The sequence below is a fragment of the Rudanella lutea DSM 19387 genome, from assembly GCF_000383955.1.
GTDB classification, from domain to species: domain Bacteria; phylum Bacteroidota; class Bacteroidia; order Cytophagales; family Spirosomataceae; genus Rudanella; species Rudanella lutea.
Genome location: NZ_KB913013.1, coordinates 43,694 through 159,036, shown reverse-complemented (window position 1 = coordinate 159,036; position 115,343 = coordinate 43,694). Strand labels below are relative to the sequence as shown.

Below are 115,343 nucleotides of genomic sequence, written 5' to 3'. Positions count from 1 at the left end.
AGCGTATCGCTGTCTTCCCATTCTTTGTCGCGAATGCCACTATGCACAATGTAATAGTTGACCAACAAGGTATCCTTACCGTTGATCTTCACCGTTTTCATGAGTGTTTTCTCCACAACCGGCCGCGACTTGGCGTAGATCATGAAGTTATCACCCACAAAGATATTTGCGTCAGGTGCGCTGCTGCCGAGACCAAACGCGCCCGCTAGGGCACCCAACTCACCCAGGCCACCGCCGGTAGCCCCTCCCCCACCCAGGTTGAAGGTAATGCCCCCGTTGTAGACAGGCTTACGCTCCTCGGATATGTCGATAATTTTGCCGATGACGCCACCCAGCACCATCAATACTAGAATCAGTTTCCAATAGCGCTTGAAAACATGTTTCAGCTTAAACACCTGAAGCACAACCGCCTTCGGCGAAAGCTGGTCGGGAGGTACGGGCCGAACCAACGGAGCCGGAACTTCATTGGTTTTGGTAACAGGGGTATTCGGATTCATAATATCTTTAGGCAATTACGGCGCGACACGCGTCAGGGCGATAATCAGGCCGATTACTGATAACAACGATGAAATAGTGCCAGCGGTAGAAGCCAAAATCTGTTGTGGCGTCAAAGGAACCCCAGTCTTTTTAGGAACAATGATTTCTGAGCCCGGCTCTACCCGTGGGTACACGTTGAAGAACATAAACTTCCGGGTCCGATCCACTGAGCCGTTCGCGTAAACCACGAAGGATTTCCGACGCTGCGATCGATCCGTGAAACCACCAGCCTGAGCTACATAGTCCTGGAACGTCTGACCGGGCCGGTACTTCACCGTGGTAGGCAACATCAGTTCACCCTGCAAACGAACCGTTTCCAATCGCTTCGGAATGCGGAGCAGGTCACCTTCCAGCAGCAGGATATCTTCGCTGGAGCCGGGGTTTTGCAGAATCTTTTGCAGGTTAATTCCAATCGATTCGGTCTTAGTCGTGCTGACGTCTTCAATCTGAACAACCCCCTTGCGGCTATCGTCTGAAAGTTCTTCTACCGACCGCTGCCGCAATGCCAGCTCATCGTCGCTCAGCTTAACCGTCCGGATCAGGGTCGCACCTTCCACATAGGCAAACGGCGACAGACCGCCAGCGGCCGATACCAGATCCGATACTTTCTGGTCTTTCCGAACGATCGGGTACTGACCGGGTAACAGAACTTCTCCTTCAACACGAGCATACGTTTGCACTTGATAATTGGGCGAACGACGCACAATTACCTGATCAAATGGCTGCAATAAAAACTTGCTGTCGGTGGCTTTAATGCTCAAATCGCGGTCCACATTAAAGCGGTATGCATCAGCCACCGAAGCATTGGTTGAGGTCACGTCAACGTCTTTCTTCCGCCGAATCACTTCGATTTGTGCCGAAGCTGCCGACTCCCGCAGGCCCCCAGCCCGCAGGATCAGGTCTTCGAGTGTCATATTGGCCACGTACTGAAACCCTTCTGATGGCTGGTTCACCTCACCCTGAATAGATACACTGGCTCCTTCGGCCAGTTCAAACTTCGATGTTACGATAATCTGGTCTTCCCGTTGCAGCGGAATATCAGCTGCCGAGCCGTTCAGAATATCGGCCAGGTTAACCGACAGGTTTTCTACCGCCAAGTCTTCACGCGTGCGCACAATCTGAACCCGACCCGTGAAGGCGTCGCCTTTTAGGCCTTCAGCATTGTTAATCAACTGACGCAGAGTCTTGTTCTGGTCGAGCGAGTAGCGGCCAGGCCGGAAAACGGCCCCCTGCACTGTCACCTGATTCTCGAAGCGATCCAGCAACTGCTCCACGTTGACGATGTCGCCGTCCTGCATCACAAACGTCTTGTACTGATCCTGCGTCACATCAATCACTTTCCGTTCGCGGTCGGTCAGGCGGGTTACTTTCACCCGGTTTTTGTACGCATTGGCGGCAAAGTCTCCAGCGTAAAACAACAGGCGATCCATGGTTTCGCCGGGCAGCATTTCAAAGATATTGTTCCGGTTCACGGTACCGGTAATCTCGACGCGGCTCACGTACTTACCGAACCGAATGATATCGCCATCCTGCAAACGTACATCGTTGCGCTGGACACCTGTCAGCAAATAATCATAGAGATCGAGTGTTGTCAGTACCCGGTTGTTACGAATCAGGCTTACCCGACGGTACGAACCCAGTACATCTGGGCCACCAGCCTGGTAAATTGCATTCATGGCCGTCGAAAGCGACGACAAGACGTACGTGCCGGGCTTGAAAGCTTCGCCCAACACCGACACCCGAATACTACGGACAGCACCCAGCGTTACTTCAAGATACGTATTCTGGGCGCCGTACTGACTATTTTTGAGACCGACAAATTTGGTCGACAGCCGATTGGCAATCCGTGCCTTGGCGGCTTCTACGGTAAGCCCCAATACGGATACCGGCCCGATACCACTATTTTGCTTGAAATACACGTACCCCTCATTCGACACCGTCTGACTGAAATCGGCTTCGGTGTACCCATACAACAGAATGTTTAGGGCATCGCCGGGGCCAACTACATAGTTACGGGGCGTAGCAATAGTCGTTGACGGCTGAAACGGATTCTGGTTATTCGAGTTGTTGAAGATTTCGTACCCGAACAGCTTCTGGCGGAGTTGTTCGCGCTCGCGCCGACGAGCCGCCTGGTAGCCATCTTCAATAGCTTCTTCCTGCGTTTTGGGCTCATCGGCCGCCTGCTGTTCAGGTGCAATACCGTCGGCCTGCCCATTTCCATCGGCAGTACCGGGGGTTTGTCCGTTAGCACCTTGCGGTGTTAGAGTCCCGTTGGCGCCCCGGCCGGTTTGGTTTTGCCCATTGGCCGGTACATTGGCTGGGGTGGTTCCCCGGTTGGAGCCCGGCACCGTAACGCCCGGCTGCCCAGCCCGACCGGGTTGTGCGTTGCCAGGCACCACAACTCCTCCTGGTAATGTAGCCCCCGGACGGGCACCACCCGGCAGTGCCGATGGTTGTGCACTCGGCGCCGATGGTGTTACCTGCGCATTTGCTTGCGGAATTTGAGCCAACAGCCCAACCAAAACGAAAGAAAGGGCCGGCTTAAGCATTGATGAAGTGAGACGGTGGCGTAATGGCCGGTCTTGAGCCGGTGAATGGCACGAATCTTTTTGCATATTTTTTAGATGCATCATCTACATCGTTGGGCTAAACCCTAATTTGAAGGCTAAACGTCGGGCCCGCTGAAATCGTACTTTTCTTTATTTAGGTAGCAAAGTAAACGAACTTTCACCGCATTCTAAACAGTTTTCTATTTGGCGGAATTTTTCGTATCTTGCTACTCAAGAATTTAAGTCATTTTCCATTTTTGCATTTTACCCCGAAAGTTCCTCTACGCTATTTGTAGAGTTTGTTAACTGCTTTATGACCAATAACACCACTAAGACAGTTCAGTACGATGAAGATAGTATTCGGTCTCTGGATTGGCGCGAACATATCCGTCTTCGACCGGGGATGTACATCGGTAAACTGGGCGACGGTTCGGCAGCTGACGATGGTATCTATGTGTTGCTGAAAGAGGTCGTGGACAACTGTATCGATGAACACGTTATGGGCCACGGCAAAAACATTGATATCAAAGTGACCGATCACCGGGTCGAAATCCGGGATTACGGGCGGGGTATTCCGCTCGGTAAGGTGGTCGAGGTTGTTTCTAAAATCAATACCGGCGGCAAATACGACTCAGGGGCTTTCCAGAAATCGGTAGGCCTCAATGGCGTAGGTACAAAGGCCGTCAACGCGCTGTCGTCGTATTTTAAGGTACAGTCGTATAGAGAGGGCCGGTCGGTATGGGCCGAGTTTGCGCAGGGCGTTTTGAAAAACACCGGCGAAGAAACCACCACCGAGCGTAATGGTACGTTGGTCTGTTTTGAACCCGACGATTCGGTGTTCAAAAACTTCCATTACATACCGCAGTTTCTGGAAAACATGATCTGGAATTACTGCTACCTCAATGCGGGCCTAACCATTACCTTCAACCGGCAGAAGTACGTTTCGCAGAATGGTTTGCTCGACCTGCTTCGGAACAAAACCGATGAGGATGCGCTCCGGTACCCGATCATCCACCTGAAAGGGCAGGATCTGGAGATTGCCCTGACCCACGGTAATCAGTACGGTGAAGAATACTACTCGTTTGTGAACGGTCAGTACACCACGCAGGGTGGTACGCACCTGGCCGCCCTGCGCGAAGCCGTTGTTAAAACCGTGCGCGAGCACTTTGGCAAAGACTACGATGCATCGGACGTGCGCGCCAGCATTATCGCGGCCGTCAGTATCCGGGTACAGGAGCCCGTTTTTGAATCGCAAACAAAAACCAAGCTGGGCTCCATCAACATGGCTCCCGACGCCGACGCCCCATCGGTGCGTTCGTTTGTACTTGATTTTGTCAAAGAGCGACTCGACGACTTTCTGCACATGAACCCAACGGTTCGAGACGCCCTGAAGAAGCGTATCGAACAGTCGGAACGCGAGCGGAAAGAACTGGCGGGTATTAAGAAATTAGCCAACGAACGCGCTAAAAAAGCCAATCTGCACAACCGCAAGCTCCGCGACTGCCGCCTGCACATGACCGATCAGAAAGGCGAAGATCAGCTCGAAACCACCTTGTTTATCACCGAGGGCGACTCGGCGAGCGGGTCGATCACTAAATCGCGAAACGTGCAGACGCAGGCCGTGTTTAGTCTGCGGGGAAAACCCCTCAACTGCTTTGGTCTAACCAAAAAGGTGGTGTACGAAAATGAGGAGTTTAACCTGCTGCAACACGCGCTCGATATTGAGGATGGCCTGGACTCGCTCCGGTACAATCGGATTGTGATTGCCACCGACGCCGACGTCGACGGGATGCACATCCGCCTGTTGATGCTGACGTTTTTCCTTCAGTTTTTCCCGGATCTGGTGCGCAACGGTCACCTGTATATTCTGGAGACGCCCCTCTTCCGAGTTCGGAATCCGAAAAACCACAAGGAAACCATCTACTGCTACTCAGAAGACGAAAAGCAGAAGGCGATCAATAAGCTAACCAAGAGCGGCAAAAAAGTCGAGATCACCCGGTTTAAAGGACTTGGCGAGATTTCGCCCGATGAGTTTGGGTTATTCATCGGCGAAGATATGCGACTGGAGCCCGTGATCATGGAAAAAGAAACATCGATTCCGAAGCTTCTGAGCTATTTCATGGGTAAAAACACCCCCGATCGCCAGCGGTTTATCATCGACAATCTTCGGATTGAAAAAGATGTGGAAGATGTAGCGCTGGTGTAAACAGTGCCGGGTGAACAACCAACAGTAGGCAATGAACAACGAACAGTGTTTATCGCTGATAGTAGGGTATTTGTTTGTCTAACTGTACTTTTGCTGTACAATTCATTCATTACGACTTACTGTTGGTTGTTCATTGTTCGTTGTCAACTGTTCACTATTCGTTGATAACTGTTCATTGATCACTGTTACCTGTTCCAATGACCCTTCAGGATTTACGCGACCAAATCGACGCCCTCGACGATCAACTTCTCCAGCTTCTCAACCAACGCATGAGTTTTGTTCGTCAGGTGGGCGAACTCAAGCGTTCAACCAATTCGATTATTTACCGTCCCGAACGTGAGCGTCAGATTCTGGACCGGATGAACGCTCAGAATGGAGGGCCACTGAGCGAATCAGCACTGGAAGCCATTTTTCTGGAGATTTTCGCGGCTGCGCGCAACATGGAACTGCCCGAGAGGGTCGCGTTTCTGGGACCTGAGGGTAGCTTTACCCATCAGGCGGCCGAGAGCCGGTTTGGTGCCGTAAGTGCCTACATGGCCCAACCCACTATCCGGTCGGTGTTTGAGAGCGTCGAAACAGGCCGGGCCCGGTTTGGTGTGGTGCCTATCGAAAACAATCAGGAGGGAGTCGTCAACGAAACCATTGACCTGCTCAATGAGAAAAACCTCATGATTGCGGCCGAAGCCGAAATTGCGGTGCATTTCACCTTTGCCACGCAGACCGATAATCTGGCCGACATCACGCACATCTACTCTAAAGACATTGCGTTCCGGCAGTGCAGCAAATTCCTGAACGATTCCTTCGACGGTTTGCAGGCCGAAATGGTACCGGTAGAGTCGACCTCGAAGGCCGCCAAAATGGCCGCGCAGCAACCCCGTACGGCTGCTATCTGCTCGCACATTGCCGCCAAGCTGTTTGGCGTACCCGTTCTGTTCGATAACATCGAGGACTCGAACCTCAACCGGACCCGGTTCCTCCTGTTAGCCAAGGATTTCCGAAACGAACCAAGCGGACGGGATAAGACCACCCTCATTGCCCGGCTTCAAAACTCAAACTCACCGGGGGTTCTGGCCGAATTTCTACAGGAGTTCAACGCCCGTGGCATCAACCTGACCAAGATTGAAAGCCGCCCCCTCCGCGAAGGAGCCACCTTCCGCTACTGGTTTCTGCTCGAATGCGAAGGCCATGCCGATGACCCAGCCCTTCAGGAGATTCTTAACCACCATGCCGCCGATGTGAAGTGGCTGGGAAGCTATGTTCGGGTATCATAAATAAAGGGGGAAAAGGAGAAGGGAAGAAGGAGGAAAGGAAAAGAGACTGTCAAAAGCAACCCCTCCTCCTTTTTCCTTTTTCCCTCCTCCTTTTCCCCTTTTTCTTTCTCCCCTATTCAAAAAACGCCGGGTTAAAATTCATCAGGTACACCTCGTCGGTAGCACGGGTCACGGCCGTATAGAGCCACCGGACAAACTCGTGGGTGACGGTAGGTTCGGGCAAATAGCCCTGATCAATAAACACCGCGCTCCATTGCCCGCCCTGCGACTTGTGCGCCGTAAGCGCATAAGCAAACTTCACCTGTAGGGCCGTCAGGTATGAGTCGCGCCGGACGGCCTCCGCCCGCTCTTTTTTGGACTTTATGTAGAAATAATCCTTCTGCACACTCTCGTACAGATTACGACTCTCTTCGGGCCCCAGCGCGGGCGTCGGCGAGTACAGCGTGTCCAGAATAATTTTGGCTTCAAACTCGGGCTGCTCTTCGTAATCGACAAGCCGGAGGGTTACCGTGGCAAATCGCAGGCCGTGCATCTCTTCCTTACGCCGGATTTTGAGCACCTCGGCAAACTCACCATTAGCCAGAAAACCCGCGGGCGAGTCTTCTTCGAGTGTGGTGTAATTGTTACGGGCAATCATAATCATATCGCCCGCGTCGAGTTCATCTTCGCACCCATTAATTACCCGCCGGACAAACTGATTGTATTGCACGGCCGTTTTATTGGAACGGCACAGAATCACGGTATTCTCCCGCCCGAACTTATTGTAGGCATACTGAATGCCGTCTTCGAGCCGGGCTTGCGGCATTTTATAAATATCCCGAAACGGCCGGGTTTGCAGCCGAATCATGGGCTCAGCAATCGCGAGTTCATTGCGGAGGTCGGTGGCATTGGCCAAAATTCCCGACGTCTCCTCCTGCCGCATAACTTCGGTTAGCTCCTGCTCGTGCACCACCATATCGAAGTTATGAGCCAGAAAATCGCGGTTGAGGGCCGGGCTCAGGTCACTCCCCACGGGGGGTAGCTGAGCCGTATCGCCAATCAGCATCAGCTTGTTACCGCCGTTTTCAAACACAAACTCGATTAAATCGGTGAGCAGTCCTTTGCCGCCAAAATCGGCTTCGTCGGAAATCATCGACGCTTCATCGACAATGAACAGGGTGTCTTCGTGGTAGTTTTTCTGGCGCTGAAAGTGGAGCGAGCCCGAGCCGGGGTCGGCAACCTGCCGGTATATTTTGCGGTGAATGGTTTGGGCCGATTTCTTGGCGTAGTTCGACATCACCTTAGCCGCCCGGCCGGTGGGTGCCAACAAGACCGATTTATACCCGAACCGGGGCAATACTTTGATGAGTGTACTGATGAGTGTGGTTTTTCCCGTACCGGCATATCCCCGTAACAGAAAACAGTCGCGGTAATGCTCAAATTCTTCGCGGGTGATAAACGACCCTATTTTCTCGAAAAATTCTTCCTGTCCCGGAGTCGGTTTAAAAGGGAAACGTTTGGCCAGCAACTGCGCAGCCGTTTGGGTTTCATTCATACCTTAAATTTACCCAAAAGGGGGCAGAAGAGAAAGAAAATACCCACGAAAACAAGCTGCTTTCATTTGATTTTAAACTTTTCCGGGCGGCCGCTTCTCTCTTTCTTATTTGTTCGTTATCTTCAACTTCCTAACAACCCTTTATACACAATGAAAATCAAGCAAATACTATCCGGCAAAACCATCAATACGATTTACGCCGTCCAATCGTCTGACACGGTCTTTGACGCCCTCCGGCTCATGGCCGAGAAAAACATCGGGGCCGTTCTGGTCATTGATGAAGGGCAGTTGGCCGGCATCTTTTCGGAGCGCGATTATGCCCGCAAAGTAATTTTGCAGGGTCGGGCTTCCAAAGACACCCTCATTGCCGATGTAATGACCAGCAAGCTCATCACGGTGGCCTCCGACGATAAACTGGAAATGGCCATGCGGATTATGTCTGAGAAGCACATCCGGCACCTACCCGTTATCGACAATGACGAACTTACAGGTATAATTTCGATCAACGACGTGGTTTCGGCAATTATTCACGACCAGCGTAACCGGATCAACTCGCTCGAGAGTTATATATCGGGCAGCCCGTTCTGAGTAGGTCAGTAGCCGGTTCAGTGTATTGGGTTTGTATAGCAAATCGTTACATCGTTGTATCGAACTCCACGCAAGGTGGCCTAACCGACCGAATCGAGTAGCTGTTTTGGGACAAGCGTCCGTCAAATTCCGTATCTTCGTCCTCTTTTTGTGCGTTGATGAGTAGAATCATGACAGTAACCGAGGACAAAGCTCGTTCCGAAGTGCTCCGCCTATATGGCAACCGGCTCCGTATCCGTGTCTGCGGCCTGTATCGGGAGGGCGACCGTCTCTTGATGGTTCGGCACCGGGGTATCAACCCATCCGATACGTTCTGGTGCCCGCCGGGCGGTGGGTTACAATTTGGCGAACAAACCCGCGAGGGGCTCGTTCGGGAGTTCGACGAAGAAACTGGCCTGAAAATTGAAGTAGGCGAGATGCTGTTCGTCAACGAGTTTATGGAGCCACCGCTGCATGCCCTCGAACTGTTTTTTGCCGTTCACGCCATCGGTGGTTCGCTCCGGCAGGGTTCAGACCCTGAGATGAGCCTCGACGGACAGATTATCGAAGATGTACGGCTGATGACGTTCGACGAAATCAAATCGTACCCGCCCGAAGAGGTGCATACCTTGTTTGGGCGGTGCCATTCAATAGAAGAAGTGTTTGCCTTGCGCGGCTATTTTGGTCTATAATTTGTTAATCGTGTAATTCGTTTTATCAAGTTTTCTGCTAACCCCTGTGCTAACGTCCACCACCGTGTCACCCATTGTTACCGTTCGTCAGGATACGTTTGATACTGCTCAGACGGAGCAATCGGTGCTATGCATGGAAGTAAGCAAAGACCATTTCCGGTTTTCGTATCTCGACAGCCAGAAACGGATCGCGTGGCTCGAAGACTTCGCGTTTCCATCACTGCTGACAGAACGCTCGCTCGCCGATAACCTGCCTGCTATTTTTCAGGACCATTCGGTACTGCCAGCTGGTCCCTGGCAACAGGTTCTGGTATCGGTTAACTCGCCGGCTTTTACACTCATTCCCAAGCCGCTGTTCCGAAAAGAATACGCCAGTAGCTACATGACCCTCATGCGGGGAAGCGCTTTGCCCCCTCACGAGTATGCTCACTTTTTTGAGCAACCCAACGAAAACTTTGTGTCGGTTTTCAATGTAGAGCACCGACTGGCCAACTACCTGGCGGGTGTGTATCCGTTGCAAAACCTCACGTTTGTGCATCAGACCACGGCGCTCATCACGGCTTCGGCTGCGGTAGACCGTCACCTCATCAGCACGCAGAATCTGCTGTTGTATTTTGAAGACGAGTTTGCCACGGTGATTCTGCGGTCGAACCGGGAACTAAGGTTTTGCAACCGGTTTGGGTTTAAAAACCCGCTCGACCTGACCTATTATCTCTTGTACGTCATTGAGGAGCTACGGCTTGAGCCCTATTCAGTGAATGTACTCCTGTACGGGGAAATTACTCCGTTTGCGGATACATACCTTCAGTTGGCCGAGTTTCTCCCCCACATGGTGTTTGGGCAAACTCCGGCCGGTATTCGGTTCGATGGCGACAACTTCGACGATCTCCCCGAACACCGGTATTTGAGTCTGTACGGTCTCAGCCTGCTTACGGCCTGATCTATTCACGAACCTGCGTATCGAACGCCCCCGTCAGCACCTGTCCATTGCGTTTTACCTGTACCCATATACGGTAATGGCCTGCCCTTGGAAACGCGTACGGAAACTCCACCATATTATTAGTGCTCATTGCGTGGCTCATGGTACCCATTTGGGCTTTGAGCAGAGCATTCCGGCGACTTTCGGGCATTTCTTTAAGCCGCGCCAGATACGTATCGATACTGTCGCGGAAGCGGGCGCTGTTGGGCTTATGTACCGCCCGGCTGGTATCGGCAATCCGGTTACTGAGCGTTTCTTCGGCCGCCATCGAGTACGTCCCAACCGGGTGCAGGTGAATATACACCGTACCATCGGAGCGCAGAATAGCCGCATGACCGCTCATGCCTAGATAGGGTTCCAGCGCAGCGGCTTTACCGGTTGGGTCGGCAACGGCAAACTTCAACATATACAATTTACCCGCATTGAGCGTTTTTCCGGGCTTATCCGTCCAGACCATGGTGCTGCCATCGGTCAGTTTGGTGCTGGCCCCCGGCTTTCCACAGGCGACCATATCCTCATCCAGATGCAGTTTTCCGACGGCGTCCTGTTTCACGCCCATTGGTTCAGTGATCAGAAAACTATCGTCGGGGTCGGTAGCGCGTGCAAGAGCAGCTTGTGCCGCCGATTGCTTCATCATGGGCAACTCGAGCGTATCGGTCAGGGTTTCGGTATAACCCGACCGGTACACCACATCGGCAAACAGCAGGTACCGCCCGCCGGGCAGTTGCGGTAGCCGGGCGGTAAACTGGAGCGAGTCGGTACGTTCGGGGTGCAAATGGGCAAAGGCATCCATCCCCGAATCGGCCCGGACCAGAAACGCGTGCATCAGCTTGCCATGATCGGGAATGAGCAGGTTAAAATCGCGCCGACGTTGCCGGTTGTGGGCAAACCCGGTGGTATCAGGCCGGATGGTCAGCACAACCCCATCCGATTCGGGCCGGGCCGACGAAATCAGGGGAACGGGTTTGTAAAGCTGGTACGCCCGGTACTCATCGGCCCAGCTATCCCACCAGAAACGCCCACCGGTCAGCAGCAATACCAGCACCACACTCCCGATGCCCATGCCTACCAACCGTTTGCGCCGAAGCGCTTTGGGGTCCGAAACGCCCACCCCGTCGGCATTACTGGCCCCAATTATGGTAACCATCATACCGACCAGAAGAAGGCCCATCAGGGCCAGTCCGGCACCTGTTCCGGCGGGCATATCGCGGGTTGCGGTTGATACAGCCACCACCGGCACCACCACCTCAGCCGGGCCGTCGGGGCCGTTGATAGCCAACTGAATACTAGTCGAGCCAGATTCCATAAGCCAAACGGCCCCTTCGAACCGGTTGGCCTCGGTCCGGGTCAGCTCGTCGTGCGTAGGAGCCCCCTCGTCACCCGCGTTGAAATACACGGGTCTTCCCTCGATCCGGTTCACGCGACCCTGCTCCACAAATACAGTTACTTTGGCCGTACCGGGCACCACATCGGGCGGCAGCACCTGCACCAACAGGCTGTATTTACCCACCTGTTTCTGTACAATAACCCCCGCACTACCGACGTGAGCCCACGCCTGCGACGCCAGCAGTAGCAACGCCCAGAGCTGAGTTAGTACGCCGATTTTTTTCATCCAGCCAGCTTGTGTTGTCTTGTTCATAGGGTGGGTTTGGTTAGCGTACAATGCGTTTCATCCAATTACCCCACCACAAACCAACGCGGGCCGAAACCATCGCAATCACAACAGCTTTCCCAAATCCAACCGCCCAGTTGGCGGTTGTCTGGTCAAAATACGGATTGAACTTGTACCGGTACTTCCAATCCGGGTCGTTATCGTAGGGCCACGCTTCGCCCAGAAAAAACCAGTTGCGCGCATAGGGCGACTCCAGCAGAAAGCCCCCAAAATGCCACTGCACAATCCCAAACAGCCCGACAAACACAAGCCCAGCCAGAGCGGCCAGCCCCCAGTCGGAGATACGGCCCGCGTACCGCCTGTTCAGCCAGTCGAGCGCCAGGCCGGGCACCACCAGCAGCAGCGGAAATGAATACGGCTGATAATGAGTGATGGGGTTCATAACCGGCCCCAGCTTGGGCGTTGCCGGAAACAGCGGGAGCACCCAATTAGGCAGCAGAATGGTGAGCATATACAGAGCCGTAATGGTGGTGATCGGGTACGAGAGCGTAGACCCTCGGCCAACGGCCATCAGAAAAACAGGAAAAATAAAAGCCGCTGTCACGTAATAGGAGGTGTTGTGGGAGACCCAGCGGCCCATGTTTTCGGACAGCAGAATGTACAGCACGGACAACAAAAAGGCCGCCGACAGGGCATACAACACCCGGATGCGGCCAGCCGACCGGGCATCGGCCGTAGTGCTTGTATTTTGCAATGCCAATACGCCCACCATCGCCCCAAACTGCACCATCATCATACCCAGCACCAGCACCGTGTGCGGGGGGGTCAGAATCTGGACATCGAGCCCGTAGGTGTTGTGCCACCAATCATCGAACGGGGCCGAGGTCAGCATGGCTAAAGCACCCCAAACGCAATACATGGCCCCCAACGATCCGTAAAAAACACCCCAGAAACGTACCGACCGCGACCGGGCCGGGTGCTGCCGACGAAGGGTAATCGACAAAATCTGGTAGCCCGAAAACAGGCCCGACACCAGTGCACCGACGTAAATGACAACGTGCGGGGGTGAGAACAGCCCATCGCGACCGATACTAATGTGCCACATGATGTCCCAGAGCAGGCCCATCACAATGCAGAATGACGCAAAAACTACGGCATACACATACGCGGGAACGGTAGCCGGAACAGACACCGCCCGCCTGTCGGCTAAAGAAGCCGAGTGCCCGGGTACAGATTGAAGAGGAAGAGTAGGTTGCATACGCGAAGAAGGGTTAACGTGGCTAAAAGGTAAATATTTTTCGGCTGAAAATGAGCCTGTATGTAGATGAACGGTACATTTAGCCGGGCAAAGTCTGTTTTTGCCTCTTTCCATTTTTCATTCATTACCATGAATACGAATAATCCATTTCAGAACGAGCAGTTCCGGCGGCTCGTACCGGTTGTGTACGGCCTTGTGACCCTGGTTATTGGCCTTTTTGCCTTAACGTCTGTGGTAGCCTTCATGCAGCTTACATCAGGCAGTAGCTCCGCCACTCCGACTCAGACAACCGGAGTGCCAGTTCCCCCTACGCCGGTGGTAGCCAAACTCACCGAAGCCCAGGAGCACGGCAAATCGCTCTTTACAAACAATTGCGCACAATGCCACGCTATAACTGACGAGGTACTGGTTGGCCCCGGCCTCAAAGGCGTTCGGGAACGCGCACCGGGCGATGAGTGGCTGAAAAAATGGATTCGGAATTCGTCGGCGCTGGTAGCTGCCGGAGACCCCTACGCGGTACAGGTGTTCAATAAATTCCAGAAGATTCCGATGTCATCGTTCACATCATTGAGCGACGCTGACCTAAACGATCTCCTCGATTATATCGGTACAGCCAAATAACGTTTATTGGTTTTGAGTCTATAGTTTCTGGTTAATAGCACAAAGACGGAGAATTCTCTGCAGAAACAAGACTGTCGGTTTAAGACAAGTTCTTTCTGATAAGCTTGACGGACGCTTTTTTCGACCGCCGGGCGGCCCGGAGGATTACAGGATGTACAGGATTATTTTTAGGCAATAAAATCCTGTACATCCTATAATCCTGTCGAAAAATTAAACTTGTCCTACACCCCATGATCGTATAAACGACAACGAAGTATCAGAAATCCGGTATTTTTGCAGACCCCTGCGGGCAGAATGCTCGTCAGGGGTCTTTTTACATGGAAATTCTGAAAAGCCAGCGGCTGAACAACTTACGGTACGACATTCGGGGGCCTGTGTACGAGAAATCGTTGGAGCTCGAAAGCCAGGGCTACAAAATCATCAATCTGAACATTGGCAACCCCGCCCCTTTCGGATTCGACGCGCCCGACGAAATTGTCCACGACATTATCCTGAACATTCGTAACGCGCAGGGCTACGCCGACTCGCGGGGCCTTTTCGCAGCCCGTAAGGCAGTCATGCACTACACCCAGACGCTGAATCTGCCCGGCATCACGATCAACGATATTTTCATCGGCAACGGCGTCAGCGAACTCATTCTGCTGTCGATGCAGGCGTTGATCAACGAGGGCGACGAAGTGCTGGTGCCCGCGCCCGACTACCCGCTCTGGACCACGTCGGTTGCCCTGAGTGGGGGCAAACCCGTGCATTACGTGTGCGACGAAGCCGCTGGCTGGAACCCCGACCTGGCTGACCTGGAACGTAAAATCACAAAGAAAACGCGGGCGCTGGTCGTTATTAACCCCAACAACCCTACCGGTGCGGTGTACGACAAAGCCGTGCTCGAAGGCATTGCCCAAATTGCCGAACGGCACAGCCTGATTGTTTTCACCGACGAGATTTACGACAAAATTCTGTACGACGGCGCCCAGCATCACCCGATGGCGCGGTTTGTTCACGACACCCTCTGCATCACGATGGGCGGCCTTTCGAAGAACTACCGGGCGGCTGGATTCCGGGGCGGATGGCTTATCCTGAGCGGGGCTCGCGCCAAAGCGAAATCGTACATTGAAGGGCTTACCCTGATGGCCTCACTCCGTTTGTGTGCCAACGTTCCTACACAGTACGCCATTCAAACAGCGCTTGGTGGCTACCAGAGTATTCAGGATCTGGTTCACCCGTCGGGGCGCCTTTACAAACAGATTATGCTCGCCCACGAGCGGCTCACGGCCATGCCGGGTATCACCTGCACGAAGCCCAAAGGAGCCTTGTATGTATTCCCAAAAATTGACCTGAGCCAGTTCCGGTTCAAAGACGACAACGAGTTTGTGTACGACCTGCTGGCCGAGCAAAAAGTGCTCGTCGTGGCCGGGCAAGGCTTCAACTACCCCCAACCCGACCACTTTCGGGTGGTTTGCCTGCCCACCGTCGACGAGCTGAACGTGGCCCTTGACCGGATTGAGGCCTTCCTCGTCAGTCGGCATATTGGTAGTTAGACGTCTCTCCATTCATCCAATTCCTAAACCCCATCCCTGTGACTCCAACAGCACCTGCATCATCCAAATCGTACCTTGGGCCTCTGCTCATTATCGGTGCCCTGTTCTTTGTATTCGGATTCGTAACCTGGGTCAACAGCGTTCTGATTGCTTTTTTCAAACAGGCCTTCAACCTCAGTACGGTAGCCTCTAACCTGGTGGCTTTTGCCTTTTTTATCTCGTACACGGTGATGGCGATACCCTCATCGGCGGTACTCCGGCGTACCGGTTTTAAAAATGGTATGTCGGTAGGGCTGGGCATTATGGCGCTGGGTACGCTTATTTTTGTGCCGGCAGCCAGCTCGGTTTCATATCCAATGTTTCTGGCGGGGCTGTTCCTGATTGGTATCGGACTCACCGTGTTACAAACGGCCTCCAACCCCTACGTGACCATTCTGGGCCCGCGTGAGTCGGCGGCTCAACGGATCAGCTTCATGGGCATTGCCAACAAGCTGGCGGGCATTGCCAGTCAGCTCATTTTTGGCAATATACTGCTCTCTGAAAGCGGCAACACCGGCACCAACGCGCTCGATAAGGTAGTAACTCCCTACCTGATTCTGACCGGCGTACTGGTAGTTCTGGCCCTGCTCGTTCGGTTTTCAACCCTCCCCGAAGTGTCGGAAGAACAGGACGATGTACCCGCCGAAGAGTCGGCTAACGCACACAACCACACGAGTATTTTTGAGTTTCCAAACCTGGTTCTGGGCGTCATCGCGCTGTTTTGTTATGTGGGCGCCGAGGTGATTGCCGGCGACACCATCATCAACTACGGTATGGCTATGGGCTTCAGCAACGACGAAGCCAAGTACTTCACCACCTATACGTTGTATGGTTTGCTGGCAGGTTACCTGCTCGGTATCGTAGCTATTCCCCGCTACATTTCGCAGCAAAAAGCCTTGCTGTACGGCTGTATTCTGGCCCTTGCGTTTACGGTAGGCGCTTTGCTTACCGACGGCTATGCGTCGATTCTGTGCATATCGCTGCTTGGATTTGCCATTGCCCCGGTATGGCCCGCCGTTTGGCCGCTGGCGCTGAACCGGCTCGGACCGTTCACCAAACTCGGATCGGCACTCCTGATTATGGCTATCTCAGGCGGGGCGTTGCTGCCTCTGCTGCACGGCTACCTGACCGACCACATCAGCCCCCGTACCGCATACGCCCTGCTGCTCCCCCTCTTCGGCTTTATCCTCTACTATGCCGCCATCGGGCATAAAAAAACGAAGTGGTAAGAAGGTTGTGGGTTCAGAGATGACATCTCTCCAAACGAGATGTCATCTCTGAACCCACAACCTTCCATGTGACTTCCGTTCACCATCCGCCGAATTGGCGAACACGCGTGGCCCAGATTGTGTTACCTTTGTACCGGACTAACCCTCCGTTCCAATTCGACCACGCGTATGCTTGATCTGCTGCCTACTTCGGCCTCGGCCACCAATCCCAAAGCCCGTTTATATACTCCCTCGCTGACCGAATACGTTCGGCGTAAAACCGTAACCGTTCGAATTGGCGATGTGCCGATGGGTTCCGACTTCCCGATTCGGGTGCAATCGATGACCACCATCGACACAATGGATACAGCCGGTTCGGTTGAGCAGTCGATTCGGATGATCGAGGCCGGGTGCGAATACATCCGTATCACCGCCCCGAGCGTAAAAGAGGCACAGAATCTCGAAAATATCCGCAAGGAACTCCGCGCCCGTGGGTACACAACCCCACTCGTCGCCGATATTCACTTCACGCCCAATGCCGCCGAACTGGCCGCCCGAATCGTGGAGAAAGTTCGTATCAACCCCGGCAACTATGCCGACCGCAAGCGATTCGAGCACATTGACTATACCGATGCCTCGTACGCGGCCGAGCTGGAACGCATCCGGGAGAAGTTTCTGCCGCTCGTCCGGATTTGTAAGGAGTACGGCACCGCCATGCGGATCGGTACGAATCACGGTTCCCTTTCCGACCGGATTCTGAGTCGTTACGGCGATACGCCCGTCGGTATGGTAGAGTCGGCACTTGAGTTTCTGCGCATCTGCGAAGACGAGCAATACTACAACATCGTGTTGTCGATGAAATCGAGCAACCCGCAGGTGATGGTGGAAGCCTACCGACTGCTGGTACAACGACTCGATGAAGAAGGGCTGCAACCCTACCCGCTGCACCTCGGCGTAACCGAAGCCGGAGAAGCCGAAGATGGTCGAATTAAATCGGCCGTGGGCATTGGCACTCTGCTCGAAGACGGACTGGGTGATACCGTTCGGGTTTCGCTCACCGAAGAACCTGAGCGCGAAGCGCCCGTTGCCAAAGCGCTGATTGACCGGTACACGCGCCGAGCTACCGAGGCTTCGGCCATGCCGGCCGTGAGCCACTACCCTATCGACCCGTTTCAGTACAAACGCCGGTCCACGAACGAGGTGTTTAATTTCGGCGGAGCCAACGTGCCCCGCGTTATTGCCGATTACAGCCAAACTCCGGTCACGGAGTACGATCAACTGAAAGCGATCGGGCATTTTTACCTGCCCGTGCCCGACAAATGGGCTATGAACGACCTGGGGGCCGATTTTATCTATACCGGCGCTACCCCGGCCGCGTTTATGCTCCCCAACGGTCTGAAAGAAATTATCGACTACACCGCCTGGCTGGCTACGGGCGATACCGTCAACAAGTTTCCGCTCCTGACGGCCGATGAGTACCTGGCGGCCCGACAAACACCCCTGAGCAACCGGCTCAATGTGGTGCGGGTTTCGTTGCCCGAATTGAGCGAATCGCTGATCGAAACCCTACGCACCGACCCAACAGCCGTGTTGCTGGCTACTACTGCCAACGCCCACGCCATGCCCGAACTGCGCCGGTTGTTTGTCGAGCTGATTAATGGGGGACTTTCGCTACCTGTGGTTATTCAGCGGGCTTTCCCGACGGTTTCGGCCGATGACCTGCCGCTGTATGCCGCCACGGATATGGGCGGTTTGCTGGTAGATGGACTGGGCGATGGGGTAATGTTGACCGGCGGTACCGAGCCTGCCGAACAGAAACGCCATAACGAACTGGCTTTTGGTATTTTGCAGGCTGCCCGTACCCGCATTACCAAAACCGAATATATCTCGTGCCCTTCCTGCGGACGCACCCTGTTTGACCTTCAGGAAACAACAGCCATGATTCGTCAGCGCACCGACCACCTCAAAGGGGTGAAAATTGGCATCATGGGCTGTATCGTGAATGGTCCCGGCGAGATGGCCGATGCTGACTACGGGTATGTTGGCATTGGGCGCGACAAGATTGCTCTGTATCGGGGTCAGCAGGTTGTAAAAAAGTCGGTACCGGCCGCCAACGCCGTCGACGAGCTGATTGGACTTATCCGGGAAGATGGTCGTTGGCTCGAACCAACACATAGTGAACAGTGAACAACGAACAGTTAGCACTGAACAACGAACAGTAGGCAAATAATAATCTACAAGAGTTTGTCGAAACTGTGGGTTCCAGTGAACAATTTTCGTGAACAAACCATTGTCTTTTTAGTAGTGTCACCTTTTTTAGAAGAAGCTATTTACTGCTCATTGTTCGCTGATAGCTGTTCGTTGTACTAATGAATCGTCTTCTGGATTACCTCAAAATCGGGCCTGTTTTTGCGTATTTCCTGCGGGTATTTCGCAAGCCCAACCCAAACGATCCATCGAGTTTTAACCTGCGTATGATGCACGGCATCAACCGGATCTCGATTGTGATGTTTCTGTTCTGTCTGACCGTAATGGCCGTTCGGGCCTGTACCCGATGAACGTTGAAGCCCTCCGCGAGTATGGTTTGAGCAAGCCCGGTGCCACGGAATCGTTTCCCTTTGGCCCCGAAACGCTCGTACTCAAAGTAGGCGGTAAAGTCTTCGCCCTGATTAGCCTAGATGCACAACCCACTACCCTTAACCTCAAATGCGACCCCGAACGGGCCATTCAACTGCGGGAAGAGTACGACGCGGTGCAACCGGGCTATCATCAGAACAAGCAACACTGGAATACGGTGATTCTGGGGCCGTCGCTACGCCCGAGTCTGGTTCAGGAATGGATCGATCACTCATACGATCTGGTTTATCAGGGATTGTCTAAATCCGTGAAAGCGGAATTGAACGGTTTAACACTTTAGGTAGTATATTCGTAGCTGTCAAGCCAGACTGTGTCATGGAAGTTGCGCTGTTGAGTCTGCTGTTTATCCCTTATTTGGTAATCAAGTACTTCTTTACCGACCACGATACCCCGTCGGATAAAGACCGGAAGCGCTTTGGTAAAGGGCTCGAACTACTCAAAAACCGGGATACACAGGAGGCCTTCGCTTTTTTCGACGAAGCCGTTCGCCAACACCCCAAATCAGCTATCGCTTACGCCAGCCGGGGGCGCTGCCAACTCTGGCAGGAAAACTACTACTCGGCTATTTACGACCTGACGCAGGCCATCAACCGCGACAATACCCTCGGTGAGTGCTACCTCGACCGGGGCATTGCCTACTACCGCACCCACCAGTTTCCCGAAGCCTTCCGCGAATTCGACAAGGCCGTGTGGCACCTGCGCGACGAGCAACCCGATGCCTACCGATGGCGCGCATTGGCCCGCATCCAGCTTCGGCAACTGCAGCAGGCCGAAAACGATCTGCGCCGGGCCGTCATGCTGGGCGACGAAAACTCGTTTCAGATTCTTCGTCAGCCGCCTTTCACAAAAGGGGTTTTCCAAACCCGACCCTGAGGTTTACCAGTTCATCAAATTCATAAGCGGCTGGTACAGCCGTGTCCAGGCCAGATTGGCCGCGATACCCAGAAACACAATGCCGGTAATCCGGTTGAAGTTGAGCACTACTCGAGGTGTGAAAAGTCGTTTGAGTTTGTGTGCCGATAAGGCCAGTGCCGACTCAGTCAGAAAAATGCCAACCAGACTCATAGCCATAAACGCCATTTGCCGATCGAGGGTGTAGTGTAGCGAGTTGCGCAGATAAGCCGCCAGCGTAACCCAGGTAATAAAGTTGATGGGATTGAGCCCGTTGAGCAGAAAACCCGTCCAGAAGTAATACAGAAAATTACCAAACCGGGTTTTGGGGTAGGCCAGCCGGGGAGTCCCCTTGAGCAAATTGGCCAGTCCGATAGCTACCAGAAAAATTACCCCTACAAGCGTCAGCAGTACGTCGAACCCTTCAATTTTGGGCAGAAACGACGTACCGAACAAGGCCGAAGCCACAAACAGCATATCGCAGACGACCACGCCGAACGCAATTTTGATCCCCGCCCGATAGCCATTATCGACGCTATTCTGTAACAGCGAAAAAAACACAGTACCAAACGTAAGGCAGAGCAGAAAGCCCGTCAGCAGGCCGTAGAATAAAGCTTCAATCATACACCGAGGGTTCTACTAACCATCAAAATGGCGGTCATGCTGATTGCGTCGGTAATTTCGCTCGCCATCACCATCCGAACGGCCTCAGTCAGGGGCACTTTGCGGACCTGTAGGTCTTCGGTATCTTCGGGTTCCTGCTCACCCTGCACGAGGTCCTGAGCCAGAAAAATAAAGCCCTCTTCGTCGGTAGCTGAGTTGGAGGTGTGAATCCGGGCTATCGGTGTCCACCGGCGGGCTTCGAGACCGGTTTCTTCTTTCAGTTCGCGCTTGGCGGAATCAAGCGGATCGGTACCAATAGGGCAACCACCTTCCGGGATCTCCCAGGAGTATTCGTTCAACGTATATCGGTATTGTCCAACCAGATAGATATTTCCCTCGGCATCGATGGGCACCACCCCAACGGCTTTGTTCTTGAAGCTCACAACACCGTAAATACCCGGTGTACCGGCCGGCGTTGTGACTTCTTCATGCCTGATTGTAAGCCAGTTATTATCGTAAACAACGGTTGATGTGTGTGTTTTCCAGGGGTTTTCAGATGCATTCATACGGGCTAAAATACGGCTTTTTCGTCTCGAAATAGCTACCTTTATCCTACGATTACCGACTTCATTGACTCAATGCAATCCAACCAATTGACCAAATACCGATGGATGAGCGTGTCGCTCGTGCTGAGTGTGGTCCTGTTTGTCCTGAAAGTAGTTGCTTACTACCTGACCAACTCAACGGCAATCCTGACCGACGCCCTTGAATCCATCGTCAATGTAGTCGGTAGCGCCTTTGCCTTCTACAGCATTTACCTATCGGGGCAACCCCGCGACCAGAATCACCCGTATGGGCATGGCAAAATTGAGTTTTTGTCGTCAGGCTTTGAGGGGGCACTGATTCTGTCGGCCGGCATTTTTATCCTGATCGAAGCGGCTTTCAGTTTTTTTGAGCCCCGCGACTTGCAGAATCTGGATTGGGGTATCGTGATTGTAGCCGCTACCACCGCCGTGAATGCCTTTGTGGGCTGGCGACTCGTAATTACAGGCCGCAACACCGATTCGATGGCACTCACGGCCGACGGTCGGCACCTGCTTACCGATAGCATCAGCAGTACCGTTGTGGTAGTTGGCATTGGGCTCGTGTGGCTTACAGGCCTGGGCTGGATCGACGGGGTGTTGTCGCTCGGTCTGGCCATGATCATCATTTACAACGGCTTCCACATTACCCGGCAGTCGGTAGCCCGGCTCATGGACGAAACCGATGGGCCGACGCTCAACCGGGTGGTCAAGGTGCTGAACATCCGAAAAAGCCCCAACTGGATTGATGTGCACAACCTACGGGTACAAAAGTACGGGGCCGATCTGCACATCGACTGCCACCTTACCCTACCTTACTATTGGGATCTGGTACAGGTGCATAACGAGGTACACACGTTTGAAGATGCCTTGAAAGAAGCATCCAACAGCGAGGTCGAGATTTTTGTCCATACCGACCCGTGCCTGAAAGAGTGCTGTCACTATTGCCGGGTGGCCGACTGCCCCGTACGAGCCTTTCCGTTTGTACGTGATGTCGAATGGACGGCCGCCAACCTGCCCCTCAACCAAAAACATTTTGTCCCCGTCGATCCACAAACCATTTGATTTACAATTGTTTGCTCGGATGTACGAAAAAAGCAGGGGTCAATTTTAAATAAGTTTCGATCAATAATTTGGAAATCTGAATTTCAATAATCAGTTTTATACAAATTTTTCTCTGGTTATTGCTATAATTCAGGTTGTATTCATATCGGAAAGGCTGGCCGCTATACGGTCAGCTTTTTTATTGACCTGACCAAACGCTATTTTTAGCGGATATACCGACAAACCCTATGTTTACGAACCGACGTTCTTTTTTGAAGCAGGCGGCCGCCTTTACTGCGGGTGCTACCCTCCTGCCGGATGCCTTTGCGGAATCGGCAGCGAAGAAGCCTTTTTTCGACATTTCGCTGGCCGAATGGTCGCTCCATAAAGCCCTGTTTGCCAAGAAAATCACAAATCTTGACTTTCCGGCGCTGGCCAAAAACGAGTTTGGCATCAGCATCGTTGAGTACGTCAATCAATTTTTCAAAGACAAAGCGCAGGATAAGGCTTACCTCGACGAACTCCTGATGCGCTGCAAAGACAATGGTGTGAAAAACCACCTGATCATGATCGACGGGGAAGGTGGCCTGGGCGAGCTTGACGATACCAAACGGAATCAGGCCGTAGAAAACCATAAAAAGTGGGTCGACTGTGCCAAGTATCTCGGTTGCAAAACCATCCGGGTCAATGCGTACGGCAACGGCACCGCCGAAGAGGTGGCCAAAGCAGCCATCGACGGATTGGGCCGGTTAGGTGAATTTGCCCAGAAAACCGGCATCAACGTGATTGTGGAGAACCACGGCGGTTACTCATCGAACGGAAGGTGGCTTACCGACGTCATGAAGCAGGTTGGCAAAAAGAACGTGGGTACCCTGCCCGACTTCGGTAACTTCTGTATCCGGCGGAACAAAGACAATGGCCGGATTTGCGACGAATCGTACGACCGCTACCAGGGCACACAGGAACTAATGGTCTATGCCAAGGGCGTATCAGCCAAAGCATACGACTTCGACGAACAAGGCAACTGCATTGAGACCGACTACGCCCGCATGATGAAAATTCTGAAAGAGGCTCGGTTCCGGGGCATTGTGGGCATTGAGTACGAAGGCAGCAAGGTTGATGAATACGAAGGCATCAAGAAAACTAAAGCACTGCTGGAGCGCGTTGGGGTTTAATGGGCACCGCTTCACACGCACGAGGGGCCTGTCCGTTCCGGACAGGCCCCTCTATTTTATACAACAACCTAAGGTGTAATCTGAACAAAGTTTACCGCACTACTACCGACTGCTCGGCATACCCGGCCGATGACGTCATGCCTTTGCCCCCAATTCCGGTGACAATCTGAATGTGGTCATCGATCCAATGCTCGTAAATTTCGTCGGCAGTTTGGGCGTACAGGCCCGCCCATGTCCGGGCAATTCGGTTGACGGGGAAGTTGACAATCCGCGCAGCTTCGTTCAGAATGAGCGTGTTTACGGCATCTTTTGTATCAAACCCCAAGTCGTCGATCTGATTAGCGGGTGCGTACTCGTGTGAGTCGCCAATGATGATAGACCCATCGAGGGCTTGTTTGAATAACACGTGAATGCCCCATTTCTTCAACTCGCGCAGGTGTTCGGGTGTACTCAAGCTACCGTACGAAGGGCACTCGGCAAATGACTCGTACCGCCGGATGGTTAGTCCCGTCAGAATATTACCGGACATGGCAAGCTCGGGCATGGGTACCGTTTGCATCATTTGCAGCTTGCTGACTACAAGGCCGCTCTGCGCAAACAGTTGCGGGTACAGCAACCGGAATTCGTAGCCATTGGCGATAAGCACCCGCTCGGCCTCAAACGACCGGCCATCTGCCAGTTGGATCTTGGCCCGCCCCTGCCCCGATTCACACGCAACAACAGCCGCATTGGGCAGGTACGTAACCCCGTAGCGGGCAACCACAAAGTCGATGACGCGGTAAATCATGCGGTCGGGCTCTACGCTTACCTCGTCGGGAAATAGTAAGGCCCCCTGCACATATTCAGGACGCAGATACGGATACCGGGCGATTGTTTGCGCGGCTGATAACAACGCACAAGGGTAACCATCGGCCCGTCGGCGGTCGTACAGTTCGTTGGCTAACGCCCACTCATCGGCATCGGAGGCTATATAAACCGATCCATTTTGCCGCACCGAAATATCGGTCTGCGCCTGAATCTCCCGGTAAATCTCAAGGCTGCGTCGACCAAACGTGTACCACTGTCCCGACAGGCCGGAGGGCACCACCTGCCCAAAATTGCGGACGGTAGAGCTTACCGGCCGGTTATCTTTTTCAAGCAACAGTACCCGTTTGCCCGCTTTAGCGGCATGGTACGCATGAAACGTTCCGAGAGCCCCCGCCCCCACAATAATCAGATCGTAAACAGGCATCAGATGGAGCGAATAAATTCGGGCAGTTCGGTGAGGGAATTGAGCAAATGGTAATGCGGGTAAGGCTCCAGTTGCTGCCGGGTATGGGTGCCATTGGTCAGGCCGAGGTTATACCAGATACCAGCCGCCTGACCCGACAGGAGGTCCGAAGGCGTATCGCCAATATTGATCACAGCCTGCGTATCGGTCACGCCGAAATGCTGCATGGCTTTCTGAATCATAAACGGCCGGGGGCGGCCTTCTTCTACCTCATCACTCGTCACACTCAATTGAATAACCGACTCCTCGGTGCCTTCAAACCGCTCATTCAGGTCATCGAGCCAACCCAGCTGGCCCAGAATAATGTTGGTCACCGACCGGTAGAAGCCCGTTGTGAGGGCAATGGGAATTTTGAGCAGGTGCAGAAAAGCAAAGGTTTCCAGGCATCCGTCGGTAGGGTGTACCGGATTGTTGCGGTAATGGTCTTCGAGCACCTCCGTAAACCGTTGGTACGAACGCTCCACGTACCGGGTTGTGTCGGCCGTAGGGTGCGCCAGTTGCTCGCGCCAGAGCAGATCAAACACATGCCGCTTGCCCATACCCTGCATGGCCAGAATACGCTCGGCCGACACCGTGAGGCCGGTTTCGGCAGCCGCCTGCGCAAAACAGGCTTCTACTTCGTGCTCATCGGCAACAGTCGTACCCGCCATGTCGAAAATCACTAACTGAACAGGTGGCTTTGTAGATGGTAGCTTCATTCGCTTATCGTTACTGGTAAAAATGGAAGGGCTGGTTAAGCAACCAGACTCGTTTGGGTTGTATTCGGCAAAAAAACGCTCAATCACTTACACATCCACTGCCTGCGGCACCGAACGTTGGGCAAACTTACGGGCAAAAGCGATGTATGCAACACCCACCAGCAGGGCGTACCCTACCGATAGCCCGTAAGCTGCGTACACGAAAAAGTCGAGAAAGCTGATGGATGGCTGCCCGAAGTTCTTGTACAACAGAACCCCTACACTGCCCAGATACCCCCACCAATCGGCCAGGGTCACCACAAACCCGACGGTGCTGACGTAGCGAAAAGCGGCCACCAGCCGCTCAAAATACAGACCGTTGCAGGGCACGTAAGCCGCGTACAGCCCCACGCCCACCAGCGTAAACCAGGTACCCGCCGACATACTTCCCTGCTGAAACAGCCATGTACTCACCCCCACCAGCACCGACGCCCCAATCATGATGGCATTGATGAGCTGAAAGGCCCGAAAATGGTTTTTTACCAGTTGCAACAAGGCCATTACCCCCAGCGTTACTACGGCTACCGTCGTTTCGGCCTGAGTGAATATGCCGGGATTGGTAATGCCGACCGATTTCAGAATCTCCGGTCCAAAATTATCACGGAAGTCGCGAAAAGCCGTCAGCAGAACATACGAAGCGATAAAGGCGAGCAAGCCACCGCCAAAATTACGGACAAACTGATGGCGTTGATCGGCGTTCATGGGTTGGCGGTCGGTGCGTTCGAGCCGGTCGGCGGAGGTGGGCGGGGGTAACAGGGTCAGGGCATAGACCGACACCAGCAGGGGCACCACAAACAGACCTCCGGTGAGGGCAGGCACCCAAAACTCCGATACACCCCAGTTGGCAATCAGCATGAGGGCCACGGTTTTCACAAACCCTGACGCGAAAATAAAGGAAGCCGTCAGCCCCGCTACCATCGCATCGGTTTGCCGCCGACCTTCCAGAAAGCCCAGAACAATGCCGTACACCATACCCAGGGGCAGGCCATTGAGCAACAAAAACGGGATATTCCAGGGAGCAGGTACCACGGCAAAAGCCAGCAACGCCAATTCGGCCAAGCCGATTAGCTGCAAAATTCGCAACGCCCGCTGCCCGGCCGGCATCTCCGAAATGACTTTGACCCCGATGCGTTTGGACAAGGCATAACCGAGCACCTGCGCCGTGATGAGCCAGATTTTGTAATTGATACCGGCAAAGGCCATTCCTTCAAACGTAGTCGCCGTGATACTTTTCCGAAACGCGTACGCACAGGCATAGGTACAGAAGGCGGCTGTTGCGCCAAATAAGGCAAACGCAACGGGCTGACGAAGTAGTTTTTTAAGCATCGGACTGGCAATAAACGGCATTTTACCCAACCGGCAAAGGAGTTTTGTCGTCCTGTCTGATTACCAGTTCACCAATACCGACAGCCAGGCACTACGCCCTACGCCGTCTACACCTGAGCCGTGGGTGCGGTAGGCTTCATCCATCAGGTTTTGCAGTTCGGCACTGAGGGTGAGCCAGCGCCAGCGGTAGCCACCGTTCAGATTCAGCACCTGCCAGCCGGGGGTGCCGCCCTTAGCAATCCGGTTATCGTCCTGATCGCCTTTGGCGAGCCGGGTTTGCGCACCGGCCCACACCCACTCGCCCCGTAGCCACCAGCCCGAAGCGGTATACGAAAGACCTACACGCCCGTTGAGGGGCGGAATCCGGCGGAAGGGCTCGTTGGCCGTTACGTTTTGGCCGTAGGTGTACGATGCCCCCGCGTAAGCCAGCAAGCGGCTACTGATACCGTATTCGATATCGCCCTCTAAGCCCCGGATAAACGATTTGGCACTGTTCTGTTTCAGATACACCGGGTACCCCTGCAGGGAATCTTTACCCTGCCGAACGCGGCTGATAAAATCGGTGAGTCGATTATGGTACCCGAGCAAGGTGAGGGCCAGTTGCTTATGGCGGAGCTTAATACCGGCTTCGGTATTGAGCGAGCGCTCAGGACGCAGGTTCGTATTGGGTACTTCGTAGCGAAAATCGACAATACCGAGCGTGCCCAGATCGTCGATATTGGGCGACCGAAACGCCGACTGAACCGAGCCAAATACCCGCAAAGACGGCCAAACAGCATACGACGCGCCCACATTACCCACCAGCGCCGAGGGCCGGATGGTAGCCCCGCCCGGTTGCACCTCAGGCACCGTAACGGCATTGGCCTGATACCGGGCCCCACCCGTCAGCGTGAGCCGGTCGAACGTGAGCGTATGCAACGAAAACACCGCCAGGCTGTTCATCGACGCCCGGTCGGGGTACAGGCCACGCTTGGCCACAGCAGCCCCGGTTTGCGTATTCAAGTCTTCACGTCGGCTCCGCACCCGGTCGGCATACCAGTCAATTCCTGTCTGCATACGCCAGAACGAAGCCGGTTGCGCCAAGGCAAGCAGGGTCAGGCCGGTGGTGCGGGTCTGATCATTTTCGAGAACGGCCGTCGGGTTGTTATTGCGCCTGCTCTGCCGCCCCTCAGACTGCTGCTGCCACGAAGCCGTCAGTTGCACCGACTCTAAAAACCGATACGAAAACGAGCGTTCGAGCCGGGCGTAGGCTAATTGTCGGCGTTGCGGGTCAAACTGAGCGTACTGGTAATTTTCGAGCCGAACCCGGTGATACAAGGGCACGCTATCCTGGCTCAGATCCTGATAAGCCACCGTAGCCAGAGTTCGCTCTGAGAGCCGGAAGCGGGCTTTTACATCGCCCGATAATTGGGAGTAACCCGTTGGGGCCAGTCGGCCGAGACCCCGCCCGGCCACCAGATCCCCGAATTTACGGTAGGCCAACCCTCCCCCAACCGCTACCGACCGGCTTGAATATCCCAGCTCCATGCGGCCGCTGTACTCCATGCCCTGCGTAGCCAGTTTGGCGAATGCACTGCCCGAAACCGTCGGCGCGTCGGCGAATTGCGGGGTTTTGGTGAGCACATTCACCACGCCACCGATGGCATCGGAGCCGTAAGCCACCGAGCCAGTACTCCGCACCACCTCAATCTGACTCACACTCTGGGGGTCAATCGTGTTCAGGTATTGGTTAGGCCCTGATCGAAACGTGCCGTTATTGAGCCGGATACCATCTACCAATAAGAGTGTTTGTTGTCCGGTCAGCCCCCGCACAAAGGGCGAGCCGCCCCCGTGGTTGGTTTTCTGGATAAATACCCCCGTGGTACCAAACAGAGCTTCCGGCACGGTGCGGGGTGCCCGCTGCCGCAGAGCACGCGCAGAAAGCACCGACGTTACCTCGGGCCGGTCGAAATCGGCCGTCTCGGTGCGTTGGGCCGTCGTGACGGTCTGCCCATTGAGTTGCACCACGCTCGGTTTCAGCCGGACCACTACCCGCTGTCCATTGGGATCAACCGGTATGTCGAGTGGTTCATAGCCGACCGAGGTAACCCGCAGGACGGGTGTTGTTTTCGGAACGCTCTCCAGCCCGAAACCGCCCGTTACATCGGTGCGGGTGCCCCGGCCGGTACCCCGTAGCTGAACCGTCACGTCGGTGATCGGGGCATCGGAAGTGGCATCGCGTACCACACCCGTAATCGTCTGAGCCTGGGCTGCTGCAACGGAAAAGGCCGTAACCAGCAGCATACATACCTGTTTTTTCATGGTCCTTAGTTGCCGCTTTCGTTCTGTTGCTGGTAATGCTCCATCCGTTGCTCGGCTGGGTCGTCCATTTCGTTTTCCTGCCGAACGGCCCGCCAGTTGAAGGTCTTATGATAAGGTTTCATGGCCTGTTGCGGGTCAAACACCCGCTTGTCGGGCAACACGGCCGTGTAGGGTGTGAAATCGGGTTTGTCGGTAAAAAAGTCGCTCAGAAGCGAGGCCGTCAGGTCGTACTGATTCACGTAGGGCACGTTGAGCAGGTTGTAAATCACTTTCAGAATTGAGCCAAAGTTGCCGTGCGTAGACGACACATGCCCCCGCTTCACGTAGGGGCCAGCCATCATCAGTATTGACCGGTGCGCGTCGATGTGGTCAACGCCCCCCTGCGGGTCATCTTCAGTCACGATGACGAGCATGTTTTTCCAGTAGGGCGTGCGCGACAGAAAATGGAGCATCCGGCCGAGGGCCAGGTCGTTGTCGGCCATGTACGAGTGCAAATACGGGTAACCGGCATCAGGGCGGGGTCGTGACCCGTGGTCGTTGGGGAGCTGTACGGTCAGCAACTGCGGCATTTTGCCCTTCCCATTGAGCCACATTTTGGCAAACTCCTCCTCAAACTGATCCATCCGAAACTGATCGGGAATACTGGTGTTGTACCCGGCAAAGTTGCGGCTTGTATGCCGGAAAGCGGCATCGGGCATTGGAAACGCTACTGGCTGTGCTGTGCCAAACTGCGTATTGTGCGACTCCTCAAACGCGCCCGTGTATTCGTTGGCCTGCCCAAAATTAAAAAACGACACCTTGCTGCGCTCCAGAGCTTCCCAAAGGCCACCAATCTCGTTGTAATCTTCGGGGTCAATGGCCCCAATGGTTTTCGGAAACCGCCGACCGGGGGCCTTCGAAAATGGATCGAACCGCCCATCCGAAGCCGATTGAGCCTCCACCCACTCGTTCGGAATGGTACCCATCATCCAGTGGTGCCCGTGAATACTCGCATCCGAATCGCAGTAGAAATTGTCGGAAAAGGCAAACTGTTTGGCAAGTCGGGCATGGTTGGGCGTAATATCGGCCTTCTCAATCCGCACGGAGTCGCCTGCCTGCGTATCGGTGCGGCCACTCGTTGCCCGGTTGGTAGCCAGCCGGGCTTTGATAGTCACGCCATTCCCAAACCGCGCCAATGTCGAGTCACCTTTACCCGTGGGGAGTTGGCCCAGAATTTCGTCGTAGGTGCGGTTTTCCTTCGTGATGTACACAATGTGCTTTATGGGGCTCTGCCGCACACCCGGCAGCGGGGGCAATGGGTTGCGGCCATTGTCGGCTACGGGTACTCGCTGGTAGGTATTGGCCAGCGATTGTTTGGTGTAGGCGGCCAGCTGAGCGGCTGTAGGCACCGGTACCAGCTGAAACGTACCCAGCTGAATATCGCCAATGTAAGTACCCTGCGGAGGTTTCACAAAACCTTTCCCACCGTTGGGGCCAGCTCCGTAACCACGCGCCGAGGTTACGTACAGCGTGTTACCATCGGGCGAGAGAAGCACGCGGGTTGGCCCCCACCCGGTCGGGATGAGCCCTTTCACGCGCCGGGTAGGCACGTCGACCACAGCTACGGCATTGAAGGCCAGCAAAGCCACGTACAAGGTTTTCTCGTCGCGGCTGAGCGTCAGACCAAACGGCATCAGGCCCCGGTGCTTGTCGAGCAGCGGATCGACCCGGAGCTGAATAGTACCCACTTGCCGGTGCGCCGAGTTGCCGCCCGGTTTGTAATCGATAATCGAAATATTGTCGTTCGTGGCATTGGACACGTAAGCATACCGGCTTCCGACCGCCACCGAGTTGGGACTACTGCCGCCCACCACCTCGGCTTCTTCGATCATCTCACCTATCTGTACACCGGTTTTGTGTTTGGCCACCACCTGATTGGTTCTCAGATCGACCGTCCAGACACTCATAGCCTGCTCGTCGAGCGGATCGCCCAGCCCCGGAATTTTCCGTCCGTTGATGGTCACCCCTTCCCGCGATTCTTTCGAGTGGGCACCGTAAGCCGGGAACTGCAACATCATCGTGTCTTTGTTGGTGGGGGTTACGCCCGGCACCAACGAGTATTCGTACAGGCCCACGTTGGCCACGAACGCCAGTTTACCATCGGGCGAAACGGCCAGCCCAAACGGTTGCCGACCCACCTTTACCGATGCCTTCACCTGCTTCGTTTTCAGGTCGATGCGCACCATACGGAAGTTGGCCCGGTCGAGGGCAAGCAACTCATTGGTAGCCGGTAGCAATACCAGATCGGACGTAAAACTATCGGAAAATCCGTTGCCGTTGAGATCTATACTATCCCGAACCTGCCGGGTTGCCATATCAAACACAACCACCCGGCCCCGGTCGCCATTGCTGAGATACGCCGTCTGATTATCGGGCGCAATGGCCGTACCGATAAACGATCCCTTCTCGACCGGTGAGCGCAGGGTACGGGCGTAGTCGGGTACCCTGATGGCCTGCCCATTAGTCAGATTCAGCACCGTTACGGCATTCTCGTGCAGGCTGATTGCCCGGCTTCCATCGGGAGATACCGCCAGCCCAAACGGGTCACTCGTAATCCGAATGACCTGCCCGGCGGGCGTTACGTAACGGCCACTGGGCAGCACGGCCCGACCAAGCGTGGCCCGACCGAACGCGGCCCGACCGGTATCAATTTGGCAAAGCTGGGTGCGGCCGGGCACCTGAAGCGTGGTGTATGTTTTTTGGGCCAATAGCGGTCCGGCGCTCAGTAAGAGCAGGGTAGTCAGGCGAATCGACATGGTGAACAGGGTGGGTATTGGTAGAAAGTCAGCGGCTCAGGTGGTCGCGGCAATAAGCGAGGTAATAGTCGGGCGAAGGTGTTTCGAAGTCTACCTCCTTGGCTTCTTCATCCCAACGACGCAGGGCGAGTATCTCGTTGAAGTACGGATTGACCTCGAATGCCATCATCTCCTCGGCCGACATGGGGCCACCCTGAAACGCGAGCGTTTTGCGGCTCGCATCCGACAGGCGGGCGTCGTATTCCGGAAATTTAGCCACCAGATACCGCTTGGCATTGACGTGGTTTTCGATCAGAACGGCCGTTTTCTCCGAAAAACCCAGGGACCGCAGATGGTCGGCCCCGAGCCGTTCATGATCTACCGTTCCGTAGCCATCCATATAGGCTTCGACCGATTCGACGGGTAAAAGATGGCCAATATCGTGCAAAAAGGCAGCTACCACCGTATCGTTGTCCGAGTCGGCTCGTTCGGCGAGGGCGGCACATTGCAGCGCGTGTTCGAGTTGGGTAACGGGTTCGCCAAAGTAGGGGTCTTGCCCCTGCTGATCGAACAGGGCCCGGAGTTGCAAAATAGTTTGGTCAGGCGTCATAGTGGATGTAGGTGCGTTCAACGGTTCCGTCGTCGAACCAATCAAAAAAGGCGTATCCGGCTTTGGTTTCGTGATAGGTGTCGGTATTCTATCAATTACCACAAACGGCTCTGTTACAGAAATACGACATCCCGTTGTAATCTACCCGGTCGAGCAGGTGCATGCGCTTACTCAACGATTTTAGTAAATGCTGACGGTTCATTGTGGGTTGGAATAATTGAGGGTGCAGTTTAGCCTAAATCCCGTAGATGTTGAAACGGGTGCTGTTACGTTTTCTTGAAATTTAAGTTAAGCTCCTTTTCCTTTTACCAGTACGCCAAAACAGACTCCTCGGGCTATAGGCCACAAAAAAAAGCGAGCACAATCCACAACGTGGCATTGCACTCGCTTCTACTGTAAAGATTTGACTATTAATACATTTACTTCAAACTTCCCATGCCGCCGTCGATGCCAATAATCTGTCCTGTAATCCAAGAGCCGCCATCCGAAAGAAGGTAAGCTGCCATACCGGCAATATCGTCGGCCGTCCCTACCCGGTTTAGCGGATGCCGTTTATTGGCTGCTTCGCGTTTATCGCCATTGAGCAGGAAACCCGCCAGCGGGGTGTCGGTTAGCGACGGAGCAATGGCATTGACCCGGATGTTGAACGGTGAAAACTCGGCCGCCAGGGCTTTAGTCAGTCCCTCTACGGCCGATTTGGCCACCGAAACCGACGAGTGCAAACCCATACCCAGCTTAGCCGCTACCGTACTAAACAGAACGACACTGGCCGATTTAGACTTTTTCAGGGCCGGATAAGCCGCCTGAATAGCCGCTACGGCGCCCAGCACGTTCACTTCCAGATCATTCCGATAATCCTGAATGTCGAGCCGCTGAAAGGGCTTCAGATTAATGGTTCCCGGTGCGTACACCAAACCGTGCAGGGTATCGGGCAATTGGTTCAGGGCCTCGGCCGCTGAGGTGCTCGCTACGTCCCAGGTCATGTGGGTCGACTGCACGCCTTCGGGTTGCCGACGCCCAGCCGTAAACAACGTAGCGCCCTGATTTTGAAGCGAAAGAGCCAGCGCGTGACCAATACCCGAGCTGGCTCCAATAATGAGAATATTTCTGCCTTGCATAGTAGCAGTTTACAGTTTACAGTTTGTGGTTTACAGTTCAAATGAGCGTCAAGCCCACTCCAACTGAAAACTGTAAACTGTAAACTCGTTAATTAGTTGTGCCGATGTACCGCAGGAGTTCCTGCCGAGTGGCTTCATCTTCGAATTTGCCGTGGTAAGCAGCCGTCACGGTCGACGATTCTACGTCGTTGACACCGCGTGTCGAAACACAGAGGTGCTTGGCATCGATGATAACGGCTACATCGTCCGTCTCCAGTATCTGTTTCAGCTCGTTGGCAATCTGCACTGTCAGGCGCTCCTGCACCTGCGGCCGTTTGGCAAAATACTGTACAATCCGGTTCAGTTTCGAGAGCCCAATCACCTTACCGCTGGATATATACGCAACGTGTGCTTTACCCAGAATCGGCACAAAATGGTGCTCGCAGTACGAGTGTACCGTAATGTCTTTCTCCACAAGCATCTGGTTGTAGCCAAACTTGTTTTCGAAAAGCGTGGGGGCCGGCTTGTTGGCTGGATTAAGACCGCTGAACGTTTCCTTCACGTACATTTTGGCTACCCGCCGGGGAGAACCCTTCAGGCTGTCGTCGGTCAGATCGAGGCCGAGGATGTTCATGATTTCGCGGAAATGCTTCTCAATCAGCTCAATCTTGAGATCGTCGTCCAGCTCGAAGGCATCCTCGCGCAGCGGGGTCTCCAACGAGGTAGCTGCGTGCGACTCGCCCATTTCGTCGGTGAGCAAATCGTTCAAATCGCCGTCAGGATGCAGATTCTTTCCGTTTTTGTTAAGCGGCAGGGAATTCAACGAAGTTCCGTTCAGTTTCATAAAGTCGTATTTTCAGATCCAGCACCGGATCAAGTTGTTCACGTAAAAGGTGGTAAATAACAATAGCAATGTTTTCGGCCGAAGGATTCAGGTCGCGAAACTCTTCGGTATCGAGGTTTAAGTTTTTGTGATCGAACCGATCCGTAACTTGCTCTTTGATGATGTCGCTCAGGACTTTCATGTCCATCACGTAACCCGTTTCGGGGTCAACCGGACCGGTCACCTGAACAATCAGATCGTAGTTATGGCCGTGGTAGTTGTAGTTGTTACACTTCCCGTACACCCGCGCGTTCTTTTCATCCGACCAGTTCGGATTATTCAGGCGGTGGGCTGCGTTGAAGTGTTCCTTCCGAAACACCGTAACCCGTTGGTTTTCCATATGTATGCGAACTAAGCGTATGCGGCAGGCATGTCGTTACAAAGTATGTGTACAACACATGCAGACCGTCGAGCGGGTAGCTAAGCCGCCCTTCAGTGAGTGCGTGTCGATTGGTGAAACAGACTGTCTACACTTTTTGTTCAAGTTTAGATAGACAAAAGTTAAACAAAGCCTATTCATTTCGACATCTTTATAACCCCATTGACCCGGCGGTTGTTCCCCAAATAAATATTCGGTACTGCCGGTTTAGCGGCCGGGCTTTTTTGTTTCTTTTGGTCTCCGATTCAAACACTCTCTCCTATGCGCATCGACCGTCGTACGTTTATCCGAACCACTGCCCTGTCGGGAGTCGGTTTGACCGTTTTGCAACCCAACGTTTGGGCGCAAACAGCCGCTCCTTCGGTTGGGGTCGGGTTTGTTGCTGATACGGTCGGAGCGCAACTCCCCTACCCTTTTAGCCCGCGGGCAACCGCCCTGTTCGACCCAACCAACGGGGTCGCGTTTGAACGACTGCTGAACCGCCCCGATATCGACCTGATTGTAGCCGATCTGGCGCCAGGTCAGCGCTCACCGGTCGCCCATGCGGCCATGCGGGCGGGCAAACATGTAGTATGTACGGGCCCGGTTGGCCAGAGGATTGATGACCTGCTCAGTTTATTCCAAACGCATCGGCAAACGGGCCGGCACTGCCTCATTCTGGACGATGACCAGGCCGACCGCGATATGCTTGCCATTACGTCGATGGCCAAACAAGGGCTATTTGGTCCCCTTTCGTACGTACACTGCGGCAGTACTTCGGCCACCAACGGGCTTGGTATGGCCATGGAGTGGCTGGGGATTCACAACGGCAACGCGTTCAGGAGCCTCAACGCATCGCTTTCGAAAAGTTGGGGCCTCCACGAGCCATCTCCTTCGGCGGAGCACCAGAAAAATGAACCGTCTGTGCGAAATTACCAGCTGGGCGAGGTCCTCACAATTACTTTGCAGTGCACCAATGGGGAATTGGTGGTTGTGAATCGGGATTTGGCGGGTGAGCGGCCGTACGGTCGTAACATGGCGTTACAGGGCCGTGACGCCAAATGGGATAGCGAGACGAACAGGCTTGTTCGGGGAGCAACAAGCCGGGCGTTTCCGGCCATCCGGGACCGGTACGAGCATCCATACTGGCAGGAAACCGCCCCGCGCAAACAACCCGATGCGCTGGGTGTGCTGATCGACCAGATCTGGACCAATCAGCTTGCGCCTGAGGCTACCCAAAACGCCCTGATGGTGAGCCTGATTCACGTTGTGGCGAAGCATTCGCTGGCGGCCTGGGGCGAAGAAGTACTCATACCTGACCTGAAAAGCTGTTTGAGTTAATCACTTTGGTCCGTAAGGTCGTGCGGCCAGGGACACAAATTTCACAACTTACAGCCTCAAATCGCTAACTCAAACAGCTTCTGACCATCCGCGTTTAAGCTACTATTGCGTTTACTTTTTACCACTCTGTATGACCCACTCGTTTACCGACAAACCGCAGAAGCGGGCCAGTACGAACCTCTACATTTTCCTGAGCGCCATTTTTCTGACGAATGCGCTCGTGGCCGAAATCATCGGCGTCAAAATCTTTTCCGGCGAAACGCTGCTGGGTGTTCCGCCCGCGCAGATCCACCTGCTCGACGATTTTGTGCTCGATTTCAACCTCACCGCCGGGGCCGTTATCTGGCCTTTCGTGTTTATCACGTCCGACATCATTAATGAGTACTTCGGTAAGGCGGGTGTCCGCCGGATCTCGTTTCTGACGGCCGGTTTCATTGCGTACTCGTTTCTGATTATTTACGCCGTAACTACCCTGCCGCCCGCGCAGTTCTGGCTGGAGGTGAACGCCAAAGACCCGGCTGGCAACCCGATTAATATCGACAACGCCTTTGGGATGATATTTCGGCAGGGGCTCGGTATCATCATTGGCTCGCTCACGGCTTTCCTGATCGGGCAGTTGCTCGATGCCTCGGTGTTTCAGTACCTCCGCAAGATCACGGGTAGCCGGAAGGTATGGCTGCGGGCTACGGGTTCCACGCTCGTTTCGCAACTGATCGACAGCTTTGTGGTCTTGTTTATTGCCTTTTGGGTATTCGGCAACTGGTCGATGAAACAGGTGCTGGCTGTGGGCCTTATCAACTACATCTACAAGTTTACAACGGCTATTTTGCTCACGCCGGTTCTGTATCTGGCTCATTCGGCTATTGACCGGTATTTGGGCAAAGAACACGCCGACGAATTGGCCAACGAGGCTTCCATGAGCTCGTTTATGTAGTCTCTACGCAGCTCCCCGGCGCCAGTTATCCAGAATCACCGCCGTGGCGATGCCGACATTCAGCGATTCGGCATCGCCATAGCGCGGAATCGTCACCGACCGGCTCACCATCGGCACCAGTTCGGGCCTGATTCCGTTGGCTTCGTTGCCCATCATCAGATACCCCCCATCCGTACCAAACGGCAGGCTGTGCACGTTCTGACCGTCCAGAAAAGCCCCATACACCGGCGTACCGGCGGGTAGTGCCTTCGCATACGCTACCAGATCGGTGTAATACCAGTGTACCCGCGTAAACGAGCCTTTGCTGGCCGAAATCACCTTGGGATTGTACACCTCAGCCGTGGTGTCGGAGCAAACCACTTTCCGAACCCCGTACCAATCGGCAATCCGCAGAATGGTACCGAGGTTACCGGGGTCACGCACATCATCGAGCAACAGCACAATTTCACCCGGCTCGGCCAATAGCGGGCGGTTTTCGCGCGTTCTGACCAGAGCAAGGGCCATATTGTTGCTTTCGAGCGTACCCACCCGCGTCAGTTCTTCCGGTGAAACGATTTCGACCGACGGCGGTTGGCGGTCTGCGGGTAAGGCGTTTTCTTTGTAAAAGGCTTCGGTTGCCAGCAGCGTGTCGACCCGAAAATCAGAGGCTAATACTTCGCGCACGCTCTTGGCCCCTTCCACTAAAAACAAGCCATGTTCCTGCCGAAACTTCTTCTGGTGCAGCGAGCGAATAAACTGAGCGCGGTTTTTAGAAAGCATTTCTTAAAATAATGAATGCGTAATGGGTAATGATGAATGTAAAATGAATTGGGGGGTAAGCAGTTCCCGCCCACCCAAAGTAGGCTGGCGTCGAGTAAACTATTTGCGTTTATTTCGCGTCGGGCAGTATGCTTCCCTCATCACGCTTTACGCCATACTCATTACCCTTTCGGGCTGCTACACTTCCCGCACCAACGATTACCTGCTGTACACCAACACGATTCGGGGCAACCGCACCGTTATCAGCGACGAGCTGGAGGCTCTGATCCCGCAGAAACCCAATCGGCGTATTCTGCGTACCCCGCTTACTCCGGCGCTGTGGATATACCAGGCATCATCGCGCCGTTACAATCGCGATTCGGCTATTGCCGAACTGGCAGCCAAAACTACCCAATTTGAGCGACAAAGCGAGTTGGTCGCTTCTGACCCACGTGCCCTCCGGCGGCTCAACCGACGCTTCAGTCGGGAGGCTCGTAAACTCCGTCGATATGCCGAAGAAGGCAACTGGTGGATGCGGAATCTGGGCGAAAAACCGACGTATTTCTACCCCCGTGATGCCGAAGCCAATGCCCTGAAGATGCAGACCTACCTGCGCCGGACCAAAGGTTTTTTGCGGGCCACCGCCGAGTACACGGTAGATACGTTGCTCGATGGCCGGGTGCGGGTCAACTATCTGATTGATGAAAAAGAGCCCTACCGGCTTCGGTCTATCAGCTACGATATTCCTGACTCGAATGTACGGGCACTCGTTCAAGCCGAGAGGGGCAAATCGTACCTGAAAATTGGCGACCGCTTCGATGGCGATAAGCTCGATAACGAGCGCACCCGGATTGAAGAGCTGTTGCGCAATAACGGCTATTACGAATTTGGCCGTAATTACATCCGGGTGAGTGCCAGCCGCGACACGGCAGCCGCCGTAGTGGCCACCAATGACCAGAGTACGCTTGTTGACCTGACAATCCAGATTCCGAACCCGCCCCTGCGCAACGCCCACCCACTGTACCAGATCGGTGATGTTAACGTGCGAATCGGCTCGACGCAGGAGTCAACTGCAACCAGCCCCACCACCCCCACCGACACAATTAGCCAAAACGGAATTTTGTATTTCTACAGTGGTCGCAAATTTGCCACCCGCCTGCTCGACAGCAAAATTCGGTTGCGGCCGGGAAAACTATACAGCCAAAACGATTACACGTCGACCCAGCGTCAGCTGTTTCTGCTCAATCAGTTCAAGTTTGTCAATATCAATTTCACCGACACCACCGGTCGACGGCTCCGCACCGAAATCAGGGCGACCCCGCTCGACAAGTACGAAATCACGACCGAAGGTGGCCTGTTTGTGCTCTATCAGGGGCAGGGCTATCCCGGTCCATTTGCCAACCTGACCTTTCGTATCCGAAATTTCTTTGGGGGGCTCGAAACGTTTGAAACCAACCTGCGTGCCGGTATCGAAGCCCAAACTGGCTTTGCCGATTCGACCTCAACGAGTCAGCTCCGGGATACGTATCTGGCCCAGGAACTGGGGCTAACTACCTCGCTTATCTTTCCGCAAATTCTGTTTCCGGGCCGGCTCCGCTTCGCCTTCAACGACCTGAACCCCCGTACCCAGATCAGTTTAGGCTACAACTATACCAACCGGCCCGATTTTCTGCGCCAAACATTCCGAACTACCCTTTCGTACAACTGGCAAAAAGCGCCCCGCCATCAGTATTCGTTTTTTCTGACTGACCTCAACCTGATTCGGTCGAGCTTCAGAGGAGGACCCAATGAGGAGCTTCGAAAACAGTTTGAACAACGACTGATACAACTTCGTGATGCAGGCAACCGGGTGTTATTCAACAGCTTTTTGCCCTCTATCGCGTCGAACATGAGTTTTGCCTACACGTACAATACCAACGTGTTTGGCGAAAACCGCCGGGCTAATTTCTTTCGGGTAGCGCTGGAATCGGGTGGCACCACACTAAACCTGTTGAGCAGCGCGGCCATCCGGCGATTTACCGAACAAACCGGCCTGCAACTGTTTAAATACCTGCGGTTCAACGCCGATTTCCGGCATTACATCCCGCTGCGCCCACGCACAACGCTGGCGTTTCGGGTCAACTCGGGGCTTTTGTACAGCTACGGTCCCGACCGCTCGGCCCCTTACGAAAAGTATTTCTTTGCGGGCGGTAGCAACAGCCTCCGGGCATGGCGCCCCCGCCGGCTTGGCCCCGGTTCGGCCTACCCCCGCTCTACCGAAAGCAAGGTTATTCCGGGTGTGCAGGTGCCTACCTTCATCACCGACCCCCGAAACCCGGAGGTCAAACTGCCTCAGTTCGACTATACGTTTGAGCAACCGGGCGACTTTTTGCTCGAAGGCTCGGCCGAATTACGCTGGCGGTACTTCCATTTCGGGGCCGACATCAACGGGGCTCTGTTTCTGGATGCGGGCAACGTATGGACGCTCCGCAACGACCCGGCCCGCCCGAATGCCGAGTTACGGGTAGGTAAGCTCGTTCCCGATATTGCCGTGGGTACCGGTACGGGGGTTCGCATCGACTTTTCGTACTTCATTATCCGGTTCGACGCGGGCATCAAAGTTTGGGACCCCGCCCGCCGGTACATACGCGAGTCTGACGGGCAACTGATCGACGAACGGTTTTTGTTACCTCAGTTCACGCTCAAGCGGCTCTCGCGGGGTGCTAACCCCCTTATCGTGAATTTCGGTATCGGGTATCCGTTCTAAATGAGTGAATGAGCAAAAAGAGTGAAAACGGGATAGGCACTCTTCCGCACTTTCACTCTTTCACTCATTGAACCCTGCCACTTTGTCAGGAACTTTCGACTATCTTCTGTACCTTTGTAGACTGATTAAAGTGTGAAGATGAAAGGCGAATGCTACCCGCTTATTTAGTACGGGTCTGCGAGCCGCTCTTTCACCCTTTCACTCTTTCGCTCTTTATTATTGACATGGAACGCTTCACTGAACTGACAATACTTCAACCAGAAGACAAAGAGGGTATTGAGGAACCGCGCACTCTCGGCGACGAACTCGTGGAAGGCAAAAAACGCCTGTATATCGAGAGCTACGGGTGCCAGATGAATTTTTCAGACTCCGAAATTGTGGCCGCCGTGATGCGTAATGCCGGGTTCGCGACAACCTCATCGGCCGACGAAGCTGACCTGATTTTTTTGAATACCTGCGCCATCCGCGACAATGCCGAGCAGAAAGTACGCAACCGGCTGAAGCAGCTCAATACGCTGAAGAAAAAGAAGCCCGAGCTGATGGTCGGTATGCTGGGCTGTATGGCTGAGCGCCTGAAAACCAAACTACTCGAAGAAGAGCAGATTGTGGATATTGTGGCTGGTCCCGATGCTTATCGCGATATCCCCAAGCTCGTTGAAGAAGCCGAAACTGGTCAGAAAGCCGTCAACGTGTTTCTGTCGCGCGAGGAAACCTACGCCGATATCGCGCCGATTCGCCTGAACTCCAACGGCGTTACGGCCTTTATCTCGATCATGCGCGGCTGCGACAATATGTGCAGCTTCTGCGTGGTGCCGTTTACCCGGGGGCGTGAGCGCAGCCGCGACCCACACAGCATTGTCCGCGAAGCCGAACAGCTCTTCAACGATGGCTACCGCGAGGTAACCCTGCTGGGACAGAACGTCGATTCGTACAAATGGGAGAGTGAAAACGGCGAAGAGCGGGTCAACTTTGCTCACCTGCTGGAACGCGTTGCCCTTGTACACCCCGACCTGCGGGTTCGTTTCTCGACCTCGCACCCCAAAGACATCACCGACGAGGTACTGCACACGATGGCGAAGTACGATAACATCTGCAACTATATCCACCTGCCCGCCCAAAGTGGCAACAGTCGGATTCTGAAGCTGATGAACCGTACCTACGACCGCGAGTGGTACCTCGGCAAAATCGATCGGATTCGGGCTATTCTGGGCGACGATTGCGGCATTTCACACGATATGATTTCGGGTTTCTGCTCCGAAACCGAAGATGAACACCAGGATTCGCTGACGCTAATGGAGTACGCTCGCTTCGATTACGGCTACATGTTTGCCTACTCAGAGCGCCCCGGTACACTGGCCGCCAAAAAATACGCCGACGATGTACCGGAAGACGTGAAGAAGCGCCGACTCAACGAGATCATTGCCCTGCAACAGCGAATGTCGCTCGAACGCAACCAACGCCATATCGGCAAGGTACAGCGCGTACTGGTCGAGGGCACCTCAAAACGGTCGGAAGACGACCTGTTCGGGCGTAACGACCAAAATAAAGTAGTGGTGTTTCCGCGCGGAAACCACCAGAAAGGCGAGTACGTGAATGTGTTGGTAACAGATTGTACGGCCGCAACGCTTCTTGGAACAGTTATCAACGAACAGTGAACAACGAACAGTGAACTAATAGCAACGAACAGTGAACAGTTATCAAGTAATAGCGAATTCTTACTGTTGCTTGATACTTGTTTGTTGTTAGCCGGTTGTCAGTCGTTCACTGTTTGCTGTTCGTTGTTCACTGCTCACTGAAAATGAACACTCAGGAAATACAGTCGGTTAAGCAACGTTTTGGCATTATTGGCAATGCGCCTGCCCTCAACTACGCCATCAACGTAGCCATGCAGGTAGCCGCTACCGACCTGACCGTGCTGATAACGGGCGAAAGCGGAAGCGGGAAAGAATCATTTTCCAAGATCATCCACAGCCTCAGCGCCCGCAAACACGGGCAGTTTATTGCCATCAACTGCGGGGCTATTCCCGAAGGCACTATCGACTCGGAACTGTTTGGTCACGAGAAAGGCTCGTTTACAGGGGCCGTCGACCAACGCAAAGGCTACTTCGAGACCACCAACGGCGGTACCATTTTCCTCGACGAAATCGGCGAAATGCCTCTGGGTACGCAGGCCCGATTGCTGCGGGTACTGGAAAACGGCGAATTTATCCGCGTGGGCTCCTCAAAGGTGCAAAAGACCGACGTTCGCGTTGTGGCAGCTACCAACGTGAACCTGCTCGATGCAGTTGAAAAAGGCCGATTCCGCGAAGATTTGTACTACCGGCTCAACACGGTGCCCATTTTTGTGCCGCCCCTCCGCGAGCGTGGCGTCGATATTGAGCTCCTGTTTCGCAAATTCACGACCGACTTTGCCGAGCGATACCGGATCAAGCCCATTCAGCTCACCGAGCCCGCCAAGCAACTGCTACTGCGGTTTCCGTTTCCGGGCAACATTCGCCAACTAAAAAACCTGGCCGAACAAATCTCCATACTCGAATCGGATCATAACCGGGCGGTGGAGCCGGAGGTCTTGTCGAAATACCTGCCTCAGCCCCAACAACCCACGAGCCGAATGCCTATCGTGTTTCCGCAGGGCACAGGTGGCAGTACCGATAATTTTTCGGAGCGCGAACTGCTCTACAAAGTTCTGTTCGATATGCGCCGGGACATGACCGAGTTGAAAAAGCTGGTGGTCGAGATGCTGGGCAATGAGCAGTACGGGCGGCAAATCTTAAATAATCATAAAGACTTGTTTGAGACCCTGCCGACCGATAACTATGCCTCGCCCGACCCGCACCCGGAGCCCGACCTGCCCCTACCCCGGCTGTTGCCCCCGCCCGAAACCGTGCATACGTACGAGCCACTAAACGTACTCGAAGACGAAGATGCGGTTACGGTAGAGGACATCACCCACGAAACGGAGGAAGACTCACTCTCGCTGGAGAAAAAGGAGAAAGAGATGATTATCAAGGCTCTCCGGCGCAACAACAACAAACGAAAGTACGCGGCTCAGGCACTAGGTATTTCTGAACGCACGTTGTACCGAAAAATAAAGCAGTATGAAATTGATGAAGAATAAACTTCAGTTTACAACGGACAACGAACAACGAACAGCCAACAATCCGCGACAAACAGTGGGCGAACAGAGAAATAGTTCACGGGTCATTAGACGTTGGTCATCGATCGCTGTTCGTTGTTCGTTGTTCATTGTTTTCTGTTCATTGTTCTCTGGCTGCGGTGTCTACTCGTTTACGGGTACGACGCTCTCGCCGGACCTGAAAACGATTACGATCAACAACTTCAGCCTGCAAACGGCCGGGGGACCTACCAATCTGTCGCTTAATTTTAACGAACGACTGAAAGAGTATTACCAGCGATACACCAACCTCAAAGTGGTGCCTAACAACGGCGATCTGGTACTCGATGGCTCCATCACGAATTACGACCTGTTGGCCGTGGCTCCTACGGCATCCGATCAGGCCGGCCTGAACCGCCTACAGATTACGGTGCAGGCCCGATTTGTGAATAACAAAGACGAAAGCAAGAACTTCGAACAGTCGTTTTCGTTTTATCAGGATTTTCCGCAAAACCAGACGCTGACACAAAATGAAGCCCGGTTGGTTCCCCGAATTCTGGATCAGCTGGTTCTTGACATTTTCAACAAAACAGCGGCTGATTGGTAGTTGGCACTAGGCAGAAAAAGTAGCAGTAGGCAGTGGCAGTAGGCAGTAGGTAGTAGGTAGAAGAAGTAGCAGTAAGGGAGGGATCAGGGAAAGTTTACACGTACCTCTTTCTGCCCACTGCTACTGCATACTGCCCACCGCCGACTGCCACTACCAACTTTTTCCGCCCACTGCCACTGCCTACTGCTACTTTTTGGCTACATTCGTAGCCCTGTGGTCCCCTGACACCGATAGACTCAATGCAATCTGTTGATAAAGAAACCTTTTCATACTGGGTCACCCATCCCGACGACCTGACAACGGCTGACTTACAGCTTTTGCAGGAAAGTTTAGCCCAATATCCGTACTGCCAGGCGCTCTATACACTGACCGCCAAAGCAGCCTCTTTACACCGAAAAAGTCAGACAGTGTCGTACACCCGACTCGCAGCGGCCCACGCCCTGAGCCGGAGTGCACTACGTAAATTAATGGATAACGAGTTTCAATGGTCCGACAACCTGCTTTCAAAACTGAATGAACTGTCGGCCCGGCAGGTACCCATTCCTGAAGATTACCAGCAGGAAAGTTACGCCCTCTTTAAATCAAAATCGGGCCTCAATGGTGGGCTCGTCGACTTACCCCTGATTCGAATACCGGAGCCGACCATGCCCGAGATTGTGGTGCCCGAACCCGACGACTCGACCTTGTCGGAGACCACCCTTCAGCAGGACCTGATTGGGCACCCCGAAGCCGACGCCGTGGCTCCGTCGCCGATGGAGACTGCCCGGCAGAAGCAAATCGAAATTATTGAGTCGTTTATCAAGAAGGAGCCCGGCCTGGCCCCTCTCCGCTCCAAACTGGGCGACCCCGAGCCGACCAATCAGGAAGATTTGGCCGAGCGCAATGCCCCAATCCGGGTAGGGCGCGGTGGTTTGGCCACCGAAAGTTTCGCCAAGATCTTGCTCAAACAAGGCAAAACAGGCAAGGCTATTGAAATCTACGAGCAACTCAGCTTGAAAAATCCCCAGAAAAAAGCGTACTTTGCGGCTAAAATAAGTGAAATAAAAGCGGGGCAGTCCTGAGTCAATCGGTCTGATCGAGCATATTGTCAATGAACGTTGTTGCTCTCCTCCACACGCACTTAAGACAAAAACAGTAACAGAAACTCCTTTTTTTACATGGTTACGGCAACAATTATTGTCATTTGCATCTTAACAGTCTTGCTCATCCTGATCGTACTCGTTCAGAACTCAAAAGGTGGCGGTTTCGCCGGTGAGTTTGGCGGACTGGGCTCAAACCAGCTGATGGGCGTCAAGAAAACGACTGACCTGCTTGAGCAAATCACCTGGGGCCTGGGCATCGGGGTGATGGTACTGACACTGGCTTCGTACGTGATGGTCGATAAAACCAACACCGGCGGAGGAATTAATAGCGTAAACGTTGACCGTGCTGCTACCCGGGCTCTGCCTGGCGCTTCGGCTCCGGCACCTGCAGCGGCTCCTGCTGCTGGTACGCAGCAAGCGGCTCCCGCTACACAGGGCGCGGCAACTCCGGCTCCGGCACCCGCTACTTCAGGTTCGGCTCAGAAGTAAGCTGACTTATACAGACAAAAGGCCCGCAACCTCCAAGGTTGCGGGCCTTTTGCGTTGGTATCTTGCAGAATCGATGCCCATTGAGCTCGGACGACGCAGATCGGGCCGATGTACGCCGATTTCCTTTACCAACCCGTGTCCTCAGCGTACCAATCTTTTGAATTCACAATGGCATGCGGATAACGCGGATTTTGGGCATTCGCACTGATGAGTAAATCCGTGAAAATCGGCCCAATCCGTGCCATCCGCGTGCCAATTCTCCAGTCTGAATCGCTCAATCTTACAAGGCCCAGGCTACAGCAAAACCCGCCGGTAGTCCTTCTTTAACCTGCGACGTGATAATCAGTTGGCCGATCGGTGCGCCCAAACGGGTCAGTTCATCGCGGAATCCGTTTTCCATTTGCCGAAGCGCGCTTTCTTTCTGACCTGTCAGTTCGATACTCAGCTTGCGCGAAGGCTGCATACGCAGATGTTGCACCAGCGCCGAGGCTACCGTCGATACGGCCCGTGGCCCCTGAACAAAGGCCTGCCGGAGTTGAGCCAGCAAAGCGGCATCGGTTTCGCTCAGACCCGCTACCGGAAGGGTCCGGTCTTTCAGGAGGCAGCCGTCCAGCTCTTTCAACCCCACCTCCGACTGGCACAGATCCCGCTGATCGGGCGTACCATCGTTATCGGTATCGGGGCAGCCGGCCATATCGGCACGGCCTACCATGGTTGGGCACTCATCACGGTCGTCGCCAACACCATCGTTATCCGTATCGGGGCAGCCATTGTAGCGAGCCAGTCCCGGCACTTTGGGGCAACGGTCATCTTTATCCAACACCCCATCGAGGTCCGTGTCGGGGCAGCCGTTGGTTGCTACCGGTCCGGCCACGGTGGGACACGCATCGTTAGCGTCAGCTACTCCATCGAGGTCAGTATCCGGGCAACCGCCAAAAGCCAGTACTCCCGGCACATCGGGGCAACGATCCAGTTTGTCGGACACCCGATCTTTGTCGCGGTCTTTGGGTCGGCGGGCATTGAACGGCAACGTAAGACCCGCGTACACGTGCGGAGGCAGGCCATTATCACCGAAAATGCCCAGCAGGTTGTCGGAGCCGAAGATGAAAATACCCGCCTTGCCATGCAGGCCGAGGGCAACTTTCTGAATATTGGGGTAATAGTAGACCGTTCCGGCCAACTCGCCCCCCGGCCCTTCGGAGCGCGGCCCCACGGCCAGCACTGCCCCCCGGTACAGACCCGCGTTAGTTTGTATCGGCATGGCTGTCTGATACACCACATTACCAAACCACGACCGCCCCAGATACACATCCAGTTGCACCGACGTCGTTTGCGGCAGTCGCCGGACGGCTTCACCCGTAACAAGGCCCGTAGTTGGCCCAAACTGACGCAACAACTGCGACTCAATCTGATTGGGGGCTTTGTCTTCGTAGTCAGTGCGCCGAAAAATACCGCTCCGGCCGGATGTTGCGTACTCGGTGACCCGGTTGTCTTTGATCTCGCCAATATCCAGTACCGAAACGCCAATCCTGAACAGGTATTTGTTCATTTCTTCTGCCGCCCGGCGCTTGCCATCCATTTCGTAGCGGTAAAATCGCTGCTTCGGTCGGAACTCATACGCTATACCCACGTCGTACCCGGTTCCTCGCCCCGCCGAGGGTCCCGTCAGCTTTTGGCCCAGACTTGCTCCATCGAACGAAGCCAGGTCGGTAGTACGGCCGCTAATGGCGCCGGCCGTGTAGCCGGGGGCGCCCGCCGTGCCCCCCGCAAAGGAGGCCTGCGCACTCAGATCGGTGCGTTGCAGACTGCGCAAAACCTTGGCGGTACCGCCCACTTTGAGGTGATGCGTCTCGATATCGATTAGCGAAACCGCATACGAGAGCGCGTACTCTGTATAGCCCTCGGCCGCAAAGCTGAAGGTTTGCTGCCCGGCCGGTGCGGTTGGGTTAGTGCCATTGATCCAACGAATCAACTCATAATTACCACCCAGCGCGTAGCCCGACCGGTAGCGGGTTGTGAGCCCAACGGCATGTCGTTTCCGGCCAAATTGCGCCATAACCGCCGGTCCCCGGACCTCGGCCCGGTTTACCCCCCGGGGCGACCCCGCCGAAAACAGGGCTTTCCCAAACGGCGCGACACCCACCGGCAACGGTTGACGGGTGAAATCGAACGCACCAAACCCTAGATTAAGCTGAAAGCTAAGCCGCGAATCGGCCATGGAGCTCGGGTTCAGATAGATACCGTGCGTACCTGCGTAATTGCTTGTTTGGAGGGGAATGAGTGGCTGGGCAAAGGCCGGTAGTGAAAATAATAAACCAGAAAGCAGAAGGCCGGATTGTTTCATTCGCTTGTGTATGGGTACAAAACGAAGATACGGCATTCTACCACGGAGACGCGGGTAAACTGCCGTATCGGTCACGAAAGTTATTGAATGTCGGCCTGCATCAGGCCAATGCCTTTGCAATCAATTGTTGGGCAATGGGCAACAGGGTTTCTTCTTCCGGATAGGGTAACTCGCTCTCCAGCCGGTACGTAGCCGGGTTGGGCAGGTGCTGATACCGACGAATCAGATCGAGTTTGAGATGCTCAAACGGAGTTGTGAGCCCCCGCCGAACCCGGTCGACAAGCTGAAACCGGACAAGCCGCCCGCCGGGGGCCCCGTCGGCATACAAGGTCAGGGCAAATTGATAAATAGCGGTTTCGTAACCGCGCTTGACATGCAGAAACAGATACCCTTCGGCCGGTTTGATAGGCAGCAGGCCCACGGGTTCGAGGGTAAGTTTGGCAGCAATATCCTGCCAAATTTGCAGTCCATCTGTCAGCATCTGGTTAAAGCGCGGCAGGGCGAAGTCGACAATAGCGTCTACTTCGGCCATGATGGGGTCCTCCGTTACCTCAGATTTATACTCGATTCGGGGGGGTGGCCCACTTATTCCGGCCACGCGCTTGGGGAACCTCTCATTAAGCGTACCTTTGCGCCGTCGAAAACGAAGACCAGCCTCGTAATGGTTACGGAGTTCAGGAATATCGGGACAAAGCTTGCGCTCATCGAACCGTTTCTGAACGGCCTGTAAATAAGCCAAAACGACATATTTTTTGTACTCGGCATCAATCCAATCCTGTGTCAGCCAGTTCGCATCCAGTGATCTCATAAGATAAAAGCGACGTATTGGAACGGGATAATTTATGGCATTCTCCCTAAAAAACCAAATTTTATACCCCTTTTTCGCAGCCTGACAGCCAATTTGCAAGACCTACTGGTAAAACGGTCGTCCAGACAAAAAGGCTGAAATTTTGACAGAGTGGCGCAACTGGCACAGCATTTGGTAAACGGGGAGTGTCATACTAATTCGGTGTATAACCAAATTTTTAACAACCTTAATCACATTACTGTCATGACAACAGCAATGGAAGATGTAAAAGTGAACGTAAAACCGCTGGCAGACCGCGTGCTTGTAGAAGCTGCACCGGCTGAAGAAAAAACGGCTTTCGGGATTATCATTCCTGACACGGCCAAGGAAAAACCACAACGTGGTACTGTTGTAGCCGTTGGTAATGGCAAAAAAGATGAGCCGCTCACAGTACAGGTTGGCGACACGGTTCTCTACGGCAAATACGCCGGTACGGAGATCACGGTTGATGGCAAAGAGTACCTCATCATGCGCGAATCAGACATTTTCGCGATCCTGTAATTTAATGTATAATGAACAATGTATAATGTATAATGGGTCAACTCCCCCGTATACATTAGCAATGGGCATTATTCATTCTTCATTTTACATTATTCATTTTTAGGAAAATGGCTAAGAAAATATTCTTTGATACCGAAGCCCGCGAGAAGATCAAGAAGGGTGTTGATACCCTCGCCGACGCGGTGAAAGTAACCCTCGGCCCCAAAGGTCGCAACGTAATCCTTGACAAGAAATTCGGCTCACCCGCCATCACCAAAGACGGTGTAACGGTAGCGAAAGAGATCGAATTGAAAGACGCTATGGAAAACATGGGCGCGCAGCTCGTGAAAGAAGTAGCTTCTAAGACGGCCGATCAGGCGGGTGACGGTACTACTACCGCTACCGTACTGGCGCAGGCTATCTATTCAATCGGTGTGAAAAACGTAGCAGCAGGTGCCAACCCAATGGACTTGAAGCGCGGCATCGACAAGGCGGTTAAGGCAGTAGCCGAAAACCTCGCAGGCCAGGCGCAGACCGTAGGCGACGACTTCGGTAAAATCGCTCAGGTAGCTACGATCTCGGCTAACCACGACGACGAAATCGGTAACATGATTGCCGAGGCCATGAAGAAAGTAGGTAAAGAAGGTGTAATCACGGTTGAAGAAGCGCGTGGTACCGAAACGGAAGTAAAAACCGTAGAAGGTATGCAGTTTGACCGCGGTTACCTGTCGCCCTACTTCGTAACCAACACCGAGAAAATGGAAGCTGACCTCGACCGTCCGTTCATCCTGATCTCGGAGAAGAAGGTATCGTCGATGAAAGAACTGCTGCCGGTGCTGGAGCAGGTGGCTCAAACGGGTCGTCCGCTGCTGATCATCGCAGAAGACGTTGACGGCGAAGCCCTGGCTACGCTCGTGGTAAACAAGATCCGGGGTGCCCTGAAAGTCGCTGCCGTGAAGGCTCCGGGCTTCGGCGACCGCCGGAAGGCTATGCTCGAAGACATCGCTATCCTGACGGGTGGCCAGGTGATCTCGGAAGAGCGTGGCTTCAAACTCGAAAACGCCAGCATCGAATACCTGGGTCAGTGCGAGAAAATCATTATCGACAAAGACAACACGACTATCGTTAACGGTGTAGGCCAGAAGGAAGACATCACGGGTCGGGTTAACCAGATCAAAGCGCAGATTGAGAACACGACGTCGGATTACGACCGTGAGAAACTGCAGGAGCGTCTGGCCAAACTGTCGGGTGGTGTAGCTATCCTCTACATCGGTGCTGCTACCGAGGTAGAAATGAAAGAGAAGAAAGACCGTGTTGACGATGCCCTGCACGCAACCCGCGCGGCTGTAGAAGAAGGTATCGTAACGGGTGGTGGTATCGCCCTGATCCGCGCTATCTCTTCACTCGACGCGGTTAGCACGATCAACGAAGACGAGAAAACGGGTGTGAACATCATCCGCGTAGCCCTCGAAGCCCCCCTCCGCACGATTGTAGCCAACGCCGGTGGCGAAGGTTCAGTGGTGGTGAACAAGGTGAAAGAAGGCGACGGTGGCTACGGCTACAACGCGAAGAACGACTCGTACGAAGATCTGTTCGCAGCCGGTGTTATCGACCCGAAGAAAGTAACTCGTCTGGCTCTGGAGAACGCAGCGTCTATTGCTGGTCTGCTCCTGACCACCGAGTGCCTCATTGCCGACGAGCCCGAAGAGGCTCCAGCTGGCGGTGGCGGTCACGCACACGGTGGCGGCATGGGCGGCATGATGTAGTCATCTGAGCTTTTAAATACGAACCCCCGCTGTTGGCTTTTGAGCTGGCAGCGGGGGTTTTGGTTTTTGAGTACATTTGTTTAAAAACAAACACCATGCTGACGATACAGGTTAACGACGCAAGGCTGGAACAGCAATTAATCGAACAAGCGCAGGCGAAAGGTAAAACGGCTGAACAGCTTGCCACCTCCATACTGGCCGAGGCCCTGAATCAACTGGCTCCTCTGCCCTTTTCATTCCCTCGTCTAGACCCAACCCAACATAGCCGCCCCCTCCAGTTCGACGTTGATTCTGAAACGGATAACGCGCCTGTTTTTGAGCATGTTACTGACACGGTTGAATTTGCGAACGAATTGCGACAAAACGCATGGAAACGGTAATGCTGCTTCAGTTTATGTTGGCAAGGTGTGTCTAATCCAGACTTGACAATTAATTAGCCAACCTGAAAGACATTTTGATAAATCTAGTTTGAAAGTGAGGCCGCTTATGTTGAGAAGTTGCGGTAGTTTTTTGCTGAGTAGTACGTTAGAGGAAGAATGTTATGGAGTATCACATTGGCATGATAAATGTTCAAATTCGAGACCCATCCACAGAAAAGTTTAATTTTTTAATTAATTAAGTCAAATAAATTCGAGCAAGTGTACTGCAAAATTGTGTATGTTTGGGAGTTGAGCGCAAGCTAAATTTAGAGTAGTCGACTATTAACAAATTTTAAAATAAAGAAATAAACTATGGAATGGATTTTTGAAGGAATTGGAACAGCTATAGTTACGCTAATTGCAGGTTTCTTAACTGGTGGGGCTGTTGGTTACAATATTGGCATTAACAAGAATACTGTCAAACAAAAGCAAAAGGGGGGCAACAATTCTTCACAAATACAAATTGGGAGAGATAGCAATGTTCAGTAAACAAATACAAGAGTCTGGAGATAACTCTCAGCAACTGCAAGCGAATAATATGATAGTCAATATAGGTATTGACGAGAAAAGGGCAAGAGAAATCTATCAAGAAATGAACTTGCAATTAAGAAAAGATTACACCCAAGAAGCTCTGGAAATTGCAAATTTAAGAGTTACAGAATTTGAAAATAGACTTTTACCTAAAATGGAAGCTGTTGAAGGAGCTTTGGAAGCTTTTGCCGATCCAAGTTTTCAATTATTACTTGTTGAAGCACAAAAGACAGCGGCTTCTACAGAGAGAACAGCTGACTACGACCTTTTATCAGAATTACTAATACATCGTTTTCAGAAAGGAGACAACAGGGTAACAAGAGCGGGTATTAGCCGTGCAGTTGAAATAGTAGATAAAATTTCAGACGATGCTTTACTTGGCTTGACCGTTCTTCATTCTGTAAATTACTTTCTTCCCGCTAGTGGCATTATTCATCAAGGACTTAGTACTTTAAATGATTTGTTTGGCAAATTGTTTTACAGCGATCTTCCTGTAGGTATTGAATGGCTTGATCATTTAGACATCTTAGACGCCATAAGAGTTAGCAATTTTAGTAGCCTAAAAAAACTAGAAGAGTATTATCCAGAGATGTTGAGTGGCTATATTGATACAGGTATTGAAAAAAATTCAGACAACTACAATGAAGCCATCGAATTACTTAGAAGTAACGGACTACCCCAAGACATTTTAATCGACCACGAATTGAATGGTAATTATGTTAGAATAAAATTATCCAATATAGACCAAATTGATTCTCTGATACTACATCACAAAATATTTAATAATGGCCGAATATCGTTCACACAGATACCTTTGACCCATGCACAAAAAATTGTCGTAAAATCCGTATATGATTTGTATGAGGAGAATGCCAGTATAAGACAACAGAATGTGAATAAATTTATGGAAGAGTGGAACAAACAACCGAATTTAAATAAACTTAGAGAATGGTGGGATAGTATCAATGCAGGAATACAACTGACCTCCGTTGGAAAAGTCTTAGCTCATTCAAACGCCCAAAGATGTGACAAAAACCTGCCATCATTAAACTAAAAATAGCCAGTACCTCACAGGCGCTTGACTCATTAACAGGGGATGTGGTAAATCACCTTTCTTCCTCGTACCAACTTATACTGTATATTGACAGTTGAGCACTAATAAGTACATTTCCGTTATGTAGCCTATTTTATGCATAATTATTTCCCCCTATCTTCGGCCAACAATAGTAATCCAGATGCTCGCGCTTCAACACGTTCACCACATTGCTATTATTGGGTCAGATTATGAGGTTTCGAAACGATTTTACACCGAAGTGCTGGGCCTGACGGTCATTCAGGAGGTGTACCGGGCCGAGCGGCAATCGTATAAGCTCGATCTGGCGCTCCATGGGCAGTACGTGATCGAGTTGTTTTCATTTCCGAATCCGCCCGCGCGGCCGTCGCGGCCCGAGGCCACGGGGCTGCGTCACCTTGCCTTCGCCGTTGCCGATGTGCAGGCGACCGTCGATGCCCTGCAAAAACACGGTATCGAGGCCGAACCCATCCGCACCGACGAGCTCACCGGCAAGACGTTTACGTTCATTGCCGATCCCGACGGCCTACCCATCGAATTTTACGCGTCGTAACGAAACCGGCTACGGCAACGCTTTTCTAATCTGATCGAGCGATACGCCCAGCACCTTGCGGGCTATTTCGTCGAGTTTGGCCCGGTCGCCGGTCAGGTGCAGTACCTTGTGGGTGTGTCGCAATGAGCCGCCCGGACCTAAAAAGGCCCCCGGCGATACGCTTTCCAACTCATAAAACGGCCCCATCTGCGAGCCGTCGGCCAACGGACCATCGTTGTACGCATTCACGGCATCGCCCAGGTACGGGGCGGGCACCAGCTTCCAGGCCTGATTGAGGTACGTCCCCTCCTTGTCAACCTCGAACAACGTGAGCGTCAGCACCTCATTACCGGCATCGTAGCTACCGGCCACCGGCTTGGCCCGCTTGCCGGTAAGTCCAATTTTACCCCGACTTTTACCATCAGCCTTGAAGAATAGTACGCCGTTCTGGTACGTAATTCGTTCGGGCGGAATGGCCCCGAAATAATCGGTAGTGACTACAGGACCCGTACCGGCTTGCTCGTATGGCACCACAATGGTTGTCTGGTCGCTGGGCATGAGCATATCGAGCACCCAGAGGCAGGGTGCCCCGGTTTCGCGTGTCCAGGCCGACGTACCGATATTAGTCAGTGCATTTTCGGTCAGATACCCAACCGGCCGGATATCGTCACCGAGTGCCATTCCGAGCGCTTCGCCCACCTGCTGCCGGGACAGCAACCGCACAGCCCGGTCGAGACGAATGGCAAGCTGCGTACCGCTGTAATTGAGCAGGGTGGCTTTTTTCTCCATCACCAGCTCGCGCGGCTGCCGCGACACCACGGTCCAGGGCTCTGTATCAATAGCCGCCGGGGTCTGCCAATTGGCAAACTCCATACGGGTGCCGGGCTTGAAAAACAGGCTATATTGCCCCCCTTCCGGACCAAGCCACAACCGATTTTCGCCCCCGTAGGCATTCATGTGGGGTTGCGGCTCACCCTCAAACGCTTTGTAGTTGACCCAGCCAAAACTTTGACCGGCCGCGCCATTAGCTGTTGAGGTAAATACCTTACCCTGATACCGGGCCGACACAATCACCTGCGCCAGGCTATCGTCGGGATCGGTCAGGAGGGCCAAATCGGGGTCCTTGGCTTTCAGAAATTGGAGGTCGTACCCAAAGGTTCCAGGCTGATTCATGGTATCGGATGGTTGATTGGCCGACGTGCAGGCCACCAACCCAGCCATCAGATACAAACAGGGCAACAATCGGGCAGGCTTCATACGGCAGTACGGCGTTTGGTGTAACGGTTAAGCTACCTTACAAACCACGCCATCCAGCTTTTCTAATCCCCGAATAAACGTATTGGCCGGACTAACCTTCACCGTTCTTGACAACAAACTCACTTCGATGCGCTCGTCGGGGTCCGACACGTTCAGTAAAAACGTGCAATTGCCGGGGTGAGCCGCTACCAGCTCGTTGATCTGGGCAATCATCTGCGCGTTAACGGATTGCAGCGCCAGCGACACCCGAACTTCCTTGCACATTTTCTCGCGCATCTCAGTCAGCAGCCGGATGTTGGTTGCCTTAAACTCCAGTTGGTCGGAGTTCCAGCGGTTTTGGGTCTTGCCCGTCACGTGCAGAAAGCGCCCCAGCTCAATGTATTGGCCCATTCGGACGTAATCTTCGCCAAACAGGGTCATCTCCATCGAACCCGAATAATCTTCGAGCTTGAAGATCACAAACGGGTTTCCATTTTTAGCGATCCGCTGCATCACCGACGAGACAATACCTGCTACTTTGATTTCGGGCGTCCGTACCTCATACACCTTGTCGAGCGTGCAGTTACAAAAGCCATCTATTTCAAGCTTGAATTCATCGAGTGGGTGGCCCGTAATGTAGAAGCCAACCACGTCCTTTTCAAACTTCAGCTTTTCAATCTGATTCCATTCGGGAACAATGGGTGGCTTGGGTTTCGGAATCATGGGGTCCCCTCCTGCCCCACCAAACAGCGACTGCTGACTCGCCGACTTTTCGGCGTGGTAGTTGTTGGCGTACCGGATAATTTTTTCCAGATACGTACCTGTTTCGCCCGCGGGCACTTCGAAATACTGCGCCCGGTGGTACTCATCGAGCGCATCAAAAGCACCGGCATACGCCAGCGATTCGAGGGTTTTCTTGTTTACCGTTCTGAGGTTTACCCGTACCGCAAAGTCGAAGATATCCCCATACGGCCCACCAGCTTTCCGCTCTTCGATAATTGCTTCAACGGCGGCATCGCCAGCCCCTTTGATTCCCCCCAATCCAAAGCGGATTTCGCCTTTTTTGTTCACCCCAAATACGCGCTCCGATTCGTTTACGTCTGGGCCCAATACCGGGATACCCAAGGCTTTACATTCTTCGAGGAAGAACGTAATCTTTTCGATGTTGCCCAGGCAAGACGTCAATACGGCCGCCATGTATTCGGCGGGGTAATATGTTTTTAAGTACGCCGTCTGGTAAGCGACAAAAGCGTAACAAGTTGAGTGCGACTTATTGAAAGCATACGACGCAAACGCTTCCCAGTCGGTCCATACTTTTTCGCAGATTTTCAGGTTCAGTCCGTTGGCTTTGCAGCCATCCATAAACTTACCTTTCATCTTATCGAGTACGTCCTTCTGCTTCTTCCCCATCGCCTTCCGAAGCACGTCGGCGTCGCCTTTGGTAAAGTTGCCGAGCTTCTGCGACAAGAGCATCAGCTGCTCCTGATACACCGTAATGCCATACGTATCAGCCAGATACTCCTCCATTTCGGGAAGATCATACTTCACCTCCTCGCGGCCGTGTTTCCGGTTAATAAACGTCGGGATGTACTGAATCGGGCCGGGTCGGTACAGGGCGTTCATCGCAATGAGGTCCTCAAACCGGTCGGGTTTCAGGTCCTTCATGTACTTCTTCATCCCGTCGGATTCGAACTGGAAAATGGCGTTGGTTTCGCCCCGCTGAAACAGTTCGTACGCTTTGGGGTCGTCGAGCGGAATATCATCAATATCTGTTTCGACCCCGTTTACGAACAGCCCTCCGTGGTTTTGCTTCACCAGCCGCAGGCATTCCTTAATGATGGTGAGGTTTCGTAACCCCAAAAAGTCCATCTTGATTACCCCCGCGTCCTCAATTACCTTACCCTCATACTGGGTGATAATCAGGTTGGTATCTTTAGAAGTTGATACCGGAACAATGTTCGACAAATCGTCGGGCGCAATGATGATCCCGGCCGCGTGAACCCCCGTGTTTCGCACTGTACCTTCGAGCCGACGCGCCTGCTGAAGCACATTCTGTACCTTTTCGGTGTCAATCAGCTTCATGGCCCGCCCCACGCTCTGATCGCCCGCTTCGAGCGCCCGCATCCGCTTCACGTTCTCGACCTCTTCGGGCTGAATCAGGTTGGAAAGCCCACCCGGCCCGTCGATCGGATCTTCGAAAATCCGACGGAGCGTCATGTTGTACGTCGGCTTGTCGGGTACCAATTTAGCGAGTGCGTTGGCGTCGTTGAGGGGCAGGTCCATCACGCGCGACACGTCTTTGATCGCCGATTTGGCCGCCATGGTACCGTACGTGACAATAGCCGCCACTTGCTGCTTACCGTACTTCTGCACCACATAGTCGATCACCTTTTGCCGACCTTCATCGTCAAAGTCCGTATCAATATCGGGCATTGATTTCCGGTCGGGATTCAGGAACCGTTCGAAAAGCAGATCGTACTTAATAGGGTCGATGTTGGTAATACCGATGCAATACGCCACTGCACTGCCGGCGGCCGACCCCCGGCCCGGCCCCACCATCACGCCCAAATCCCGCCCAGCCTTGATAAAGTCGGCTACGATCAGGAAGTAGCCCGCAAAGCCCATTGTCTTGATCGTGAACAACTCAAAATCCAGGCGCTCCTGTACGTGCGACTCAATTTCGCCGTAGCGTTTACGGGCCCCTTCGTACGTCAGGTGCTTCAGGAATTCCCACTGATTGGCTACATCGTCGTCGTGAATTTGAAACTCACTGGGAATCGGGAAGTTAGGTAGCAGAATATCCCGTTTCAGCTTGAGCGTTTCTACCTTGTCGACAATCTCGTTGGTGTTGTCAATAGCCTGCGGCAGGTCATGAAACAAGGTGCTCATCTCCTGCGTGTTCTTGAAGTAGAACTGATCGGAGAAGAACGCAAACCGGGTATTTTTGGGCATCACCTCGTCGTCGCTGAATTCCTTCATCGAAGGGGTGCTCTGCTTTTCACCGGTATTTACGCACAGCAGAATGTCGTGCGCTACCCAATCATCGCGGTCAACATAGTGCGAGTCGTTGGAGGCAATAATTTTTACATTATGCTTTACCGCAAACTTCACCAGAACCTCATTCGCCCTGATCTGATCGGGAATCTCGTGGCGTTGTAGCTCCACATAATAGTCTTCACCAAACCGGTCGAGCCACCATTTAAACTCTTTTTCGCCCTCTGCTTCCCCTTTTTTCAGAATCGTTTTGGGCACAATAGCGCCAATACAGCAGGTGGTAGCAATGAGGCCCTCTTTGTACTTATCAATAAGCTCCTTGGTCACACGGGGGTATTTGCCGTACAGGCCCTCCATGTAACCCAGTGAGCACAACTTCACCAGGTTTTTGTAGCCGGTTGGATTTTTGGCAAGCAACAGCTGATGGTACCGAACATCTTTTTGCTCTTTAGTGAATTGCTTACGCGTATGATCTTCGACCACGTAAAACTCGCACCCGACAATAGGCTTGATTCCCTGCTTAGCCGCTTCGGCTACAAACTCAAACACACCAAACATATTGCCGTGATCGGTGATTGCCACCGCGGGCATATTGTCGGCCTTTGCTTTTTTGATAAGCTTCTTAATATCAGCCTGTCCGTCGAGCAGGGAGTATTGAGTGTGGCAATGAAGGTGAGAGAACTGCATAAATGACCTGTTTACTGGCCTAAAATTACGGGTTTTGTCTATGTCTTCTGTTATAAAAAATTGGTAAACCCGTAACCTATCTCAAAGCCAGTCAGTAAAGGGCAGGCATCCATCCACTTGTTCACTTTCTTCCTGATCAATCAATACAGAAAACATAATTGTTTATGTCTGAAGTTAGCAGACCCATTAATTTTGTGGAACCCATAAAAGTTTTTATACCAACAAACAAGCGGCTCGTGAGTTACGCCCTGCACGAACCGGAGCTGCATTCTTTTAGGTAAAAAATAAATGCATTAGAATAAATAACCTGTTTTTGCAAACCCAATATATGTTCATTAGTATTATTATAAACCCTCTGCGCACAGATGTTTAGAGGTGTTACCACCCATCATAAAGTTGGGCTTTTTATGCAGCTCAAAAATTTTTTTTACAATCGCGATTACATTTCGACCTCCTCAAACGACTGATATATGTCAGGTACGAAACGGACACTAAACAGCTTATCTGATACCGACCTTTTAGCAGGTATCAAAACAGGTGATGGCATTGAACGAGCCATGCGGTTCATTTATCAATCTCATTACCGGATGCTGGAAAGCTATGTGTGCAACAATAGTGGTGACCCGGACGACGCAGCCGATTTGATTCAGGAGGTAATGGTTACGTTTATCGAATTGGTGCAGAAAGACAAGTTTCGGGGTGAGACAACGGTAAAATCGTTTTTGTACACCCTCACCCGGAATTTGTGGATCAGCGAATTACGTAAGCGCGGTAACGACGCCAAGCGTAATGAGGAATTTGAAACGAGCCGGGACACTCTCGAAGCTGATGCCGCTCAGTATGTTATGTACAAGGAGGCTCAGAAGACTATAGTGGCTTTGTTTGATAAACTCGGAGCCGTCTGTAAGCAGATTCTGACCTTGTTTTACTACGAAGATCTTTCAATGAAAGAGATTATGGAACGTACTGAATATGATAACGAACAGGTAGTTCGGAATCGAAAGTATAAATGCTTGAAAGAGTTAACGGATCTGGTAAACTCCTCGCCAGCCACTTTTGATAACATAAAAGCTGCGTTGCAGCGCACCAAATGACATGGAACAGCTCGAACGGATTGATCGGTATCTAGACCGAACATTGCCTGTTGATGAAGCAGATAAGCTGGAGCAAATGCTTCAGATTGACTTCGAGTTGCAAAGTCTGCTGGATCGGGTTACAATCGTCAAAGACGCCGTCCGGTCGGCAGGCCTTCGCAATCAGGTCCGCGATCTGCATTTCCAGTTTATGCACGAACTGGATCTGGACCAACCTGGTGATGATGTCTCTGACACGGCACCCGAGAAGGTAATAGTACGGCCACTCTGGTACCAGCAGCCCGTCCGGTGGACGGCCCGAATTGCCGCCAGTGGCTTGTTGCTCCTGCTCGGGTACGGCACATTCCAGTACGCCACCACGAACGTCGGGACGCTGTATAGTGCGAAGTTTATAAAGTACGAGTTGCCCAATACCAGGGGTTCTGAAGAAGCCAAAACGTCGCTCGACGTTCTGTATCAGGCAGGTAATTACGATGCAGTCATTGAGGCATTTATGACCTCACCGACGCAGACGCAGCGCGATCAGTTTCTGACGGCAATGGCCTATCTGCAGAAGGAACAGTATGGTCAGGCAATCGAGCGGTTCAGTACGCTTCGGACCCTGAACGAACAGAACAACCGGCAACTATTTGAACAGGAAAGCGACTACTATCTGGCGTTGGCTTACCTGGGCAACGAGCGAATTGATGAAGCCTATTCGCTCTTTAAGAAGATCAAAAACACCCCTCGTCACCTCTACAACCAGAACGTGACGGAGCAGGATTTATGGAAACTAAACCTGTTGCGGTGGAAAAAGTAATATGAAGTTATATCATATGGGTTAGGTAATTCGGAAAGGTCACTGTGCAATCGCAGTGACTTTTTTTTGTTTCATCAGCCGCCAGGCGCCCCCTCCCATCACCAGCAACGCAATGGCCAGCAGTCCGATGGTTCGGGCATTGAACGGCGCTTCTGGTTCGGACGGTGACCCGATAAATACCAAATGCGACCAGTACTGGGGCGAATGAAACTGGGCGTAACGGCCATCGTGCAGCAGATCGAGCTTGGCCAGTTGCAACGAACGCGCAATGGAGTTGCCCTCCCGCAGGTGGCAGTAGAATTTCATACTGATATAGGCCGTAGCCCGGTCCTCGGCCTTCCAGAGTGAGGTGATCAGGTTTGGACAACCCGCGTACGAAAGCGCACGCGACAAACTCATAACCCCCTCTCCATCGATCAGCTGCCCGCTGGCGGTTTCGCAGGCACTTAGAAAGATGAGCTTGGCCCGATCAAACACGCCAAACTGCAACTCATGCGCATACAGCCGATTGTCGGCCGATTGCGGAGTAAACGCAATAAACGAACGGGAAGGCTGCCCATCGTTGGCCACTGCATGCGTGGCCAGATGGATCACTGAAGCCTCTTTGGCCAATTCGAGAAACCGGCTTTTAGTAGCTTCGGTATTCAGCAGCTTGATTCCTTCCAGGCTACTTACCTCCTGCCCCGAAGCGGGTAATGGCTCAAAGCCACCCAAATTGGTACTGTGGTTAAACGGCGCAACCGACAGTACCAGACCATCTTCTAACTGCGGAATGGACTCGACCCGCAAAAAAGCCGTTGAGTACTGGTACGTAATATCAAACTGCTCGACTAAATACTGCTGCTGGGCGTTTTCAAGCACATCGAATGACAACTGGGTCAGGTCTCCGTGCGGAATTACGATTAGCGACCGTACACCCTTCAGCTCTTTCTCCAGGGGCTTTATCAGGCGGTCGTACAGGTACCGCGAACTTGTAACACCGGGATATTTCTCACCGGGGACAACTTGTTTCAGCGTGCCGATCAACCCACGTAAATGATGCCGAAATACCGAATCGTTGGGGGTTCGGAAAAGCCGGAGCTGATCATCCGTCAGCAAAAACGTGTACGTCATCTGGTCGGTCTGAAAATACGACACAATGGCTCTACGCCGTTTTAGCACTTTCTGCCGGAGCAGCTGCACATTGATCGAATCAGTCCCAAATTTTTTCTGATAGTAATCCGGATAGTCGTGTAATCGGTCGGCCAGGCGTGACAATTCCACTTCTTTATCCCGAATCTGGCCCCGAATCTGCGCGACTTCGCCCTGGGTACTTGAGCGGTCGAGCCGCATAAACAGATGCGAAATTGCAAACCTCAGATTTCGCTCCTGCTGCAACAGAGAATCGGGGATTCCGGTATTTGCCTTGCTCTCATTTTCTTTCTGCCCGATATACAATACGGCCGCTTTGCCTTGCTCACACCGCCGAAAGGCCTTTTCGAGATACTTCGGATTATTGGTGCGGTCGTAGGCGTAAACCAGCAACGTAACAGCCCGCTGCAGTACCGGATACCCTTTGTTGACGACAAACAACCGGCTCTGTTCGGTATCAAACGACTTTTCGATATAATTGGCCAAATTCAGGGCCGACCGGTATGTACCCACGGCCATTTCCATGGCGGGCACATCGCCCGACAACCGGGCTATTTTTTCCAGACTAGCTGCTTTGGCGGCCAAACTTTCGAAAAGCAGGAAGCTGGTAAAATCTCCGTTGAAATGCGTGGGGTTGGCCTGCGGCTTCAGGTCGTTGAAATCGTAGTCTAGCTGAATAATAGCCTGCTGATACAGTTTGACGGCCTTCGTGTACTGCGCTTGCTCGGCGGCTACATCCCCCAGCAATTTATAGCTGAGGCCCAGGTTTTTGTTTTTTGGAGAAGCCTGATTCTGTGTGAGCTGACGCTCGTACTTCTGCATGGCCCGAGTCAGGATCTGCGTTGCCCGGCCATACTCCTGCAACTGAATGTAGGCCCGGGCCAACGTATTTTCGTACAGAATCTGGTAACGCTCCTCAATGGGCCCAATCTGCTTGAGGTAGTACAGCGCCTGCTGCGGGTCTTTCTTACCTACGTAGGTGATACCTAGGTTTATGAGCAATTCGGCCCGGTTGTTATGCAGTGGCAACAACTTTTTGTACAGATTGGCGGCCGACTCGTACTGCTCCAGATGCAGCAATGCCGAGGCAATGTTGCTGGTGTAGCGAACAAAAAAGTCGTTTTTTCGCCCACCCTTCTGCTGCTCATTCAGTTGTAGCGCCTTCTGAAAATAGTTGATACTCTGCTGGTAGTTGCCTGCTTCGTAATAAAGCACGCCAAATGAGTTATACAGGCGTTGGGCTTCGGGCAAATGCGGGTTCCGCAGGTAAATTTGTTCCGCTTTTTCGTAGTAGTACGTCGACGAGTCGAACGCGTGCAGGTAGTAGTGGGCCGTACCAGCGTACAGGTAGGGTTTGAAAAGCAGGGTGTCGGGCAACCGAAACCGATTGCCAATCTGAATTGACCGCTGATATAACCGTAAGGCTTCGGGTTGCCGGTTATCGTCCTGATTAATGATACCCGCGTACAGGTAGCTGTTGGTGAGCAGCCGGGCCGAAGCAGGCTCTGGCTTTACAAGCGACGTAACTTTCAGGAAGTTGGCCAGCGCAGTGCTGTCCGAACGTTCGTCGGGAATAGGTTGGCTAAATTGACTCAGCGCATACGCATAAACTCGTTCGGCTACCCGCAGTTTGGCCTCCGTCTGGGCGAAGAGTGTCCCGACGTACCAACAACCTACCCATAGCAAACCGATTACGTATGGTCTTTTCATAACCTTCCCTTCGGGGCAAAGTTATAAAAAGAAGCAGGTTAAACTTAATTTAGTCTAACCTGCTTGTAGATGACATGTGTAAATTTTGTTAAACAAACGTTTGACTAGGGACCAACGATGATAATATCGGGTGGACGCGGGCGTGATGAGTCTTCGGCTATATCTTCAGCCTGATAGTTAAGCGATTGGGCGGTGGGCAGACTCGGCGTTGCCTGCCGGAAGGTAGCAAACGTTTTCACGTCAGCCTTCGCAATCAGACTACCCGGTACTGCACTCATTTTGCTGTAGTAATGGAGCCGTACATCAATGTAATTGAGCGACTTTTTACTCGCATCGTTCATGCGGTAGTAAATCCGGAATATCTGCACAGTACCGTCTGCCGGTTTTTGGCCAAAAGCTCCGTTCAGCACCGTTTTACGCAGGTTAATAGCGCCGGTAACCTTGTCGATATCAACGCCTTTGGGCTTTTTCATCCGACTATCGAGCACAGTCGCAACCGCGGCATCATCGTCGTCCAGAAACTCCCCGGCAGCCGCCATTTTCTTGTTTTGCTTTCCATTATAAAATGGCATTGCCAGGTCGTCACCTTCGGTCAGGTTATAAATCCGGCTCCGGTAGTTGATGCCCGAAATCGTAATGTACGTCGTGCAGGTGTCTTTTGACCCTTTTGCCGTGTACCAGACTCGGTACGTAAGGCCCGATTCACTCTGGTTTACGTCAATGGCCCCGGTTGTCGGGTTGATCGATAAACCTTTCGGAAAAGCGCCGTAGGTACCCGCCCGTGAGCTTTTTGGCCGTTCGGCATAATTGGACTTCTGCTCGTTGTAATAAAAAACAGAATCGGCGTAAACGAACGAATTACAAGCCGTCTCCCGGGCAATTCGAGCCGATGTTTCGGGGGTAATTTGGGCATCTGGATTCATTTGTTCACAACCCAACAAGGTCCAGACTACCAATACAAATGCAGATAAAAGCGAAAATGAACGTTTTTTCATGACTATGTTATTTCAATGGGTTTGTTACCCTTATGGGTCGATTCTGATGAACAGAATGTAATCGACATGCAGCAATTTTTTCCGCAAATCGATTTGAACCATTGACACATAGTCACTCAATTGGCCGTTATGCTTTCGCTATAGGATCGGGCATGGTTGTCAGCAAGTTATCTATATCGACGTGTTCGTTGAGTAAGACTCGGGCATTGAATATTTCCCAGAATAACTCATCGGAAATTTGGTAATCTTTTTGCAGCCTGATCATATCTCTGATACTTTCTTTCAATGGCTGGGGGTCGTTTGTCTGGGGTTTGGAATACAGGGGTTGCATAGCTTGTGTTTGGTTTTGTTGTACATGCATGCGCGACATACTAAACTCGCTCATTTATAGAGTGTTTCGTTATATACCATTAAAATTCAACCTTCCTCGCAGAGTACAAGCGCTGGAGCCTCTCAAGGGCCTATTCCTAAAATTTATCTTAGAAACTTGCAACCCGACGAACCGACGGTTTCCTTTGACTCTGAATGTAATCCAAAGAAGATCATGCAAAAGACATGCCTGAAAATTACCGTATTAGGTTTCGCGCTGCTCGGAGCAACCCTGGCCCAGGCATCCACAACTCAGCCTAAACCTAAACCCAAAAAACTGGTGATGGTCTGGGAAACTGACACCACCCTGCGCGTACCCGAGTCAGTACTGTACGATCCAGCTGGGCGGGTTCTGTTTGTGGCCAACATCGACGGAAAATCCGACGGACTTGATGGCAACGGCTTTATCTCCAAAGTCGGGCTCGACGGCAAAATCCAGAATCTGCGCTGGACATCGGGCCTCAATGCGCCCAAAGGGATGGGGCTTCACCGGAACCGCTTATACGTTACGGATGTGTACCGGCTGGTGGTGATCAACACCACTACCGGACAAGCTGAGAAAACCTACGATGCCGTCGACACCAAAAACGCGTTTCTGAACGACGTTACGGTCGCCAAAGATGGAACAGTGTACGTATCTGACAGCCGTTTCGACAAAATCTACCGGCTTAAAGACGACAAATGGGAAGTCTGGATGGAAGGCGAAACACTCAACAAGCCCAATGGGTTGCTGGCCGTCGGCAACGACAAACTGATGATCGGCAGCACCAAACTGGGGGCGTTGCAGGCTGTAGATGTAAAAACCAAAACAATTACGCCGGTTGCCAACGGAATGGCCGCTACCGACGGTATTGTAGCCGATGGCAAAGACAACTACCTGGTTTCGGACTGGAACGGTCAGATTTTTTACGTCGACAGCAAAGGCGAAAAACAACAGTTGCTCGACTCACGCGAACAAAAGATCAACACGGCCGACATTGAATACGTAGCGAGCCAGAAACTCCTGCTGGTACCTACGTTCTTCAAAAATAAGGTGATTGCGTACCGGGTTGAGTAAGCAACACAAGCTAACGCCAATTCGCCCGCCTACGAAAACGGTTTTCGTGGGCGGGCGAATTTTTTTGGGGCTACGGGGCAACCCATAAACCCAACACTATAAACTCTCTTGGTCGTCTGTCATGGGGCTGAGCAGGCTGTTCAGAGCCTCAGTAACCCGATCATTGCCAAAGCCGGCCATAGCCGCATCCATGTGCTGCACAATCCGGTCGTTCATCAGGTTACCGATGCTGCCTTCGTGCGTATGGTTGAGCTGACGGGGGGCCGTGTAGGTATGTTCGGCAATCTCTTTGCCCACGGTCTGGTAAGCCTCCCGAAACGGCACACCCTGCAACACCAACGCATTGACCCGCTCCACACTAAACAGCAGATCGTACCGCTCACTATCGAGCAGGTTTGGCTTCACTTCCAGGTTTTCGAGCATGAAGGCCGTGATGTTTAAGCAGTCGAGTAGCTCATCGAACGCCGGCATCAGCACCTCTTTGAGCAACTGCATGTCGCGGTGGTATCCCGACGGCAGGTTATTCATCACCAGGGTCACCTCCATAGGCAACGCTTTCAGGCGGTTGGTTTTAGCCCGCAGCAGTTCGGCCACATCGGGGTTCTTTTTGTGGGGCATGATACTACTCCCCGTGGTGAGGGCGTCGGGCAGGGTCAGGAACCCAAAATTCTGACTATTGTACAGGCAAATGTCCATAGCCATGCGCGACAGCGTAGACGCCACCGACGCCAGCGCATTCAGGGCAATCTGTTCGGTTTTGCCCCGGCTCATCTGGGCATAAACTACATTCACGTGCATGCCTTCAAAACCCAGCAACTCGGTCGTAAGCGTCCGGTTGAGCGGAAACGACGAGCCGTAGCCCGCGCCTGACCCCAGCGGGTTGCGGTTGGCAAAGCGATAAGCCGTCTGGAGGGTGAGCATATCATCGGCAAGCCCCTCGGCATAGGCCCCAAACCAAAGCCCAAACGACGAGGGCATGGCAATTTGCAAGTGCGTGTAGCCCGGCAGCAAATCGGCCTTGTGCATTTCGGAACGAGCCACGAGCTGATCGAACACGCGCCGGGTAGCCTCGGCAACAGCCCAAAGCCGGTCACGGGTGAAGAGCTTCATATCGACCAGCACCTGATCATTGCGCGAGCGCCCGGCATGAATTTTCTTACCAATATCGCCCAGTTGGCGGGTCAGCAGCAGTTCGACTTGCGAATGCACATCTTCGACCCCTTCTTCAATTTCAAACTCACCGGCTTCGATTTCGCCGTAAATCGCGAGAAGCTGCGCTTTGAGCAGAAGCAGTTCCTGCCCGTTGAGCAGGCCAATTTGCTGGAGCATGGTGGCGTGGGCAAGGTTGCCCAGCACATCGAACGGAGCCAGATAGAGGTCCATTTCGCGGTCGCGCCCCACGGTAAACCGTTCAATTTGGTCGTCGGTAACGACCCCTTCTTTTTGCCAGAGTTTCAAGACGTCATAGGCGAACGAGTGAATGGGTACATGAGTGAATTGGCAAAGAAGACTCGTTTTTTCGGGAGCCAAAATAGAATCAGAATGAAACCAGGCCATCCGCCAATTCACGCATCGGCTCATTCGCTAATTGCAAATGTAGTACAAGCCTGTCAACTTTTATGAGCGGTTTTTTGTTGACAACTCACAGACCTACAAGATCATCCGTTAACTTTGCGGTTCATTTGAAGCCGCGACTGATAACCTATCATGCTTACTATTAGCGATTTACAGGCCAACATTGGCGAAAAGCAGATTTTAAAAGGCATTAACCTCACCGTCAACGCCGGGGAAGTACACGCCATTATGGGCCCCAACGGCTCGGGCAAAAGTACGCTGGCGTCTGTTTTGGCAGGGCGGGAAGACTATGATATCACAGGCGGTAGTGTAGATTTTGAAGGGAAAGATTTGCTCGATATGGCACCCGAAGAGCGGGCTGCCGAGGGCATTTTTCTGGCATTTCAATATCCTGTGGAGATTCCGGGTGTAAGTACGACCAACTTCCTGAAAACGGCCATGAACGAGATCCGCAAGTATCGCGGACAGGATCCGCTCGACGCGGTTCAGTTTCTGAAGCTGATGAAGGAGAAAATGAAGCTCGTCAACATCGATCAGTCACTCCTGAGCCGCGCCCTGAACGAAGGGTTCTCGGGTGGAGAGAAAAAACGGAATGAAGTATTCCAAATGGCCATGCTCGAACCGAAACTGGCGATTCTGGACGAAACCGATTCTGGTCTCGACATCGACGCCCTCCGTATTGTGGCCGAAGGTGTCAACAAACTGCGCTCACCGGAGCGGGCTACCATTGTGGTGACGCACTACCAGCGTTTGCTCGACTACATCGTTCCCGATTTTGTACACGTACTCTACAAAGGCCGGATCGTGAAGTCGGGGCCGAAAGAACTGGCTCTGGAGCTGGAAGAAAAAGGATACGATTGGATCAAAGCAGAAGTGGAAGCCGGCGTATAAGATCATGAGCAAGACCAATCAACCTGACAATACCCCTGTTCCGACGTTCCGCGATCAGCTACTGGCTGGGTTTCGGGCTTCGGAGGAGCGGATGAACGGCGAGAGCAAATCGGCCCTGCATCAGGTACGCCGGGCGGCCCTGCAAACGTTTGAAACACTCGGTTTCCCAACCATCAAACACGAGGAGTGGAAATACTCCAACGTGGCCGGGCTGATCAATAAGGCCTATGAGCTGGAGCAACCGTCGGCCGTTACCGCCGACGATTTGGACGTATTACAAATCCCGAACCTCTCGGGCAACATTCTGTACTTTGTAAACGGGCAGTACCGTGCCGACCTGTCGCGCATTGTGAGCCCGGCATCGGAAGTGCAGATTCTGTCGTTCCGGGAAGCAATGACCGAGCAGTCGGAAGCTGTGGGCGCGTACTTTTCGCGTCTGGCCGATTTTCAAGACAATGCTTTCACGGCCCTCAACACTGCTTTTGCATTTGATGGCGTGTTTATCCGGGTGCCCGACAACAAAACGGTTGCCGAGCCGATTGTGATGCGGTTTATCAACGACGCCCGCGAGGCCAACGTAGCCGCTCAACCCCGCAACCTGATCATTGCCGGCCGCAATGCCGAGGTGAAAGTGATTGAGTCGTACCGGACGCTGGGCGAGCAATCGAGCTTTACCAACACCGTAACCGAGGTATCGGTGGCCCGCGACGCTCGCGTGGAGTACTACAAGGTACAGAACGATACCGAACAAGCGTACCATATTGGTACCACGCAGGTACGGCAGGCCGACAGCAGCCTGTTTTATTCGGCTACCGTGACACTTAATGGCGGGTTTGTGCGCAACAACCTCAACATTGTGCTCGACGGTGAGCATTGCGAGGCCCACATGTACGGTCTGTACATCCCGAACGGGCGGCAGCATATCGACAACCACACCCTGGTTGATCACGCCAAGCCGAACTCGTACAGCAACGAATTGTACAAGGGTATTCTGGAAGAACGTTCGACGGGGGTTTTCAACGGAAAAATCTACGTTCGGCCTGACGCCCAGAAAACCAACGCGTACCAGTCGTGCAAAAACGTGGTGCTCTCGCCCGATGCAACCATGAACACCAAGCCGCAGTTGGAAATTTACGCCGACGATGTGAAGTGTTCGCACGGAACCACCACGGGCAAACTGAACGAGGAAGCGTTGTTCTACATGCAGTCGCGGGGGATACCGAAGCAGCAGGCCCAAACCCTGCTCATGTACGCCTTTGCTGAGGATGTGCTGAACAAAATCAAAATTGAGCCCATCCGGGAGTATCTGGAGAAAGTTGTGGCCCAAAAATTGGCCGTATAACTTTTTTAATGAATAGTGCATAATGAAAAATGGATAATGCTGCTCACGGGCGGTTCATTATCCATTTTTCATTATACACTATTCATTTTTCATTACCCACTATCCATTATACATTCTTCATTACCCATTCCCCCTGCATCACTCGCCCCAGGCCGTGAGCAGCAGCGTACGGCTACCGCCCCTGTCCCGGTGCTCGCCCAGGTAAATGCCCTGCCAGACGCCAAGGTTTAGCTGCCCATTGGTAATCGGAATAAGAACCGAGTGCCCCAGCAGAGCTGCTTTGAGGTGGGCGGGCATATCATCGTCGCCCTCGTAATTGTGCTTGTAATAGGGCGCCCGCTCAGGCACCATCTTGTTAAAGTGGGTCTCAAAATCCTGACGTACTGTTGGGTCGGCGTTTTCGTTGATGCTCAGGCTCGCCGACGTATGCTGAATAAACACCTGAAGCATTCCAACCCGTAGCTGTTGTAACTCCAGAAACTCCCGCTCCACGGTTCGGGTGATGAGATGAAAGCCGCGCGGGTACGGTTGCAATCGAATCGTTTTTTGAAAGAAAGGCATACAGGCAAATCCTAAATTTTGGTGGCCCAACCGGGCACAGACGCTAACTTGCAGCATCTTTTCTGTAACGCCTATTGGGCCCGTTGAGTTTTACCGTTCGGGGTCTGTAAGCGTTGCAGACGACTCTGAACCAACATGGCTATGCGCCCGTACATCTTAGCTGAAACCAACTACCGAGCCATTCAGGAACGCCCTATCGAACTGGCCATTTTGCCCTGGGGCGCCACCGAAGCCCATAATTACCACCTGCCCTACGGTACCGATGTGTACGAAGCCGACCACATTATGGCCGAGGCTGCCCGGCTCGCCTGGGAACAGGGGGCCAATGTGATGGTACTGCCCACCGTACCGTTCGGAGTAAACACGGGTCAGTCGGATATTCTGCTCGATCTGAACATTTATCCGAGCACGCAACTGCTTATTCTGAACGATCTGGTGGAGGTACTGCACCGGCAGGGCATTCGGAAACTGCTTATTTTCAACAGCCACGGCGGCAACGACTTCAAGCCACTGATTCGGGAAATTGGTCGGCGCTACCCCGATATGTTTATCAGCCTCTGTTTCTGGTTTACGGTACTCAACCGGTCGGCATATTTTGAGGAGAAAGGCGATCATGCCGACGAACTCGAAACGAGCGTGATGCAATACCTCCGCCCCGACCTAGTACAGCCCCTCTCCGAAGCAGGCGACGGAGCCGCCAAACGCTGGAAAATTAAAGGTATGGACGAGGGTTGGGCCTGGGCCGAGCGCCAATGGTCGAAGGTGACAGCCGATACGGGCATTGGTAATCCCTACAGCGCTACCCCCGAAAAAGGCGAGCGGTTTTTCAAAGACCTTACGCAGAAAGTAAGCACCTTGCTGATGGATCTGGCCAAAGCTGACCCCAACGACCTGTACGAGTAAGCAACCCTCGGCAGCCTGCTTTTACCGGTATCAATTCACCCCAACCGGTTCGGCTCTATGCGTCTGCTCCTTTGTTTACTCCCTCTGTCGGTGTTGGCTCAGTCGGGGCCAAACACCCCTACGAAAACCCCACCCGATCCGAAGTTCCGGATTGAGGTTGTCGATAATCAAATCAGCATCGGATACGGGTTGGCGATTGGCGATGTCGACGGTGACCGCCAACCCGATATTCTGATGGCCGATCAGAAAGAGTTTGTCTGGTACAAAAACCCCGGCAAGCGGTCAACGAACCAACCAAACGCGGCCAAGCCCGCACCCGACGCGCCGAGCCGCTGGACCCGGCATGTACTGGCCCGCAACCTGACCCCACAGGATAACGTCTGCCTTGCCGCCCGCGACCTCGACGGCGACGGACGGGTCGAGATTGCCGTTGGAGCCGGCTGGAATCCCGCCGAAACGGCCGACAGCACCAAATCAGGGGCCGTATTTTACCTCGTACGTCCGCAAGACCCTACGCAACTCTGGGAAGCCGTTCGGTTGCCGCATGAGGTGACTACCCACCGCATGCGCTGGGCCCGCACCGGCCGCAACAACTACCAACTGATTGTGGTACCCCTGCACGGACTCGGCAACAAAAACGGCGAAGGGCGGGGTGTGCGTATCTGGGGCTACGAGTTCCCAAAAAACCCACGCGGTCGCTGGAAGCAGCACCTGGTCGACTCGACCATGCACCTGACCCACAATTTCGAGATCTGGGAGGATGGTAACACCACCAGCTTGATTATCGGGGGCAAGGAAGGAAGCAAACGGGTGGCCTGGCAGAATGGGGCCTGGCAAAGCACCTCGGGCGCAGGTGCCCGCAACCTACCGCAAACAGGCAACGCGACCGGACCCATGGCGGCCGGTATCGGCGAAATCCGGCGACTCGATGGCGGCAAGGCCATTGCCACCATTCAGCCGATGCACGGCAATCAGTTGGCAATTGAGCCGGGGGTTTTTACAACGGCCAAACCCCAAACGAATGCACCGGTGCAGACACCCAACGCCCTCAGTCGTGACCTGAGTCAGGGCCACGCCTTGGTGTGCGCCGACTGGCTCGGGCTGGGCCGCGATCAGATAGCGGTGGGCTGGCGCAACCCCAACGCCGAGGGCAAAGTAGGCGTACGGCTGTTCCGCCCCGAAGCGGACGGCAACTGGACTCCCCTCCCCCTCGACGATAGTGTCCGCATGGCCTGCGAAGACCTCTTTACCGCCGACCTCGACAATGACGGCGACCTCGACCTGATTGCGTCGGGCCGGGCCACGCTAAACCTGCTCATTTACTGGAACGAACGCATTCCGTAGACACGCTATCGTCGTCTATGACTCAGCCACTCATACCGCGATTTGACCGCTCATCAGGTAAGAGGACGTTAGCGGAATAATTGGTCAAAAAAGTTGACTAAATGAGCCTTTTGCCAATCATTTAGTAGTAATTTCGTCGTTTCACCGATACATTCTACTGAATGAAACTCACTTCTTTACTCCAGTTTGCCATTGTCGGGCTGGTGTCGGTCGGAACCGCCTATTCGCAGGCGAAACTGGTCGAAAAAGTAACCCGCAAGGGCAACGAACTAGTGATTCCGTACGAAAAGTACGTACTTCCCAACGGCCTGACGGTGGTGGTGCACGAAGACCACTCCGACCCGATTGTGCACGTCGATGTGACGTACCACGTGGGCTCAGCCCGCGAAGAAATTGGCAAGTCAGGCTTTGCGCACTTCTTTGAGCACATGATGTTTCAGGGCTCTGACCACGTTGCCGACGATGAGCACTTCAAAATCGTGACGGCTTCGGGTGGTACCCTAAATGGCTCGACCAACCGCGACCGGACCAACTACTACGAAACCCTGCCGAGCAATCAGCTGGAGCGGGCCCTTTGGCTCGAAGCCGACCGGATGGGCTTTCTGCTTGATGCCGTAACCCAGAAGAAGTTCGAAATTCAGCGGGCTACCGTGAAGAATGAGCGCGGCCAGAACTACGACAACCGCCCGTACGGACTGGCGGGCGAGTACATCGCCAAGAACCTCTACCCCTACGGTCACCCCTACTCGTGGCTGACTATCGGCTACGTAGAAGACCTGAACCGGGTGGATGTAAATGACCTAAAAAACTTCTTCCTGCGCTGGTACGGCCCCAACAATGCCGTGCTGACCGTAGGCGGTGACGTGACGCCCCAACAGGTGCTGGCCCTTGCCGACAAATACTTCGGTACGATTCCGCGCGGCCCCGAGGTGAGCAAGACAATTGTACCGGCGGTGGTGCTCGAAAAAGACCGCTACGTGTCGTACGAAGACAACGTCCGGTTCCCAATGTTGCAGATTGCGTACCCAACCGTACCCAACTACCACCCCGACGAAGTTGCGCTCGACGCCCTCGCCGAGATTCTTGGCGGTGGCCGTACCTCACTGTTCTACAAAAATCTGGTGAAAACCCAGTTTGCCGTACAGGCCAACGCCGGTCACCCCACTACTGAACTCGCCGGTCAGTTTGCCCTGTCGGTGTTGCCGTTCCCCGGCAAACGCATCGACAGCACGCAGGCGCTCATTCGCCGGACAATGGCCGAGTTTGAGAAGCGGGGCGTTACTGACGATGACATGGCGCAGTTCCGCGCGACCCGCGAAACCCAGTTGATTCAGGGCCTGTCGAGCGTATCGGGCAAGGTGTCGCAGTTGGCTGCTTATCAGACGTTTCTGGGCAACCCCAACTACCTGCCACAGGAGCTGAAGCGCATTCAGAGCGTAACCAAGGCCGATGTGATGCGGGTGTACAACCAGTACATCAAGGGTAAAAATGCGGTAGTACTGACGGTATACCCCAAAGGCAAGCCCGAAACCGTAACCACGCCCGACAACTACACGATCTCGACGGAAGGCTACAAGGCTCCCGATTACGGGTATGCTGGCCTGAAATACAACAAGCCGAAAGACTCGTTTGACCGCAGCGTGAAGCCCGGTCCCGGCCCCAACCCGGCCCTGAAAGTGCCGCCGTTCTGGAATGACAAACTCGCCAACGGTATCAAGATCATCGGTACCCGCAACGACGAAGTGCCGACCGTAACCATGCTGTTTACGATCAAGGGCGGGCACCTGCACTCGGCCAACGACCCCGGCAAGGCGGGTATTGCCCAACTGACGGCGTCGCTGATGAACGAGGCTACCCAGAACTTTACAAGCGAGCAACTGAGCCAGAAACTCGACAAACTGGGTAGCGACATCAGCATCCGGGCAAGCACCGAAGAGATCAATATCTCGGTTGAATCGCTGGTAAAAAACCTCGACTCGACGCTCGCCCTGCTCGAAGAAAAACTCCTGCGCCCCCGGTTCTCGGCCGACGACTTCGACCGGTTGAAGAAGCAGCAAATTGAACTGGTTGCCAACCAAAGCACGCAGCCCGTTGTAATTGCCAACAAAGCGTACAACAAGCTGCTGTACGGCGCGGGTAACATCCGGGCAGTACCCGTGAGCGGAACCACCCGCACCGTAGAAAACATCACGCTCGACGATGTGAAGGCGTTTTACCAGAAATACCTGTCGCCCACGGTGACGAATCTGGTAATTGTGGGCGATGTGGAGCAGAAAGCCATCATGTCAAAGCTGGCTTTCCTGAACAAGTGGGCGGCTAAACCCGTCACGGTGCCCACGGCCGCCGTGACCCGCAAAGTCGACAAGACGCGGCTGTACCTGATCGACAAGGAGCAGGCGGCTCAGTCGGAAATTCGGATCGGCTACCTGACCGACCTGCCCTACGATGCCACCGGCGACTACTACCGGGCGTCATTGGCCAATTATATGCTGGGCGGTGCCTTCAACAGCCGGATCAACATGAACCTGCGCGAAGACAAAGGCTTTACGTACGGGGCCCGTTCGGGCTTCGCGAGCACGCACACACCGGGGCCTTTTACGGCGCAGGCCGGTGTAAAAGCAGCCGCTACGGATAGCTCGGTGGTTGAGTTTGTGAAAGAAATGACGCGGTACGCCAAGTCGGGTATCACGCCCGAAGAGCTGGACTTTGTAAAAAGCTCACTCGGCCAAAGCGATGCCCTGCGCTACGAAACCTCGCTTCAAAAGGCATTTTTCCTTAACCGGATTATCGACTACAACCTCCCCAAAAACTTTGTGGAGCAGCAAAGCGACATCCTGCGCAAGATCACGAAAGCCGAGATTGATGCCATTGCGAAGAAGCGTCTGCCGGTCAATAACATGATTATTACGGTGGTGGGCAACAAGCAGCGCATCAAGCCGAGCCTGGAGAAACTGGGCTACGAAATTGTGGAGCTGGACAAGGAAGGCGACCCGGTGGGTACGTCGGCCAACCAGAAAGGCAACGAAGCCCCCCCGGCCAAAATGTCGGGCGGCAAAGGGGAGTAACACCTTAACGTGTAACCTTTTCACCGGGGGCGGATTGGCAACAATTCGCCCCCGGTATTTTTTTAGGCCACGCTTAATAGAAAGTAAGCCCGCTTTCGGGCACACCTGTTGCAGGAGAACGTTTACGTATGTATGATTGTGGGCGGATCATGCCACCTCTCGAACACTTAACTACTTTTTGTTGAAAGTCAACAAGTTATAATTAAGTGAGTTTGCGTACAATATAGTGTTGGGGGTTAATTCAAGTACTTTCGTTGCCGTCCCTCGTGCGACAAAGCGAACTTGTTTGAGTTCAGGCTTTCGTCCGTGTTTCATCTTTCAGCTGACAGATGACACTTGGGCCTAAGGTAGCCCTTTGAGATGTGAAGTGAATGGAAGAAACAATAAATTTTCTTTCAGAAATCAGTAAACCACTCACCTAATAAATAAACTTCAATGCAGTTTCAAATTTTTAAATATCAAGAAGAACAAGAACAACTTGGAAACCTAACAACGGTCGAAATTAACGGAGATGTCTGGTTCGTAGCTTCGGAAGTATGTTCCTTATTGGACATCAAAAATACAAGTGATGCTGTTTCAAGGCTCGATGACGATGAAAAGCTGACCTCGGTATTACCGATATCAGGTCAAAACAGGAACGTTAGCTTAATTTCAGAGAGTGGATTGTACGCTTTGGTTTTTAAAAGCAACAAGCCTAACGCGAAGCAGTTTAGAAAATGGGTAACGAAAGAAGTTATTCCAGCCATCAGAAAGACAGGTAGCTTTGGCATTAATAGGCTTGAAACTCCAAATTTCGTAGTTCGCTTTAATGACAATTGGGACAGAACAGAAAGGGGCTATTTTTCGGTAATTAGTGAATTATTCATTCGACTTTATGGCCGATTTGAGAACGCAGGGTATCAAATACCAAACAAAGCTTTTGATGGTAAAGAAATTCGGCCAGATGTAAGTGTGGGTCAGCGGTTCGCTAAACATTTACGAGACCATTTCCCCCACCTGACAGATACTCACAAAATGTATTTGCATAAGTTTCCAAATGGATTTGAGTGTGAAGCACGCCAATACACAAATGACCTTTTACCAATCTTTATTAAGTTTGTTGATGAGGTCTGGATACCTGAGTGTGCTCAAAATTATTTTAAGCCACGAGATCCTCTGGCACTTGATTACTTACCCAAATTGTTAAGTGCAGGAAAGCCCTAATTCGCTCCGCGCTGCCATCTCTCGTGCAACAACAAGCATGTCCCTTCACGAAGTAGCAACCCTACTATCTGGGGGTGTAAAGGAGCTACGCCCCATCAGCTCCTGTGGTCGTTGGGTGATGCATAACAAGCAGTGCGTGAGTGCCAGCGTTCTGGCGCCAAAGCACACGTTTCGGTTATGCGGCTTTGGACTTGCGGGGCGGGCCTCGATTAACAGGGCGAACGCCGGAATTAGGCAGATTTGGGCTTCTATTCTAGCGTTTCCGGCGACAAGGTAAACACCCCAGATGGGACAGTTGATGTTTGCAATTTGATGTTTAAAACAGCTATCACATGGCTTTCAAGGAAGAGCTATCACAACTTCAATCGCTACATATAGTAGCTTCAAGGTTCAAGCATATGGTTGAGTATGAGCCAGATTCTTGGAAGCTGTTTGAACCTTCAAAATTTATCTACTCTTACTTTTCCTTCAATACGTTCTACTCTGTTGATTGGAAGGCAAGCATAGAAAATAAGCAAGTTATAAACTATCAGTTTTCTGAAAATGATGCAGAGAACATCAGCGAGTTCAACAAAATCAAAAATTTGATTGAGTTCATTCATGAACACCTTACCAGAGAGCAGTTGATACAATGTCTTCAAGAAATTCGTTTCAATATGCCTTTGGACAGGGTTATTCTTGAATTGGAGAACATACAACCTGATTCGAGAATTAGCCAATCGGACAAAGACGAGTTTATTAAGGCGTTCAAGCAAGCCTTTGAAAATCAAAATTTAACCGCCAGAGGTCATAAGAAACTGATTCGGTTAATTTCAAGCGTTCGCAATAACATATTTCACGGCACAAAGGACATCATCCAAATGTCCGACTCCAAACAGCGTATCCGTCTTAAAATCTACACTCAGGTTTTGACTCTGACGAACTCGCTATTGTTTTTGGCTTTGCGAAACGTCACACCAGAATTAGAAGTGCCAAGTGAGTTTAGGATCCGACTTTAGCCGCTCCGCGTGGGCGGGTCGCGGGCGACAGGCTGCAAGCCGGTAAGTCAGCGTTTTCAGCCCAACCAAACGGATGTGTAAAGGTTCAGGTACGTTCGTTCAGGTGGCCTCTCGCTCGCCATCAACTCCTGCGGGCGTTGAGTGAACTACAAAAAAAGTGTTTCCATTTTTAGGTTGCGGTCGACAGGTTGCAGGCCACTGAGGGCAGCGTTTAGGCATCCATTTCTGGGTTCCGGGCCACAAGGAGAACGCTTGAGTAAGGAAAATCAAACCTACCAGGCGGGTTACTGCCGACAAAGTGAACAGGTAAAAATGGCAAAGCCACTCAAAATAGGACAAAACGAGTTTAAGTTTAAGAAAGACGCACTTGCTTACTACAAAGCAATTTTGAACTCCTATAACTTCGGTGAATCATTGAGCGATTCTGATTTACAAGCGGTTGCTAACCTCCTCGAGTATGACTATTTGAACTCTCTGACGGAGGATGAAAAAATAGAACTCGAAAATGAGGATTCAGAAAAAGTTGAAAATAGTACCGGTCAGAGCGAAGATAATTTTTACATAAAAGATATACAGGTAGCTCGTGTGCAGTTCAACACCAAGTGTTTTGAAGTATTTTATGCTGATGGCACAAGTCAGTACATATCATACCTGATGTTGATCAACAACAAAGAGCACAATTCAGAAAAGATGTTTTATGTGGCTTGCCGAAACTCGGTTCACGCTGATATTCGTGCGGTGAAGCAAGCATATTTTGATACCCACTCCCTCAAAGGTCAAGTAAAGTGTCAGGAAACAGGAGTTTTATCAAAGTGGACTGAGCTTGTCGTGGACCATCGGCAGCCTAATACATTCTCAATTATTGTTGACCGTTTTAAAGAGGTGACTAACCTTGATTTAGAGGCCATTGAATACACCTCAAATGCTCAAAATCAAATCATTTTTAAAGACGAAAGCTTGACTGAAGATTTTAGAGCCTACCATAAGAACAAGGCTAATTTGCGACTGGTCAGAAAAGAATGTAACTCAAGCAGAGCAGCAATGGCACGAGTCAAAAAGACAACTAAAGATTTGACAGTTATCTAATTTGTCACTGCATGAATACGGTTGAGAGCATACTAAGCGAAGACTCATTGAATACCCTTAAACAAATATTGGGAGCTACTGAAGTTGGTTTTTTTGCCAGATCAGCACACCTTTCTCTCAACCGTAATCAGCAAATAGAAATCCCTATTAATGAGATTATCATTCAACACCGACATCAAGGGTTACCGACGCAAACAGTTAAATTAAAAAGCAGTTGGTTCGATTCTGGAAGCACCGGTGATGTCTACAAGCTCGAATTAGAAAACCAACCGGGCTTTACTCCCGATTTTAACCAGCATCCTGATCTAAGGGTTTATATGCGTTGCCAGATCAACCCTAACCGAATCTATATATTTGGCAGGGAGTATCCTTGTACCCTTCAAGCACGTGATATAGACTTCTTATCTAAACAAGAAGCTTTTAGTGATCAAACTTTAAAGGAAAATCAAACGCTTACTATTCGGTACGAAAGTATAATTTGGATTGAACAAGACCCGTATAATTTTTTAATTATCAAGTGTAGTTTCAATGGATTAGAGATTAGTTACAATGATTTTGCCACACAAAATTATTTACTATACCTATGGGAAGATGAGCGTAACGAGCGTTGGTATAAGAAAACGCAGACTTTAACTAAAGGTACCGGAAATTGATATCAATCTACGTAGCACATAATCAACTTTATAGCTTACTTTGTTCGCCCCCTTTAGGCAAATACAGGGCCTGCCATCGAAACCGAGGGCAACACAACGTCTACTCTCACACAAACACTCCCGAAAGCGGCAACTCAAAACCCGTTTGAGGGTCGCGGAGGGTATCGTCGTGGTGAAAGAATTCGTAGTGGCCGGGCTTGTCAAAGACCATAATAGCCCGCAGAATGGGAATCACGATCCAGCAGGACTTCACCCCGAAACGGAAATAGGCATTGGTTTTAGTCACCATCTCGTCGGTGCTTTGGCTCGCTGACCGCGACGGCGGCCCGGTAATCTCAATACAGGTTAGGGGCGGGTCAGAACGTTTGGCAGGCTCGTGTTCGTAATCAAACTGAAAATTTGGGTAAACGACCACATCCGGTGTGGTGCCATAAGGCGTAGTGGCTAACGAAACCTCCGACATGATGCGATGTGTACCACGATACCGAAGTTTCAATTCAAAAGAAATGTTGGCCTGAATAGAGCCATGTACGGCATTGGGCATAGGTTTTCCACGTTCACGTTCGTGGGGTGAGATTTCAACAAGAGCTTCCATCGACGTTAGCAGTCTATTTTTATCAAAGACAACCAAAAACCAACCGGCTCAAACCGGGAATCTTTTCCTATATTCGATGTTTTGCTGATAGACAATTCACGTACTCATGATTGAAAGACCCATTACGGATTGGTTGCCGCTGACCAAACAGGAGGTTGAGAAAAGAGGCTGGGACGAGGTCGATATCGTGCTGGTGTCGGGCGACGCCTATGTGGATCATCCGGCCTTCGGAACCGCTGTAATCGGCCGGATTATGGAAAGTGAGGGGTTCCGGGTGGCTATTATCGCCCAACCCAACTGGAAAGATGACCTGCGGGACTTCAAGAAATTTGGTCGTCCTAAATACTTCTTCGGCGTAACGGCCGGGTGCATGGACTCGATGGTCAACCACTACACGGCCAACAAACGTCTGCGTTCCAACGACTCCTACACGCCCGGTGGCGAAGCGGGTTTCCGCCCCGATTATGCCACCATCGTGTACACCAAAATCCTGAAAGAGCTGTACCCCGACGTACCCGTGCTGCTGGGCGGCATTGAGGCTTCGCTACGCCGGGTAACTCACTACGATTACTGGCAGGACCGGCTCATGCCGTCGATTCTGGTCGATTCGGGGGCCGATATGCTGGTGTACGGCATGGGCGAGCAACCCCTCCGCGAAGTGCTGAAACTGGTACGCAAAAACGTACCCTTTTCGTCGATGCGGAACATCAATCAGGTGGCCTTTATGCACGATGCCCGCACCGAACTCCGTGATTACAACAACTGGAACACGGTAGAGCTGGCAAGCCATGAGAAGTGCCTGGAAGATAAAATTGCGTACGCGGCCAACTTCAAAATTGTGGAGGTCGAGTCGAACAAGTGGCAGGCCAACCGCATTGTACAAACCGTAGGCAATCAGGTATTGGTGATTAATCCGCCGTTTAAAACGATGGACGAAACCGAGATCGACAAGTCGTTCGATTTGCCGTACACACGCCTGCCCCACCCCAAATACAAAAAGCGCGGGCCTATTCCGGCCTACGAGATGATCAAGTTTTCGGTGAACATGCACCGGGGCTGTTTTGGGGGGTGTAGTTTCTGTACCATCTCGGCGCATCAGGGCAAGTTTATTGCGTCGCGCAGTGAGCAGTCGGTGATGCGGGAGGTGGAAGAAATCACGAAACACCCGGAGTTCAAAGGGTACCTTTCTGATTTGGGCGGGCCGTCGGCCAATATGTACAAGATGAAGGGTAAAGACGAGTCGATTTGTGCGCGTTGCCAGAGCCCAAGCTGTATTCACCCGGTGATCTGCTCCAACCTCGACACGTCGCACAAACCGCTTACGGAGCTGTACCGGAAGGTAGATGCCCACCCGAAGATCAAGAAGGCGTTTGTAGGGTCGGGGGTACGGTACGATTTGCTCGTCGACGACTTTAACAAGAACAACGAAGACGGCAACCACGACGAATACATGGAGCAACTCGTTACGCGCCATGTGTCGGGCCGGTTAAAAGTGGCCCCTGAGCATACCGCCGACGATACGCTGCGGATCATGCGGAAGCCGTCGTTCAAATACTTCAAGCAGTTTAAGCGGAAATACGATCAGATTCAGGACAAGCACAACCTGAGTCAGCCGCTGATTCCGTACTTCATTTCGTCGCACCCCGGCTGCGAGGAGGCCGACATGGCTAACCTGGCGGCCGAGACCAAAGACATGGGTTTCCAGCTCGAACAGGTGCAGGACTTTACGCCCACGCCCATGACGGTGGCCGAGGTGATCTACTACTCAGGCGTGCATCCGTACACGTTGAAACCCGTAAAAACGGCCAAAACACGGGAAGAAAAACAGGCGCAAAACCGCTATTTCTTCTGGTACAAACCCGAATACAAAGACTGGATTCGGAACCGACTGACCCGGCTCCAACGCCCCGATTTGGCCGAAAAGCTGCTCGGTGGCCCCAAAAAGAAAGAAAACGCCCCCTCTGAGGGCAAGCGCAAATTCACCCGGAGTTTTTCTGGCAAGAAGAAGCGGTAAGGGTGAGACCTGGAGATGACATCTCGTTTGGAGAGATGTCATCGCTTTATTAAGCCCTACCGTCCGGCAACGGCGACGGCGATTTTTGAGTCGGCGGTGCCGTAATACAGGAACCACTTGCCCCGGAAGGGCACCATACCTTCCAGAAAACAAACCTGATTCACCTGCCCGTCGGTCTCGTAGGGTTGATCAGGTTTGATAAAGTACGTTTCCGAACGGTCGATCAGGCGGGTGGGGTTGGCGGCATCGAACAGCAGTTGACCACCGGCATACGCCCCTTCAGGCAGATTAGGCTCACCCGTTTTGGCCTCGTTCATACCGTTGTAAATAAGCAGAATCCCTTTGGAGGTGAGCATCGCATAGGGGCCGGGCTCCAGCAACCGGACATCGTGCTTCCCCTTCCGCGAGTTGGCCGCACTCACCCGTTGGCCCGACTCGGTTTCGAGGGGTGTCCAGTGAATCAGGTCGTCTGATGTGGCCACGTACAATTGGGGTTGGTCGCCCCAGTACATCCAGTACTTGCCGTTTATTTTTTGCGCCACCATCCGGCTACCGACCTGCCTGCATACAATGGCTCCCGACTTCGACCATTCGTTACGATACCGGCCGTTGTACGCATCGCCGAAGGCCAGCCCCTGCTTCTGCCAGGTCTGCAAATCGCGCGAGGTGGCTACACACAGACGGGCTTTGTCGCCGTCGTAGGCCGTGTAGGTCATCACATACACCCCGTTGGGGCTTTCGACCACGCGGGGGTCTTCGCAACCTCCCTCCCATTCATACACCTTCATGGCGTCGTGGTTGGGGTAAAATACAGGCTGCGGCATTCGTTTAAAATGGATACCGTCGGTACTGACGGCCAGCCCCAGCCGCGAGGTACCGGCGTGTTTGCCCACCACATCTTCGGCCCGATAAATCATGTACACCTTGCCATTGCGCACCACGGCCGCCGGGTTAAACACGTCTTTCTCTTCCCACCGAACCGTCTCGCCCCGAACCGGGCACGCAAACGTGGTTGTTTTCAAGGGAGTGATGATCGGGTTTACCCTATTCTGCTTCTGAAACGGCCCCAGCATCCAGGGTTTGTACGGCGACTGCGCCCAGACGGGCAAACTGATAAGAAGAAGCCACAACGGGCGCAGCAGGTTGCTATAACGCATAACAGAACGGGTCAATCGACTAAAAACACGGTCATCGTTTTCGGACCGTGGGCGCCCAACACGAGCGACTGCTCAATATCGGCCGTTTTCGACGGACCCGCAATAAATAACCCGAATCCGTAGTCGGCCGAGCCAATGCGGGCGTAGGCCTCGTGCATGGTCGGGACAATTTGGCCCGCCGACAGCACCACGCCCAGATGTTGACAGATAAACGGCGACGCCCGGTGCATCATCAGGGGGTCGGTAATCCAGACGGCCCCGTTTTCAGCCACACCAAAGTGCACGTTGAGCACGGCAAACTCTACGTCGGCCAGTTGGTGGGGGCTGGTATCCTGCCACTGTACTTCGGCCACCTCGGCTAATTCGGGGAGCGTGGTGATAACCCGGTGGGCCGGGTAGTGGCTTCGGATGTACGCGGCCACACCGTTCAGATCGGGCACGGGCACTACCTGCCCGCCAATGGTGGTCAGAATCTCGGTAAACCGCTCCACCACCCGGTCGGCAAAGGTGTTGCTCGCCGGGATAGCGGGCAGGGCCGTGAGGGCGGGCTTATTCTGCCGAACGGCCTGTAGTATTTTATCGCGAGGGCTCAAGGCGTATTTCGTTTTAGCGTTAGCGGTTTTTCTCGTACCACTCCCGAAACGACTCTTTGGGTGGTTCGGGCATTTCGCGTTGTTTGTACCAGGGATTCAGGCGGTTGCTCACAATACCGGGGAACCAGCGCATGAGGGTGCGGCCTGCGCTACCGGCTACGGCAAACACCCGCCGGTTGGAGAGTACGGTGCTCATAGCCTGCATACTGGCCGCTTTCGACGCGCTTACGTGCCCCTGCTGCACGAGCACCTGCCGCCATTTGTAGAGCTGCTGGTGAATGTCAATCTTGACCGGGCACACGTTGCTGCACGATCCGCAGAGCGTACTGGCAAAGGGCAAGTCGGCGTAATCGGCCATGTTCAGATTAGGGGCCAGAATAGAGCCAATAGGCCCGGCAATAGCGGTATGGTAACTATGCCCCCCGCTCCGTCGGTACACCGGGCAGGTATTCATACAGGCCGCACACCGGATACACTTGAGCGAATTCCGAAAATCCTCGCGCCCCAGTTGCACCGTCCGGCCATTATCGACAATCACGAGGTGCATTTGTTGCCCGTTGCGGGGCTTTTTGAAGTGGCTGGTGTAGGTGGTGCTCGGTTGCCCCGTGGCCGACCGCGCGAGTAACCGGATGAAAACGCCCAGGTGCTCGCGCTTCGGAATGATTTTCTCCATGCCCATACAGGCAATGTGCACATCGGCGAGGTGCGCGCCCATATCGGCGTTGCCTTCGTTGGTGCACACAACAAACTCACCTGTTTCGGCAACGGCAAAGTTGACCCCGGTGAGGGCCACCCGACGGGTCAGGAACCGCTGCCGGAGGTCGGTGCGGGCTAGCCCGGTCAGAATCTGCGGGTCGCTCAGACCCGCTTCGGTACCCATATGGTGGTGGAAAATTTCCCCGATTTCCTCTTTTTTCTTGTGAATACAAGGCATCACAATGTGGCTTGGCGGTTCGCCCGCCAACTGCACCACGCGCTCGCCCAGATCGGTATCGATCACTTCAATGCCGTTCCGCTCCAGATACTCGTTCAGGTGGCACTCTTCGGTCAGCATCGACTTGCTCTTGACCATCTGCGTCACCCGGTTCTCGACCAGAATCCGGTGCACAATCTGGTTATGTTCGGTCGCATCGGCTGCCCAGTGCACCGTGACCCCGTTCTGCTGCGCATGCGCTTCGAACTGAATCAGGTACTCATCCAGATTCGACAGTACATTATGCTTGATCTGCGAGGCAGCTTCGCGGAGGGCTTCCCACTCCGGCAGTTTGTGGGCCGCCATGTCGCGCTTCTGCCGAACCCACCAAAGGGTTTTATCATGCCAGTCGACCCGATCTTCGTCGCGGTTGAACACTTCGGCACGCTGAGGGTGGTTCATGTGAGTTGGGAGTTGAAAGTTAGGAGTTAAGATTAATGTATAATGAACAGTGTAAAATAAATAACGAAATATGCTGATTTTCAGCAGATAACCCAATAATTCATTTTACATTATTCACTCATCTAACTCTTAACTATTTAATATTTCAGCAATATGGATCACTTTGGTTTGGCTGTTTTGCCGACGGAGAATCCCTTCCAGGTGCATCAGGCACGACAGGTCGGCCCCGGTGATGTACTCAGCTCCGTGCCGCACATGATCGGCCACCCGGTCTTTGCCCATCTTGGCCGATACAGCTTCTTCGACCACGCAAAACGTACCGCCAAACCCACAACATTCATCGGGCCGGTCGAGGTTGACCATCTCGATACCGTCGACCAGGCTCAGCAGCTGCATTGGCTTCGAAAACGGTGACGCCACCAACTCGCTCATTTGTGACAGGTGCAGCCCGCGCAACCCGTGGCAGCTTTGGTGCAACCCGACCCGATACGGAAACCGGGCCTGCAAGTGGGTTACTTTCACCACATCAGTCAGAAATTCGGTCAGCTCGTAAATTTTTTGACGCGTAGCCGTGGCCCGGTCTTCGTTTCGGTCCGAATGCAGGTGTTCTTTCAAGTGCAGGGCACAGCTTCCAGAGGGCGACACGATATAATCCACCGCGCCAAACTGCTCAACAAACTGCTCGTTGAGGGGTTTGGTTAGATGCTCAAAGCCAGAATTGGCCATGGGCTGTCCGCAGCACGTCTGACCTTTGGGAAACACGACTCGTATGGGCCCGCCGTTGAGCTGCTGTTTCTCAAGCAGTTCGAGCGTGGCGATGGCCGCCTTGGGATAAAACTGATCAACGTAACAGGGTACAAACAGCCCGACAGTCGTCATACAGAGCGTGTGAATAAAAGAGTGAAGAACAAATCCTGCACTAAGGCAAAGACAAAACACCGACAAAATCTCCCTCAAATCAAGGGTTGGGCGGCTTGTTTGCTTTCCTTTACCTTCCTACCGCCCCCCATAACGCACTGATGCGCCCCCGGACCCGTGCGCGACCAGGCACGTACCTGGGCTCTACGGGTTCGGGGGCGCATCGGCTAAAGCGCGCTTTCGGTGCTTAAATATTCAGCTTTTGCACGTTCTGGTAGCTAATCGCGATAGCCTCAAGCGGGGGGCGCTGGCATACGTCCTGCTCCACAAATGAGTGCACCAAACCGGCAGTCTTTTTGGCCTTTAGAATCCGGGCAAAGTCAATGCTGCCCGTGCCCACCTCAGCAAACTCGCGTTTTTCGGTTTTGGCCATATCTTTCAGGTGCCAGAGCGGGAACCGGCCGGGGTTCTGCTTGAACAGCTCTACAGGGTCTTTACCCGCAAAGGCCGTCCAGTACAGGTCCAGCTCCATTTTCACCAGCTTCGGGTCCGTGTTTTTCAATAACACATCGTACGGTACCTGCCCTTCCACTTCCATGAACTCAAAATCGTGGTTATGGTAGCCAAACTGAATACCCCGCGCTTTGCAGGTTTCAGCGGCCTTATTGAACAGATCGGCGTAGCGCTTGTAATCGTCGAGCGACTTGCGCTCATCGGGGAACAGAAACGCACAGATCATGTACTGCTGGCCCAGTTCGGCGGCATCGTCTACGGCCCGGCTCCAGTCGTTCATCAGGGTACCTTTCATGTTCGGCATGGCTTTGCCCAACAGATAGTGACCGCTGGGGGCCATCAACCCATTGTTTTTGAGCAGAGCCGCGTATTCTTTGGGACTTTTGCCGAAAAACTTACCGTCGGCGTACCCGAAGTTCTCAACTTTCTTGTAGCCGATCTGCGCGACTTTGGCAATGGTCCCTTCGAGGTCTTTGCCCAGTTCGTTACGCAGCGTATAGAGTTGCAGACCGGCCGCCTTGGGAGCGAGGGCCAGGGCATCCAGCTTCGACAGTAAAGGCGCAGTGAGCGCCAGGGCACCGGCTTTCAGAACAGACCGGCGCGACATTGATTTTGTGATCGGGTTCATTGTAGGTGGGCTTACGCCCGGTAAAGCGTTTTGAGCACCGTAAAGGTATAAAACTTGACGAGTTGTGCCTACCTAAAGTCTGAGCTCCTGACCTAACCTATGCACCCCTGCATCGGCATCGGTTTGGACCAGGAGCTCACTTTAGGCAGGCACAACTCGCCAGCTGTATGCGGATTTCAGGGCCGACAACTCACCGCCCAAAATCTGGAGTGTCGGCTACCAAAAACCAGAATCAAAAAACCATTTTACTGCCGGGGCCGATTGCCGCCACCGGCCGGAGCCGCCGGAGCGGCCTGCTGACCACCGCCGTCGTTACCGCCACCGTCGCTTTTCACGTCGTCGTTGCTAACCGACTTCCGCTTCCGGCGGGGCTGTTGCTCAAAGCTCATTTTACCAATCTTGTACGAGAACGTCATGCGTACCCCCCGGTTGAACATCTGGTTGAGGCTGTTCTGCGAGAACGTGGGCGTGCTCACGGCCGTCCGAACCTTCATCGAGTTGGTCAGGAAGTTTTCGGCGGCTACACCCAGGCTACCCTTCTTGTTCAGGAAATCTTTCCGAACCCCGAGGCTGTACATGTAAAAGCTCCCCGTAGTGCCCTGCAGGTTGATCTGGTTGCCCCGCATCCCGCCAAAGCCCTGAATACCCCAGCCATTTTTGATTTGCAGGTTGGTAAACATCCGGCCCGAAAACACCACACCTGAGTTGCTCTGCCGGAGCGTCGGGTCCATGATGGTGCCGCTGTTGTTGTTGGAGAGGTACACGTAGAACGCATCGAACCCACCGCCAATCTGCCATTTCGAAAACAGCGTCGCGTTACCAAAGAGGTTGACACCCGTGGCTTTCTCCGTGCCGATGTTGTCGTAGGTTGTGGTGATCACACCCCGGTCGTCGGCCGTGCGGATACTCTGAATCGAGTTGTTCGTTTGCCGACCAAATACCGTCAGGTTCAGGTACACCGACTTGATATAGGCGCTCAGGCTGGCTTCGAGGTTATCGCTCAGTTCGGGCGAGAGGTAAGGGTTACCCACCGTGATGTTTTGCGGGTTGGCCGCATTCACGTTCGGGTTCAGGAACTGAATACCCGGCCGCTGCAACCGGCGGTTGTACGCCAGTTTGATCGTCTTACCACCGGCCAAATTTTTCGACAGGTTGATGCTGGGTACAAAGTTGCCGTAGTTCGGAATATTGATCGGTGAGGCCGACTGCTCTGCCTGAAAACGGGCGTCGATCATGGTGTACTCATACCGGCCCCCTACTTTCAGAGTGTACTTCGATTTCGACTGGTAAGTGTACGACAGGTACGAGCCAACTACATTCTGATCGTAGTCGAGCGCATTGGCGGGTTGCAGCTCGGTGTATGAACCGTTCTGGAGAGTCAGGTACCGGAAATCGCTGTTCACCTGCCGGAAGATTGCCTTACCACCCAGTTCGAGCATCTGGTTTTTCCGAATAGGCGACTGGTAATCGACCTGTACGGTGCTTTCCTGGTTGAAGCTCTGGTTGTCGTTGCGGGTACCGCCAATTACGTTGGCGCGGGTCTCGTTGAATAAATCAGAAATAAAGTTGTTGGTCCGGTTGTTCCGGCTAAACTGGGTCAGAACGCTCAATTCCTGTTGTGGCTTGTTGAGCGTACGGGTATAATCCACGTTGACATCGACCGTACCCGACAAGTCTTTAATGTCGACGTGCCGGAACGAGGTCACATCAGCCGGGAGCGTGCCGCCGGAGGTGCGGGTAAACAGATCCTGCGTTGACAACTGGTTGCGCGTACCGTACCGAACCCCCGCCGTAATGACGTTTTTTGAGTTGATGTCGTAATCCCAGCCCAGGTTATAGAATCCGTGCAAGCCGCTGTTGCGGGTATCGGCCTCCTGCATGGTTTTGAGCGAACCGCGCATCTGCTCGTTGGTAAACTGCCCTTTGATGTTGTACATGGCCCGGCCGTGCCCTGAGAGCGAAAAGCCCATTTTGCCCGTGCGGTAGTTGCCGTTCAGGCCCAGGCTGGTGCCCCGGTTGCCTACGCCCCCGTCTACGTTGAGGGTAGCGCCCTGCAAGGTATTTTTCTTCGTGATGATGTTAATGATCCCGGCCGATCCTTCGGCGTCGTACTTGGCCGAGGGCGAGGTAATCACCTCCACCGACTTAATCATATCAGCCGGAATCTGCTTCAGGGCGTCGGCAACGCTTGCAGCCACAATAGTTGAAGGCTTGTTGTTGATCAGCACCCGTACGTTGCTGCTTCCACGCAGCGACACGTTTCCGTCCAAATCAACAGAGAGCATCGGCACCCGGCGCATTACATCGGCGGCATCGCCCCCTTTGCTGGTCACGTCTTTCTCAGCGTTGTACACCAGCCGGTCTACTTTCTCTTCAACGATACTCCGCTGACCAGTCACTTCTACTTCCGACAGCGTCCGTACATCGGGCGAGAGTTTGATGATTCCCACCTGAATATCGGCGTTTTTCTCCACCTTAATGTTGCGAATCAGCTTCTCCTGAAAACCTAGAAATGTAGCCTGCAGGTTGTAGTCGCCGGGGGCAATTTTTGTGAGGGTAAACCGGCCCTTATCGTCGGCGGTCGTTCCGTCGATGGCTTTGCCTGTTTTCTGGCTGATGAGCGCCACGGTAGCAAACTCAACGGGCTTATTGGTGGTCGAGTCCATCAGCAAACCACCTATTTTACCGTTGCCTTTAGGTTGTGGTTGTTCGGGCGCACCGGCGGGCATTCCGGTCGGGTTCGACGCATTACGCCGGTCGCCGTTGCCGGAGCCCCCAAAGCCGCCAAAACCACCGGGCATCTGGGCAAACGCAATCTGTATGGGCAACAACACCCCGCCAAGCAGGAGTAGATTAATTCGGTTCATCGGAATTGGGTGTAATGAATGATGGGCACAAACCAACAGCCCCCTCCATTCATAAAAAAATACAATAGACAAGGGATAGGCATGTATCGGCCGAACCGTCCTTTTTGCCGACGAACGCCTGCTGCTCTCCGGCTCCCGTATGCCTACCTGCCCAAACTCAGTTGGGAGAGCAAAACAGCCGTATAGTCGATGGATTTTCGCTCCCTATCTATTAGGCACTACCGCATATGCTAAAGCCATTGTATGTTTACACTCTTTTGATATTCTGCACCCTTGTACGGTCAATAGTAGTCAACACACAGCCCCGTAACGTTTGTTTATTCATACGCCGATGTCAGCTAAAATCATGCGCCACTATGTTCCGATTCTGATCCATATTCTGGGTTGGGGCCTACTGGTTTTCATTTTTCTGCTCTATCAGCCACTGACGACGGATGTCGACTGGCCCGTTTTGTTCTGGGTGAAACAGGGGTTGCTCTGTTCACTGCTTATTGGGGCCTTCTACCTAAACTCCGAAGTTCTGACCCCCCGGCTACTCCTCCGCGACCGCACGGGCCTGTACATGGGAACCCTGGCTGTGGTAATAATGGCTATTCTGGCAAGTATCTGGGCGTTTGAAAGCTACTTCGATCTCCCAGGCCTCATCCACCGGGCTTTCCATCCTGACGAAACCACGCCCCCCCCGGCCCGGTCGGGCAAGCGGTTTCAGTTCACGCTGCTCAGCACCTTGTTTATTTTGGGGATCAGCACCAGCATTACGGCCGTTCGGACGTGGCAGCGCGACGCCCAGCTTCGGCAGGATCTCGAACAGGCAAAAATCAGCTCGGAACTGCTGTTTCTGAAAACCCAGATAAACCCGCACTTCTTTTTCAATACCCTCAACAACATTTACGCCCTCACGCTGATTGATGTGGTCAAAGCCCGCGAGGCCCTGCACCGCCTTTCGCGCATGATGCGGTACGTGTTGTACGAAAACCCCAATGGTTCGGGGCAGATCAGCCAGGAAATCGCGTTTGTGCAGGACTATATCGAACTGATGCAGCTCCGCCTGACTGATAAGGTAACGGTGCGCTTTACGCAGCCTACGCCCCTGCGCGATGCCTCTATCCCAACGATGCTCCTGCTGCCGTTTGTCGAAAACGCGTTTAAACATGGGGTAAGTGCCCTGTTGCCCAGCCGGATCGAGATCGACATTACCCAACCCGACCACCAGTTACGGATGCAGGTGCGCAACACGGTTTTCCCCGAAAAGAACCCGACGGCATCGCTCGAAGCGGGCAGTGGCATTGGCCTCAACAACACCCGGCGTCGGCTCGATTTGCTCTACCCCAACCAGTATCAGCTCGATACCCATCTGGATGCCGACCACCAGGAATACGTTGTAGATCTGGTATTGAACGTATAAGTTGACAAACCAACCGGAAGTAAAAGGATGAGCGGTACGTCGGTAAGGAAAAATATTGAGTTATTTTGGGCTTGTTTTCCTCACGCCCTGTAACGACAATACTGATCCGATCATGACTCTTTCCTGCATCGCTGTCGACGACGAACCGCTGGCCCTCGGTCTGGTTTGTGCTTTTATCGAACAAACGCCTTTTCTGAAACTGGCGGGCCGTTACAGCAACGCCATCGAAGCCTTGCGCGGCCTGCACGAACAGCCCATCGACCTGCTGTTTCTCGATATTCAAATGCCCGACCTTACCGGGCTTGAGCTGGCCCGTGTACTCGACCCCGGTGCAAGCGGACGCCCGGTGCCGCGTGTCATTTTCACCACTGCCTACAACCAGTACGCGCTGGAAGGCTACCGGGTCGATGCGCTCGACTACCTGCTCAAGCCGTTCAATTACGAGGAGTTTTTGCGGGCAGCCCTCAAGGCACAGTCGTATTACGGGCTTATTCGTCGGCCGGTGGTGGCTCTCCCCGAAACCATTGCCCCGACGGCCCCCGCCCCCCTAGCCGAGCCTGAAAAAGAGTATCTGTTTCTGAAAGTCGAGTATCAGCTCGTTCGGGTTGCGTTCGACGATATTTTGTACATCGAGGGGCTTAAAGATTACATCAAGGTTCACCTTCGGAGCAGTCCCAACAAGCCTTTGCTCTCGCTCACCAGCCTCAAGGCACTCGAAGAAAAACTGCCTCCCCAGCGGTTTATGCGGGTACACCGCTCGTTTATTGTAGCCCTGAATCAGATCACGGCCGTTACCCGAAACAGTATCCAGATCGGGAACATCCAGATTCCGGTCAGCGACCAGTACAAGGAGCCCTTCAACCAGTTTCTGGCCAAATGGGTGTAGCCCCGGTTGGGTTGGGTTAGCGATTGGTGGCCGGGGTGCGTACTTTTGTCTCCCGACCTGCCCCATTCGTTTTTACCGGCCGGTGTCGGTTTTGCCGTATGGAAACCCATTTGCTTATTCACGAGGTCGCCAGGATGATCGACCACGCCTTGTTGCACCCTACCCTGACCGATGCCGAAATGCGGGAAGGCTGCCAAACGGCCCGCCGATACAATGTGGCTTCGGTTTGCATAAAACCTTACGCCATTCGGCTCGCCGTCGACGAACTCCGGGGCAGCGACGTTCGGGTTGGCACGGTGATCGGTTTCCCGTCGGGGAGCCACGCAATCGCCGTCAAAGTGGCCGAAACGATAGACGCCTGCCAAAATGGGGCCGTTGAAATCGATATGGTCGTGAACATCGGTAAGGTGCTGGCCGACGACTGGGCCTATGTCCACGACGAAATTGCCGCCGTACACCAGGCCTGCCGCGCCTACAATGCCTTGCTCAAAGTTATATTCGAGACAGACTACCTACCCGAAAACCGGTTTATAACCCGGCTGTGCGAAATCTGCACCACCGTTGGGGTCGACTACGTTAAAACCTCAACGGGCTTTGGGTTTGTGAAAGGCCCGGACGGCCGCTACAGTTACAAAGGGGCCACGCTGCCGCACCTGCGGCTCATGCTCGCACACGTCGGGCCAGGGGTAGGTGTCAAAGCGTCGGGGGGCATCCGTACCCTCGATGAACTGCTCGAAGCCCGGGCGCTGGGCGTCGGGCGTATTGGTACGAGTGCCACAGTCACTATTCTGGAAGAAGCCTACCGGCGGTTTGGGCAAGGCACTGACAGCCCACGCGACCCCATCGCCGAGCCCGACAACCGGGGCTACTAACCGGTTTCGAGGTCATCTTGTCCCCAATCTACCGAAGGTCGTAACCTTCGGTAGACCACTGGGTATAGAAATGCCGGTACCTACCCCAAACACGGGTAGCCGATTGTATATTTGATCACGTACGATACCCCTCCGCCGGGTATCGTACGGGTCTGCCCACCATCCCGCTGCGTCGTTTCATCCATTCCATCTGCTTCTATGTCATTACCGTCAGCTAAACCTACTTACGCTTTCTGGCAAGGAGGTGGCCAATCTGGCGAAGCGATCCGTACGTATTCCTGGGCAAACACTCCCCTTGGCCCCGTCGACAGATGGCCGCAGAGTCTGCGTACGGCCGTAGGGATTTTGTTGCACGCACCAACCCCCATGACCTTATGCTGGGGGCCGTCGGCCATCTGCTTTCACAATGATGCCTTCCGGAAACGCCTATTGCCCGGCTTTTCGGCAATAGGTCAACGGGCTGATAGTCTGCTGGGTATCGACTGGAAAACGATTTGCCCACTCATAGAGCAGGTAATGACAACGGGCGTGCCCCTTGCCACCGGCACACAGGGAATTCCGTTTGGTTTTACGCCCATTTTTGATGAAACTGCCATCGGCGGGGTGCTGATTACCCTATCCGACACAGCTTCAACACCCCATCTCACCGAGGAGCCTCTCGCCCGCGAGGTTCATTTTCAGGAACTCACCGACTCGGTACCGGCCATCATCTGGCAAACCCGCCCCGACGGCTACTGTACGTATATAAATAGACGTTGGTTTGATATCACGGGGCAAACCGAACCCGAAGCTATTGGCTTTGGCTGGCTCAACGCTACCCACCCCGATGATGCTCAGCAGGCTAGCGAAGTATTTATCGAAGCCAACAAGCAGCATAAACCCTTTTCGGCCCTTTACCGACTCCGTCAGAAAGACGGACAATACCGGTGGGCCGTCGACACCGGCACCCCACAATTTGGGTCCAATGGCGAATACCGGGGTATGCTGGGCACGGTGGTCGATGTGCACGATCAGAAACTGGCCGAAGCCGAGAAAAACAACCTTGTGGCGGTGATCGAAGCCAGCCATGAGTTTATCGGTCTTGCCTCGCTCGACGGCACCATTCAATACCTCAACCCCGCTGGCCGGGAAATGCTCGGTTGGGAAAGCGCAGAGGGCAACGCAATTCTGGATAGTATCTACCCCGACGACCGGGAACTGGCCCTCCAGAAACTGACCGAAATCGAAACCAACGGGCGGTTTTCGCAGGACATACGCTGCGTTAATGCTCAAACCGGACAGCCTTTCTGGCTTGGCTGGAACGCATTCACCATCCGAAATCCGTTCAGCGGTGAGGTCTCCGGGCTGGCTACTGTCAGTACAAACATCACCGCCCGACGCGCCATTGTACAGCAGCAACAGGACATGGCCGACCTGCTCCGGGCTGTTTTCGACGGAGCCATTGCCGGTATCAGCGTGCTTCACTGCGTTCGGGACAGCAACGGCACCATCATCGATTTTGAGCACCGGCTCGCCAACCGATTGGCCGCAGAGAATTTCAACCGGGCCGATCTGGTCGGTCTCCGATTTTCGGAAGTCTACCCCGCCTACCGCGAAGCCGGGTTGTTTGCCGATTTTGTGCAGGTGGTCGAAACCGGTCAAACGATTGAACAGGTCCGCCATTTTTTGGGGAAACAAACCGAACAGTGGTACGATACCGTAACCGTGAAACTCGACGATGGTGTGGTGTACTCGTTCCGTGACAGCACGGCCGAGATGAACGCTCGCCAGAAGGCCCACCAAAGCAGCGAAGAGCTGGCGTTTGCCATCGAAGCCGCCGAACTGGGTATCTGGGACCTTGACCCCATCACAAACTCGCTGCGGATCAATACCCGGCTGGGTGAGTGGTTTGGAGTGCCAGCCGATGCCCCACTCGATGTAATGACCTTGACGGACATCATTGCCGATGCCGACCGGGAGCGGGTATTCAGGGCGCTCGATGCAGCCATGCAGCCGGGCTCATCGGGTAAGTACGAAACGGAATACACCATTACGAGCCGACTTACCGGCCAGCAGCGGATAGTTCGCGCCAAGGGAAAGACTCAGTTTGGACCCGACGGACGGGCCTACCGAATCAACGGCACGCTCCAGGACATCACGGAGCAACAACGTGCCGATCAGATCCGGCGCGAAACCGAGGCCCGCTTCCAGACCATGGCCGAAGGCAGCGAAGTGCTCATTGCCGTTGCCGACGAAACGGGCCGGGCTACTTATTTCAACAAAGCCTGGGTTGACCTTACGGGCCGGTCGACGGAGGATTTGCTCGACTATGGCTGGGCCGATCTGGTTCACCCCGACGATCGGGAGCAATACGTAAATACCTACCTGAACGCATTTCAAAAACGAGAGCCGTTTAGTGGTGAGTTTCGGTTACGCACCACCACGGGCGACTACCGGTGGCTTCTGGCCAAAGGGCCGGTCCGGTTCCGGCCCGATGGCTCATTTGCGGGGTATATCAGCTCGTGTGTAGACATTACCGAAAACAAACAGGCCGAGCAGGCCCTGCGCGCCAGCGAAGCCCGGCTACAGTCGCTCATTGCGGCCGCGCCAGTAGCCATCGGGGTGTTCAGAGGACCCGATCTGGTGGTGGAGCTGCCCAACCAGGCCTTTATCGACATTGTGGGCAAAGGCCCCGACATTGTAGGCAAGCCACTGCGGGAGGTCATGCCCGAACTGATCACCGAAAACCAACCCTTTCTGAACATTCTGGAGGGTGTACGAACCACCGGACAACAGTTTAAGAGTTACGATTCGCTCGTGAAAATTGTTCAGAACGGCCAGCTGAACCACAACTACTATAACATCACCTACACCCCACTCTTCGACGAAGCGGGTGAGGTGTACGCCATTCTGGATATTGCCGTCGATGTGACCGGGCAGGTGCAGATTCAGCAGGAACTGGCCCAACAAAAAGCGTATCTCCAGAATGCGCTCGAAATGGCGCACATGGGTACGTACCGGATTGACCTGACAACGAGCACCGGTGATTTCTCCGAAAATATCCGCGACTGGATGAGCCTCGAAACGGCCTCCAACCCGATGGACCTGATTTATCGGAAAGTGCACCCCGACGACTGGGCCCATGTAGAACAGGTGATCACCGAATCGTTACAGTCGGAGGCAAACAGCCGGCACGATATTACGTACCGCCTGGCCGAAGCACCGGGGAAACCCGTCCGGCACCTACGGAGTATCGGCGAGGTAACGTTCAAGGATGGCGTACCAACGGCGATCAATGGGATCATTCAGGATGTGACGCCCCAGCTACAGGCCCGGCAGGCCATCGAGCAAAGCGAACAGAATCTGCGCAGCCTGGTCAACAGCGCACCCTTCCCGATTGGGGTGTACGTGGGCAGGGAAATGTGGATTCAGTTGGCCAACCAGTCAATTATCGATGCCTGGGGTAAAGGTAACGACGTGATTGGCAAGCGCTACGCCGACGTACTGCCCGAGCTGGGTAGCCAGCAGATTTTTGAACGTCTCGATGAGGTCTTCAATACGGGGATTCCCTACTCCGCCCAAAACCATCGGCTTGTTTTGCATACCCACGGCACGCCCAAAGTCGCGTACTACAACTACAACTTCACCCCGCTATTTGATGCCAACGGCCGGGTGTATGGGGTGATGAGTACTGCCGCCGATGTGACCGACCTGGCCGTGGCCAAAGAGCGGGTCGAAGAAGCCGAAGCATCGCTCCGCGGGGCCATCGAACTGGCCGAGCTGGCCACCTGGAACATGGATGTGAACTGGGCCGCTGGCACCCGACACATGACCTATTCCGAGCGGCTTTGGGCCTGGTTTGGCTTTGAAGGAGTCGAAACCGTACACAATACAGGCTACAACCCCATTGCTCCGGCCGATCGGGAGCGGGTAGAACAGGCAATTGCCCACGCGCTTCGGCCGGATACGGGCGGTGCTATCGACGTTGAGTTTACCGTGATCCATTACAAAACAGGTCAGCAACGGCAGCTGCGGGCTATGGGCAAAGCTTACTTCGACAAAACCGGCCGACCTGTTCGGATGACCGGTACGGCGCAGGATGTTACCGAACAACGGCAGACCCAGATGGCCCTCGAACAACAGGTGGAAGAACGTACGCAACAGCTCAAAGCCCTCATTCAGGACCTCGAACGCTCCAACCAGAACCTGCAACAGTTTGCGTATGTAGCCTCGCATGATTTGCAGGAGCCTCTGCGCAAGATTCAGTCGTTCGGCGATTTACTCCAGACCTACCATGGCGAAGCACTTGGCGCGGGCGTTGAACACCTCAACCGGATGCGAACGGCTGCGGGCCGAATGTCGATTCTGATTAACGACCTGCTTACGTACTCCCGCATCTCGACCCGACAGGATATTTCGGGGCCGGTGTCGTTAACCGAGATTGTAAAAACCGTGTTGAGCGACCTCGATCTGGTTATCGACGAGACCGGGGCCGAAATCGCAATCGACCCACTTCCAACCGTGCTGGGCGACCGCTCCCAACTGGGTCAACTATTTATGAATCTGCTGAGCAACGCGCTCAAATTCCGGCAAACCGGCCCGGATGGCCAATTTTTGCCCCCTCGCATCACGGTGAGCAGCCAGGTTGTACTGGCCACCGATTTGCCACCGGGTATCAAACCGGCGCGGGCGGTCAATGCATATTACCGAGTGGATGTATCAGACAACGGCATCGGTTTCGACCAGAAATACCTCGACCGTATTTTTCAGGTGTTCCAGCGCCTACATGGCAAAAGTACCTTTGCAGGCACGGGCATCGGGCTGGCCATCTGTGAGAAAGTAGCCATCAATCACGGTGGCGCCATTACGGCTACCAGCCAACCCGGCGAGGGTGCCACATTTAGCCTATATTTGCCGAATTAAGTGTGCAGGATAACCGACTCACTACTATTTACTCACTCCTATCTCTTGTCTTATGCTCCACCTTGGCTTTGTCTCAGCAATTCTGGCCGATTACGACCTAACCAACGTGCTGAAATTTGCCTCCGAACACCAGTTCAAATGCGTTGAAGTGATGTGCTGGCCTACCGGCAACGCCGACGCCCGACGGTACGCGGGCGTGACGCATATCGACGTCAATAATCTCAATCCGGGTCTGGTCCATCACCTGACCGAGCAGTACGGCGTGTCGATCTCGGGACTCGGCTACTACCCCAACCCACTCGACCCCAACCCCGAGCAGGCCGAATTCTACCGCGAACACATCAAGCAGGTAATCCGGGCGGCTGCCAGGCTGGGCATTCCGGTGGTCAACACGTTTATTGGCCGTAACCCGTCGCTCAGTATTACCGACAACCTGAAACTGTACGCCGAGCACTGGCCCGCCATTGTGAAGGTGGCCGAAGAACATAACGTGAAAATCGGGATTGAAAACTGTCCGATGTGGTTTACCGACGACGAGTGGCCGGGTGGTAAAAACCTCGCTACTACGCCCGCCATCTGGGACCGTATGTTCGAGATTATCCCGTCGCGGGCGCTGGGCCTTAACTACGATCCCAGCCACCTGATCTGGCAGATTATGGATGAGGTAAAACCCATTTACCAGTACCGCGACCGGCTCCATCACATCCACCTGAAAGACGTAAAGCTGTACCGCGACAAACTGGACCGGGTTGGCATCATGGCGAACCCGCTTGAATACCACTCGCCCAAACTCCCCGGCCTGGGTGATGTGCGCTGGCGCGACTTTTTCGCGGCTCTTACTGATGTTCGGTACCGGGGCCCAATCTGTATCGAAGTCGAAGATAAAGCTTACGAAGGCAGCCCCGAAGACGTTCGTACGGCGATTCTGACGGCGCGTAACTACCTGAGCCAGTTCCTGGTGCTCTAATCGAATTCGTGGCGCTCGGCCGTAGCCCGCCAGTCGGTGTCCATCTCGGCAAACCGGCGGGCTACGGTTTCCAGAAAGGCCTCATCGACCAAATTTGGCAGTTGTTCGGGGTCGAGCACGTCGGTTTCACTAATTTTGTAGGTCTGCTCCAGCAGACCTACTTCAATTTTAAGGATATACTTGTTGTTCCAGGCGTACAGCCCGATCCGAAAGTGCGGGTGCGGAATGTCGTTGAGATAACGCATACTAACCAGGGAAAATGGAGAACGATAAAAGGCAACCGGTACACCACGTGCGTGCCGCTTACGCAACAAATGTAATAAACCCCCGCCGACCCGGCCCCCTCAGTTCCAAAAAGTATGCGCTCCGGCTACACGTACCCGGTATCCTGCTTTCGCTCGGGCTGCTGCTGGTTTCGTGCGCTGATAAAACCGATGAGGCCGCTCAGTTTTTTCTGCGGGGCAACGTGCAGTTGCAAAAACGCGAGTACCGCGAGGCCATTCGGTTTTATACCGAAGCGATTGAGAAAAAAGATGATTTTGCCGATGCCTACAGCAACCGGGGACTCGCCCGATTCCGCAATGGCGACCGCGAAGGGGCCCTCGCCGATTATACGAAGGCTATCCAAACCGACCCCAAGTTTGAAGCGGCTTACTTCAACCGGGCGGAGGTACGGCTCGAAACCGGCGACCCCAGCGGTAGCCTGGCCGACCTGCAACAAATCGAAAAGACCTACCGCGACTCCACCTTTTTCCAGACCCGCCTGGGCGATACCTACACGCGGCTCAACAACCTCTCCCTGGCGCAAGCCGCTTACGACCGGGCCATTCGGCTCGACCCACGCAATACCGAAGCCCTCACCAACCGGGGCGCTCTGTTTTTCAACCAGAAACAGTACGAAGCCGCCAGGGCGGATCTCACGGCAGCCCTCAAGCTGAACCCTAATCAGCCCGAAGCCCTGAACAACCAAAGCCTGTTGCTGGCACGCGAGGGGCGGTACGCTGAAGCGCTGACGCTGGTTGAGCGGGCCCTGACGGCCCAAACGGGTCAACCGTATTACCTCAATAACAAAGCCTATCTGCTGCTGATGCTTAAGCGCCCCGACGAAGCCCTGCCCCTGCTCCAGGAGTCGATCCGGCGCGACAATCAGAATGCGTGGGCACACCGCAATCTGGGTCTTTACCATCTGGCCAAAAACAACCCGGCCGAGGCTCTGCCAGCCCTGCAACAAGCCGAGCGGCTCGATGCCTCCGTCGACGGCCTTTACACCTATCTGGGCCGGGCGTATCTGCTTACGGGCAACCGGGCTAAAGCCTGCGAGGCCTGGGCCCGAGGGCGTTCGGCCGGTGACGAACAGGCCCGCCAGGAAGCCGATAAACAGTGTCGGTAACGGAAGCGACGCATTTACCGCTACCCTCGACTGGCAAACGCCGACGCGACTATTGATTCAAGCCACGGTTTCAGCCTGAGTCGATCCGAAGCCGATTTATCGATCAATATGGCGAGATTTATACTTTCATACTACTACTTCAAATCAATGCGGCTTTTCAAAACGCTCCTGACTGCTTTGTTTATGCTTACTCAGACTGCTCACGCTCAACCCACTACTGGCCAACCCATTACGGCGCTACTGGGTGCCTTTGGGGCTGAGGTTGCGCTGGTCAAACAAAACCTGAGTAACCCTCAGTCAATGAGTCTCAGCGGCATAGAGTTTACCACGGGTCGTATTGGCAATCAGAACGTCGTGGTGGCCGAAACGGGTATCGGCAAAGTCAACGCGGCCATGACAACCACCCTACTGTTGCATTATTTCAAACCGGCACGCGTCATTTTTACCGGCATTGCCGGGGGAACCAATCCAGACCTCCAACCGGGCGATATCGTGATTGCAGGACAAACCGCTCACCACGATTTTAACTCGCTGAATCAACTGGCTACCCCGACCACACAAACGCTCAACCCGCTCACGAAGGTGCTCAATCCGCGCTACTTCCCGGCTGACTCGGGCTTGATGCAGCGCGCCATTAAGGTGGCCGACAAGGTGAAGTTTGAGGGCATTCCACTCGCCAACGGGCAGGTTTCGACACGGCCGGTACGGGTGCTGGTGGGCACCGTTGTTACGGGCGATCAGTTTGTGTCGTCGGCCGCGAAAGTGAAACAGCTTCGCACCGAGCATAATGCCGATGCTACCGAAATGGAAGGGGCCGCCGTAGCGCAGGTCTGTTACCAACTAAAAACCCCATTGCTGGTCATTCGGAGCCTGAGCGACCGGGCCGATGCGGAAGCGCATCTCGACATTCGGGCGTTTTACCCCACAGCCGCCCGTAATTCAGCCAATCTGGTCCTGGCGCTCGTGAAAGGGTTGTAAATTTCACCAATCGCATCGGGTTTATCAAAGCTCATCCCGCATCTGAATCAGAAACGCCTTTAGATTTTCGAGCTTCTGAATGTGCTGGCGAGTCTCGTCGAGCCGGCTGCTCTTCTGTTTAAGAAACGCCCGGGCAGCGGGTAGCTTAAGCCCTTTACCCTCAACCAATTCGAAGATTTCACCGAGGTGGTCAATATCTTCCTGCGTGTAAACACGGTCGCCCGCGCTGTTCTTTTTGGGTTTTAGGGTCGGAAACTCCTGCTCATAAAAACGCAGTTTCGAGGTTTTTACCCCAAACCGTTCGGCCACTTCTTTAATGGTGTAATAGAGCTTTCCTGGGGTTTGCATGATTTGATGGGAACGCGGATTGAACAGGTTGGACAGATTGAACCCGATTTAGGGAGCTACGGATCACAAAATCCGCTCTAATTTGTCCAATCCGTTCAATCTGTGTTCCCTTCCCCATTTTTCCCGTAAATTTGCCGAATTACAACAACAAGATTGCATGACCTCCCGTGAAATTCGCCAGCAGTTTTTAGACTTCTTTGAAAGCAAACGCCACCTGATTGTTCCCTCGGCCCCACTCGTTGCTAAAAACGACCCGACGCTGATGTTCAACAACTCGGGCATGGCGCAGTTTAAAGATTTTTTCCTCGGCAACGGCACTCCACCGTCCAAGCGCGTAGCCGACACCCAAAAATGCCTCCGCGTTTCGGGGAAACACAATGACCTGGAAGATGTCGGGTTCGACACGTACCACCACACCATGTTCGAGATGCTCGGCAACTGGTCGTTTGGTGATTACTTCAAAAAAGAAGCCTTAGCCTGGTCGTGGGAACTGCTGACGGAGGTGTATAAACTACCCAAAGACCGTATCTACGTGTCGGTGTTTAAGGGGGATGAAAAAGACAATGTACCGTTCGATCAGGAGTCGTGGGACATCTGGAAAGGCATTGTGGGCGATGAAAGCCGTATCATTCTCGGCAACAAAAAAGACAATTTCTGGGAAATGGGCGACACCGGTCCATGCGGTCCCTGCTCCGAAATTCATATCGATCTCCGCTCGGCCGACGAGGTAGCCCAAACCCCCGGTCGTGAGTTGGTCAATGCCGACCACCCGCAGGTAGTCGAAATCTGGAACAACGTATTTATGCAGTTCAACCGGAAGGCCGATGGCTCGCTGGAGGAACTTCCCGCCCGGCACGTCGACACGGGTATGGGCTTTGAGCGCCTGTGTATGGCTATTCAGGGCAAGCAGTCGAACTACGACACCGACGTATTTACGGGTACAATTGCCGTGATTGAGACGCTTTCGGGCCACACGTACACCGGCAAAATGGATAAGTCAGATGTGGCCATGCGCGTTATCGCCGACCACATCCGGGCGGTGTCATTTGCCATTGCCGACGGGCTTGTTCCTAGCAATGCCAAAGCGGGTTACGTAATCCGGCGGATTCTGCGTCGGGCTATCCGCTATGGTTACTCGTATCTGGGCTTTACGGAGCCGTTTATGACCAAGCTGGTACCGGTTCTGGCCGATCAGTTCGACGGTGTTTTCCCCGAACTGAAAGCCCAGCAGGATTTTGTAGCCACAGTAATCCGGGAAGAAGAAATTGCGTTTTTGCGCACTCTCGGCACCGGCCTCACGCGGCTGGATCAGATTATCGGTCAGCTGACAACCGAAGGTAAGTCTGAGATCCCCGGCGAGACGGTCTTTGAACTAAACGACACCTTCGGTTTCCCCGCCGATCTTACAGCGCTGGTAGCCCGCGAAAAAGGCTTGAGCATTGATCAGGCTGGCTTCGAGAAAGCCCTGGCCGAGCAAAAAGCCCGCTCGCGGAAAGATGCCACCACCTCGGCCGGCGACTGGATCGACGTGAACGAAGTTGACAAAATCGAATTTGTGGGGTACGACCAAACCGAAGTACCCGCACAGATTGTGAAGTACCGCAAGGTGCAAAACAAACAAGGTACGCAGTACCAGATCGTGATCGACCCCACACCGTTCTACGCCGAATCGGGTGGTCAGATTGGCGATACAGGCCAATTAACAGTCAGCAACGAACAACGGACAGGTGAACCGGTTACGATTCCGATTCTGGACACGAAGAAGGAAAACGATCTTTCTATTCTGATCACTAATGACAGCCGAATTGAGCAACTAATTGCTGATGGAAGCACTCAAGTCACGGCCAAAGTTGATGCGAGCCGCCGGACACTGACCAGCAGCAACCACTCGGCTACGCACCTGCTGCACGCGGCCCTGCGCGATGTGCTGGGCACGCACGTAGCGCAAAAAGGCTCGTACGTTGGCCCCGACGCCCTCCGCTTCGACTTCAGCCATTTCCAGAAAATGACCGATGCTGAACTGGAGCAGGTAGAGACCATTGTCAACGCGAAAATCCGCGAAAATATCGCCCTCGACGAAAAGCGGAATGTACCTATCGAGCAGGCAAAAGCCTTGGGCGCTATGGCTCTGTTCGGGGAAAAATACGGCGACTTTGTTCGGGTCATTACCTTCGACCCCAACTATTCGGTCGAGCTTTGCGGAGGCACCCACGTACCGGCAACGGGTCAGATCGGTCTCTTTAAACTCACCTCGGAAGGTTCCGTGTCGACGGGGGTTCGACGGATTGAAGCCAAAACGTCTGAAGGTGCCCTGGCCCTGCTGAACGAGCAAGGTGCTGTTCTGGATCAGTTGAAAGAACTACTCAAGGCTCCCAAAGACGTGGTAAAAGCCGTTCAGGCTTTGCAGGAAGAACGGAACGCACTCCTCAAAAAAATCGAGACCCTCGAAAACGAGAAGGTGCAGCAGGTGAAGGAGCAGCTTTTGAATAAAGTGCAAACCACCGAATCAGGCTACAGCACGCTGGTTGAGCAGGTATCCGTTCCGTCGGCCGACGCCCTAAAGCAACTGGCCTACGACCTGAAAGCCAAAGTCGACAATCTGGCATTGGTACTCGGTGCCGACATCAATGGCAAACCTCAGTTGGCCGTGATGCTGCCCGACAGCCTGATTCAGGGCAAAGGGTTACACGCCGGTCAGGTGGTGAAAGACCTCGCCCGCAACATCAAAGGCGGTGGTGGTGGTCAGCCGTTTTTTGCCACAGCGGGGGGCTCCGATGCGAGCGGCCTGCCCGCAGCCCTGGAGCAAGGCCGTCAGGTATTAAATAACTAACGGGTCTGTGGTTTTTGGTTCTTGGTTTTTGGTTTTGGGTAACATCACTCTTAAACTCTTAACTAAAAACCAAGAACCAGAAACCATAATCATAAATACCCACATACAACACGGCCCGGACAATATGCCCGGGCCGTGTTGTATCTCATAGGTAGGTAATCTGGAACTCCAATTATTTCGAAGCGACCATCTTGATTTCAACGGCGAAATCGTCGTAGATAGCCTTGTCGCCAATGTTCTCGAAGAATGACTTCGAACCATACCGGATATCATATTTCGTCCGATCAAGGGTCGCCTTGCCTTCAGCCGAAATGCTGTTACCGTTCATAGTCACCGTAGCGGGGAACGTCACCGGATTGGTGATGTTCTTGATGGTCATATTACCGGTGATGTCGAATTTGTTACCACCTTTAGGGGTTACCTTCGTGATGACAAACTTCGAGGTAGGGAACTTCGCCGTGTTGAAGAAGTCTTCCGACTTCATGTGGCCGATAAACTTGGCGTTGTAGCCAGCGTCGGTCAGGTCGGCGCAGGTGATGCTGTTCATATCGAACTCAAACGTACCGCCCGTCAGTTTGCTGCCGTCTACGATCAGTGATCCACCGTTGAACTTCACGGCACCGTTGTGCTGACCCGTTACTTTTTTGCCTTCCCAGTTCAGAACGCTCTTCTGCGTATCTACTTTGTACGTAGCGGCCTTCTTAACAGGACCAACAAAAGCTGAGGTACCAGCCACTACGGCTACTGCAACCAGACCAGCGAGGAATTGACGTGTTTTCATCTTGTTTACGTTTTATTTGTTTGTAGGTTGGTAATGTTGATTATTTAAAGGGGTGTTGATGCTGTTTTATTCTGAACCGCGCAACCGGTCGAGCAGGCCACTAAGCACGGTAGCTTCCTCAGACGTCAGGCGTTGGTGAATTTCGGCCTCCCACTCACGCTGCCGGGTATCAATCCGCTGTAGCAAGTCGAGGCCCTTCTGCGTGATCACAATATCGACGGCCCGCCGATCGCTTGGGCATTCAGTCCGTACCACCAGTTTTTTCACCACGAGTTTGTCTACCAGCCGCGACGCATTCGACATTTTATCGAGCATGCGCTCGGTAATCTCATTTACTTTCACCGGCTGCGGAGAGCGCCCCCGCAGAATTCGCAATACATTATACTGCTGCTGCGTGATACCAAACGGCTTCAGGATCCGCATTTGCTCATGGTTGATCCAGTTGCCGCTGTACAACACATTGACCACCACCCGGTGATACGGCGAACTAAATGCCGACTGCCTGATGTCTGTTTCTATGGACATGTTCGGGGGTAGGTGGTTTAATTGAGTTGATGGCACAAATATAATGTTATTACATTTAATGTATCAACACTAAACTAAAGATTTTTTGTTCCCACCTGCTCAATTTTAAGCAAAAAGTTGACCAATGACTCAGCGAAACGGCACTATTTCGGGGGCCGCAATGTCGAAATCACGGAAACGGAGGCCTGTAATTCCCTCGAAGTTGTACCGGAACTCATTGCGGTTGTTGGGGATGTTGGGGTAATAGGCCAACCGCAGCTGAAAACTATTGAAGGCCAGGTTTTCGTTTCGGAACCGAAACCCGATTCCATACCCCTGATAGAGAGGGCTCTGCACTAACAGACGTTTGGGGTAGCTAATCAGCCCAAAGTTGGCGAAGGTAACAATGGCTACCCGGAACCCGACTACGTCGAGTTTGGAAAACAAAACGTTCTCGTACCCGATCAATAGCCGTTTAGTACCGCGCAGAGCATCGTTGTTAATGCCGATTCCCTCCCGGCCGCTCAGCATGATAAATTCATTGTTAAATCGTTGGGTTCCGTAGGTAAGCCGGACGTTCAGAAAATGGCGCATATTCCCCCAGGTGGTTTTGTGCAAGGGGCTGAAATAATTGCCAATTACCGAAAACACCCCCTGCTCTACCTTGGCCGACCGATAATACCCACCTACATTCATTAAGCCGTAGAGGTACCCGATGTTGCGTAAATACTGCCCACGAGAAAAATTGAACCCCGTATAGAGCCGCTCACCCAATTCGGCATTGTCGATTCCGCCTATAAACGAAACCAGACTCCCGATCGGCACGTCTTCGGTACGCCCAAAGCCATAAATGAGCACGTCGCGCACGTACCGGCGCTGCGAATACCCCACGCTGAACAGAGCGGTGCGGCTATTCTGATACAACTGGTTGCTATCGGCCGTGACGGGGGGCCGGTCGAGGTATTCGTACCGGGTGACCCGCCCGGCAATCACGAGCCGATTACGGGTAAGTGCATCGGAGCCGCCCCAGTTGACCCGAAAGGCCCGCCCAATCCAGATATCCAGAAAGTTGTAGTTGAGACCCACAAACCGGGCACTGTCGCGCTCGTCGAAATAGCGGCTGTTCAGGCGGGTGTTATTCAGTTCGAGCGAACCCGCGTATTTGGTATCGGGGGTGATAAAGGGCCGGTATAGTTTAAACGACATCTGCTTGATGTCGCGCAGGTAGATGAAGTCAGCCTGTGCCGTCAGAAACGTGCGGACCCCCAGAATATTTACGTACGGAATGGCATACCGACCCTGATACTCTACTTTCTGTCCCGGCCGGGTGGTATTGTAGCTGAATCGGTTATATAGCTGATGGGCCACCCCCCGAAAGTTACGTTGATCGAGTTCCACACTAAAGTTGTTGAGCCCGCCAAATCCCCCACCCGGCAGCAGCGACCAGACGTCCTGCGTGATCACGTACACATCCACAAATTGTCGGCTACCGGGCCGGGGCACCACCAGAATCCGGGCATCGTGGAAAATAGGTGTTGTTCGGAGGAGCCGCTCGTTATCTTTCAATACATCAGGATCGACAAGGTCGCCCTCGCGGATGAGCAGAAACGAACGCCGGATAATGCCCTCGCGGGTGTTGGCGTGTAGGCGGCTCGCCACTCGTTCGACCCAATTGCGCGACTGCCGGAGCGTGTCGTACACACTCTGCCCGAACACATCGAGCCGCCGGATATGAATTGTGCCAATCACCCGCCCTTCAAACTCGGCAAACGGGTTGGCATCAATCGTGCTCACCTCACCAGTACGGCCCCGGCTGTTGTACACATCCCTGAACAAGGCATCGTACAACTGTCGGGTCAACCGTCGTTTGTACATATTCTGCTTGAACCGCGTGTAGAACAAGCTATCATTGCTTTGAAGCATGCTGTCGGCCATCATCCTTGACCGGGCCGTTGCCAGCGAATCGGCCGGGGGCCGACGGCGATCGGTGGAGTCGGGCGTTTGTGCCTGCGCGCCAGTACACAAACAGACAATGACCAACAGAACAAAAGCCCATTGGTTTCTATCAAGTCTGTCTGCGTAATAGCTATTCACGAACTTATAACGGTTTTTGCATCCAAATGTCACGCTGCCGGTCGGGCCCAAATTGGAAATAATGCCACCCAAAAGGTTTAAAACCCAGATGACTGTAAAACTGTTGGGCGCGTTCGTTGCGCTCCCAAACCCCCAGAAACACCGCCTTGTAGCCTTGAGCTCGTGCAAACTGCAGGCAATGTTCCATCAGTTGTCGGCCCCGGCCGCCCCCCGTATGCGCCTGCAGCAGATAAATGCGCTGAATCTCCAGCGCATTCCGCTCGGGCATCCGGCGCGGGGGGCGTTGCTTACGCACTTTGGCAAAGCCTATCAACTCACCTTCAGCCCCTTCGGCCACAAAAAACGTAGACCGAGGGTCGGCAAGCTCTTGTTCCAACTGAGGCACCGTGAGCGATGCTTCAATGTACGCATCTACCCACGCCATCGGATTGAAAGGGGGCCCAAACGCTTCGCGCATAGTTATGGCTGATACACGAGCCAGAGACTCGGCATCGGCAGGAGTAGCCGTTCGAATAGTCATTCGTTTTGGAATGTAAAAGGGAAATATACTTATTTTCTGGCAACTGTCCGCAAGCTCCACACGCCCAGAACCGGGCCGGGCACCAAGAGCCAGAATGACCAGATAGAGCCCCCCGTGCGGTCGAGCAAAACGGCCAGCGCCTGAATGGAAACAATAGTGATCGAGAAGCCGATACAGGTAACGAGCGTGATCAAACTGCCCCGGACTTCGGCGGGTACGTGGATAGAAACGAGCGTACTGAGCTGCGGAGAGTCACCGGCAATAGTGGCACCGTACACGAGCAGGTAGAGGGCAAACACAGCTGGAGGGGTTTGTATCATAAACGGGAGCAGCAGCGTGCACCCGCCCGACACGGCCAACTGCCCCAAGGCTACCCGACCACTACCCAGCCGCCCGGCAGCCATGCCACCCAGCGTACACCCCAGAAACCCAGCTGCAATGCCACCAAATGCCCACACGGATGGGTTAATGGCCGCCGACGGATGCATCCCGGCATACATGGTTAAAGCCGTAGGCAAAAATGCCCATACGGCATACAGCTCCCACATATGCCCGACATACCCCAACACCGACGCCCGCAGGGCTGAGGGTTGCCAGAGCAAGGCAAAAGCCCGCCGGTTGAACCGATGGCGCGCCAGCAGAACGGGCTTTGAGGGGACCACCAGAACCAATGCCACACCGCCCGCAACAGCCAGCCCACTTACCGACAGCAGCACCGCCTGAAACGAAAGAGACTGCCCTAACCCACGAATCAGGTGTGGCAGGGCTGTTCCAAGCACCAGAGCACCGACCAGAAATCCCATAGCCCGACCCAGCACCGGCCGAAACCAGTCGGCCGCGATTTTCATGCCCACGGGGTACACGCCCGCCAGAAAAAAACCAGTACCGAATCGGCTCAGCAAAACTGAAACTGACTGCAACGGGACAAACAACAGCAAGGCGTTACAGAGGGCGGCCAAGACCACCGATACCAGAAACACCCGCACCGTGGGGTAGCGGTCAGGGATAGCCAGCAGGGCGTAGAGCAATGAGCCGACTATAAACCCTAGTTGCACGGCCGATGTGATCCAGCCATTCAACGACGACGAACCGAGCAATGGCTGAATATCGGGCAGGATGGCATTGCCCGCAAACCACAGGGAGGTGCCGGCAAACTGAGCCAGTACAATTACCAGCAGATGGGTATTCGAGAGCGAGTTGGGGGGCGTCGGCACGAGGGTTTGAATTTGGGGGCGTAAAATAGGAACATGAACAACCAGGCAGTACAATTAGGCCCGGTTTTTTTCGGCTGGCTGCGCACAGTACCCGCCCCAATGGGTAATCTGTTTCCGCCATGTCGCTATCTTTGAGACCATGATTTCACTCAAATATCCGCTTGTACTGGCCTCTGGGTCGCCCCGCCGGAAACAACTTATGACCGACGCGGGCTTTGCATTCACAATTGAAACCCGCCCCACCGACGAACATTTCCCGGCCGATATGCCCGTGGATGAAGTGGCCGAATACCTGGCCCGCCAGAAAGCGGAGCGGTTTACGGCCGACCTGGGCAACCGGCTTGTTTTGTGCGCCGATACCGTGGTTATACTCGATAATGAGGTGCTCAATAAGCCGGCCGACGAAGCCGAGGCTTTTCGGATGGTACGGAGTTTGGCCGGGCGGAGTCACCGGGTGCGTACGGGGGTGTGTTTGCTCTCGCCCGAGGGGATGGAATCGTTTACCGACGAAACGACGGTCTTTTTTGCGCCCCTCACCGACGACGAAATCCGGTATTACATCCGCGCGTGTGCGCCATTCGACAAGGCAGGGTCATACGGCGCGCAGGACTTCATCGGTTTGGTGGGCATCGACCGGCTCGAAGGTTCGTTTTACACGGTCATGGGGCTACCTACCCACCGCGTCTATCAGGCCCTGAAGCGATTTGCCCAATAAGCCGACTGGCTTTAACAACAACTGGCTCAATCCCACCACCATAGCCTATAAATTTTGCCAATAGCTCACCATACCGTATATTGTTCGGCAAACAACGATTTATACATGCAGTTTCAATCGCAACAACTTGGCTCAATGACTCAAACCCAGGGGCAGTCCACGACTTTCTCGTTTTCGGACTATGGCCTGGAGAATTTTTACGATGAGATGTTCACCGCCGATGGGCAGGTACGGCCGGGCTACGAAGTGTTTCGGCGTCGGGTGGAGCAAATCAGTCGCGAAGATCTGGTGAGTCGCCAACATGCGGCTGAACGGGCTCTGATGGCCATGGGCATTACCTTCAATGTGTACTCCGAAGGCGAGGGTACAGAACGGATCATGCCCATCGACATTATCCCCCGGATTATCGAAGCGGCTGAGTGGGCCCGGCTCGAACAGGGGCTTATTCAGCGAATCAAGGCCCTTAACCTGTTTATTCACGACGTTTACAACAATCAGCATATTCTGAACGACGGTGTGGTCCCCCGCGACCTCATCGAGTCGAGCAAGTGTTTTCTGCAACCCTGCATCGGCCTGCGCCCACCCAAAGACATCTGGTGCCATATTACCGGCACCGACCTGATTCGGGGCGACGACGGGCAGTACATGGTTTTGGAAGACAACCTCCGGTGCCCATCGGGGGTGTCGTACATGCTCGAAAACCGGGAGCTGAGTAAGCAAACCTTCCCCGAAGTGCTGGCCCGCACGGGCGTACGGCCGGTATCGGACTACCCAACCCGCCTGCTTCAGATGCTTCAGTTCATTGCCGACCGACCCGACCCAACCGTGGTGGTACTGACGCCGGGCATTTACAACTCGGCCTATTTTGAGCATTCGTACCTGGCCCAGCAAATGGGCGTTGAGCTGGTTGATGCCCGCGACCTGGTGGTATCGGGCGGCTACGTGAAAATGCGTACAACCAAAGGATTTCAGATTGTCGACGTGATTTACCGCCGAATCGACGATACGTTCCTCGACCCGCAAACCTTCAACCCGGAGTCGCTGATTGGGGTGCCCGGCCTGTTCGATGTGTACAAAAAAGGTCGGGTAGCCCTTGCCAATGCCCCCGGCACCGGCGTAGCCGACGACAAGGTGATTTATGCCTACGTACCCCGCATTGTAAAGTACTATCTGGGCGAAGACCCGATTATCCCGAACGTGCGGACATACATCTGTGGCGAAACCGAAGACTGTGAATACGTCCTCGACAACATTGCCCAGCTGGTGGTGAAAGAGGCCAACGAAGCGGGTGGCTACGGGATGTTGATTGGACCCAAAGCTACGACTGAGGATCATGACCTCTTCCGCCGGAAAATCCGCGAAAACCCGCGCAACTACATTGCCCAGCCGACCATCTCCCTGTCGCGGGTACCGTGTCTGGTTGGCAACGGAGCCGAAGGGCGTCACGTGGACCTTCGCCCGTATATCCTCTACGGCGAAGACATCAACGTGATTCCCGGCGGTCTCACCCGCGTAGCCCTTCGCAAAGGCTCGCTGGTGGTCAACTCCTCGCAAGGGGGTGGCGGCAAAGACACGTGGGTGTTGTATTAAAGGAGGAAAGGGAGGACGGAGAAGGGAGAACTACCCCCTTCTCCGTCCTCCCTTTCCCTTTTTCCCGCCCCCACATACACTTTTTATTGCCCTGCCGTTAGAAGAATACCAGTCGGTTTTCTTCTATGCTCACACGTTATACATTTTGGATAGGATTCGGGTTACTGCTGTTGCTGGCCCCTACATGGACATACGCCACCCACGTACGGGCGGGCGAAATCACGACCCGTCGAATCCCCGGCAGTTCGCTGCGGTTCCAGATTACTCTCACGGCTTACTTCGATGAACGCAACGGCCGACTGGCAGCCGACGATGCTAACGAGGTTGCCTTTTGTCTCGGCGATGGCACCACCCTCAATGTTCGGCGTGTCTCCCGGCGCAACATCAACCCCAATACGTCGGTCAATATTTACCAGTTTGAGTACACCTACCAGGGACCGGGCGTGTACCAGATTTCGGCGATCATCATCAACCGCAACGACCAGACAATCAACCTGCGACAACCCTCGCAGGATATACCGTTCTGGATTCGGACTACCATTCAGGTCAATGCCGGTCTGGGCCTAAACTCAACGCCCGTTCTGCTCAACCCTCCCCTCGATTCGGCCCGCATCGGACAGCGGTTTTGCCACAACCCAGCCGCCTTCGATAGCGACGGCGACAGCCTGGCTTACCGCATGGCCGTGCCGCAGGAAGCCAATCCAGGTGGTATCTGCCGGGGTTTCAACATAAACGGCTACCGCGACCCTTCAATCGTCGGGCCTAATCCGCGCAACGAAGCCAATACAGGTCCGGCCTCATTATCGATCAATGCCCGCACCGGCGATCTCTGTTGGGACTCCCCGGCTCAGGCAGGTCAGTACAATATTGCGTTCATTGTGGAAGAATGGCGCGACGGGGTGCTCATTGGCGAGATCACCCGCGACATGCAGATTTTCGTGAGTGACTCACGCAATAACCGCCCCCTGCTCGACCCCATTCCCGACCTGTGCCGCGAAGCGGGTAGCCTGATCGAAGTGCCTATCCGGGCCACCGACCCCGACGGCCAACGGCTGGAACTGACCGCTTTTGGCGGTATTTTCAACCGAAACCCAGAGGGTATTCTTTACAACCCAGCTATTCTACCAGCACCTTTTGCCACGCTTATTTCGGTCACTCAACCGCAAACAAGCCCGGCCAATGGACAAATACGTTGGCAAACGGCCTGTGCCCACATCCGGCAGGAAGAATACGATGTACTGGTTCGTGCGGTCGATTTTCCCGGCCGAACCGCCACCCAGCTGGCGGCCTTGCAGAGTTTCCGCATCCGCATTATTGGCCCCCGACCACAGGGCTTGCGCGCTACCCCACAGGCCACCGCTACCGGACGCGCCATCCGACTCAACTGGAACCCATACACCTGCCTTCCACCCACAAGCCCCTCTACCGACAGTACCCGTATGCTGGTGTACCGGCGGGAAGGGTGCGCGCCCTTACAATCAGGCACCTGTACCACCGGCCTGTCGACCAGCACCGGCTACGCCCTCGTCGGCACCGTACCCATCGGCACCAACACCTTCACCGACACCACCGGCCTGCGCCGGGGCGTGCAGTATAGCTACCGAATTGTTGCCCGCTATGCGTTGCCAGCCGGAGGGGAAAGTGTCGTGTCAGATGGCGTGTGTGTGGACCTGCCCCTGCTGGCCCCCCTTATCACCCACGTCACCGTCGACTCTACCGACGCCCAGCGCGGACAGATCACCGTCCGCTGGACCCGGCCCATCGGACTAAACCCCGCCGACGGTGGCGCCCCCTTCCAGTACCGCGTCTTCCGGGCCACCGGACTCACCGGCACCGACTTCACCCAGATCACCGCCATCACCTCCAGCCTCCTGCCCGGCCTGGCCGATACCCTCTTTGTCGACCGGGGCCTCAACACCCAGGCCAACGCCTACCGCTACCGCATCGACTTCTTCCAGACATCCCCCCAGGGTACACTCACCCGCGTCGATGCCACCGAACCGGCCGCCAGCCCACGGCTCTCCCTCAATCCCGCCCTGCGCCAGATTGAGCTCACCTGGGCCACCAACACCCCTTGGTCTAACGACAACCAGACACACGTCGTCTTCCGATCCCGGCGCGGCACGGCCGGACCGCTCGTCGAGGTTGCCCGTGTACCCGTTCAGGGGCAGCCCTACCGCTACACCGACACGGGCAATTCCACCCTGGCCGGCGTGCAGAGCCTGTCGCTCTCGGTCGATTCCAACTACTGCTACCGCGTGCTGACGGTGGGCCGCTACACCTCCACCACCGCTGTGCGGGGGCTGCTGCTCAACTACTCCCAGATCGCCTGCGCCAGCCCCCTCGACACCACCCGGCCCTGCGCACCCCGCCTGAGCCTGGACTCGCTCGCCTGTGACCCCGCCACCCAGCAGGCCCTCTGCAACCAGACCAGCTTCAGCAACAACCTGCGCTGGCAGTACCCCTCTGGCGGGCAGAGCTGCGAGCCAGCCGCCCGCTATAACCTCTACTACAGCCGCTTGAACGGGCCCGCCCAGAGCTTCAGCCTGGTCACCAGTACGCCCACCACCAGCTTCCGCCACGAGAGCCTGACCAGCGTAGCGGGCTGCTACTACGTGACGGCCGTGAGCCGACGCGGCATTGAGGGGCCAGCCTCCAACACGGTTTGTCAGGATGTGTGCCCCCAGTTTGTGCTGCCCAATGTGTTCACCCCCAACAACGATGGGCGTAACGACCTCTGGCAGCCGGGCAGTTGCTCGTTGTTTGTGGTGTCGGTAGAGACGGTGATCTACAACCGCTGGGGGGGTCGGGTGTTCAGTACCACCGACCCGCAGATTCGGTGGGATGGGCGCAACAGCGCGGGTCAGGAGCAGCCCTCGGGGCTGTACTACTACGAGGTGTCGGTGCGGTTTGGGGGTCTGGACCCCTCGGCTCCGCCGGTTATCCTCAAGGGTTGGGTGCAGCTATTCCGAGAGAACGGTCCATCGGGAGGTTAAGTCAGGAAATAGTTCTTATTTATTGGTTTATCGCTTTTAGAGTGTGTGGACAATTAGGATAAACTTACCCAATCCTACGATCTTTGTGGCATGAGACGCTATGAGATCACCGAGCAGGAA

General features: G+C 53.7%; 92 protein-coding genes (1 of these 92 cut by a window edge). 52 read left to right on the top strand and 40 right to left on the bottom strand.

The genetic code is table 11. The features are described from left to right. Both RUDLU_RS0100745 and RUDLU_RS26705 read right to left on the bottom strand, forming a co-directional pair. Positions 1-497, bottom strand: the beginning of a protein-coding gene (locus tag RUDLU_RS0100745) for a hypothetical protein (RefSeq protein ID WP_019986421.1). The gene continues 625 nt to the left of window position 1, outside the view; only the first 497 of its 1,122 coding nucleotides appear in the window; the start codon lies at positions 495-497; its stop codon lies beyond the left edge, outside the window. 15 nt (positions 498-512) lie between these two features. Next, positions 513-3,086 carry a polysaccharide biosynthesis/export family protein gene (locus RUDLU_RS26705; protein WP_083940499.1) on the bottom strand — a complete coding sequence of 858 codons (2,574 nt, stop codon included), beginning with the start codon at positions 3,084-3,086 and terminating at the stop codon, positions 513-515. A gap of 313 nt (positions 3,087-3,399) precedes the next feature. Here RUDLU_RS26705 and RUDLU_RS0100735 point away from each other — a divergent pair, with 313 nt between their 5' ends. Both RUDLU_RS0100735 and pheA read left to right on the top strand, forming a co-directional pair. Then, positions 3,400-5,292 (top strand): DNA topoisomerase IV subunit B, encoded by a 1,893-nt coding sequence (locus RUDLU_RS0100735; protein ID WP_027302637.1) that lies wholly within the window; start codon positions 3,400-3,402, stop codon positions 5,290-5,292. Between the two features lie 197 nt (positions 5,293-5,489). Next, entirely contained in the window at positions 5,490-6,563 is a 1,074-nt protein-coding gene (pheA, locus tag RUDLU_RS0100730; protein WP_019986418.1) for a prephenate dehydratase, read from the top strand. 112 nt (positions 6,564-6,675) lie between these two features. Here the strand turns inward: pheA and RUDLU_RS0100725 are convergent, their stop codons facing one another. Further along, on the bottom strand, positions 6,676-8,097 hold the full coding sequence (locus RUDLU_RS0100725) for an ATP-dependent DNA helicase (protein WP_019986417.1): 1,422 nt from the start codon (positions 8,095-8,097) through the stop codon (positions 6,676-6,678). Positions 8,098-8,247: 150 nt separating this feature from the next. Between RUDLU_RS0100725 and RUDLU_RS0100720 the strand changes: the two genes are divergently transcribed. The 3 genes from RUDLU_RS0100720 to RUDLU_RS0100710 all read left to right on the top strand — a co-directional run bounded on the left by RUDLU_RS0100720 (position 8,248) and on the right by RUDLU_RS0100710 (position 10,296). Next, complete coding sequence (locus RUDLU_RS0100720) at positions 8,248-8,685, top strand: CBS domain-containing protein (protein WP_019986416.1); 438 nt, start codon at positions 8,248-8,250, stop codon at positions 8,683-8,685. A gap of 170 nt (positions 8,686-8,855) precedes the next feature. Further along, positions 8,856-9,356, top strand: coding sequence for an NUDIX domain-containing protein (locus tag RUDLU_RS0100715; RefSeq protein WP_027302636.1), 501 nt, complete (start codon positions 8,856-8,858; stop codon positions 9,354-9,356). 46 nt (positions 9,357-9,402) lie between these two features. Next, entirely contained in the window at positions 9,403-10,296 is an 894-nt protein-coding gene (locus tag RUDLU_RS0100710; protein WP_027302635.1) for a DUF3822 family protein, read from the top strand. 1 nt (position 10,297) lies between these two features. On the opposite strand, the gene RUDLU_RS0100705 is transcribed toward RUDLU_RS0100710, so the two are convergent. Then, on the bottom strand, positions 10,298-11,974 hold the full coding sequence (locus RUDLU_RS0100705; protein ID WP_019986413.1) for a hypothetical protein: 1,677 nt from the start codon (positions 11,972-11,974) through the stop codon (positions 10,298-10,300). Between the two features lie 13 nt (positions 11,975-11,987). Then, the gene (locus RUDLU_RS0100700) at positions 11,988-13,205 is read right to left on the bottom strand and encodes a hypothetical protein (protein WP_245581607.1); all 1,218 of its coding nucleotides are present in this window, start codon (positions 13,203-13,205) and stop codon (positions 11,988-11,990) included. A 129-nt stretch (positions 13,206-13,334) separates the two neighbouring features. On the opposite strand from RUDLU_RS0100700, the gene RUDLU_RS0100695 reads away from it, so the two are divergent. The 7 genes from RUDLU_RS0100695 (at position 13,335) to RUDLU_RS0100665 (ending at position 20,118) form a co-directional block, all read left to right on the top strand. Further along, positions 13,335-13,826, top strand: coding sequence for a c-type cytochrome (locus RUDLU_RS0100695; RefSeq protein WP_245581606.1), 492 nt, complete (start codon positions 13,335-13,337; stop codon positions 13,824-13,826). Between the two features lie 317 nt (positions 13,827-14,143). Continuing rightward, complete coding sequence (locus RUDLU_RS0100690; protein ID WP_019986410.1) at positions 14,144-15,361, top strand: pyridoxal phosphate-dependent aminotransferase; 1,218 nt, start codon at positions 14,144-14,146, stop codon at positions 15,359-15,361. Positions 15,362-15,399: 38 nt separating this feature from the next. Beyond that, positions 15,400-16,629 (top strand): sugar MFS transporter, encoded by a 1,230-nt coding sequence (locus tag RUDLU_RS0100685; protein ID WP_019986409.1) that lies wholly within the window; start codon positions 15,400-15,402, stop codon positions 16,627-16,629. Between the two features lie 168 nt (positions 16,630-16,797). Beyond that, entirely contained in the window at positions 16,798-18,795 is a 1,998-nt protein-coding gene (gene ispG / locus RUDLU_RS0100680) for a (E)-4-hydroxy-3-methylbut-2-enyl-diphosphate synthase (RefSeq protein ID WP_019986408.1), read from the top strand. A 182-nt stretch (positions 18,796-18,977) separates the two neighbouring features. Next, complete coding sequence (locus tag RUDLU_RS0100675) at positions 18,978-19,166, top strand: DUF6728 family protein (protein ID WP_019986407.1); 189 nt, start codon at positions 18,978-18,980, stop codon at positions 19,164-19,166. Continuing rightward, entirely contained in the window at positions 19,163-19,525 is a 363-nt protein-coding gene (locus tag RUDLU_RS0100670; protein WP_019986406.1) for an MmcQ/YjbR family DNA-binding protein, read from the top strand. The genes RUDLU_RS0100675 and RUDLU_RS0100670 overlap by 4 nt, the downstream gene beginning before the upstream one ends. A 35-nt stretch (positions 19,526-19,560) precedes the next feature. Then, positions 19,561-20,118, top strand: coding sequence for a tetratricopeptide repeat protein (locus tag RUDLU_RS0100665; protein ID WP_019986405.1), 558 nt, complete (start codon positions 19,561-19,563; stop codon positions 20,116-20,118). Positions 20,119-20,121: 3 nt separating this feature from the next. Here the strand turns inward: RUDLU_RS0100665 and RUDLU_RS0100660 are convergent, their stop codons facing one another. Then, a complete protein-coding gene (locus RUDLU_RS0100660; protein ID WP_019986404.1) occupies positions 20,122-20,760 on the bottom strand; it encodes a LysE family translocator in 639 nt (212 codons plus the stop codon). Continuing rightward, entirely contained in the window at positions 20,757-21,305 is a 549-nt protein-coding gene (locus tag RUDLU_RS0100655) for an NUDIX domain-containing protein (RefSeq protein WP_019986403.1), read from the bottom strand. The genes RUDLU_RS0100660 and RUDLU_RS0100655 overlap by 4 nt, the downstream gene beginning before the upstream one ends. Before the next feature lie 72 nt (positions 21,306-21,377). On the opposite strand from RUDLU_RS0100655, the gene RUDLU_RS0100650 reads away from it, so the two are divergent. Together RUDLU_RS0100650 and RUDLU_RS0100645 are read left to right on the top strand one after the other, a co-directional pair. Beyond that, on the top strand, positions 21,378-22,385 hold the full coding sequence (locus tag RUDLU_RS0100650; protein ID WP_044129262.1) for a cation diffusion facilitator family transporter: 1,008 nt from the start codon (positions 21,378-21,380) through the stop codon (positions 22,383-22,385). A 227-nt stretch (positions 22,386-22,612) separates the two neighbouring features. Next, positions 22,613-23,539: a sugar phosphate isomerase/epimerase family protein gene (locus RUDLU_RS0100645; RefSeq protein ID WP_019986401.1), complete on the top strand. Its 927-nt coding sequence runs from the start codon at positions 22,613-22,615 to the stop codon at positions 23,537-23,539. 91 nt (positions 23,540-23,630) lie between these two features. Here RUDLU_RS0100645 and RUDLU_RS0100640 read toward each other — a convergent pair whose 3' ends face one another. From RUDLU_RS0100640 to RUDLU_RS0100600, 9 genes are all read right to left on the bottom strand, one after another. Further along, positions 23,631-24,770: a TIGR03364 family FAD-dependent oxidoreductase gene (locus RUDLU_RS0100640; RefSeq protein ID WP_019986400.1), complete on the bottom strand. Its 1,140-nt coding sequence runs from the start codon at positions 24,768-24,770 to the stop codon at positions 23,631-23,633. Next, the gene (locus RUDLU_RS0100635; protein WP_083940498.1) at positions 24,770-25,507 is read right to left on the bottom strand and encodes an HAD family hydrolase; all 738 of its coding nucleotides are present in this window, start codon (positions 25,505-25,507) and stop codon (positions 24,770-24,772) included. The genes RUDLU_RS0100640 and RUDLU_RS0100635 overlap by 1 nt, the downstream gene beginning before the upstream one ends. 87 nt (positions 25,508-25,594) lie before the next feature. Beyond that, the gene (locus tag RUDLU_RS0100630) at positions 25,595-26,872 is read right to left on the bottom strand and encodes a DUF5690 family protein (RefSeq protein WP_157580061.1); all 1,278 of its coding nucleotides are present in this window, start codon (positions 26,870-26,872) and stop codon (positions 25,595-25,597) included. A 60-nt stretch (positions 26,873-26,932) separates the two neighbouring features. After that, on the bottom strand, positions 26,933-29,173 hold the full coding sequence (locus RUDLU_RS0100625) for a TonB-dependent receptor (protein WP_245581605.1): 2,241 nt from the start codon (positions 29,171-29,173) through the stop codon (positions 26,933-26,935). A gap of 5 nt (positions 29,174-29,178) precedes the next feature. Further along, a complete protein-coding gene (locus tag RUDLU_RS0100620; RefSeq protein WP_019986396.1) occupies positions 29,179-31,968 on the bottom strand; it encodes a phosphoesterase in 2,790 nt (929 codons plus the stop codon). Between the two features lie 28 nt (positions 31,969-31,996). Next, positions 31,997-32,557 carry an HD domain-containing protein gene (locus RUDLU_RS0100615; RefSeq protein ID WP_019986395.1) on the bottom strand — a complete coding sequence of 187 codons (561 nt, stop codon included), beginning with the start codon at positions 32,555-32,557 and terminating at the stop codon, positions 31,997-31,999. 419 nt (positions 32,558-32,976) lie between these two features. Continuing rightward, on the bottom strand, positions 32,977-33,675 hold the full coding sequence (locus RUDLU_RS0100610; RefSeq protein WP_019986394.1) for an SDR family NAD(P)-dependent oxidoreductase: 699 nt from the start codon (positions 33,673-33,675) through the stop codon (positions 32,977-32,979). A gap of 88 nt (positions 33,676-33,763) precedes the next feature. Further along, a complete protein-coding gene (folE, locus tag RUDLU_RS0100605) occupies positions 33,764-34,498 on the bottom strand; it encodes a GTP cyclohydrolase I FolE (protein WP_027302632.1) in 735 nt (244 codons plus the stop codon). After that, positions 34,458-34,877, bottom strand: a complete 420-nt coding sequence (locus tag RUDLU_RS0100600) for a 6-pyruvoyl trahydropterin synthase family protein (RefSeq protein ID WP_019986392.1) — start codon at positions 34,875-34,877, stop codon at positions 34,458-34,460. The genes folE and RUDLU_RS0100600 overlap by 41 nt, the downstream gene beginning before the upstream one ends. A gap of 300 nt (positions 34,878-35,177) precedes the next feature. On the opposite strand from RUDLU_RS0100600, the gene RUDLU_RS0100595 reads away from it, so the two are divergent. Further along, positions 35,178-36,236 carry a Gfo/Idh/MocA family oxidoreductase gene (locus RUDLU_RS0100595; protein ID WP_019986391.1) on the top strand — a complete coding sequence of 353 codons (1,059 nt, stop codon included), beginning with the start codon at positions 35,178-35,180 and terminating at the stop codon, positions 36,234-36,236. A gap of 130 nt (positions 36,237-36,366) precedes the next feature. Next, on the top strand, positions 36,367-37,170 hold the full coding sequence (locus tag RUDLU_RS0100590; protein WP_019986390.1) for a queuosine precursor transporter: 804 nt from the start codon (positions 36,367-36,369) through the stop codon (positions 37,168-37,170). Positions 37,171-37,173: 3 nt separating this feature from the next. Here the strand turns inward: RUDLU_RS0100590 and RUDLU_RS0100585 are convergent, their stop codons facing one another. Then, positions 37,174-37,929 (bottom strand): TrmH family RNA methyltransferase, encoded by a 756-nt coding sequence (locus tag RUDLU_RS0100585; RefSeq protein WP_019986389.1) that lies wholly within the window; start codon positions 37,927-37,929, stop codon positions 37,174-37,176. 103 nt (positions 37,930-38,032) lie between these two features. On the opposite strand from RUDLU_RS0100585, the gene tamL reads away from it, so the two are divergent. The 6 genes from tamL (at position 38,033) to secG (ending at position 45,947) form a co-directional block, all read left to right on the top strand. Continuing rightward, complete coding sequence (tamL, locus tag RUDLU_RS0100580; RefSeq protein WP_019986388.1) at positions 38,033-40,654, top strand: translocation and assembly module lipoprotein TamL; 2,622 nt, start codon at positions 38,033-38,035, stop codon at positions 40,652-40,654. Between the two features lie 224 nt (positions 40,655-40,878). Beyond that, the gene (miaB, locus tag RUDLU_RS0100575) at positions 40,879-42,309 is read left to right on the top strand and encodes a tRNA (N6-isopentenyl adenosine(37)-C2)-methylthiotransferase MiaB (protein WP_019986387.1); all 1,431 of its coding nucleotides are present in this window, start codon (positions 40,879-40,881) and stop codon (positions 42,307-42,309) included. A 143-nt stretch (positions 42,310-42,452) separates the two neighbouring features. Then, complete coding sequence (locus RUDLU_RS0100570; protein WP_019986386.1) at positions 42,453-43,772, top strand: sigma-54 interaction domain-containing protein; 1,320 nt, start codon at positions 42,453-42,455, stop codon at positions 43,770-43,772. 142 nt (positions 43,773-43,914) lie between these two features. Beyond that, positions 43,915-44,376: an LPS assembly lipoprotein LptE gene (gene lptE / locus RUDLU_RS0100565; protein WP_342663113.1), complete on the top strand. Its 462-nt coding sequence runs from the start codon at positions 43,915-43,917 to the stop codon at positions 44,374-44,376. Between the two features lie 239 nt (positions 44,377-44,615). Then, positions 44,616-45,437 (top strand): hypothetical protein, encoded by an 822-nt coding sequence (locus RUDLU_RS0100560; RefSeq protein ID WP_019986384.1) that lies wholly within the window; start codon positions 44,616-44,618, stop codon positions 45,435-45,437. A 96-nt stretch (positions 45,438-45,533) separates the two neighbouring features. Beyond that, positions 45,534-45,947 (top strand): preprotein translocase subunit SecG, encoded by a 414-nt coding sequence (gene secG / locus RUDLU_RS0100555; protein WP_019986383.1) that lies wholly within the window; start codon positions 45,534-45,536, stop codon positions 45,945-45,947. Positions 45,948-46,227: 280 nt separating this feature from the next. On the opposite strand, the gene RUDLU_RS30120 is transcribed toward secG, so the two are convergent. Both RUDLU_RS30120 and RUDLU_RS0100545 read right to left on the bottom strand, forming a co-directional pair. After that, a complete protein-coding gene (locus tag RUDLU_RS30120; RefSeq protein WP_019986382.1) occupies positions 46,228-48,291 on the bottom strand; it encodes a DUF5723 family protein in 2,064 nt (687 codons plus the stop codon). A gap of 100 nt (positions 48,292-48,391) precedes the next feature. Further along, positions 48,392-49,099, bottom strand: coding sequence for a hypothetical protein (locus RUDLU_RS0100545; protein ID WP_019986381.1), 708 nt, complete (start codon positions 49,097-49,099; stop codon positions 48,392-48,394). A 243-nt stretch (positions 49,100-49,342) separates the two neighbouring features. On the opposite strand from RUDLU_RS0100545, the gene RUDLU_RS0100540 reads away from it, so the two are divergent. The 6 genes from RUDLU_RS0100540 to gloA2 all read left to right on the top strand — a co-directional run bounded on the left by RUDLU_RS0100540 (position 49,343) and on the right by gloA2 (position 53,959). Continuing rightward, positions 49,343-49,639, top strand: a complete 297-nt coding sequence (locus tag RUDLU_RS0100540) for a co-chaperone GroES (RefSeq protein ID WP_027302631.1) — start codon at positions 49,343-49,345, stop codon at positions 49,637-49,639. 107 nt (positions 49,640-49,746) lie between these two features. Beyond that, complete coding sequence (gene groL / locus RUDLU_RS0100535; RefSeq protein ID WP_019986379.1) at positions 49,747-51,384, top strand: chaperonin GroEL; 1,638 nt, start codon at positions 49,747-49,749, stop codon at positions 51,382-51,384. 95 nt (positions 51,385-51,479) lie between these two features. Then, positions 51,480-51,764, top strand: coding sequence for a hypothetical protein (locus RUDLU_RS0100530; protein ID WP_019986378.1), 285 nt, complete (start codon positions 51,480-51,482; stop codon positions 51,762-51,764). 351 nt (positions 51,765-52,115) lie between these two features. After that, complete coding sequence (locus RUDLU_RS29970; RefSeq protein WP_019986377.1) at positions 52,116-52,292, top strand: hypothetical protein; 177 nt, start codon at positions 52,116-52,118, stop codon at positions 52,290-52,292. Then, entirely contained in the window at positions 52,282-53,388 is a 1,107-nt protein-coding gene (locus tag RUDLU_RS0100520; RefSeq protein WP_019986376.1) for an LPO_1073/Vpar_1526 family protein, read from the top strand. The genes RUDLU_RS29970 and RUDLU_RS0100520 overlap by 11 nt, the downstream gene beginning before the upstream one ends. A 181-nt stretch (positions 53,389-53,569) precedes the next feature. Next, entirely contained in the window at positions 53,570-53,959 is a 390-nt protein-coding gene (gene gloA2 / locus RUDLU_RS0100515) for an SMU1112c/YaeR family gloxylase I-like metalloprotein (protein ID WP_019986375.1), read from the top strand. 9 nt (positions 53,960-53,968) lie between these two features. Here the strand turns inward: gloA2 and RUDLU_RS0100510 are convergent, their stop codons facing one another. Both RUDLU_RS0100510 and dnaE read right to left on the bottom strand, forming a co-directional pair. Next, the gene (locus RUDLU_RS0100510; protein ID WP_019986374.1) at positions 53,969-55,195 is read right to left on the bottom strand and encodes a DUF6786 family protein; all 1,227 of its coding nucleotides are present in this window, start codon (positions 55,193-55,195) and stop codon (positions 53,969-53,971) included. Positions 55,196-55,222: 27 nt separating this feature from the next. After that, complete coding sequence (gene dnaE / locus RUDLU_RS0100505; RefSeq protein WP_019986373.1) at positions 55,223-58,855, bottom strand: DNA polymerase III subunit alpha; 3,633 nt, start codon at positions 58,853-58,855, stop codon at positions 55,223-55,225. A 470-nt stretch (positions 58,856-59,325) separates the two neighbouring features. Between dnaE and RUDLU_RS0100495 the strand changes: the two genes are divergently transcribed. Both RUDLU_RS0100495 and RUDLU_RS0100490 read left to right on the top strand, forming a co-directional pair. Continuing rightward, entirely contained in the window at positions 59,326-59,949 is a 624-nt protein-coding gene (locus RUDLU_RS0100495) for an RNA polymerase sigma factor (RefSeq protein ID WP_019986371.1), read from the top strand. A 1-nt stretch (position 59,950) separates the two neighbouring features. Further along, positions 59,951-60,748 carry a tetratricopeptide repeat protein gene (locus RUDLU_RS0100490; RefSeq protein ID WP_019986370.1) on the top strand — a complete coding sequence of 266 codons (798 nt, stop codon included), beginning with the start codon at positions 59,951-59,953 and terminating at the stop codon, positions 60,746-60,748. 39 nt (positions 60,749-60,787) lie between these two features. Here the strand turns inward: RUDLU_RS0100490 and RUDLU_RS26695 are convergent, their stop codons facing one another. The 3 genes from RUDLU_RS26695 to RUDLU_RS0100475 all read right to left on the bottom strand — a co-directional run bounded on the left by RUDLU_RS26695 (position 60,788) and on the right by RUDLU_RS0100475 (position 64,915). Beyond that, positions 60,788-63,589, bottom strand: coding sequence for a CHAT domain-containing protein (locus tag RUDLU_RS26695; RefSeq protein WP_052316732.1), 2,802 nt, complete (start codon positions 63,587-63,589; stop codon positions 60,788-60,790). A gap of 104 nt (positions 63,590-63,693) precedes the next feature. Then, on the bottom strand, positions 63,694-64,584 hold the full coding sequence (locus RUDLU_RS0100480) for a hypothetical protein (protein ID WP_044129260.1): 891 nt from the start codon (positions 64,582-64,584) through the stop codon (positions 63,694-63,696). A gap of 127 nt (positions 64,585-64,711) precedes the next feature. After that, a complete protein-coding gene (locus tag RUDLU_RS0100475; protein ID WP_044129716.1) occupies positions 64,712-64,915 on the bottom strand; it encodes a hypothetical protein in 204 nt (67 codons plus the stop codon). Between the two features lie 213 nt (positions 64,916-65,128). Here RUDLU_RS0100475 and RUDLU_RS0100470 point away from each other — a divergent pair, with 213 nt between their 5' ends. Then, complete coding sequence (locus tag RUDLU_RS0100470) at positions 65,129-66,010, top strand: SMP-30/gluconolactonase/LRE family protein (protein ID WP_019986366.1); 882 nt, start codon at positions 65,129-65,131, stop codon at positions 66,008-66,010. A 96-nt stretch (positions 66,011-66,106) separates the two neighbouring features. On the opposite strand, the gene argH is transcribed toward RUDLU_RS0100470, so the two are convergent. Continuing rightward, entirely contained in the window at positions 66,107-67,468 is a 1,362-nt protein-coding gene (gene argH, locus RUDLU_RS0100465; RefSeq protein WP_019986365.1) for an argininosuccinate lyase, read from the bottom strand. 249 nt (positions 67,469-67,717) lie between these two features. Between argH and sufC the strand changes: the two genes are divergently transcribed. After that, positions 67,718-68,476: a Fe-S cluster assembly ATPase SufC gene (gene sufC, locus RUDLU_RS0100460; protein WP_019986364.1), complete on the top strand. Its 759-nt coding sequence runs from the start codon at positions 67,718-67,720 to the stop codon at positions 68,474-68,476. Between the two features lie 4 nt (positions 68,477-68,480). Beyond that, positions 68,481-69,818 (top strand): Fe-S cluster assembly protein SufD, encoded by a 1,338-nt coding sequence (gene sufD, locus RUDLU_RS0100455; protein WP_019986363.1) that lies wholly within the window; start codon positions 68,481-68,483, stop codon positions 69,816-69,818. A 138-nt stretch (positions 69,819-69,956) separates the two neighbouring features. Here the strand turns inward: sufD and RUDLU_RS0100450 are convergent, their stop codons facing one another. Next, positions 69,957-70,379, bottom strand: a complete 423-nt coding sequence (locus RUDLU_RS0100450) for a secondary thiamine-phosphate synthase enzyme YjbQ (RefSeq protein WP_019986362.1) — start codon at positions 70,377-70,379, stop codon at positions 69,957-69,959. 141 nt (positions 70,380-70,520) lie between these two features. Here RUDLU_RS0100450 and RUDLU_RS0100445 point away from each other — a divergent pair, with 141 nt between their 5' ends. The 7 genes from RUDLU_RS0100445 to RUDLU_RS0100415 all read left to right on the top strand — a co-directional run bounded on the left by RUDLU_RS0100445 (position 70,521) and on the right by RUDLU_RS0100415 (position 79,631). Further along, on the top strand, positions 70,521-71,282 hold the full coding sequence (locus RUDLU_RS0100445; RefSeq protein WP_027302628.1) for a creatininase family protein: 762 nt from the start codon (positions 70,521-70,523) through the stop codon (positions 71,280-71,282). A gap of 57 nt (positions 71,283-71,339) precedes the next feature. Then, entirely contained in the window at positions 71,340-72,626 is a 1,287-nt protein-coding gene (locus RUDLU_RS0100440; protein WP_019986360.1) for an FG-GAP repeat domain-containing protein, read from the top strand. A 161-nt stretch (positions 72,627-72,787) separates the two neighbouring features. Beyond that, positions 72,788-75,691 carry a M16 family metallopeptidase gene (locus RUDLU_RS0100435; protein WP_019986359.1) on the top strand — a complete coding sequence of 968 codons (2,904 nt, stop codon included), beginning with the start codon at positions 72,788-72,790 and terminating at the stop codon, positions 75,689-75,691. A gap of 435 nt (positions 75,692-76,126) precedes the next feature. Continuing rightward, complete coding sequence (locus tag RUDLU_RS0100430) at positions 76,127-76,894, top strand: BRO-N domain-containing protein (protein ID WP_019986358.1); 768 nt, start codon at positions 76,127-76,129, stop codon at positions 76,892-76,894. A gap of 332 nt (positions 76,895-77,226) precedes the next feature. After that, a complete protein-coding gene (locus RUDLU_RS0100425) occupies positions 77,227-77,892 on the top strand; it encodes a hypothetical protein (protein WP_019986357.1) in 666 nt (221 codons plus the stop codon). 312 nt (positions 77,893-78,204) lie between these two features. Continuing rightward, positions 78,205-78,978: a DCL family protein gene (locus RUDLU_RS0100420; protein ID WP_019986356.1), complete on the top strand. Its 774-nt coding sequence runs from the start codon at positions 78,205-78,207 to the stop codon at positions 78,976-78,978. A gap of 11 nt (positions 78,979-78,989) precedes the next feature. Beyond that, positions 78,990-79,631, top strand: a complete 642-nt coding sequence (locus RUDLU_RS0100415; protein WP_019986355.1) for a hypothetical protein — start codon at positions 78,990-78,992, stop codon at positions 79,629-79,631. 106 nt (positions 79,632-79,737) lie between these two features. Here RUDLU_RS0100415 and RUDLU_RS0100410 read toward each other — a convergent pair whose 3' ends face one another. Beyond that, positions 79,738-80,175, bottom strand: a complete 438-nt coding sequence (locus tag RUDLU_RS0100410) for a Uma2 family endonuclease (protein ID WP_019986354.1) — start codon at positions 80,173-80,175, stop codon at positions 79,738-79,740. 157 nt (positions 80,176-80,332) lie between these two features. Between RUDLU_RS0100410 and RUDLU_RS0100405 the strand changes: the two genes are divergently transcribed. Continuing rightward, entirely contained in the window at positions 80,333-82,240 is a 1,908-nt protein-coding gene (locus RUDLU_RS0100405) for a YgiQ family radical SAM protein (RefSeq protein ID WP_019986353.1), read from the top strand. 56 nt (positions 82,241-82,296) lie between these two features. Here the strand turns inward: RUDLU_RS0100405 and RUDLU_RS0100400 are convergent, their stop codons facing one another. The 6 genes from RUDLU_RS0100400 to RUDLU_RS0100375 all read right to left on the bottom strand — a co-directional run bounded on the left by RUDLU_RS0100400 (position 82,297) and on the right by RUDLU_RS0100375 (position 90,231). Continuing rightward, the gene (locus RUDLU_RS0100400) at positions 82,297-83,397 is read right to left on the bottom strand and encodes a glycoside hydrolase family 130 protein (protein ID WP_019986352.1); all 1,101 of its coding nucleotides are present in this window, start codon (positions 83,395-83,397) and stop codon (positions 82,297-82,299) included. 11 nt (positions 83,398-83,408) lie between these two features. Then, positions 83,409-83,990, bottom strand: a complete 582-nt coding sequence (locus RUDLU_RS0100395; RefSeq protein WP_019986351.1) for a LutC/YkgG family protein — start codon at positions 83,988-83,990, stop codon at positions 83,409-83,411. A gap of 19 nt (positions 83,991-84,009) precedes the next feature. Continuing rightward, positions 84,010-85,365: a lactate utilization protein B gene (locus RUDLU_RS0100390; RefSeq protein ID WP_019986350.1), complete on the bottom strand. Its 1,356-nt coding sequence runs from the start codon at positions 85,363-85,365 to the stop codon at positions 84,010-84,012. 129 nt (positions 85,366-85,494) lie between these two features. Next, a complete protein-coding gene (locus RUDLU_RS0100385) occupies positions 85,495-86,244 on the bottom strand; it encodes a (Fe-S)-binding protein (protein ID WP_019986349.1) in 750 nt (249 codons plus the stop codon). A gap of 226 nt (positions 86,245-86,470) precedes the next feature. Beyond that, on the bottom strand, positions 86,471-87,364 hold the full coding sequence (locus tag RUDLU_RS0100380) for a sugar phosphate isomerase/epimerase family protein (RefSeq protein ID WP_019986348.1): 894 nt from the start codon (positions 87,362-87,364) through the stop codon (positions 86,471-86,473). A gap of 245 nt (positions 87,365-87,609) precedes the next feature. Next, a complete protein-coding gene (locus tag RUDLU_RS0100375) occupies positions 87,610-90,231 on the bottom strand; it encodes a TonB-dependent receptor (RefSeq protein WP_019986347.1) in 2,622 nt (873 codons plus the stop codon). Between the two features lie 346 nt (positions 90,232-90,577). On the opposite strand from RUDLU_RS0100375, the gene RUDLU_RS0100370 reads away from it, so the two are divergent. From RUDLU_RS0100370 to RUDLU_RS0100350, 5 genes are all read left to right on the top strand, one after another. Next, complete coding sequence (locus RUDLU_RS0100370; protein ID WP_245581604.1) at positions 90,578-91,636, top strand: sensor histidine kinase; 1,059 nt, start codon at positions 90,578-90,580, stop codon at positions 91,634-91,636. Between the two features lie 112 nt (positions 91,637-91,748). Next, positions 91,749-92,522 carry a LytR/AlgR family response regulator transcription factor gene (locus RUDLU_RS0100365; RefSeq protein ID WP_019986345.1) on the top strand — a complete coding sequence of 258 codons (774 nt, stop codon included), beginning with the start codon at positions 91,749-91,751 and terminating at the stop codon, positions 92,520-92,522. Between the two features lie 98 nt (positions 92,523-92,620). After that, the gene (deoC, locus tag RUDLU_RS0100360) at positions 92,621-93,394 is read left to right on the top strand and encodes a deoxyribose-phosphate aldolase (RefSeq protein WP_027302627.1); all 774 of its coding nucleotides are present in this window, start codon (positions 92,621-92,623) and stop codon (positions 93,392-93,394) included. A 366-nt stretch (positions 93,395-93,760) separates the two neighbouring features. Continuing rightward, complete coding sequence (locus RUDLU_RS28550) at positions 93,761-98,296, top strand: PAS domain S-box protein (protein WP_019986343.1); 4,536 nt, start codon at positions 93,761-93,763, stop codon at positions 98,294-98,296. Between the two features lie 52 nt (positions 98,297-98,348). Further along, complete coding sequence (locus RUDLU_RS0100350) at positions 98,349-99,263, top strand: sugar phosphate isomerase/epimerase family protein (RefSeq protein WP_019986342.1); 915 nt, start codon at positions 98,349-98,351, stop codon at positions 99,261-99,263. On the opposite strand, the gene RUDLU_RS0100345 is transcribed toward RUDLU_RS0100350, so the two are convergent. Continuing rightward, the gene (locus tag RUDLU_RS0100345; RefSeq protein ID WP_019986341.1) at positions 99,260-99,508 is read right to left on the bottom strand and encodes a hypothetical protein; all 249 of its coding nucleotides are present in this window, start codon (positions 99,506-99,508) and stop codon (positions 99,260-99,262) included. The genes RUDLU_RS0100350 and RUDLU_RS0100345 overlap by 4 nt on opposite strands. A 14-nt stretch (positions 99,509-99,522) precedes the next feature. Between RUDLU_RS0100345 and RUDLU_RS0100340 the strand changes: the two genes are divergently transcribed. Next, the gene (locus tag RUDLU_RS0100340; protein WP_019986340.1) at positions 99,523-100,653 is read left to right on the top strand and encodes a tetratricopeptide repeat protein; all 1,131 of its coding nucleotides are present in this window, start codon (positions 99,523-99,525) and stop codon (positions 100,651-100,653) included. 147 nt (positions 100,654-100,800) lie between these two features. Beyond that, on the top strand, positions 100,801-101,631 hold the full coding sequence (locus RUDLU_RS0100335) for a 5'-methylthioadenosine/adenosylhomocysteine nucleosidase (protein WP_019986339.1): 831 nt from the start codon (positions 100,801-100,803) through the stop codon (positions 101,629-101,631). 24 nt (positions 101,632-101,655) lie between these two features. Here the strand turns inward: RUDLU_RS0100335 and RUDLU_RS0100330 are convergent, their stop codons facing one another. Next, on the bottom strand, positions 101,656-101,979 hold the full coding sequence (locus tag RUDLU_RS0100330) for a MerR family transcriptional regulator (RefSeq protein ID WP_019986338.1): 324 nt from the start codon (positions 101,977-101,979) through the stop codon (positions 101,656-101,658). Between the two features lie 157 nt (positions 101,980-102,136). On the opposite strand from RUDLU_RS0100330, the gene alaS reads away from it, so the two are divergent. Beyond that, positions 102,137-104,809: an alanine--tRNA ligase gene (alaS, locus tag RUDLU_RS0100325; protein WP_019986337.1), complete on the top strand. Its 2,673-nt coding sequence runs from the start codon at positions 102,137-102,139 to the stop codon at positions 104,807-104,809. Between the two features lie 172 nt (positions 104,810-104,981). On the opposite strand, the gene RUDLU_RS0100320 is transcribed toward alaS, so the two are convergent. The 5 genes from RUDLU_RS0100320 to RUDLU_RS0100300 all read right to left on the bottom strand — a co-directional run bounded on the left by RUDLU_RS0100320 (position 104,982) and on the right by RUDLU_RS0100300 (position 109,922). Then, positions 104,982-105,590 carry a YceI family protein gene (locus RUDLU_RS0100320; protein ID WP_019986336.1) on the bottom strand — a complete coding sequence of 203 codons (609 nt, stop codon included), beginning with the start codon at positions 105,588-105,590 and terminating at the stop codon, positions 104,982-104,984. Positions 105,591-105,656: 66 nt separating this feature from the next. Next, positions 105,657-106,115 (bottom strand): MarR family winged helix-turn-helix transcriptional regulator, encoded by a 459-nt coding sequence (locus tag RUDLU_RS0100315; protein WP_019986335.1) that lies wholly within the window; start codon positions 106,113-106,115, stop codon positions 105,657-105,659. Positions 106,116-106,244: 129 nt separating this feature from the next. Then, positions 106,245-108,188 (bottom strand): BamA/TamA family outer membrane protein, encoded by a 1,944-nt coding sequence (locus RUDLU_RS0100310; RefSeq protein WP_044129258.1) that lies wholly within the window; start codon positions 108,186-108,188, stop codon positions 106,245-106,247. 4 nt (positions 108,189-108,192) lie between these two features. Further along, positions 108,193-108,708 (bottom strand): GNAT family N-acetyltransferase, encoded by a 516-nt coding sequence (locus tag RUDLU_RS0100305; protein ID WP_019986333.1) that lies wholly within the window; start codon positions 108,706-108,708, stop codon positions 108,193-108,195. A gap of 29 nt (positions 108,709-108,737) precedes the next feature. Continuing rightward, positions 108,738-109,922: an MFS transporter gene (locus tag RUDLU_RS0100300; protein WP_044129709.1), complete on the bottom strand. Its 1,185-nt coding sequence runs from the start codon at positions 109,920-109,922 to the stop codon at positions 108,738-108,740. A gap of 139 nt (positions 109,923-110,061) precedes the next feature. Here RUDLU_RS0100300 and RUDLU_RS0100295 point away from each other — a divergent pair, with 139 nt between their 5' ends. From RUDLU_RS0100295 to RUDLU_RS0100285, 3 genes are all read left to right on the top strand, one after another. Then, complete coding sequence (locus RUDLU_RS0100295; protein ID WP_019986331.1) at positions 110,062-110,637, top strand: Maf family protein; 576 nt, start codon at positions 110,062-110,064, stop codon at positions 110,635-110,637. A gap of 105 nt (positions 110,638-110,742) precedes the next feature. Then, the gene (locus RUDLU_RS0100290) at positions 110,743-112,227 is read left to right on the top strand and encodes a circularly permuted type 2 ATP-grasp protein (RefSeq protein ID WP_019986330.1); all 1,485 of its coding nucleotides are present in this window, start codon (positions 110,743-110,745) and stop codon (positions 112,225-112,227) included. 125 nt (positions 112,228-112,352) lie between these two features. Beyond that, entirely contained in the window at positions 112,353-115,223 is a 2,871-nt protein-coding gene (locus tag RUDLU_RS0100285) for a T9SS C-terminal target domain-containing protein (RefSeq protein ID WP_027302624.1), read from the top strand. The last annotated feature ends 120 nt before the right edge of the window (positions 115,224-115,343 follow it).

What these genes read in the sequence shown, in the direction of transcription:
- RUDLU_RS26705 (WP_083940499.1), bottom strand. Translation starts at nt 3,086, where the DNA reads ATGCTTAAGCCGGCCCTTTCTTTCGTTTTGGTTGGGCTGTTGGCTCAA.
- RUDLU_RS0100735 (WP_027302637.1), top strand. Translation starts at nt 3,400, where the DNA reads ATGACCAATAACACCACTAAGACAGTTCAGTACGATGAAGATAGTATT.
- pheA (WP_019986418.1), top strand. Translation starts at nt 5,490, where the DNA reads ATGACCCTTCAGGATTTACGCGACCAAATCGACGCCCTCGACGATCAA.
- RUDLU_RS0100725 (WP_019986417.1), bottom strand. Translation starts at nt 8,097, where the DNA reads ATGAATGAAACCCAAACGGCTGCGCAGTTGCTGGCCAAACGTTTCCCT.
- RUDLU_RS0100720 (WP_019986416.1), top strand. Translation starts at nt 8,248, where the DNA reads ATGAAAATCAAGCAAATACTATCCGGCAAAACCATCAATACGATTTAC.
- RUDLU_RS0100715 (WP_027302636.1), top strand. Translation starts at nt 8,856, where the DNA reads ATGACAGTAACCGAGGACAAAGCTCGTTCCGAAGTGCTCCGCCTATAT.
- RUDLU_RS0100705 (WP_019986413.1), bottom strand. Translation starts at nt 11,974, where the DNA reads ATGAACAAGACAACACAAGCTGGCTGGATGAAAAAAATCGGCGTACTA.
- RUDLU_RS0100700 (WP_245581607.1), bottom strand. Translation starts at nt 13,205, where the DNA reads ATGCAACCTACTCTTCCTCTTCAATCTGTACCCGGGCACTCGGCTTCT.
- RUDLU_RS0100695 (WP_245581606.1), top strand. Translation starts at nt 13,335, where the DNA reads ATGAATACGAATAATCCATTTCAGAACGAGCAGTTCCGGCGGCTCGTA.
- RUDLU_RS0100690 (WP_019986410.1), top strand. Translation starts at nt 14,144, where the DNA reads ATGGAAATTCTGAAAAGCCAGCGGCTGAACAACTTACGGTACGACATT.
- ispG (WP_019986408.1), top strand. Translation starts at nt 16,798, where the DNA reads ATGCTTGATCTGCTGCCTACTTCGGCCTCGGCCACCAATCCCAAAGCC.
- RUDLU_RS0100675 (WP_019986407.1), top strand. Translation starts at nt 18,978, where the DNA reads ATGAATCGTCTTCTGGATTACCTCAAAATCGGGCCTGTTTTTGCGTAT.
- RUDLU_RS0100670 (WP_019986406.1), top strand. Translation starts at nt 19,163, where the DNA reads ATGAACGTTGAAGCCCTCCGCGAGTATGGTTTGAGCAAGCCCGGTGCC.
- RUDLU_RS0100665 (WP_019986405.1), top strand. Translation starts at nt 19,561, where the DNA reads ATGGAAGTTGCGCTGTTGAGTCTGCTGTTTATCCCTTATTTGGTAATC.
- RUDLU_RS0100660 (WP_019986404.1), bottom strand. Translation starts at nt 20,760, where the DNA reads ATGATTGAAGCTTTATTCTACGGCCTGCTGACGGGCTTTCTGCTCTGC.
- RUDLU_RS0100655 (WP_019986403.1), bottom strand. Translation starts at nt 21,305, where the DNA reads ATGAATGCATCTGAAAACCCCTGGAAAACACACACATCAACCGTTGTT.
- RUDLU_RS0100650 (WP_044129262.1), top strand. Translation starts at nt 21,378, where the DNA reads ATGCAATCCAACCAATTGACCAAATACCGATGGATGAGCGTGTCGCTC.
- RUDLU_RS0100645 (WP_019986401.1), top strand. Translation starts at nt 22,613, where the DNA reads ATGTTTACGAACCGACGTTCTTTTTTGAAGCAGGCGGCCGCCTTTACT.
- RUDLU_RS0100640 (WP_019986400.1), bottom strand. Translation starts at nt 24,770, where the DNA reads ATGCCTGTTTACGATCTGATTATTGTGGGGGCGGGGGCTCTCGGAACG.
- RUDLU_RS0100635 (WP_083940498.1), bottom strand. Translation starts at nt 25,507, where the DNA reads ATGAAGCTACCATCTACAAAGCCACCTGTTCAGTTAGTGATTTTCGAC.
- RUDLU_RS0100630 (WP_157580061.1), bottom strand. Translation starts at nt 26,872, where the DNA reads ATGCTTAAAAAACTACTTCGTCAGCCCGTTGCGTTTGCCTTATTTGGC.
- RUDLU_RS0100625 (WP_245581605.1), bottom strand. Translation starts at nt 29,173, where the DNA reads ATGAAAAAACAGGTATGTATGCTGCTGGTTACGGCCTTTTCCGTTGCA.
- RUDLU_RS0100620 (WP_019986396.1), bottom strand. Translation starts at nt 31,968, where the DNA reads ATGTCGATTCGCCTGACTACCCTGCTCTTACTGAGCGCCGGACCGCTA.
- RUDLU_RS0100615 (WP_019986395.1), bottom strand. Translation starts at nt 32,557, where the DNA reads ATGACGCCTGACCAAACTATTTTGCAACTCCGGGCCCTGTTCGATCAG.
- RUDLU_RS0100610 (WP_019986394.1), bottom strand. Translation starts at nt 33,675, where the DNA reads ATGCAAGGCAGAAATATTCTCATTATTGGAGCCAGCTCGGGTATTGGT.
- folE (WP_027302632.1), bottom strand. Translation starts at nt 34,498, where the DNA reads ATGAAACTGAACGGAACTTCGTTGAATTCCCTGCCGCTTAACAAAAAC.
- RUDLU_RS0100600 (WP_019986392.1), bottom strand. Translation starts at nt 34,877, where the DNA reads ATGGAAAACCAACGGGTTACGGTGTTTCGGAAGGAACACTTCAACGCA.
- RUDLU_RS0100595 (WP_019986391.1), top strand. Translation starts at nt 35,178, where the DNA reads ATGCGCATCGACCGTCGTACGTTTATCCGAACCACTGCCCTGTCGGGA.
- RUDLU_RS0100590 (WP_019986390.1), top strand. Translation starts at nt 36,367, where the DNA reads ATGACCCACTCGTTTACCGACAAACCGCAGAAGCGGGCCAGTACGAAC.
- RUDLU_RS0100585 (WP_019986389.1), bottom strand. Translation starts at nt 37,929, where the DNA reads ATGCTTTCTAAAAACCGCGCTCAGTTTATTCGCTCGCTGCACCAGAAG.
- miaB (WP_019986387.1), top strand. Translation starts at nt 40,879, where the DNA reads ATGGAACGCTTCACTGAACTGACAATACTTCAACCAGAAGACAAAGAG.
- RUDLU_RS0100570 (WP_019986386.1), top strand. Translation starts at nt 42,453, where the DNA reads ATGAACACTCAGGAAATACAGTCGGTTAAGCAACGTTTTGGCATTATT.
- RUDLU_RS0100560 (WP_019986384.1), top strand. Translation starts at nt 44,616, where the DNA reads ATGCAATCTGTTGATAAAGAAACCTTTTCATACTGGGTCACCCATCCC.
- secG (WP_019986383.1), top strand. Translation starts at nt 45,534, where the DNA reads ATGGTTACGGCAACAATTATTGTCATTTGCATCTTAACAGTCTTGCTC.
- RUDLU_RS30120 (WP_019986382.1), bottom strand. Translation starts at nt 48,291, where the DNA reads ATGAAACAATCCGGCCTTCTGCTTTCTGGTTTATTATTTTCACTACCG.
- RUDLU_RS0100545 (WP_019986381.1), bottom strand. Translation starts at nt 49,099, where the DNA reads ATGAGATCACTGGATGCGAACTGGCTGACACAGGATTGGATTGATGCC.
- RUDLU_RS0100540 (WP_027302631.1), top strand. Translation starts at nt 49,343, where the DNA reads ATGACAACAGCAATGGAAGATGTAAAAGTGAACGTAAAACCGCTGGCA.
- groL (WP_019986379.1), top strand. Translation starts at nt 49,747, where the DNA reads ATGGCTAAGAAAATATTCTTTGATACCGAAGCCCGCGAGAAGATCAAG.
- RUDLU_RS0100530 (WP_019986378.1), top strand. Translation starts at nt 51,480, where the DNA reads ATGCTGACGATACAGGTTAACGACGCAAGGCTGGAACAGCAATTAATC.
- RUDLU_RS29970 (WP_019986377.1), top strand. Translation starts at nt 52,116, where the DNA reads ATGGAATGGATTTTTGAAGGAATTGGAACAGCTATAGTTACGCTAATT.
- RUDLU_RS0100520 (WP_019986376.1), top strand. Translation starts at nt 52,282, where the DNA reads ATGTTCAGTAAACAAATACAAGAGTCTGGAGATAACTCTCAGCAACTG.
- gloA2 (WP_019986375.1), top strand. Translation starts at nt 53,570, where the DNA reads ATGCTCGCGCTTCAACACGTTCACCACATTGCTATTATTGGGTCAGAT.
- RUDLU_RS0100510 (WP_019986374.1), bottom strand. Translation starts at nt 55,195, where the DNA reads ATGAAGCCTGCCCGATTGTTGCCCTGTTTGTATCTGATGGCTGGGTTG.
- dnaE (WP_019986373.1), bottom strand. Translation starts at nt 58,855, where the DNA reads ATGCAGTTCTCTCACCTTCATTGCCACACTCAATACTCCCTGCTCGAC.
- RUDLU_RS0100495 (WP_019986371.1), top strand. Translation starts at nt 59,326, where the DNA reads ATGTCAGGTACGAAACGGACACTAAACAGCTTATCTGATACCGACCTT.
- RUDLU_RS0100490 (WP_019986370.1), top strand. Translation starts at nt 59,951, where the DNA reads ATGGAACAGCTCGAACGGATTGATCGGTATCTAGACCGAACATTGCCT.
- RUDLU_RS26695 (WP_052316732.1), bottom strand. Translation starts at nt 63,589, where the DNA reads ATGAAAAGACCATACGTAATCGGTTTGCTATGGGTAGGTTGTTGGTAC.
- RUDLU_RS0100480 (WP_044129260.1), bottom strand. Translation starts at nt 64,584, where the DNA reads ATGAAAAAACGTTCATTTTCGCTTTTATCTGCATTTGTATTGGTAGTC.
- RUDLU_RS0100475 (WP_044129716.1), bottom strand. Translation starts at nt 64,915, where the DNA reads ATGCAACCCCTGTATTCCAAACCCCAGACAAACGACCCCCAGCCATTG.
- RUDLU_RS0100470 (WP_019986366.1), top strand. Translation starts at nt 65,129, where the DNA reads ATGCAAAAGACATGCCTGAAAATTACCGTATTAGGTTTCGCGCTGCTC.
- sufC (WP_019986364.1), top strand. Translation starts at nt 67,718, where the DNA reads ATGCTTACTATTAGCGATTTACAGGCCAACATTGGCGAAAAGCAGATT.
- sufD (WP_019986363.1), top strand. Translation starts at nt 68,481, where the DNA reads ATGAGCAAGACCAATCAACCTGACAATACCCCTGTTCCGACGTTCCGC.
- RUDLU_RS0100450 (WP_019986362.1), bottom strand. Translation starts at nt 70,379, where the DNA reads ATGCCTTTCTTTCAAAAAACGATTCGATTGCAACCGTACCCGCGCGGC.
- RUDLU_RS0100445 (WP_027302628.1), top strand. Translation starts at nt 70,521, where the DNA reads ATGCGCCCGTACATCTTAGCTGAAACCAACTACCGAGCCATTCAGGAA.
- RUDLU_RS0100440 (WP_019986360.1), top strand. Translation starts at nt 71,340, where the DNA reads ATGCGTCTGCTCCTTTGTTTACTCCCTCTGTCGGTGTTGGCTCAGTCG.
- RUDLU_RS0100435 (WP_019986359.1), top strand. Translation starts at nt 72,788, where the DNA reads ATGAAACTCACTTCTTTACTCCAGTTTGCCATTGTCGGGCTGGTGTCG.
- RUDLU_RS0100430 (WP_019986358.1), top strand. Translation starts at nt 76,127, where the DNA reads ATGCAGTTTCAAATTTTTAAATATCAAGAAGAACAAGAACAACTTGGA.
- RUDLU_RS0100425 (WP_019986357.1), top strand. Translation starts at nt 77,227, where the DNA reads ATGGCTTTCAAGGAAGAGCTATCACAACTTCAATCGCTACATATAGTA.
- RUDLU_RS0100420 (WP_019986356.1), top strand. Translation starts at nt 78,205, where the DNA reads ATGGCAAAGCCACTCAAAATAGGACAAAACGAGTTTAAGTTTAAGAAA.
- RUDLU_RS0100415 (WP_019986355.1), top strand. Translation starts at nt 78,990, where the DNA reads ATGAATACGGTTGAGAGCATACTAAGCGAAGACTCATTGAATACCCTT.
- RUDLU_RS0100410 (WP_019986354.1), bottom strand. Translation starts at nt 80,175, where the DNA reads ATGCCCAATGCCGTACATGGCTCTATTCAGGCCAACATTTCTTTTGAA.
- RUDLU_RS0100405 (WP_019986353.1), top strand. Translation starts at nt 80,333, where the DNA reads ATGATTGAAAGACCCATTACGGATTGGTTGCCGCTGACCAAACAGGAG.
- RUDLU_RS0100400 (WP_019986352.1), bottom strand. Translation starts at nt 83,397, where the DNA reads ATGCGTTATAGCAACCTGCTGCGCCCGTTGTGGCTTCTTCTTATCAGT.
- RUDLU_RS0100390 (WP_019986350.1), bottom strand. Translation starts at nt 85,365, where the DNA reads ATGAACCACCCTCAGCGTGCCGAAGTGTTCAACCGCGACGAAGATCGG.
- RUDLU_RS0100385 (WP_019986349.1), bottom strand. Translation starts at nt 86,244, where the DNA reads ATGACGACTGTCGGGCTGTTTGTACCCTGTTACGTTGATCAGTTTTAT.
- RUDLU_RS0100380 (WP_019986348.1), bottom strand. Translation starts at nt 87,364, where the DNA reads ATGAACCCGATCACAAAATCAATGTCGCGCCGGTCTGTTCTGAAAGCC.
- RUDLU_RS0100375 (WP_019986347.1), bottom strand. Translation starts at nt 90,231, where the DNA reads ATGAACCGAATTAATCTACTCCTGCTTGGCGGGGTGTTGTTGCCCATA.
- RUDLU_RS0100370 (WP_245581604.1), top strand. Translation starts at nt 90,578, where the DNA reads ATGCGCCACTATGTTCCGATTCTGATCCATATTCTGGGTTGGGGCCTA.
- RUDLU_RS0100365 (WP_019986345.1), top strand. Translation starts at nt 91,749, where the DNA reads ATGACTCTTTCCTGCATCGCTGTCGACGACGAACCGCTGGCCCTCGGT.
- deoC (WP_027302627.1), top strand. Translation starts at nt 92,621, where the DNA reads ATGGAAACCCATTTGCTTATTCACGAGGTCGCCAGGATGATCGACCAC.
- RUDLU_RS28550 (WP_019986343.1), top strand. Translation starts at nt 93,761, where the DNA reads ATGACCTTATGCTGGGGGCCGTCGGCCATCTGCTTTCACAATGATGCC.
- RUDLU_RS0100350 (WP_019986342.1), top strand. Translation starts at nt 98,349, where the DNA reads ATGCTCCACCTTGGCTTTGTCTCAGCAATTCTGGCCGATTACGACCTA.
- RUDLU_RS0100345 (WP_019986341.1), bottom strand. Translation starts at nt 99,508, where the DNA reads ATGCGTTATCTCAACGACATTCCGCACCCGCACTTTCGGATCGGGCTG.
- RUDLU_RS0100340 (WP_019986340.1), top strand. Translation starts at nt 99,523, where the DNA reads ATGGAGAACGATAAAAGGCAACCGGTACACCACGTGCGTGCCGCTTAC.
- RUDLU_RS0100335 (WP_019986339.1), top strand. Translation starts at nt 100,801, where the DNA reads ATGCGGCTTTTCAAAACGCTCCTGACTGCTTTGTTTATGCTTACTCAG.
- RUDLU_RS0100330 (WP_019986338.1), bottom strand. Translation starts at nt 101,979, where the DNA reads ATGCAAACCCCAGGAAAGCTCTATTACACCATTAAAGAAGTGGCCGAA.
- alaS (WP_019986337.1), top strand. Translation starts at nt 102,137, where the DNA reads ATGACCTCCCGTGAAATTCGCCAGCAGTTTTTAGACTTCTTTGAAAGC.
- RUDLU_RS0100320 (WP_019986336.1), bottom strand. Translation starts at nt 105,590, where the DNA reads ATGAAAACACGTCAATTCCTCGCTGGTCTGGTTGCAGTAGCCGTAGTG.
- RUDLU_RS0100315 (WP_019986335.1), bottom strand. Translation starts at nt 106,115, where the DNA reads ATGTCCATAGAAACAGACATCAGGCAGTCGGCATTTAGTTCGCCGTAT.
- RUDLU_RS0100305 (WP_019986333.1), bottom strand. Translation starts at nt 108,708, where the DNA reads ATGACTATTCGAACGGCTACTCCTGCCGATGCCGAGTCTCTGGCTCGT.
- RUDLU_RS0100295 (WP_019986331.1), top strand. Translation starts at nt 110,062, where the DNA reads ATGATTTCACTCAAATATCCGCTTGTACTGGCCTCTGGGTCGCCCCGC.
- RUDLU_RS0100290 (WP_019986330.1), top strand. Translation starts at nt 110,743, where the DNA reads ATGCAGTTTCAATCGCAACAACTTGGCTCAATGACTCAAACCCAGGGG.
- RUDLU_RS0100285 (WP_027302624.1), top strand. Translation starts at nt 112,353, where the DNA reads ATGCTCACACGTTATACATTTTGGATAGGATTCGGGTTACTGCTGTTG.